Source organism: Desulfofundulus sp. TPOSR (assembly GCF_011393055.1).
Lineage (GTDB): Bacteria > Bacillota > Desulfotomaculia > Desulfotomaculales > Desulfovirgulaceae > Desulfofundulus > Desulfofundulus kuznetsovii.
The window spans coordinates 1,397,501-1,512,843 of record NZ_JAAOEF010000001.1; the positions used below are offsets into that span (position 1 = coordinate 1,397,501).

Below are 115,343 nucleotides of genomic sequence, written 5' to 3' on the forward strand. Positions count from 1 at the left end.
GTTCCAGGTAATGGCCCAGCATCTGCCGCAGGTTCAATACCTGGGGCTGGCCGTCCACCAGGGCCAGCATGATTACCCCGAAGGTTTCCTGCATCTGGGTATGCTTGTAGAGCTGGTTCAGGATCACCCGGGGCTTGGCATCACGCCGCAGCTCAATGACAATGCGCATTCCCCGCCGGTCCGATTCGTCCCGCAGATCGGTAATGCCGTCGATTTTCTTTTCCCGGACCAGTTCGGCGATTTTTTCAATCAGCCGGGCCTTGTTCACCATAAAAGGTATCTCGTGGACGATAATGGCGCTCTTACCTCCGCCAATTTTTTCCACCGTGGCCTGGGCGCGCACCTTTATGGCCCCCCGACCCGTCTGGTAGGCCTCCCGGATGCCCTGGCGGCCCATAATCTTCCCGCCGGTGGGGAAGTCGGGCCCCTTGATTACCTGCATCAACTCCGGGATGGTGATGTCCGGGTTGTCGATTAGCCTGATCACGCCGTCAATTACTTCCCCCAGGTTGTGGGGCGGGATATTGGTGGCCATGCCCACGGCAATGCCCGAAGAGCCGTTCACGAGCAAGTTGGGGATGCGGGCGGGTAACACCGCGGGTTCCTCGGTGCTGCCGTCGTAATTGGGGATAAAATCGACCGTATTCTTTTCAATATCCGCCAGCATGGCCATGGTAATGCGGGCCATGCGGGCTTCCGTGTAGCGCATAGCCGCCGGAGCGTCGCCATCAACGGAACCAAAATTGCCGTGGCCGTCCACCAGGGGATAGCGGCTGGCAAAGTCCTGGGCCATGCGCACCAGGGCGTCGTAAATGGCCATATCCCCGTGGGGGTGGAACTTGGACATTACCTCACCCACAATGTGGGCGCTCTTGCGGTGGGGACGGTCGGGGGTAAGCCCCAGCTGGTGCATGGCGTAAAGAATGCGCCGGTGCACGGGTTTCAGCCCGTCCCGCACATCGGGCAGGGCCCGGCCCACGATTACGCTCATGGCGTAATCCAGGTAGGAATGCTTCATTTCCTCGTTGATGTCGATGGGAATTACCTTGCCGATGTTAACGGACAAAAACGGTCACCTCAGAAGTTAGTTTTGCTTACACATCCAGGTTGCGCACGGCCCGGGCGTTCTGCTGGATAAACTCCCGGCGGGGCTCAACCCGGTCTCCCATGAGCATGGAGAAGATGGCGTCCGCTTCTATAGCGTCCTCTATGCTTACCTTTAAAATGGTTCGCTTTTCCGGGTTCATGGTGGTTTCCCAGAGCTGCTGCGGGTTCATTTCACCAAGACCCTTGTAGCGCTGAATGGAAACTCCGTCGCGCCCGATTTCCTTGAGGATTTCCTCCAGCTCGGCATCGCTGTAAGCATACCGGTCAACCTTGCCCTTGCGAATGCGGTACAGGGGAGGTTGGGCAATATAAACGTAACCCGCCTCCAATAAAGGGCGCATGTAGCGGTAAAAGAAGGTTAAAAGCAGGGTGCGGATATGGGCCCCGTCCACGTCCGCATCGCTCATGAGCAGGATGCGATGGTACCTGGCCTTGCTCAAGTCGAAGTCCTCCCCGATGCCCGTGCCCAGGGCCGTGATCAGGGCCCGGATCTCCTCGTTGGCCAGGATCTTGTCCATACGCGCCTTTTCCACGTTCAAGATTTTGCCCCGCAGGGGCAGGATAGCCTGGAACCGCCGGTCCCGCCCTTGCTTGGCCGAACCGCCGGCCGAGTCACCCTCCACCAGGTACAATTCAGTCTTGCTGGGATCCCGGTCGGAACAGTCGGCCAGCTTCCCGGGCAAAGAAGCGCTTTCCAGGGCACTCTTGCGCCTGGTCAACTCCCGGGCCTTGCGGGCGGCTTCCCGGGCCCGGGCGGCGGTGATGGCTTTGTCCATTATCCTGCGGGCGACGCCCGGGTTCTCCTCCAGGAAGGTGGCCAGCCCGTCGGCCACCACCGTATCCACAATCCCCCGCACTTCGCTGTTCCCCAGCTTGGTCTTGGTCTGGCCTTCAAACTGGGGCTCCGGCACCTTAACGCTGATCACCGCTGTCAGCCCTTCCCGGATGTCCTCCCCCGCAAGGGCCGGGGTGCCGTTTTTTAAGAGGTTGTATTTTCTCCCGTAGTCATTGATCACCCGGGTGAGGGCGCTTTTAAAACCGGCCTCATGGGTGCCCCCGTCCACGGTGTGGATGTTGTTGACGTAGGAAAACAGACTTTCCACGTAGCCTTCCGTGTATTGCAGGGCCACCTCCACCTGGACGTTATCCCGCTCGCCAAACACGTAAATGGGCCTGTTGTGCAGGACTTCTTTATTTTTATTCAGGTAGCGCACAAAATCCCTGATGCCGCCGTCGTGCTGGTAGACTATCTCCTGGCCCGTACGCTCATCCCGGAAGATAATTTTAATGCCCCGGTTTAAAAAGGACAGTTCCCGGAGGCGCTGGCTCAAGGTTTCATGGTTGAACACCAGCTCTTCAAAGATTTCCGCATCCGGCTTAAAGGAAACCTTGGTGCCCGTGGCATTGGCCGTACCGACGGTTTTTAACGGAGTGACGGCTTTCCCCCGTTCGTAGCGCTGGTGGTAAACATGCCCGTCCCGGCGAATCTCCACCTCCAGCCACTCGGAAAGGGCGTTTACTACCGACACCCCTACTCCGTGCAGCCCTCCGGAAACCTTGTATACGGTGCCCCCAAATTTTCCCCCGGCGTGCAGCATGGTGAGGACCGTTTCTACCGCCGGCAGGCCGGTTTTGGGGTGAATGTCCACGGGAATGCCGCGGCCGTTGTCAATCACGGTCACGCTGTTGTCTTTATGGACTATGACTTCTATCCGGTCGCAGAAACCGGCCATGGCTTCGTCTATGCTGTTGTCCACCACTTCGTAAACCAGGTGGTGCAGGCCCCGGGGACCGGTGCTTCCTATATACATCCCCGGGCGGCGGCGGACGGCTTCCAGTCCTTCGAGAACCTGTATTTCTTCTGCGCCGTAGCGATTGTTCATCTCCTGTTCCAGCAAGGCCGGGACCTCCATTTCTTAAAAACAAATCTCTTACTAACGCCTGTCATACTAAAAATTATAACCTTATTTTGGAATCTTTTAGCTAATCCTCAGTGGAAATTATCATTTCCGCCCTTTTCTTTAAGGTGGAACAGGAAATAGGGGATACAAATATCTGCTCGCGGGTAAGGATAAAGGATTTTTCCTTGCCCTTTTCCGCAATTATCCGTACCGTTTTTTCCCCCCTGGCAATTTCCAAAAACTCCCTCGTGATAGGAGAATTCTCCGCGCGCACGTTCAATATAGCAATTACGTCTTTTTTAGGGATGATCACATCACCGCCAAGATGTAAAAACAAAATCTAACCCCCTTCATGAAGTACATGTTCCCGGACGGTTATTACGCGCCCGGAAAGGCCAGCAATATCCTCACCGGCGGATTGGCTGGTCGTCACGAAAACCTGCGTTTTACTCCGGATGTGCTCGACCAGCTGTGCCCTCCGGTTTTGATCCAGTTCGTAAAAAACGTCATCCAGGAGGACGACGGGGTAATCCCCCGCAAAGCGCCTTCCCAGTTCCAGCTGGGCCAGCTTTAGCGCCAGAACCAGGGTGCGCTGCTGCCCCTGGGAGCCAAAGCGGCGGGCGTCCTGTCCGTTGATGGTGGTGCCCAGGTCGTCCCGGTGGGGTCCAGTCAGAGTTTGGCCCCGGGCTACTTCCTCGGCATAGCGCCTGGATAATTCCCCCATAAAGCGCTCACAGATTTCCGTTTCTCCAGTTGTCCGTTCCAGGGGGAGGGAGGAAAGGTACAGGAGTCCCGCCTTTTCACCCCTCCCGCCTATCTGGCCGTAAATCTCGCGTACTATGGGGGAGAGCTCGGCCAGCAGGCGGCAGCGCCAGGCAATAATTTTGGCGCCAAAAGCCGCCAGTTGCTGGTTCCACGGCTCCAGCTCCTGCCGGGTGCGCTGGTTTACCCTCATTCCCTGTAATAGTTTGTTTCGCTGGGCCAGCACCTGCTGGTAGCGGCGAAGACAGGTCAAATAGCCCGGTTGCAGGGGCCCCACTTCCTGATCCAGCCAGCGGCGCCGCACGGCAGGACTCCCCTTGATCATCAGCAGGTGATCGGGGGTAAACACCACGGGCAGCAGGACCGGGTCCATGACCCGACCCGCGTTTGCGTTTAGCTTCCTCTGCTTTTTTCCTTCGGCGGTAAGAAGAATGACCGTAGAGTTTTCCTGCTGTCCGGACCGGAAATTTATTTCCACCCGGCAAAAGGAACTGCCCCAGCGGATCATCTCCCTGTCGCGGATTGTTCGGAAGGAATGCCCGGTGAAGCCAAAAAAAATGGCCTCCAGGAGGTTGGTCTTACCCTGGGCATTACCTCCCGTAATGATATTGATCAAGGGGTCGGGTTGCCAGTGTAGCCGGGCATAGCCACGAAAATTTTCCAGGCGGATCTGCTGTATGCGCACTGGATTCCTCCCGAGCTTTTGGCAGCCGCTATTCTTTAGGTGGTTTTGCCGGCAGCAGCAGGGAAAGATAATTTTCCTCCCCCGCCGGCCTGAGCACGGCTGCACTCAAAGGGCCAGTTAGTTCCAGGCTTAATTCTTCGCTGCCCAGGGCCCGCAGGCTTTCACCCATGTACCGTGCGTTGAACCAGATTTCCAGGGGTTCCCCTTCCACTACCCCGCTAACCTCTTCCCGGATCCAGCCAACCTGGGTCTGTACGGAAACCACACAACCGTTCTCCTGTAGTGAGAATTGTACCACCGGGTACCCCTCGCGCACAAGCAAAGAGGCTCTTTCTGTTGCTTCCAGTATTTCCCTGGTGGCCAGCCGCGTGCGTGTAATAAATTCTCTCGGAATAACCTGTTCATAGGGAGGGTACTGCCCCGCAATTAACCGGGAGGCTATTTTCAGTGTTCCGGTAAGGAAGAAAACGTGATTTTCCCCGCATATAATAGTTATTTCATCTTCAGTACCGCCGGTTAACCTGGCCACTTCGTTTAAAGTTTTTCCAGGGATAATGGCGTTAATTTGTTGTTCCGGTTCCTGCTCCAGCTGAAAGCGGCGCACGGCCAGGCGGTAAGTATCGGTGGCCACCAGCCTCAGCTGGCTACCTTCTACCTGCATCAGAACGCCGGTGAAGATGGGGCGCGTTTCATCGGTGGAAACGGCAAAGAGTACCTGTCGCAGCATATCCCTCAGTATATTCTGGGGCAGGGAAAAGCTGACTCCCTTTTCCATTGCCGGCAGACGCGGGTACTGTTCCGGTTCAAACCCATGGATGTTTACCTGCGAGGCCCCGTAGATTATGGTGGTACTGGTACTTTCCGGCAGGGTGTGGAACTGGATGGGTACGTCCGGCAGGTAACGGACCAGGTCTGCAATATAGCGGATGGGCAGGACGATGGAACCTTCCTTTTCCGTTTCTACGTTCACCGTACATTGGACTGTCAGTTCCGTGTCGGACCCGGTAACGGTTAGCTGGTCGCCGTGTACTTCAAAGAGGATGCCCGAGAGGATGGGCAGCGGCGACCGCGGGGAAACTGCTTTTTGTACAGTTCCTGTGGCGTAGGCAAGGGTCGATTTGCTTGTGGTAAACTTCACGGGCTTTCCCCCACAATCGTGATCATTATTAAGGATAAGCATATTAAGCTAGTAGTTTATAGTAATGATTGTGCACTTGTGGATAAGTGCCTCTTTGCCTGTAAATAAGGCTAAAAATGTGATTCTTCTCCTGTGGATAATTAAACACGCTATACTTCTTCTTTAATTTTTTGCTTGATTTCTTTAATTGCTTGTTCCAGCAGCGCGTCGGTGGCCAGCTGGGTGCTGATCTTTTCGTAAGCGTGAAGCACGGTGGTATGGTCCCTTCCTCCGAAGGCGTCCCCGATTTGGGGCAGGGAGAGGTCCGTCAGTTCGCGGGCCAGGTACATGGCGATCTGCCGGGGGAAGGCCACATTGCGGCTGCGCTTTTTGGACTTGAAGTCCTCGGGTTTGAGGCCGTAGTAGGCGGCTACCTTTTCCTGGATGAGCTGTGCTGTAATCTGTTTGGGCGATTTGCTGGGTAGAATGTCCTTCAGGATATCCCGGGCCAGTTGGGTGGTAATCTGCAGCTTGTACAGGGAGGCGTAGGCTACCACCCGGATGAGCGCCCCCTCCAGTTCCCGGATGTTGGATGTGATTTGCTGCGCTATGTATTCCAGCGTTTCATCGGGTACGTTTACGTTGTCCAGGTGGGCTTTTTTTCTCAGAATGGCAATTCTCGTTTCCAGATCCGGCGGTTGGATGTCTGTTATCAGACCCCATTCAAAGCGTGAGCGCAGACGGTCTTCCAGCGTTGGTATTTCTTTGGGCGGCCGGTCGCTGGAAATGACGATCTGCTTGTTTGCTTCGTATAAAGTATTAAAAGTATGGAAGAATTCTTCCTGGGTGCGTTCCTTACCGGCCAGGAACTGGATGTCATCAATGAGCAGCACGTCCATGCCCCGGTACTTGTCGCGGAATTCCACTGCCCGCTTGTTCGCAATGGCGTTGATCAGTTCATTGGTAAACTTTTCGGAAGTAACGTAAACTATGCGGCTGTGGTTGCCCCGTTCCAGGATATAGTGGCTTATGGCATGCATCAGGTGGGTTTTCCCCAGTCCTACTCCGCCGTAAATAAACAGGGGATTATAGGTTTCCGCCGGAGATTCGGCTACTGCCAGGCAGGCTGCGTGAGCAAACCGGTTGCTATTGCCCACCACGAAGGTATCAAAGGTGTAACGGGGGTTGAGGGGGCAGGTTTCCGCGGCCATAGAAGGCGTCGATTTGCGTATTCTGTTGAGTAGTTTTTCATTAACTTCTTCTGCGGGTAAAAATTGTACTTCAATTTCGTCTCTGGTGATTTCCTGCAGGTAATTTTTAATTATGGATGCGTAGCGGGTTACCAGCCAGTCCCTGTAAAATTGGTTGGGAACCTGGATAAAGAATGTGCTCCGGTGAAACCCCAGGGGGAGTACCGATTCCTGCCAGATCTCATAGGTTTCCGCATCCAGGCGCGGCTGGATATGGGCCAGGAGTTCCTCCCAAATTTCGGTAACATGTGTTTTCATCATGTGTGGTAACCCCCTGCTTACAGACGATTGTTAAACTTAAAAAAGCCTCCGCAGGCGATTTAACGGGGCTTGTCCCTTTGATTTTTTAGTATAGATATCGACAGCTTTATGCCCAACTTTACCCACAACTTGTGGGTAATTTTATCTCCGGTGGCCGGCGATTCAATCATATCAAATTTGCCGGGGCTTATCAACCGATAAAATGGTACCCTGTGGATAATTATGCATGTTGTGGACAGGCAATTGCCGCCCGGGGGTTTTTTCTTGACTTGGGAAGGGTTTTTCCTATATAATTACTTGTGATGTGTCTGGTTTTTCCAGTCGGGACGGTGGTGAGGAGGTGTGATGACTTGAAGCGCACTTATCAACCGAAGAACAGGAAGCGTAAAAAGATTCACGGCTTTTTAAAGCGCATGTCCACCAGGGCGGGCCGCAACGTAATTAAGAGGAGAAGGCTGAAGGGAAGAAAAAGACTCACCGCATAAGGCCGCTTGATGTAAGGGTGGCCTTTTCGTAATTTGGTCGGATGGTTTTGTGAACGGGATTGATCCATGGCCATGGAGATTTTAAAAAAGAAAAAAGATTTTCAACGGGTTTACCGGCGGGGTCATTCCGTGGCCAGTAACGCCCTGGTCCTGTATTTGTCCCGTAATCGAGGACAGGGCCGGCGTTTTGGTTTTTCCGTAAGTAAAAAAACGGGCAAGGCTGTTATTCGGAACCGCGTGCGCCGTATTTTGCGGGAAATCTGCCGTCTCAATGAGGGTTGGTTTCCTCAAGACCATGATGTAGTAATCATCGCCCGCAGGGAGGCCGTGGGGAAAAACTTCCGTGATCTGGCGGGACAGCTCTATCACCTGACCCGGCGGGCCGCCCGTAAGATGACACCGAAAGGTTGACCGCCCATGCGCGCTCTGGTTATCGCCGGATTGCGTTTTTACCAGCGTTTTGTTTCGCCTTTGAAACCGCCCAGTTGCCGTTTTTATCCCACGTGTTCCGAGTACGCCGTGCAGGCCGTGGATAAATACGGTGTGGCCCGCGGTTTGCTTTTAGCCCTGTGGCGTCTTTTCCGTTGCCATCCCCTTTGCCGGGGTGGCTATGATCCGGTTAAATAAGCAAGGAGGGGATGGTTTGTTTCAAGCTCTAGTTGATGGCATGACCGCTCTGTTAAACTGGTTGTATCACCTTACAGAGCTGGCTCATGTGGCCAATTACGGCCTGGCGATTATCCTGCTAACTATTCTCATTAAGATTATCCTTTACCCCCTGTCCGTCAAGCAGATGCGCTCTATGGTGATCATGCAACAGCTGGCGCCCAAGGTTAAAGAGATTCAGGATCGTTATCGGAACAAAGATCCCCAGAAGATGCAGCAAAAAATCATGGAACTATACCGGGAACATAATGTGAACCCCATGGCCGGATGCCTGCCCCTTTTGATTCAGATGCCCATTTTAATTGCCCTCTATCGTGCGCTTTTGCATTTTAATTATGCGGACCCTGCCCATGCCCGGTTTCTGTGGGTGAAAAACTTGAGCCAGGTGGGAGATCCCTATTTTATCCTCCCCCTTTTAGCCGGGTTAACTACCTATGTTCAATCGCGCATGACCACCAACATGACCGATCCCACCCAGCGCACCATGCTGATCATCATGCCCATCTTTATTGCCTGGATTAGTGCTACCGTGCCTGCAGGCCTGGCTTTATACTGGGTTGTTTTCAATGCCGTTGGGATTCTCCAGCAGTATTTTGTGAACAGGCATACCCAAGGTTTGAAGGAGGCGCTAAACACCGGTGGAGGGAGTAGAGAAAACCGCTAAAACAGTGGACGAGGCGGTTTCCCTGGCGCTGGCCCAGCTGGGAATTTCCCGGGAGGAAGCGGAAATTGAGGTTTTAGAGGAACCTTCCAGGGGTTTTTTGGGCCTGCTGGGTTCACGACCGGCCCGGGTCAGGGTGAGGGTTAAAGATACGCCATCGCGCCGGGCAAAGGAATTGCTCGATCAGCTTTTAGAGGCCATGAACCTCCCCGTAGACATGGCTATCGAAGAAAAGGAAAATAACGTGTTTATTGATATAGAGGGAAAAGATGTGGGCATACTGATCGGCAGGAGGGGAGAAACCCTTGATGCCCTTCAGTACCTGCTAACTCTCTACGTCAACAAGAACCAGAACCAGCGTTGCAAGGTTTTTCTTGATGTGGAGGGTTACCGCCGCCGGCGGGAGGAAACTCTGCAGCGTCTGGCTGTAAAGCTGGCCGAAAAAGCCAAACAGCGCGGCCGGAATGTGGTCCTGGAACCGATGACTTCCCACGAGCGCAGAATCATCCATACCGCGCTTCAGGGAAGGGACGATATCTATACCTACAGTGAGGGCGAAGAGCCTTACCGCAAAATCATCATCTCCCCGAAAAAATAGTCGCGTTCTTCACTGCAGACCCAGCCGGTTTAAGCCGGGCTGGGTTTTTTCAAATGGTGGTGTTGACTGGTGTTGGATGATACCATTGCAGCCATTGCCACTCCTCTTGGCGAGGGGGCCATCGGTATCGTGCGTGTTTCCGGCCCCGAGGCCGTGGCCATAGCGGAAAAATTGTTTGTCAGCCGCACGGGTGTGGACTGGCGGAAGCAGGGCAGCCACCGCCTGTTTTACGGTTTGGTGGTGGATCCGGCCACCGGCCAGCCAGTGGATGAAGTTTTGCTGGGGGTGATGTATGCCCCCCGCACTTTTACCCGGGAAGATGTGGTGGAATTTAACTGCCACGGGGGCATCGTCCCCCTGCGGAGAATCCTGGAGCTGGTACTGCAGCACGGCGCCAGGCTGGCCGAGCCCGGCGAATTTACCCGGCGGGCCTTTTTAAACGGCCGCCTGGACCTGGCCCAGGCCGAGTCAATCCTGGATATTATCCGGGCAAAAACGGAGGCTGGTCTTGCGGTGGCCATGTCTTTGCTGGCCGGAGAGCTCTCCTCCCGGGTGCGTGCCTTTCAGGACCGGTTGCTGGGCCTGGTGGCTCAGGTGGAGGCTAGCATCGACTTTCCCGAAGAGGGGATTGAAGAGGCCACCCGTGAGGATATGGTAGAGTCGGTACGCGCTATCATGGGCGATTTGGAGGAACTCCTCCGGCAGGCCCGGTACGGCAAGGTTTACCGGGAGGGATTGCGTACGGTCATTGTGGGCCGTCCTAATGTGGGTAAATCCTCCCTGCTTAACTCTCTACTGCGGGAAAAGCGTGCCATTGTTACCGAGATTCCCGGGACCACCAGGGATATTATCGAGGAAGTGGTGAATATCCGGGGCATACCCATTCGTCTGGCCGATACGGCGGGCTTGCGGAAGACCGACGACATTGTGGAAAGGATCGGCGTGGAGCGTTCACGGGACCTGGTAAAAATGGCTGATCTGGTGTTGGTGGTTCTGGATGCCAGCACGGGATTGACGCCCGAGGACCGCTCCATCCTTGAGTTGGTGCGGGAGCAAACGGGGATCATTCTGGTGAATAAGAGTGATATTGGCGACGGCGAGGCCCTGGCGCGGCAGGTGACCCCGCTTTTCCCGGACAAACCTGTGAAGGTTATCTCGGTAAAGACCGGGCAGGGCCTGGCCCAGGTGGAGGAGGCCATAGAACGGATGATTCTCGGCGGTCAGGCGGTGGCCTCACAGCTGCCCCTGGTCAGCCATGTGCGCCACAAGCAGGCCCTGGCCCGTTGCTACGAACACCTGCAGGAAGTGCTCCGCGCTTTGTCCGCCGGTGAAAACCTGGATCTGGTGGCCATTGATTTAAGAGCGGCCTGGGAGGCTCTGGGTGAAATTACCGGCACCACGGTTGCCGAGGATATTGTTGATCGTATTTTCCGGGATTTCTGCATCGGAAAGTGAGGTCTTGCTCTCGTGGAATATGTGGCGGGAAAATATGATGTGATCGTCGTGGGGGCAGGCCATGCCGGTTGCGAGGCGGCCCTGGCCGCGGCCCGCATGGGCTGCCGCACTCTGGTACTCACGTTAAATTTAGATAATGTGGCCTTGATGCCCTGCAACCCGGCCGTTGGTGGCCCGGCCAAGGCCCAGCTGGTACGGGAGGTAGATGCCCTGGGGGGCGAAATTGGCCTCAACACCGACCGCACGGCCATCCAGATGCGCCTGTTGAATACCGCAAAGGGACCGGCTGTGCGGGCCCTGCGGGCCCAGGCCGACAAGAAGCGTTACCAGTGGAGCATGAAGAAAGTTTTGGAAAGCCAGGAGCGCCTGGACGTGAAGCAGGTCCTGGTGGAGCGTCTGCTGGTCAGGGGCAATCGCGTGGAAGGGGTTGTGGGAACAACCGGCGCCAAGTTCCTGGCCCCGGTGGTGATCCTTACCACCGGGACCTATTTGAACGGCCGTATCATTATCGGCGACCTGGCCTATACAGGCGGTCCCAACGGCCAGTTTGCCGCCGTGGGGTTGTCCGATTCTTTGCGGGAGCTGGGTCTGGAACTGGGCCGGTTTAAGACCGGCACCCCCGCCCGGGTGGACCGGCGGACCATAGATTTTAGTAAGCTGACCATCCAGCCGGGGGATGACCGCCTGCTGAATTTTTCTTTTGTTTCCCCCGTAACCCACCGGGAACAGGTGCCCTGCTGGCTTACCTATACCACTGCGGAAACCCACCGTATTATCCGGGAAAACCTGCACCGTTCTCCCCTGTTCAGCGGTTTCATCAAAGGGACGGGACCCCGCTACTGCCCGTCCATTGAAGACAAGGTGGTGCGCTTTGCCCACCGCGAGAGCCACCAGGTGTTCATCGAGCCCGAGGGCCTGGATACGGTGGAGATGTACGTGCAGGGGATGAGCACCAGCCTTCCTGAGGATGTCCAGCTGGCCATGCTCCGTTCCCTGCCCGGCCTGGAAAAAGTTGAGATAATGCGCCCGGGCTATGCCATCGAGTACGATTATCTCATTCCCACCCAGTTGAAACTTTCCCTGGAGTGCAAGACCATCAGCGGTTTGTTCAGCGCCGGGCAGATTAACGGCACTTCCGGTTACGAAGAGGCGGCCGCCCAGGGCATTATCGCCGGCATTAACGCCGCCCGTTTCATCCAGGATAAAGACCCGCTGATCCTGTCCCGATCCGAGGCCTACATTGGCGTGCTGATCGACGACCTGGTCACCAAGGGCACCAACGAGCCCTACCGCATGCTTACCTCCCGTGCCGAATATCGTTTGCTCCTGCGCCAGGACAACGCGGACCTGCGGCTTACGGAAAAGGGTTACGAGGTGGGACTGGTCACTCCCGAACGGTACCGGGTCTTTGAAGAGAGGCGGCGTATGATTAATGAAGAGGTTGATCGTTTGCGCCGCACCATGGTTACGTTGGATGAAAAGGTACAGGCCGTGCTGGAAAATGCTGGTAGCTCACCGCTGCAACAGCCAGCTTCTCTGGCCGCGTTGTTGCGCCGGCCCGAGATTACCTACCGGCACATTAAGGAAATCGATCCGGAAGTCCCCGGGCTCCCTGAGGATGTGGAAGAAGAAGTGGAGATCCAGATTAAATATGAAGGCTACATTAAAAAGCAGCAGGCCCAGGTGGACCGGTTTGAAAAGCTGGAGAACCGGCGTATTCCCGATGACATAGACTATAGCGCCATCAAGGGGCTGGCCACCGAGGCAAGGCAAAAGCTGGAACAAATTCGCCCCCGTTCCATCGGCCAGGCAAGCCGTATATCTGGGGTCAATCCCGCCGATATTGCCGTGCTCCTGGTTTACCTGGAGAGCCGCCACCGGGCGCAAAAGGTAGAAGGTAGCCATGATGGGCAGAAGTAGCCTTCTCCCGGGGACAGTGCCGTGCCTTTCGTGGCAGCTGAAGGGGGTAGTACTGTTTGCATGAATTCAAGCAATTGCTTCGTGGTGCCGCCGGCACTTTGGGCATTTCCCTGATGGAAGATATGTGCGAACGTTTTTTTCGTTATTACCGTTTGTTGATCGAGTGGAATGAAAAGTTTAATTTAACCTCCCTGGTGGAGCCCCGGGACGTGGCGATAAAGCATTTTATCGATTCTTTAACCTGCCTGCTGGTCCATAACCCAGCCGGTGGGGCCAGGGTCGTTGATATTGGCACCGGTGCGGGTTTTCCCGGTCTGCCGGTGAAAATTGTGCGTGAAGATCTACTTTGTACCCTGGTCGAATCAACAGGCAAAAAGGTTTCGTTTTTGCGCCAGGTGACCGGTGCTTTGGGTATGTCGGATGTGGAGATAGTCTGCGGCCGCGCCGAGGAACTGGCCCACCATGCCCGTTACCGTGCTTCCTTTGATTTGGCTCTGGCCCGGGCGGTAGCCCCGCTGCCCGTGCTGCTGGAATATGCCCTTCCCTTTTTAAGAATTGGAGGTTATTTTATTGCTCTCAAGGGTCCGGCGGTGCAGGAGGAGTTGCCCGCCAGCGGGAATGCCTTGAATGTTCTGGGTGGTAATGTAAAAGAGATCATGACAGTTTTTTTGCCAGTAACCGGCGACGAGAGGAAACTGGTCTTAATTGAGAAAACAGGATCTACCCCGGAAAAATACCCGCGGCGACCGGGCGTCCCGCAGCGCCGTCCGTTGTAGGTTTTTCCTGGGGTAGCTTATTTTTCAAAAAAGTTGTTTTACCATACATAAACTATTAAGCGGCGGGGCAACCTACTGTTGGAGGTGAGGATCCCTATGGCACAACAAATTAAATGTTCAGTTTCGGAGTGCCAGTACAACAGCGATATGGTTTGCGACGCTCCGATGATTCAGGTAGACCGCAATGGTGTTAGCAAGGCCAGTCATTCTCCTCAAACCAAATGTGAAACTTTTAAACCACGGAGTTAATACGGGAAATGGCCGCTGTTTTAGATGGCGGCCATTTTTCTTTGCAGGAACAGCCGCTGGTTCTGTTGAATATTTGCCCACATGAACCAGTTGAAGGAGTGGTTACCATTGGGAAAGACCATTGCCATTGCCAATCAAAAAGGAGGTGTGGGCAAAACAACTACGGCAGTAAATCTGGCGGCATGGCTTTCCCTTATGGGAAAACAGGTCCTTTTAGTGGATATTGATCCCCAGGGTAATGCCACCAGTGGCTTGGGCATTGATAAAGACCAGCTGGAGTTTTCCATTTACGATGTAATCATTGGCGGGCGTGAGCTGGTCGCTGTTTTTGTGGACTCTTCCGTGCCCGGCTTAAAATTAGTCCCGGCCAATATTGAGCTGGCCGGAGCTGAAATTGAACTGGTGTCCATGGCCGACCGGGAGCGTGTCCTGCGCAAAGCACTGCAACCCGTGCGGGAAAAATTTGATTATATTTTTGTTGATTGTCCTCCCTCCCTTGGTTTACTTACCCTTAACGCCCTGGCAGCCGCCGATTCGGTTTTAATTCCCATTCAATGCGAATACTATGCTCTCGAGGGGGTTGGTCAGTTAATGAATACCATTCACCTGGTTCAGAGGCATTTAAACCCCCAACTGGAGCTGGAAGGCATATTGTTGACCATGTTTGACGGGCGGACCAACCTGAGCATTCAGGTGGTGGAAGAGGTAAAAAAATTTTTCCCCGGCCAGGTTTATAGAACCATAATTCCCCGCAATGTTCGCTTGAGTGAGGCCCCCAGTCACGGACAGCCGATCATGATTTACGATCGCCGTTCCCGGGGGTCGGAGGTTTATCATGAGCTGGCTAAGGAAGTGATGGGCATTGAGTAAAAAACGCGGTCTTGGTAGGGGGCTGGGTGCCTTAATCCCTGTGGTGCAATCCGAAGGTGAGGGCGCGCTCCAGGAGATCCGGGTTGACGATGTGCAGCCGAACCCCCGCCAGCCCCGCCAGGCCATTGACCAGGAAAAAATTCAAGAGCTTGCGCTTTCCATACAGGAGCACGGCGTTGTACAGCCCATTGTGGTCCGGCCTGTTCCCGGTGGCAAGTATGAGATCATTGCTGGTGAGCGTCGCTGGCGGGCCTGCCGTATGCTGGGCCTGGAATTTATCCCCGCCATCATCCGGGATTACGGCGACCTGGAGGCTTCGGCCATTTCTTTGATCGAAAATGTGCAGCGGGAAGACTTGAACCCCCTGGAAGAAGCGGTGGCTTACCGCCGGTTGATTGATGAGTTTGGGCTCACCCAGGAAGATATCGCCAGGTTGGTGGCAAAGAGCCGGCCATTTATCGCCAACACCTTGCGCTTGTTGAGTTTGCCTCCCGAAGTGCAGGACATGCTCAGCGCTGGTCTGATTACAGCCGGTCACGCCCGGGCCATCCTTTCCCTGGATGATGCGGCCGCGCAAATTGCCGCCGCCCGGGAAGTGGTTTCTGGTGGCTTAAATGTCCGTGAAACCGAGGAACTGATCCGCCGTTTTACAGGCAGGGATGGTAAAAACCATGAGCCTGCACAAAAACAGGCTTCTCATTCTTCCCGTAGTAAGGATGAGGAATTGGAATCTATGGAAGACATGCTTGGTGGTGCCCTTGGTACGAGGGTGCGTATTCGTGCCCGGCGTGGGGGCCGGGGAGTTATTGAAATTGCCTTTGAGAGCCGGGCACAGCTGGACGAAATTATTAATCTTCTCATGAATTAAATTGACGCATATGCAGTGCTGCCAGGTTTGCTCCGAGGTAACCGGTGTTTCGTCCGGCCTGTAGCACAGGGCGACGGGGGACGACCGCCGCTCCGGGTAGTTATGTGTATAGTATCCGTTAAGGATTTTGAAAATGTTTCACGTGTTACATGACGGTGAAACAACAATACGGAGGTAAGGTATGGATGATTTTAAACTCGGCTTTTTGCTCGGACTGCTGGTGGGAGAGGGCCATTTTGGCGGTGACGGCAGGCAACCACAGATAACACTGCGCATGCATGCGCGGCACCGTCGCCTTTTTGAGTGGCTGACTCAGAACGTTCCGGGCTCGCGCCTGTACGGCCCGTATACCCATGGCGGCCGTAACTACTACCAGTGGATGCTCAGGGGCGAAAGCTTGAGAAAAATATTACCCCTTCTTGATGCGCTCCCAATTGCTGAAATTTCTCCAGTTACCTATGCCCGTTATGAGAAGATGAAGGCGGATTACGGCCTTTCCAGTGAGCGAAAAAGTTCAATTTAACAAGCATTTTACGTTTGATTACCACCGAATCTAAATATACTCAGATCTATGGGCAACAGGTCCAGGATACAAAAAAGGTGGTGGTAACCCCATGATTTTTGCCGACCGTGTTGACGCGGGCAAAAGGCTGGCCAGGGAACTGGCAGGCGTCTTCAAGCAGAACGGGGTGGTGCTGGCCATACCCAGGGGAGGGGTGGTGGTGGGGGCGGAAATCGCCCGGGCACTGGGCATGCCCATCGACGTGATTATCCCGAGAAAAATTGGGGCGCCGCACAATCCAGAGGTGGCCATCGGTGCAGTGACGCAGGACGGAACAACCTTTTTCAATCATTCACTGTTCGCTTTTCTGGGGTTGGAAGAAAAAGATCTGACCGGGCTCGTGGAAGAACAGAAAAAGGAAATAAAAAGGCGGATGATCCTGTACCGGGGCCGGGAGGAATACCCGGATTACAGCGGGCGGTGCATTATCGTTGTTGACGACGGCATTGCCACCGGCTACACGGTGCTGGCCGCCCTGCGCTGGACCCGGCAAAAATTTAAGCCCCAGAAACTCATTTTGGCCGTTCCGGTGGCGCCGCGCGATACCCTGGACCGTCTGGAAGAAGAGGTGGACCAGCTGGTGGTGCTGGAAACCCCGGACGATTTTTACGCCGTGGGACAATTCTACCGGGATTTCAGCCAGACCACCGACCAGGAAGTGATTCAAATACTAAAAGAAAGAACGGCGCAACAGGCGTAAAATATTCAGCTCTCCGCCTTCGCCCTGCGAGCAAGACAAATATTCAGGAGAAACGCCCCGCCAACTGCAAAGGCACGACGTTGTCCAAAGGGGGCGATTTTGCGGAGTGCCGGTTATATTACCCGGTAACCCAAACCGGGCAAGGAAGGCGAAAGACGGGAACATCACGGCGAAGTGAGTTAAAAAAGCACCTCCCGGTCATACTAACAGGGAACGGGAGGTGCTTTAATGTGGCAAAAAAAATTGCCGTGGAAGAAAATTTGACGGGGTTGAGGGAGCTCCTGCGAAAGCAGGGTTATACGGTGGTAAACCCCGGCGGAGATGAAAATGTCCTGGCCATGGTGATTACGGGGCTGGACAACAACACCATGAACATGCAGGACATTACCACCAAGGTACCGGTGATTGATGCGGCCGGGAAAACACCGGATCAGGTCTTAGCACGCATCAAAGAACTGGAATGAAACAAGAAACCCGGGTTCAAATTTCCCGGGTTTCCCTTTTGGAACAGAGGGCTATGGTATGCAGTACCCCCTGGGCGATAACTTCGGCCATACGCATAACCAGGTTCAACCTGGTGTTCTGCAGGACCAGGTACTCCATGAAACCGCCCACGTTAACAATGCCCGTGATGTGAATCTCGCCAACCGGGGGCAGCCTTTTGTTTACGCCGGCTCCCGGATGCAGGGCGCCATCTCCGATGGTAACAAAGCCGACGCTGTCCATACTGCCCAGTGAGGCATCCACTGCGATCACCAGGGGATTCTGGTGCACCCGGTAGATTTCTTCCAGCTTTTCCTGCAAGTTGCTGGCATGAACAGGCTGGTCCAGGGTACCGTAGACGGCGAAAAGATCCTGGTTGCTGGAGGCCAGCCTGGTGCCTACCAGCGGGCCAAGACAGTCGCCGGTGGACCGGTCGGTTCCAATGCACAACAGAACCAGGGGCTGGCCGGACAGTGCGCCGTATCGTTCCAGGCGGGTAAAAAGATCGTAGCCAAATTTTTTGGCCGCCATGGGGTCCTCTATATGAAACCTTGTCTTTCCGCCAGCCATGAAATCTTGAATTTCCTGGGCCTTGTCAATCATCTTGGATTCCCCCTGATTTACCAATAACTAGTATATTTATTCCCCCCCGGGCCCGGAATTATTCCTGGAAAGTTGATTTTTGGTCAACCTGTCACCCCCGCTGCATAGGAATGAAAAAGGGGGTGGTGGACTTGCCTGGTAGCGGTTGGTTCCGGCAATGGTTTCAGGTTAGCGCCCTTTATGTCGGCACGGTGATTGGAGCCGGGTTCGCCTCCGGCCAGGAGATCATGCAGTTCTTTATTATTTTTGGAGAAAAAGGGCTCTGGGGCGTCACCATGGCCACGCTGCTCTTTGGCGTACTGGGGTTTTTATTAATGGCCTTCACTACGGCAGTCAGATGCAGCAGCTATGTAGAACTGCTCCCGCTCTTGATGGGTCACAGGCTGGCCCGGTTGGTGGACTGGCTGAGCCTGGCCATGCTGCCGGGAGGACTGGTCGTAATGCTGGCGGGCAGCGGTGCCTTATTCCATGAACAATTCGGTCTGCCTACGGAAGCGGGAACACTGCTGGCCGGGCTGATCACGTCTCTGGTCATTTTAGGCGGGCTGGAAGGGGTACTCTTATCCAACATGATCCTGGTGCCGGTAAAAGTATGCATTATCGCCCTGGTTTGCCTCCTGGCCGTCATTCACCACGGCGGGTGGCCCGAAATTACGCAGGCAGGCCAGCCACTGACAGGCACGGACCGGCACTGGCTCTGGTCCAGCGTGCTTTACGTTTCCTACAACATGGTCGTACCGCTGACTGTATTGTCTTCCCTGGGGCGCAGCGTGGAACAAAGGCCGGGGGCTTTGGGCGGATTTACCGGAGGGATAGCCCTGGGTACCACGGCTGTCCTGGTTACCCTGGCGGGGCTGATTTTTTATCCCCAGATAACTCGCTACCAGGTGCCGCTTTTATGCATTGCCGGCTGCCTGGGGGAAGGCTGGCGGCACGGGTTGGGGATGTTGATCTGGCTGGCCATTTTAACCACTACTATTGCGGACGCCCATGGTTTTGCCAGCCGCCTGGCTCCCGGCGGAGGCATGCCCTACCGCCTGGTGGGACTGGGGACTATTTTGATCTCCCTTCCCCTGGCCAGGATGGATTTTACCCGGCTGGTGCAATTACTTTATCCGCTGTTTGGTTACGCCGGCCTGGTGATCATGGCCGGCCTCTTAATCACGCCCTTCCGGTTAAAGTTGATCCTCAGGGATTGGAAATAGGAAGGAATCAGGCCACTGATGCGAGAAAAGAGATCTTCAAAAGGGAAAAGGCAACAAAGAAAGGGCGGTCTGGTTGATTGAACTGGCTAGATTTATTCCTGCTATGGATAATTGGCTGGTCCACATGGCGGGGTATGCAAACCGGGCTGGTGGCCGGCCTTGCCCGGCTGTGCGGCCTGCTGGTGGGCCTGGTTCTGGCCAGGGAATTTCAAGCTCCCCTGGCGGCATATATCAGACGGCAATGGCCCCTGGAGCAATGGCTTAATTCCTGGATTACCTCCCCTGCCGTTGGTTTGGCTCCTGGGCCCCTGCAGGGATGGAACCGGTATCTGGCCCAGGGCCTGCTTGAAGTACTGTCATTTGTGGTCATTCTGCTGGTTGTGGCCCGCTTGATCGGATGGCTGGGACAACTACTGGCCGGGGCAGCCAGGTTCAGCTTTCTCGGCCCCGTGGACCGCGCCGGCGGACTGGTCCTGGGCATTGTCCGGGGGGTAGTGGCAGCGGCCATATTGTTGGCCGTGCTCTTTGCCGTGAAGAATGCGGCCGGATCCTGGCTTCCCGGCGAGCCCATGCCCTGGCTTGCCCGGGCAGTGGAGGGTTCCCGCCTGACCCAATTGCTGCATCCCGTTGTTGAGGCGTTGCAACAGCTCGTCCCTGTTCTCGTAAGTCGCTACACTAAAAACGGCACATGAAATGCAAAATTGCCGTCAGCGGGGAAATAATACCCTCGGCTGGATTACATGATAAGGGGAGTGAAAAAATGACCCAGAACATGGGGAATCAATCCGGCACCACGCCGGTTTGGGCAAAGCTGAATGGCCCGGAGCAGGAGGCAGTGATGAAACTGGCGGAAGAGTACCGGCAGTTCATCTCCGCGGCCAAGACGGAACGGGAAACCATAGACCTGGCAGTTGCAACCGCCGGGGATAAGGGATTTGTTCCGCTGGAACAAAGGAGCGCCCTGCAACCGGGGGATCGGGTCTTTGCCACCTGGCGGGGCAAGTGCATGGCCATGGCTGTAATAGGCAGCGAACCCCTGGAAAAGGGCGTGAACGTTGTGGCCGCCCACGGGGACAGCCCCCGCCTGGATTTAAAACCCCGGCCGCTTTACGAGGAGGCGGACCTGGCCCTGTTCAAAACCCACTATTACGGAGGAATTAAAAAATACCACTGGGTGGGCATTCCCCTGGCCCTGCACGGGGTGGTGGTAAAGGAAGACGGGCAGGTGCTTAAGCTGGTCATCGGGGAAAGGGCAACGGACCCCGTCTTCACCATAGCCGACCTGCTCCCACACCTGGCCAGGGAGCAGATGGAGAAAAAAATGGGTGAAGGGATCAGCGGTGAGGGATTGAGCCTTCTGGTGGGCGGTTTCCCGGTAGCAACCGGGGAAGCGAAGGAAAAAATTAAGCAGACCTTGCTCGATTACCTGAAACGGGAATACGGGTTGCAGGAAGAAGATTTTATCAGCGCGGAAATTGAGGCCGTGCCGGCCTGGCCGGCCCGGGACGTTGGTCTGGACGGAAGCATGATTGGGGCCTACGGCCAGGATGACCGGGTGAGCGTATTTACCACCTTGAAGGCCATAGTGGACTTGCCGGCCCCGTCGCGGACGGCGGTGGCCCTTTTCGTAGATAAAGAGGAAATTGGCAGTGTGGGCAACACCGGGATGTACTCGGCCTTTTTTACCAATTTTATGGCCGAGCTGGCCGGCCGGATTGCTCCCCGGTACAATGAACTGGTTCTGCGGCGGATCCTGGCCAACTCCCGGGCCCTTTCGGCCGATGTGAATGCCGGGCTTGACCCCAATTATCCCGAGGTGATGGATAAACTGAATGCCGCCCGGTTGGGGCACGGCGTGGTTTTGACCAAGTACACTGGCTCCGGGGGTAAAAAGGGGGCCAGCGACGCCCACGCAGAGTTTATGAGCCTGGTACGCCGCCTGTTTAACCGGCATGGCGTGGCCTGGCAGAGCGGCCTTTTAGGAAAAGTAGATCAAGGGGGTGGCGGTACCATTGCCTATCTGCTGGCCGCACACGGCATGGATGTGGTGGACTGCGGGGTTCCCCTTTTGGGTATGCATTCCCCCTTTGAGGTGGCCCACAAGGTGGACATTTACATGGCTTACCGGGGATACCGGGCCTTCTTTGAGGGCTAGAGACGGAGGGTTGAGCTGATGGAAGGCATTCGGGAATCTGCGCTAATGCAGGTGGCCGTGGCCCAGCTGATGGCCGTCGATTGGAGCAAAGTTTTCGGTACGGGAATAAAGATTCTGCTCATCCTCGTGCTGGCATTTATAGTCATGCGCCTGGGCGACGCGGCGGTAGAACGTTTTTTCAACAACTGGAACAAGCTCGGCCCGGTTGACGGCAGGCGGGCGCAGACTCTGCGCACCCTGCTGAAAAGCGGGTTGCGTTACACCATCTACTTTATCGTCATGGTCACCATCCTCAACTTATTTGGGGTGCGGGTGGAAGCCATCCTGGCCGGGGCCGGCGTGGTGGGCCTGGCGGTGGGTTTTGGTGCCCAAAACCTTGTCCGCGACGTGATTACGGGCTTTTTTCTTTTGCTGGAGGACCAGTTTGCCGTGGGCGACTACATTACCGCATCCGGGGTAAGCGGCACGGTGGAAGAGATGGGGCTGCGGGTGACCCGCCTGCGGGATTTCGGTGGGGAACTGCACATCATCCCCAACGGCCAGATTACCCAGGTAACCAATCACAGCCGGGGCAATATGCGGGCCCTGGTGGAAGTGGGCGTTGCTTACGAGGAAAACCTGGACCGCGTTACGGCTGTGCTGCAACAGGTCTGCGAGCAGACCGCCCGGGACATGGCCGGTATCATAGCCGAAGGCCCCCACGTGCTGGGGGTGGTAAATTTCGGTCAATCGGATGTGGTGATCAGGATCATTGCCTACACCAAACCCATGCAGCAATGGTATGTGGAGCGGGAGCTGCGGCGCCGGATCAAAGAAGCCTTTGACCGGGAAGGCATCGAAATACCTTATCCCAGGCGGGTGGTGCTGAGCATGAGCGGAGGTGCAAGGAGTGATCAGGTATCAGGTTGGTGATGTGGTAAGAACGCGCAAGCCCCATCCCTGCGGGGGTGACCAATGGGAAGTGATGCGCACCGGGATTGATTTTCGCATCAGGTGTTTAACCTGCGGCCGGGTGGTCATGATTCCCCGGCCCAAATTTGAAAAAAGCGTGCGGGCCATTGTGCGCTCCAATGATAGCGATAACCAGACAGATAAATGATGTTGCACAACGTCCATGGCACGGCGGCGGTCGCTCCTTCAGGAGGACCGCCGCCATCTTCTACTCAACAGGAATGCTATGGTTGGCATCGATCAGAAAGCCCTGCAAGAAGAAGCACGGTACAATGGTAAATATATGCTGAGCACAAACTCCCAAGACGAAGTAGCCCTGGCATTTAAAGCTGTCCCCCCTGACAAAATTTAAATTCCTGATCAGGTAAACATTTTATATTTTACCACATATTATTATAACAGGTCTACAAAGTTACTTTTGGAAGGGGGGAACAAAATGGATTGGGGAAAAGATATCATAAAAGATGGGGGAAAAGAAAAAGAAAAAGAATGTAACTGCTGCATTAAAATCGAAGACTCCATCGTGATTATCATTTGTGGCGAAGACGATATCCACCAGTTATGCGACAGTCTTAAGCAGGTTGCTGAACTGAAAAACAACGACATAACCAAGAAGGAAGAAGCGAATGCCTAATGACCAGGTCGTTTGATTAACTGAATTTGATACGTATCCGGCTTTCGCTTTCCAGGGCTTCACCAACTTACCGGCAGTAGAATAGAGCAGCAAAAGATTTAATTAGGCTTGGCTTCTTTCCTTTCCTTTCCTTTCCTTTCCTTTCCTTTCCTTTCCTTTCCTCCTTCCCCTGTCCTATGACAGGGGTTCTTTCTTGTGCGCCCGGCATGGGCGTTAACTTGGTGGTGAAAGTCCACTGCAGGCGAGGCAGCACGAGTCTGCTAGCCAAAGGCAAGGGTGTCCATCGCGAGGTGGAATCGGATCGGTGCGCCGGCGGCAAAGCCACGGCCCGATGAACAAGAACCCCATAAGAGGCTAGACCGTTCGGATGAGCTGGCACTACACAGCGAAATCCCAGGCTGCCAAGGGACGGTAGAGTAGATGGGGCGGGCGCGGGGTGAAGAGAGGCCTGCCGGATAAGCCAGGCAAAGCTGGTAACCCGTGTCGGGAGGCACGGCTGAACCGGCAGGAGTCAGCAGAGGGCATAGTACCCTGGGGGTCATGAACTCCAGGGGAAGGCCCGAACATCAAGTCAGAGGTGAGACCGATGCGTTCGCGAGAAGGGCGAAGACAGCAGAAAACCCCGGAAGGGGCCTGCCCGCGGGAGGAAGTGGTGAAGCCACGGGGGACCGCGGGAGGGCCGAGTCCTTCTCCGGCACAAGGCGGGACGGCACCTCGCGGGGAAAAGACAAGCGGCCTGATGGAGCAGGTGGTGGCCAGGGAGAACATGCTGGCCGCCCTGAAGCGGGTAGAGCGAAACGGAGGCGCGCCAGGCGTAGATGGCATCCCGACCGAACGGCTTCGGGACCAAATCCGTGCCGAATGGCCGCGCATCCGGGAGGAACTGCTCACAGGTACCTATAGACCGATGCCCGTGCGCCGGGTCGAAATCCCGAAACCCGGGGGAGGCAAACGGCTATTAGGGATACCTACCGCAATGGACCGCCTGATCCAGCAGGCGCTCCTGCAAGTATTGACGCCCATTTTCGACCCGCAATTCTCAGAGGCCAGCTACGGGTTTCGGCCCGGAAGGAGAGCCCATGACGCGGTAAGGAAAGCGCGTCAATACGTGGAAGAAGGATACGAATGGGCCGTGGACCTGGACATAGAGAAATTCTTTGACCGGGTAAACCACGACATTCTCATGGCCCGGGTGGCCCGAAAAGTGACGGATAAGAGGGTACTTATACTTATCCGCCGCTATCTTACCGCAGGCGTCATGGTAAACGGTGTGGTCATGGAAACGGCGGAAGGGACGCCGCAGGGTGGACCTTTAAGCCCGCTCCTGGCTAACATTCTGCTGGACGACCTGGACAAAGAACTGGAGAAGAGGGTTCACAAGTTTGTCCGCTATGCTGACGACTGTGCGCCACGAAGGCGCAGGGCTAGCTAAGAGCCCGAACGCTGTGCTTAACCGCCAGATGAGGGAAGGCCCCTCGGAGCCGCCATACAGGTGGAGGCTCCAAACCACCGTAAGCTGCTGTGGTCAAAAGCCATGGTGGTGAGCGTTACGGAAAAGGCGAAGCAAGACTTCGTCAGGTGTGTACCAACGGAGACGAACACCCGTGAACCGCTGTAGAAGTGTCGAAAGCGTAGGGACGCCATCAAAACCGGGGGGTAGTCGTTAACCCGGGATGAATCTGGAGGAAACCTGTTTACCGTCCAGGTGGTGGCCGGCATGAAGGCGGCGTGAACGTGGTACAGGCTGCGGTTAAGAACGTGGGAACCTGCCCCCCGATGCCAAGGAAAAACTCCAAGCGGAGGACCCGCAAGGACGAAAGTACCGATGCGGAGGGCAGGGGCGGAACAGCTCGTAGTAGTAATGAAGCTCTGTAACGGGAGTGGAGCGAAGGGGCTGTGTTATCCAGTTTTGAACAATGGTCAACCGCAAGGGAGGAGCCAATGGACAAAACAAAGCCGTATGAAATCTCCAAGCACGTAGTGCTGGAGGCGTTCCAACGAGTAAAAGCGAACAAAGGAGCGGCTGGAATAGACGACGAAAGCCTGGAAGCGTTCGAGGCGAACTTAAAGAACAATCTCTACAAGATCTGGAACCGAATGTCTTCCGGCAGCTATTTCCCCCCACCTGTCAAAGCAGTGGAAATTCCAAAGAAAAACGGGGGGAAACGTATACTTGGAGTGCCCACTGTGGCAGACCGGGTAGCACAAATGGTTGTCAAAATCTATTTCGAGCCGACCGTGGAACCCCACTTTCACCCGGATTCCTGCGGATACCGGCCGGGAAAGTCGGCCGCCGACGCGCTTGCCGTTACGCGGAAGCGCTGCTGGCGGTATGACTGGGTGCTGGAATTCGACATCAAGGGTCTATTTGACAACATTGACCACGAACTGTTGATGAAGGCGGTCCGCAAACACACTGACAATCCATGGGTCATCCTCTACATCCAGAGGTGGCTCAAGGCTCCTTTTCAGATGCCCGATGGCACGATTAAGGAGCGGACGAAAGGTACCCCGCAGGGAGGCGTCATCAGCCCGGTGCTGGCCAATCTGTTTCTCCACTACGCATTTGACGTGTGGATGGCCCGGAATCACCCCGACAAGCCTTTTGCCCGCTATGCCGACGATGCTGTGGCGCACTGCCGCAGCAAGAAGGAGGCGGAAAAGCTCTGCGAAAGCTTGCAGAAGCGGCTTGCGGAATGTGGCCTGGAACTCCATCCGGAGAAGACCCGCATCGTTTACTGCAAGGATGACGACCGGCGAGGCGACTACCCGGAAACCAAGTTCGACTTTCTGGGCTACACCTTCCGGCCGCGGCGGTCCAAGAACAAGCACGGAAAGTACTTCATCAACTTCACCCCGGCAGTCAGCAACAAGGCGAAAAAGGCCATGCGGCAGACCATCCGGGGGTGGCGTATGCATCTAAAACCGGACAAAACCCTTGAAGACCTGTCCCGAATGTTCAACCCAATCATCAGGGGCTGGGTCAACTACTATGGGCGCTTTTACAAATCGGAACTGTATTCCGTACTCAGGCACATGAACCGGGCCTTGGTCCGCTGGGTCCAACGGAAGTACCGGAAATTCGCCAGACACAAGCGGCGAGCGGAGCATTGGCTCGGCAAGATTGCCAGGCGAGACCCGAAACTATTCGTCCACTGGCAAATGGGGATTTATCCTGCGGCTGGATGATGGGAGCCGGATGAGCCGAGAGGTTCACGTCCGGTTCTGAGAGGGCCTCGGGGTGAAACTCCTCGGGGCTACTCACCGTAACATTTACGTCAGAAGCAAGCGGGCGGGACAAAGGGTCATGGTCAGTATCCGTAAGTTTCTGCAGGAGCGGTTGAAGCTCAAAATCAACGAACAGAAGAGCGCGGTAGACCGGCCGTGGAAACTGAAATTCCTGGGGTTTAGCATGTACAAAGCCAAAGCAGGGCGAATCCTTATCCGCCTGGCACCGCAAACCATCAAACGGGTGAAGATGAAAATTCGGGAGATAACCTCCCGGAATAAGCCCGTAAGCATGGCTGAGCGCATAGAGCGGCTAAACGCCTACCTGGGCGGGTGGATGGGCTACTTTGCTCTGGCTGAAACGCCCAGCATTTTCAAGAACCTGGAAGGCTGGATGCGGAGGAGGCTGCGCATGTGCCTCTGGAAGCAGTGGAAGCGAGTGCGGACAAGGTACCGCGAGCTGCGTGCACTGGGACTGCCTGAATGGGTGGTACATGAATTCGCCAACGCTCGCAGAGGGCCGTGGCGGATGGCCCACGGGCCAATGAACAGAGCCCTGGGCAATGCCTACTGGCAGTCCCAGGGCCTGATGAGCTTAACCGAACGCTATGCTTATCTTCGTCAAGCTTGGTGAACCGCCGGACGCGGACCCGCATGTCCGATAGTCTAGATGGCCCGAATCACAAAATTTCGAGTCCTTGCTTGCGCAGATAGCCTTTGACGGCGTTACGGTCTGGGAAGTGCTCCTTGACGATCTCGAGGTGCTCAAGGATAAGGTAACGGCCGTGTCCGGTTACCCTGGCCATGAGATCTACGGGCAGATCGTAGAGATAGAGGACCAGTACGGACTGGAACACCTTGAGGTAAGCATCTACGGCTTCCGGAGTGTGGTGGGTCAGGCGGGCGATATCCCTGGTCAAGTGGCCCTGGACGGAGAGAGTGATAATAATATGCTTGTGGGTCATGGCTGTGCCCGCGTCAAGAATAGTTCCCGGCGTTGGGAGAATGACTTGATTAAGCTGCATGTAGTTTTGCATCAGCATCTGAACTACCGAGTAGGAGCGAAGGAAGAGTAGCTGTAAGTCAACCTGGGGGAGTAGCGCTCCCTGCAGGTAAGCTTCCGTACATACCCGAGCCACTTGCTCCATGTGCAGCTCGTTGAGTGCCTTCAAGTCCCGAATGGGACGGGTCCGCTCCTCTTGGGTGGACAATGTGAGGACAACAGGGACGAGGATGCGACGGGCAAACTGAAGGCCGGGAGGTTTGTGCTTCTTGGCGCTGAGGGCCAGCCAGACGGCTTGTCCGGGTTTGAGCTCGGAACGCAGGGGACAATATGCCTCTCGCTGGGCCGCCAGAAAGTCAAGCATAGCGTTGGCCCGGGCGGTTCCAACTCCGGCTTCACCAGTGAGGAATTCCAGGAGCGGTTTCCGCACGGCGGACGGGACCGATACCTCACCAGGATTGGGGCGGTGAATCGGCCTGACTCGAATCTGGCGGGGGTCGATGAGCCGGGCGCTGTCTGGCATACGCATTCGTTTGCAGCCACCTGGCTCCCACCTTGGCAGGAGAGCTCGGGGATTGACGAGCCGCCACACGTCTTCCAGGCCACTCTGCGGGTCCACCTGCCTCAATACATCCAGCGTCGCTTGTTCGACCCGGGTCTTATGGCGGATAAACGCCCGATCCTCGGCTAAGTGTTTGGCCCATTCCGGTTTCAGCAATGGGAGAGCAACCTGCCGACCGCGGTACTCAACGAGCAATTCACCGGGTTTGACCCGTTGGACCCCGTGCTCGGTCTCGAAAGCGTCCATGGCCGCATTGAAGCGTTCTACAAGGGTCTCGGCAAGCCAGGACTCATTGGCCAGGTCAAAGCGAAGAGCGACTTCCAGTTTCTGCGCGGTGACCAAATCCTTGTCCAGAAGGGTTTTGTAAATTCGTGGACCCTTCCGCGACTTTTCCAAATATTCCGCCCCCTTTATTACCCCTTTTTGAGGTTTTGGCTCTCGAACAGGCGGCTAAGTTGCATGAGCATGAACTGGTAGTCAGGCGTGTTGTACTTGCGGTAGAGGGAGGCGTGTTTCTCCACCAGCTTCATGGAGCAGCCGATGGTCTTGCGAATGAGAGGCAGCGGCATGCCGCGCTCCAGCAGTCCCACTACCTTGGCGAAGGTAAGCAAGTAGTTCTCAATACTAGAATAGCTATGGCCGGTCCGTCGTACAATTTCCGTCTCGGTGTAGCCCAGGAGGTATAACTCGATGATCTTGGCCGCATGAGTTTGACCGGGCCCCATGTCGGCAATGTTTCCCCGAGTAGGCAAGATGATTCGATCGTGCTCTTTCATAAGACGCTGGATCACCCCGGGGTGGACGCCTAGGAGAAAGGCGAGGTCCGGTTGAGTGAGAAGCCCGCCTTGGACCCTGGCCTGAGTGGTATAGCGCAGCATTCGTTCCCACTTCAATTTCGAGGAGGCGTCCAGGGTGGCTATCTCGAGGTCTCCCTCGCTGTAGTAGGATACTTGGACAGGTACGAGTTCACACTCACTGAGCGCCTTTCCAGGCGGCTCATGGTCTGCCACTGCGTAGTATACCACGACTTCCGGGGGGCGCTCCTGCGCCAGATTCTCCGCAGCCAGTTCCTACAGTAGGGCTAAGTAGCTGTGGGCCTTGGCCGGTGAGAAGCCGTGTTGCGATTGCAACTCGGCCAGAAACAAGTTGCGAGCATCATCAACCGCCAGGGGAAGAGGGCAGCCGTTAAGGAGTCGCCCGGGTAGCGAATCGGCCAGCTGGGTAGCGCCACCAGTCCGCTGTTCGAGTTCCTGGAACTCAATGACCAGATCTGGATGAAGGCCAAGCTGCCGGCCAATGGTGCTGGCGTCCAGCCCGGCCCTGGTCAGTTGGGCTACGTGTAGGTAATCCATCTGATACTGCTGCCAGGTGGTGGGGCTTAACCAGAGCCGCTCACGGACTGTAGCAGGTTTTACACCGGCAAAGAACTGCTCCATAGCGGCCGTGGCGCGGAACACCCGACCTTGGCGGTACTTCTTGGCCACCCCCGCTACCGGCAGCCGGATGCCCTCCTCCCATAGGGAAATAAGCCGTTCCCGGATGGACTTCGCCGTAATATTGGTGAGGAAACACAGCATGCTCGTGGACAGGGATGCATCTTGCCAGTAAGCCTCCTCGATGAGCCGGGCCAGACGGGCGTTCTGCAGTGCCTTCAGGCCGAATTCGCGGTATACCTCCAAGTCGTCGTGACTCCAGGGTGTGAGTACCACCTCCCGCCGGGGGAGTTCCTGGGCCGATCGCTTTCGGTGTACTTCTCGCCCAGCCAGTGCGGGGAACACGATCTGTTCCTCGGAGCGCTTGACCAGCGAGCGCGTTAAGAGCAGGTACCCCTTCTGGGCTACAAGCCCTGCTTCGCCAGCCGCTACCCCAAAGCGTTCCCGCGTCTGGTGGAGCAGCCAGGAATACACGGTCTTAACGGCCACGGAGTCTACATGGCTGATGAGTTTCTGCCGGAAGAATTTGGCTCGACCCATGAGAGAACCGCCCCCTCTGTAAACTGGACACAAGCCTAGTATACCGGGGACGGTTCAAGAAGTCTATATTCTGTAAACGCTTTCTGGGCTCAATTCGGGCTATCTGGGTTGATGGCGGTGGTGTGAGAGGACGGGGGCTAGCCGCCCCCTCCTACTCGATTAATCGCACAGACGGATAACATGAAATACTTGGTTGTGTCACATCGTGGGGGCAGTCCTTCTTTTCGTCAGGGCCTTGTTAAATTAATTGGCGAGTGCAAAAAAGCACCTTAAATGAAGATCAGGCTAGTGTTTTGAGCGGTGAGGTCTCATAAGGAAAAATTTTTGTGGAGATACCTACTGGATCTTGACACCGACCCAATAGCTGCAGGTTGTTGCTATTTAGGCATTATTATGCTATAATTTTCAAGTCAAATTTTTGGCGTAATCCGCCCTGCTCTACCCCAGGAGGGTAGGGCCGGCAGTCCACAGGGAGGAGGTGTATTCAGTGCGCAGCTATGAATGTGTTTTCATTCTGCGCCCGGATCTCGATGAGGAAAGGGCCGGCGAGGTGGCGGAAAAGTTCAAGTCCCTCGTGGAAAACCACGGCGGGGAAGTCACCAAGCTGGAGAAATGGGGCAAGCGTCGCCTGGCCTACGAAATTGCCCATACCCGGGAAGGCCTGTACATGATCATGCATTTCAATGCCGCTCCGGAAGTGGCCCAGGAGCTGGACCGGGTGCTGAAGATCACGGAAGACGTGCTGCGTCACATCATTGTGCGCCAGGCGGCTTAAAAAGAAAAAATCTCCCGACAACCGACCGGTTATGAAAACCGGCCTGCCCTGCCGGGGAGAGATTAAACCCGAGGCGGTGGAAAGATGCTCAATAAGATCATTCTAATCGGGCGCCTGGTTAAGGAACCCGAACTGCGGTACACGCCCAACGGTGTGGCGGTGGCCAGATTTACCATAGCGGTGGACCGTCCCTTTGCCAACCGGCAGGGGGAGCGGGAGGCTGATTTTATTGACATCGTGGTCTGGCAGAAGCAGGCGGAAGTTTGTGCGCAGTACCTGGGTAAAGGTCGGTTGGTGGCCGTAGAAGGCCGCCTGCAGATCCGCTCCTACGATGACAGCCAGGGGATACGGCGCAAGGCGGCCGAAGTAGTGGCCGATCAGGTGCGCTTCCTGGACCGGCCCCGGGAGGGTCAGGCCGCTGCGGGCGCCGGGGGCCATGATTTTGGTTTGGCTGAGAGCGGATACAGTGAGGTTAATTTCAGCGAGGACGATATACCCTTCTAGCTACTACTTGGACCCCTGGGGAGTGGCTGTTTCCTTAAGGATGGACGGCCGCCGCCCCGAGTTTGGGAGTCAATATTTTGCCATGCGGTAAGGGGTGACTCAATTGGCCAAAAGGGAAAGGGGACGCCGGGGCAAGAAACGAATCTGCAACTTCTGTGTAGATAAAATAGACATTATCGATTATAAAGACGTACCCCGGCTGAAAAAATACATTACCGAGCGGGGTAAGATTTTACCCCGGCGCATATCCGGGAACTGCGCCCGGCACCAGCGGATGCTGACCGTGGCCATTAAAAGGGCGCGGAACATAGCCCTCCTGCCTTTTACAGCCGAGTAAAACACGAAGGGGAACTTGCCGGTTCCCCTTAATTTTTTGCACCATCTTAAGCCCTGCCGTCGAGGTTTGGATTGCTCGGTTATCAAAAGGTCCCTACCTTTAAAATTCCCTGCCAGCGGGGCCATCAAATAACAGGCCCGGGGTGATTGAAGGGGGCAGGAAAACCAGGGCCGCTTCGCGAAATATGTTCAGGATCACGCGAAGGGGGGCAGTCCATGTTCGGACCCCATCACCATCAGGATACGGATATCGCCAAAAACATACGGGTAATTGAGTGGTTGAAGGCAGATTTGCTGGCTTCCCTCTCTGCTCTGTTTAAAGCCATGCTGCGGGGTAATGAAGAACGGCTCATGGATGCCTTTAGCAGCATTATTATTACCTGTTACGTACTGGGGCGCCGGCTGGGGATTAGCTTTACCCGGATGGATCTCAAGCTGGAGTCCAAACTGCGCCAGGGTATCGAAGAGGGACACGAAATGGAACGGTGGTACGGAGATCTATCCGCCCTGCTGGCCCACCTGGTGGAAAAAAAGAGGTGATCCCTTGGGTTCCCGGTTGCGCCATGATGCCCTGGTGGAGGGGGCGTTTTTTGCCGGCCTGACAGTGGTCATCGCCCTTCTCGGTCTCTTTATGCCACCGCTGTTTCTTTTGAGCAACCTCATCACCCCCTTGCCCCTGGCCGTGCTTGTGCGGAGGCATGATCTCAAAACCGGTGCCGTAGCCCTGATGGTGGCAGCGGCGCTTTTATTCGTGCTTTACGGGCGGCCGGTTACCGTGCTGATGCTGGTCATCCAGCTGGGCCCGCTGGGCCTTTTATTGGGGCTGCTTTTTAAAAACCATGTGCGGGCTGGCCTTGCGGTAGCGGCAGCCGCCGTGGTTGCGGCCGGGCTGACCCTGGTGACCCTGGTTCTGGGCTTTTGGATTACCGGCATCAATCCCCTGGCCGTCGGGCCCCAGATGCACCAGGGCGCAGAACATCTCCTCGAGTGGTACCGCCAGCATGGCTTTATCGAGCCGGGGATGGAAGAGGAGCTGCGCCGCCTGCTCCAGGAAATGATGCAGCTGGCCGCTCTTTTGCTGCCGGCCAACCTGGTCATCTGGTCACTGGTTTCCACCTTCATCACCTATTACCTGGGGCAGGTGGTTTTCCGGCGCTTGGGATACGTGGTCACGCCCCTGCCTCCTTTCAGGCAATGGCAATTTCCCTGGTACCTTGTGTGGATCCTGATCCTGGGGCTGGCCTTTTTCATGGGGGGTGATGCCCTGGAGAAGCAATTTTTTTCCGCTATTGGAAAGAACCTTTTATACACCGGGGCCTTTCTTTACCTGGTCCTGGGGTTGGCTGTGGTCAGCTTTTATTTTGCCCGCTGGCAGCTCTCCAGGACGGTAAAAATCCTGCTGGCCGTGGCCCTGCTGCTGTACTGGCCCTTTGCAGTCCTCATGCTGATTACCCTGGGTCTACTGGATTCCCTTGTAAATATCAGGCACTCAGCGCATCACCGCGAAAAGGGAGGCGATGATAAGTGAAGGTAATTTTACTGGAAGATGTGAAGAATCTCGGTACCAAGGGTACCGTTGTGAATGTGAGCGACGGCTACGCCAGAAATTTTCTCATACCCCGACGTCTTGCGGTGGAGGCCTCTCCGGGGAGAATGAAGGAGCTGGCGCAGCAGAAGGCTGTGGAGGCGAAGAAGCGGGAAGAGGCCGAGGCACGGGCCAGGGACCTGGCCGCTCGGTTGGATGGGCTCACCGTACAGGTAAAGGCGAAGGTCGGCGAGGGCGGCCGGTTGTTTGGCGCGGTAAGCAGCAAGGACATCGCCGAGGCCCTGGAACGGCAGCACCAGATTGCCGTAGACAAGAAAAAGATCCTGCTCAAGGAACCCATCAAACAGCTGGGTGAGCAAACCCTGGTGGTTAAACTTCACCCCAACGTACAGGCACAGGTCAAGGTAGCAGTAGTTCCCGCAGAGTAATGGTAAATATTCAGTAAAACCGTTATGAGGAGGATGCGGCGCTGTCCGGAGCGAACGACCTGCGAAGCGCCGGTAACAGCACCCGGTGATGCGAGGCTGCCGGCTCGGCTCTCGAGGACGCCAAACGAAAGCAAATGGAAGAACACCTGTAGGTGACACATCGGGCAGTTTAATATGGTCGGGAGGTAATAGTGTCGATGGTAATCCGCAGAGAGCCAGAGCCGGCCCGAAGCGAACCGCGGTGCGCATCTTACGCGGAGCACTGGAGTGAGCGGGGACAGCGCCGCATCCAACCGGGTTCACTGAATATTTACGAATAATGCAGCAAGGCACGTAGAAAGGAGTAACCGGGGCAATGAAAGTTTTTTTGCATAAATTCAAAGGCAGCAGGGAAGAACCCGGTACCAAGCTCAAGGGAGTGGAACAACTTCGCCGCCAGGTAAACGCCCTCTATGGCCTGGTGGCCAACATCTATGGTTCGGATAAACTGGTTTTGCGGGCCGGGAAACTGAATGTTCTGCATTTAATGCGATCTGAGCACCTGGAAGACAGGGTTCTGGCCCTTCAGAAGCTGGTGTTTGAAGATCCCACCCTGGATGCCGTGCCCGACATTGAGGAGGTTCCGGCCATTTTGGAGCAGATCGAAGAGGAGATTGCCGATATCCTGGCCCGGCGTACGGTGGAAGATGAACTGGAGAAAAAAGTCAGTGAAAAGTTGCAGCAACGGCACGAAGAGTATGTAAAAGAAATTAAAATGCAGGTGCTCAAGGAAAATACCGGCCCGGAAAATGCCCAGACCTTGAAGAAACTGGCTGTTCTGGAAAAGCTGGAGCAAAAGAAACTGGCCCGCTCGGCCATGGAAGTGCTACGCCCGGGGAATTTTTCAGAACTGGTGGGCCAGGAAAGAGCCGTGAAGGCGCTGCTGGCCAAACTGGCCTCCCCCTTTCCCCAGCACATTATTTTGTATGGGCCGCCCGGGGTGGGTAAAACTACCGCTGCCCGGCTGGCTCTGGAAGCGGCCAAGAACATCACCGGCTCCCCCTTTGCCAAGGATGCTCCTTTTGTGGAGGTAAACGGCACCGCCCTGCGGTGGGATCCCCGGGAGGTAACCAACCCTCTTTTAGGTTCGGTCCACGACCCCATTTACCAGGGTGCGCGGCGGGATTTAGCCGACAGCGGCGTGCCCGAGCCCAAGCTGGGCCTGGTTACTGAGGCCCACGGGGGTGTCCTTTTCATTGATGAAATTGGCGAAATGGACCCCGTGCTGCAGACCAAGCTGCTGAAGGTGCTGGAGGATAAAAGAGTCTTTTTTGACTCCCCCTATTACGATCCCCATGATCCCGCGGTTCCCCGCTATGTGCGCAAGCTTTTTGAGGAAGGGGCGCCGGCTGATTTCATTTTAATCGGGGCCACCACCCGGGAACCGGAGGAAATTAACCCGGCCATCCGCTCCCGCTGTGCGGAGGTTTATTTTGAACCCCTGACGCCGCAGGACATCGAGCGCATCATCAGGCAGGCGGCGGAAAAACTGGGGGTGCGGATGGACGAGCAGGTTCCCGGGGTGATCAGCCAGTACACCATTGAGGGGCGAAAGGCCATCGGTATCCTGGCCGACGCCTACGGCCTGGCCTGCTACCGGGGCGGGGGAGAAGTGGGGGAAGAAGGCATTACCTTGCAGGATGTCCATGAGGTAATTCAGGCCAGCCGCCTGAGCCCATACGTCCTGCGCAAGGCCTCCCCGGAGATGGAGGTAGGCAAGGTTTTCGGCCTGGGGGTAGTGGGCTTTGTGGGCTCCGTACTGGAAATCGAAGCGGTGGCCTTCCCGGCCCGCAACCAGGGTCAGGGTACCATCCGCTTTAACGATACAGCGGGCAGCATGGCCCGGGACTCCGTTTTCAACGCCGCTTCAGTGATGCGCAAAATTACCGGCGAGGACCTGGCCAGCTACGACGTGCACATTAACGTGATCGGGGGAGGGCGCATTGACGGCCCCTCGGCCGGGGCGGCCATCTTCCTGGCCATTTTAAGCGCCATCCAGGAAAGGCCCATTCCCCAGGACGTGGCCATTACCGGGGAGCTATCCATTCAGGGGCGCATTAGGGGCGTGGGCGGCATCGTGGAAAAAATTTACGGTGCCCGCCAGGCGGGCATGCGCCGGGTGATCATCCCCGCGGAAAACACAAGCGACGTCCCGGCCGGCCTGCAGGGGGTAGAAGTCATTCCCGTGGCCACGGTGGAGGAAATGCTGGAGCATATTTTCACCAGATAGCCAGTTGACAAGGGCGGCAGTAGACATCAAAGGAGCGGCTTAAAAGACTGCCGCCCAGGTAATTTCCCCAACGTCTTTTTAATTTGCTTATCGAGCGGACAGGTGAAGAACTGTGAGTGAAAAAAGACCGCCGCAAAACATAGATGCGGAACAATCGGTGCTGGGGGCACTGTTTCTGGACCGGGAAGCCATACCCCGGGTGGCCCGGTTGCTCAGGCCCGAAGATTTTTACCTGGAGGCTCACCGGAAAATATATGAGGCCATTCTCGCCCTGGATGAAGCGGGCGAGCCGGTGGACCTGCTTACCGTGACCAACTACCTGCAGGAGAAAAAGCTCCTGGAACTCATCGGCGGGGTTACCTATGTGGCCTCCCTGGTCAACGTCGTGCCCACCGCGGCCAATGTTGAGTATTATGCCCGCATTGTCGAGGAAAAGGCCATCCTGCGCCAGTTGATAGAAGTGGCCGAGAGGATCGCGGGTCTGGGCTATGAGGGCAGCGAAGATGTAGAACGGCTCATGGACGAGGCTGAAAGAATGATCCTGGAACTGGCGGCCCGCCGTTCCACCGGCCTGTTTGTTTCCATCAAAGAAATATTGCAGCAGATTTTCGAGTACATAGAAGAGCGCTATCGCAACAAGGGGACGGTTAGCGGCATTGCCAGCGGTTTTGCAGATCTGGACCGGCTGCTCTGCGGCTTCCAGCCCGGGGACCTGATTATTATTGCCGGGCGGCCGGCCATGGGCAAAACCAGCCTGGGCCTTACCATCGCCCACCAGGTGGCCCTGCAGCACCAGGTGCCGGTGGCTGTATTTAGCCTGGAGATGTCCCGGGCCCAGCTGGTGCAGCGGATGCTTTGTGCCGAGGCCATGGTGGACCAGCAAAAGGTGCGCAGCGGCTATTTGTCCACGGAGGACTGGGCACGCCTTACCAAGGCGGCGGCCCGCCTGGCCAAAGCCCCCCTGTACATAGACGACACGGCCATTCTTTCACCCCGCCAGCTGCGGGCCAAAGCCCGCCGGCTGCAGGCAGAAAAGGGCCTGGGGCTGATCCTGGTTGATTACCTGCAGTTGATGCAGGGCAGCCGCCGGGCGGAAAACCGCCAGCAGGAGATCGCGGAAATCTCCCGCTCCTTGAAAGGGGTGGCCAAGGACCTGAACGTACCCGTACTGGCCTTGGCCCAGCTCAGCCGGTCGGTGGAGCAGCGGCAGGACAAGAGGCCGATCATGTCCGATTTGCGGGAAAGTGGATCTCTCGAGCAGGATGCGGATGTGGTTATGTTTATTTACCGGGATGAGTACTACCGGCCCGATACGGAAAAGCGGGGCATAGCGGAAATTATTGTGGCCAAACAGAGAAACGGCCCCACCGGGCTGGTGGAACTGGCTTTCCTGAAGGAATTCACCAGGTTCATGAACCTGGCCAAAGAGGAAGTACCGGGAGGGCCTGAGTAGCAAGGTATTCCAGTTGTAAAAGGGTTTTTGGCGGTTCCCTTTACCCAGGTCCCTGTCATCTTCGCTGGTGACAACCGGGGAACTGTCGTTTTGCGGAAATACACACAACTGCGTCACTTCCGTGAACTGGGTGCGGTCCAGTGCCGGGAGATGCGTGTATCCCGGGCGCTGGCATTTCTTTTTGAAATTATTTTATGATAAAATAGTGGCGGATAAGCACCGGGGCTTCTGGCGGTTCTGTTTGATTAAGGAAAAGGAGAGTTTCTCTTGACATACCCCTGCCACTTTGCTAGAATCAACATGTTTGGCATGGTGACCCGGGCATTTGGGTTCTTTTTATGCTCTGAGTGGTGAAAAAACGAACATGTCCCGGGGTTTGCTCAAGGAGGGATGAAAATGGAACAGGTTTACGATGTGATAATTGTCGGTGCAGGTCCCGCCGGCATTTTTACTGCCCTGGAGCTGGTCAGGCAAAAAGGCGGCTTAAAAATCCTTATGCTGGAAAAAGGGCGGGATTTGGAAGAGCGCAAATGTCCCTCCAGAGAAAAGAATAACGCCTGTTTTCACTGCAACCCCTGCTCCACCATCTGCGGCTGGGGTGGCGCCGGAGCCTTCAGCGACGGCAAGCTGACCCTGTCCACTGAAATTGGGGGCAGCCTGGAGCAGTATATCGGGGAAGAAGCTCTTGGCGAGCTGATTGACTATGTGGATAGAATCTACCGGGAATTTGGGGCGCCGGAAATGGTCTACGGCCTGGAGCATGCGGAAGCCATCGAGGAGTTCCAGCACCGGGCCGCCCAGGCGGAACTCAAGCTGATCCCCGTGGCCATTCGCCACCTGGGTACAGGCCGGTGCCAGGAAATTCTGGCCCGCATGAAACAATATCTGCTGGCCGCGGGGGTGGAAATCCGCACCTCCTGCCCGGTGGAGTCCATCCTGGCAGAAAATAATCAAGTACGGGGCATAATTACCACCGGGGGAGAAATCATTTACGGCCGCCATGTGGTTCTGGCCCCCGGCCGGGAAGGGGCCGAGTGGCTGGCCAGGCAGGCCCAGATGCTGGGACTGACCACGGTGGTCAACCCGGTGGATATCGGCGTGCGGGTGGAAGTGCCGGCGCCGGTGATGGAACCCCTGACCCGGGTCTTCTATGAAGCCAAGTTTATCTATTATTCCCGGGCCTTTGACGATAAAGTGCGCACCTTTTGTATGAACCCCTACGGTGAGGTGGTCATGGAGAATAACGACGGCCTGGTTACCGTCAACGGCCACACCCATGCCTACCGTAAAACCGGCAATACCAACTTTGCGGTTCTGGTCAGCAAAACCTTCACCGAGCCCTTTAAAGAGCCCATTGCCTACGGCAAGTATATTGCCAGCCTGGCCAACCTGCTGGGCGGCGGGGTTATCGTCCAGCGGCTGGGCGACCTCCTGGCCGGGAGGCGGAGCACGGAAGAAAGGATGCGCAAGTGCCTCACCGTTCCCACCCTGACCAAGGCCACGCCGGGAGATCTGAGCCTGGTTTTCCCTTACCGGCATCTGGTGGCCATTGTGGAAATGTTGAAAGCCATGGACGAAGTCGCGCCGGGAATCTATTCCCGTTACACCCTCCTTTACGGGGTGGAAGTGAAATTTTATTCTTCCCGCCTGGCCCTGACCCGGGGCCTGGAAACCCAGGTGCAAAATCTCTTTGCCGCCGGAGACGGGGCGGGAGTAACCAGGGGTCTGGCCCAGGCGTCGGTGTCCGGGATTGTGGCGGCGCGGGAGATCCTGAAAAAGTGGGGGGATAAATAGAGCATGTCAACGCTAGTGCTGGTGGGTGCCCAGTGGGGAGACGAGGGGAAGGGAAAAATTACGGACTTTCTGGCTGAAAAGGCCGACCTCATTGTGCGTTACCAGGGCGGCAACAACGCCGGCCACACGGTGGTTGTGGCGGGCCAGCAGTTCAAGCTGCATCTGGTTCCTTCGGGCATCCTGTACCCCGATAAACTGTGCTTGATTGGAAACGGTGTGGTGGTTGATCCCGAGGTCCTCCTGAACGAGCTCGATAACCTGGCCGCCCGGGGGATTTCCACGGCCAACCTGCGCATCAGTCCCCGTGCCCATGTCATTCTCCCCTACCACCGGCGGCAGGACCAGTGCGAGGAAGAAAGAAAGGGTGCATGGCGCATCGGCACCACCTGCCGGGGCATCGGTCCGGCTTACACAGATAAGATTGCCCGGGTGGGCATTCGCATGGCCGAGCTGGTGGATGAGGAAGAATTTCCGGGTCTGCTGGAACGAAATCTCGAAAACAAGAACCAGCTCTTCCGGGAGATTTACCATAGCAAGGAATTTAAGCTGGAGGACATTTTGCCCACCTATTTAAGCTATGGCCGCAGGTTGAAACCTTTCGTGGCCGATGTGTCCGTCATCGTGAACGAAGCCATTGAGCAGGGCAAGAAGGTCCTTTTTGAAGGTGCCCAGGGGACCCTCCTGGACGTGGATCACGGTACTTACCCCTACGTAACCTCGTCCCATCCCGTGGCCGCCGGGGCCTGTACCGGTGCGGGCATTGGTCCCACCCGCATTGACCGGGTGATGGGTGTGGCCAAGGCCTATGTCACCAGGGTGGGTGAAGGCCCCTTCCCCACAGAGCTAAAAGATGCCCTGGGGGACCATATCCGCACCCGGGGTGGGGAATTTGGCACCACCACCGGCCGGCCGCGCCGCTGCGGCTGGTTTGACGCCGTGGTGGCCCGTTATGCGGTGCGGATCAACGGCCTGGACTACCTGGCCATCACCAAGCTGGACGTACTTACCGGTTTGGAGACCGTCCGCCTGTGCACCGCCTACCGCTACAAGGGGGAAATCTTAACCGAGTTTCCGGCCACCCTCAAGGTGCTGGCGGCCTGCGAGCCGGTTTACGAGGAGTGGCCCGGCTGGCAGGAAGACATCAGCCGGGCCCGGCGCTATGAGGACCTGCCCGCCAGTGCCCGGCGGTACCTGGAGCGCATCAGCGAGCTGGTGGGCGTTCCCATAGCCATTATTGGCGTCGGTCCCGGGCGGGAGGAGACCATTGTGACCCGGGAGGTATTCTAGTTCCCTTTGCCCGGTGGAAAAATATGAGGCCGGCGGTGCATTGTCGTCACCGCCGGCCTCAATAACATGGAAAGCGCCACCTTTAAATCGCTAAAACTTTTTGAACGACACTCCTGGCCATGCAACAAACAACCATAAAATTTTGTGTTGACACCGGTGTCCATCTATAGTATCATAACTACCGGTAACGCTATCGTGAGCCATTAGCTCAGCTGGTAGAGCACCTGACTTTTAATCAGGGTGTCGGTGGTTCGAGTCCACCATGGCTCACCATGGCCCCATGGTCAAGCGGCCTAAGACACCGCCCTTTCACGGCGGTAACGCGGGTTCGAATCCCGCTGGGGTCACCAATCTTAAAGCCCCGTGAACAAAGCACGGGGCTTAAATTTTTTGCCGTTGCTACGCGAATAACGCCGCGCCTGTGACTTTACAATATGACTTTACAATAACTACCTTACCACCACCCGGTACTCCCTGAGCCAGGTGTCAACCTGAATGAGGTAGGCCAGGAGCTGCGGCCCGCGCATCAGCTGGCCGTACCAGGGCCTGTTCATGGCCGGCGCATCCAGTTGGGCAAACTGGCGCACAGCCTCAACGTCTATAAAGGGCAGCAAGGGGGAGGCTGGGTCGTCCAGAATATCCAGGAGCCACCGGCGTACGGCCTCAGAATAGGCCGGGTGATGGGTTTTGGGGTAAGGGCTCTTGCGCCGCAGGAGCACCTCCTGGGGCAGCACCCCCGCCAGCGCCCGGCGCAAGATACCCTTTTCCATCCCCCCGCAGCTTTTCATCTCCCAGGGGATGTTCCAGGCGTATTCCACCAGGCGGTGGTCGCAAAAAGGCACCCGCACTTCCAGTCCCGTGGCCATGCTCATACGGTCTTTGCGGTCCAGGAGGGTGGCCATGAACCAGTTAAGATTCAGGTAAAACATTTCACGTATGCGTGCTTCACGGGAGCTTTCCCCCGGAAGCCGCGGTACTTCGGCCAGGGTGTCCCGGTAGCGCTGCGCTACATATTCCTCCGGCCGGATCATGGCCAGCAGTTCCGGTGACAACAAACGGGTCCGCCCTCCAGTATCAAGCGCCCAGGGGAAGGTGCGGGCGGCCAGGGCACCCTCCCTCCGGAACCAGGGATAGCCGCCGAAAATTTCGTCGGCGCACTCGCCGGACAGGGCCACGGTGGCTTCTTTTTTGACCTCCCGGCAGAAGAGCAGAAGGGAAGCGTCTACATCGGCCATACCGGGCAAATCCCGGGCCCGCACGGCAGCGATTAGCGCCTCCACCAGCTGTGGCGCGTCGATCAACACGGTCCGGTGGTGGGTGCCCAGAAAATGAGATACCTGTCCTACCCACCGGGCATCGGAATCGGGCTCGAATTGATTGGGCCGGAAGTGACGGTCGTTATCCACATAGTCCACCGAAAAGGTACGCAGTCGCCCCGTACCGTTTTGCTGGAAGGCATCCGCGGCAAAGGCCGAAATGGCGCTGGAGTCAAGGCCGCCGGAAAGCAGGGTGCAGACGGGCACATCAGCCACCAGCTGCCGCCGCACCGCATCCTGCACAAGCCAGCCCACCTTGTCGGCGGTGGTGTCCAGGTCGTCCGGGTGGGGGTGGCTTTCCAGGGCCCAGTACCGGTAAACGTGCACACCCCGGCGGTCGTAAACCAGGCAGTGGCCGGGCCTCAGCTCCTTTACTCCCCGGAAAACGCCGTGTCCCGGCGTGCGTCCGGGGCCCAAAACAAAGATTTCGGCCAGACCTTCAGCGTCCACCTCCGGTTGTACGCCCGGGTGGGCCAGGAGGGCCTTCAATTCTGAGCCAAAGATAAAAGCGCTACCCCTTTGGGTATAAAAAAGGGGTTTTACTCCCAGCCGGTCCCGGGCTATGAACAGGCTTTGCTCCTCTTCATTCCAGATGGCAAAGGCGAAAATACCGTTCAAGCGCGGCACGCATTCTTTGCCCCACTCCATAAATGCCGTGAGCAACACTTCCGTGTCCGAGTGGCCCTGGAAGCGATAACCCCGGGCTTCCAGCTCCGCCCGCAGCTCCGGGGTGTTGTACAGTTCACCGTTATAAGTGATTATATACCTGTACTCCCCCTTCCGGCGGATCATGGGCTGCCTCCCGCCCGCGGGATCAACCACTATCAGGCGGCGGTGGGCCAGGGCGGCCCGGGGAGACAGCCACACCCCGGCTGCGTCGGGCCCGCGGCAGGCCAGGGTTGCCGCCATGTCCTCGAGTACGGTCTTTTGCCGGGTGAGATCCTCTTCCCAGTCTACCCAGCCGGTAATTCCGCACATATGACTTTCTCCCTCCCGTAAAACCCGTGCGGTTTGCGCTGCACGCGACCCGGCAAAAAGAAAGACGCCCTCGCAAGGCAGTGGTTTGCTGCGCTGCGGGGGGCGCCTTTGCCCGGGCCCGTAGTTGCTTCGTGGCAATCCTTACGGCAGATTCCGTTATCCAGGTTCATATTATGCCGGGGAAGCGCAAAATGTGCGGTGAAATTTTTATGTGAGATGCAGGTTAATTCGTATCACTTTTATGAGAGCTGAGGGGCAGCAGAGCATGGAATTTTTAAAGGGTGAGAGGGGATGCGTTCAGCTTTTAATTCAAGTCCAGAGACGAAGTCAATGAGCATCCGGTTCACAAATTTTCCGTCTTTCTGCATTTTTAGATAAAGCCGGGTCATTTTCCCACCAGTCAATACCCATTTCCTTTGCTTTATCTACAGAAGCAATTAAGAGCCTGATTTTAATTTTTAAGAGTTCGACATCGGAAAGGCATACCGTAATATCCCCGGCAATCACAACCCCTTTATCTAATATCCTCTCTAATACTTCGAGGAGACTTGAAGTTTCCATGCTTTGTCTTAACGCCACTATATTATCCCACCTTTTTTAAATACATATATCTGAATCATAATGCTCAACCGGTTGTTAAAATACTTTACATTAGATCTCCCAGGGGACCCAATTTCAAATTAAGATCTTCATCTTTCAGTCCAAAAAGCTGCTTTAGTTCTTCCATTTTTTCCTCCAGTCTCATGAAAGTTAAACCCATTCTTTCGATTTCCTCAGAAGTAAGGGAACCGGCCTCCATTCTCTTGAGTGCTTGTTTTTCCATTAACTTACGCAGAAGCTCAATCAAAGTCAGCACCAGTTTCGCCAATCCTTGTTCAATTTTTTCCGGGTCGACATTGATTCTCGGCTGGTTTACCTGTTGTCCCTGGAGCTCATCGATAAACTCTTCTAAAGCATCAGGGTCTGATTCTACATTCCTGGGAACCATTGCTATCCCTCCCGGTATTCATTAGAGATAACGGCTGCTCAAAAACAGCAAAATTATAAGGAGGCCAGGGGCCGCTATATAAGAACTTTAACTTCCGATACTGGTTCATTACCTGCCTCACTCTTTCTCTGAACTCACCGATACGATCTTTATGCACCAGATAAGCGGCGCTGAGAAACAACTTTTCCGAGAGCAACTTTTTCAAACAACTGCCTTCAACGTAGGGACGGAGAGCCCCGTCGATTTCTGCAATCAGCTCATCGGCCCGTCTTTCTAAAGAAGCTTGTATACGGAAATCCCGCATCCTGGCCAACATATACTTCTCTCCAGATAATTTTTTCGTTTTTTCCGTATCTTGCTCAAAGTTGCCGGCCTGCTCGTTAATCATGATTTCTTCCCTGATTTCATCAACGGGCCATATTACCTTCAGGCCAAATTCCACTTTATTTTCCAACCTGGACAGCTTTTCGGTTAACTCCGGGTAAAACTTCTCCAATAAGGCTTTTACTGCTTCTGTATCCTTGAGAACGGTACCGAATTGCACCGGGAGGACCGTGTAATGGTGCATGACATCCTCAATAACCTCCTCATGTAAAAGGATGTTCTCTTCATTCACTTCGTATATAAAGCCCGGGGTATCACTAACAACGGCTCCCAATTCACGATATGAAACATTGTAAACCCTCCGGCCGTTGAAACCCTTGCGGTCAAAATCAAGCTTTTGGCCTGTATTCACAATACAGTAAACATATACCCCTTCACCCATAAATCCCACCTCCTTAGCCTGGTAGATTCTCCTGCTTGAGGGACTGCATTTTTTCTACCGAGGAAAGGACGAGCCTCAAGCCAAGGTAAATCAGATCTACGTCGGCCACGGAAATGGTAATGTCCCCGACGATAACCACTCCTTTATCCAGGACCCTGTCCAGTGTTTCCAGGAGAGTGATGCTTTTTTGCCGGCTCGCTTCACACATCCCCGCCCTCTCCTTTTATCTTTACAGAGGTGAAGTTATATGGCGGCCAGGGGCCGGAAAGGCTAAACTCAAAACCCTTTGGCTGATATTCCGATTGCAAATGGGCCAACTCCCGTGAAAATTCCTTAACCTTTTCTTTCTCAACCAGGTAAGCCGCATTCAAAATCATCTCACTATCCTTTCCGGTTAGTTGCCTATCCATTAACTCATTAAGGCGGGAATCTGCAGCCAGCTTACGCAAACTTTGGTGGCATTCCTCTGCATAAGTGAAAGATAAGCGTTCTACTTCCTCTTGCAACAGCTTCTCCATCTTTTTCTTTAAGAAATATGCCATTCCCGTAGAACTTGAAGCCATCTCATTCTCCAACCGTGTTATTCCCTTATTGGATTCCCGTATAAATCTGGATAAGGTTTCCGGGTCATAGAATATCTTTAGGCCCCACTCCTCTTTATCCCTGAGCCTGTTGAGAACCTCCTGGAAACCTGCGTAATTTTCCGCCAGGACTGCCAGTATCCGGTCTTCATTTTTATAGACGATACCGAACCTCATGGGGATCACTGTATACCGGGACATCACTTGTTTAACAACCTGCACGTGGAGAATCCCCTTCGCTTCGACCCAACTCATATCCTTCAATCTTTGGGCAAACCCTTCCTCGCCGAATTCGTCCAGTGATACTTTGCTGATCACTGCCCGGAGATCCCGGTAGGCAATGGAAAAAATTGTATTCTCAAGGTCAATTCCCTTGACCGCGAGCCCATCAATATACGCACCTGCTTCCGCATCAGTGAGGCAGTACAAATACAGACCTTGCTCCTGACATACTGACCTGGGGACATCTTCCGTTAGAGGCCTGGGCACCTGTAACCCCCTCCTTTTTAGCCTCCCTCTCTTTCAGCCATCTCGCGTTCCCTGATAGCACGCAGCCTTTCCAGAAGCTCCGCTTCTCTGACAATGTATTCCTCTTCGCTTATTTCATCCACTTCGTAGAGAAGTTGCAGCTCTAAGAGCTCCCGCTTTACTTTGTGTGGGTCATATAGTTCTTCTTGTGCCCGTTCTATAATCTGCTGGATCACCCATGCTGTTCCATAAAGCGGGAACAGGAGAATGTCATCCACTAGAAACACTAACGCCTCACCTCACCAATTCCTTCCAACTTCAGGAGCACCTTGACAAAGTTATAAGGCGGCCAGGGTCCGGTATATTTAAAATCCAGGATCTTATGATATTTCATATAAAGCCGGTTTACCTGTTCGTCAAATTCCTTTTCGCGATTCCTATCCACCAAAAAGGCGGCGTTTAAAATCATGCGTGGCGTAACCAGCTCGTTGGTGGTAGAAGCTGCGGCATACTTTTTCAAACCGTTATAGATTTCTCCAATGTAAACAGCTCTTTTTCTGGCAGCTGCCTCTTCTACCAGCTGACCCAACCTGAATTTTTTAGAATAAACCGACTCCTGGGAAGCTGGTCGCTGTCTGGCGACTTCCAGTTTAAGTTTTTGAAGTTCCCTGTGCCCTCTTTCAATTTCCTGGGCAAAACACTCCTTTTTCCAAAAAACCTTCAACCCTAATTCTATTTTGTTATCTATCTTTACCAGCGCTTCTTTTGCCTCTGTGTAAATCTTCTTCAATAATTCGTATACATCTTCTTCTGTTTTAAAGATCAAGCCAAAACTGGCGGGAATAACCGTATATTCTTCCATGACCCGGGAAATAACCCGCTCGTGCTGGATGGCATTTTTCCGGTCCGGGTCGTAAATAACTATTGGTGAATCACTGACCACCATGGCCAGGTCCAAATAATTGATAGTATATACCTCATCGTGGCGGTTGCCCACCCCAATCGGTCCAAAACTTCTCGGTTCCAGCGACCTGATAGCACAATAGATGTATTTACCCTCTCCGCTTTTCAGTGCAGCTCACCCCGTTTCACCAGAAGAGGTACTATCCGGGCTCTTTTTTCATAGTTAGAACGCGAGTTTTTTGATTTTCCACCTGATCTGGCTCTGGTCTTATCACTTCTTCCAGGGCCATACTGAAATGCTTAGCCCTGATCTGAAACAGGGAGTAATCAGTCATTTCATTCTGGTAGTCCTCCACAAACTCTCTAATCGCCAGCAGAGAAGCCCTGTTGCAGATTGCCTTGATATCGGCACCGGTTGCACCATCAGTTATAATGGCCAGATTGACCAGGTCGACATCTGCTGCCAGCGGCTTACCACTGGTGTGTATGCGGAATATCTCCAGACGTTCATCTTCATCAGGGACAGGGAGTTCGAGAAGGAGGTCAAATCTTCCAGGTCTCAGAAGTGCCGGATCAATTAGTTCCAGCCGGTTCGTGGCAGCCAGCACTACCACTCCCTTCAATTCTTCCACCCCATCCATTTCAGTTAGTAGCTGGCTGAGTACCCGTTCCGCAACATGAGCATCCCCACTCCCGGTTCCCCTGACCGGTACTAAAGCATCTATTTCGTCAAAGAAAATAATACACGGGGCTGCTTGTTTTGCTTTTTTGAACACTTCCCGCACACCTTTTTCCGATTCTCCAACCCATTTGGAAAGCAAGGCAGGCCCTTTCACCGAAATAAAATTCACTCCACTTTCATTCGCCACTGCTTTGGCAATCAGGGTTTTCCCTGTACCCGGGCTGCCATAAAGCAAAATACCTTTAGGAGGTTCCGTTTTCGCGTAGGTGAACAACCCGGGATATTTTAAGGGCCATTCCACAGCTTCCTTGAGTTCCTGCTTAACCTTATCCAGACCACCTACATCGCTCCAGCGCACATCCGGTACCTCCACGACAACCTCCCGGATGGCGGAAGGTTCGATTTCTCTAAAAGCTTCCGCAAAATCTGCCATGGTTACTTCCAGTTCCGCAAGGACTTCATAGGGAAGATAATTATCTTGAAAGTCTATCTTGGGGAACATTTTCCTTAAGCAGGCCATGGCGGCCTCTTTACACAGAGCTGCCAGGTCTGCCCCTACATAACCGTGGGTAATTTCAGCAATCTTTTCCAGGTTCACATCTTTTGCCAGAGGCATGCCGCGGGTGTGAATTTGCAGGATTTCTAGCCTGCTGTTTTTATCAGGAATATTGATGGTAATCTCCCGATCAAAACGACCCGGACGTCTGAGCGCTGGATCCAGGGAGTTGGGAATATTGGTTGCCCCGATAACAATAACCTGGCCCCTTGATTCCAAGCCATCCATCAACCCCAGCAATTGCGCTACAACCCGTTTTTCTACTTCGCCGACGACTGCTTCCCGTTTCGGTGCAATAGCATCGATTTCATCTAAAAAAATAATACTGGGAGCATTTCTAGCAGCCTCCTCAAAAATCCCCCGTAGTTTTGCCTCACTTTCCCCGTAAAACTTGTGGATAATTTCCGGGCCGTTTACGTGGATAAAATGGGCGTCGGTTTCATTGGCTACTGCCCTGGCAATTAACGTTTTACCTGTGCCCGGGGGGCCGTGGAGCAACACCCCTTTTGGTGCCTCAATCCCCAGTCTGGCAAAAATTTCAGGATACTTCAGCGGCAGTTCAATCATTTCCCGTATTCTTTGAATTTCCTTGTGTAACCCACCAATATCTTCATATGTTACCAGAGATTGCTTTTTTATAGATCCCTCCTCTGGCCTCACCTTAACAATAGTACCGGCATGAACCATCACCACACCTTTCGGAATGGTCTCTACAACAACAAACTCCTGAGGACGGGACCCAAAAAGATTAACCCTGACTTTATTGCCTTCCAGGAGCGGAAAACCTTCCATCAATTTCCCGATGTACCTGCTGTCCTTATCTCGAGAATCGGTACGGAAACCAGTGATAGGAGCCAGGATTATAGTCGATGCGGTTTTAAACGGTATTTTTTTGATCTGCACCTTATCTCCCAACCCAATCTGTGCATTTTCACGGATGATACCATCTATTTGAATGATATTTTTTCCCCGGTGTTCCTGGTAAGCAGGCATAACTTTGGCCACGGTTTTTTTATTACCCTTGATTTCAATAACATCGCCAATAGAGATATCTGCTTTTTCCATATCCTGGGGATCAAGCCTGGCAATTCCCCTTCCCACATCTTTGGTTAAGGCTTCTGATACCCGCAAAAACAAACTTTTAGTCTCGGTATCCACTCTTATCGCCTCCTTTTCCTCTCTTTCTATCTGTATATCGCTTTCATGTCTATTAACTCTGCAGTAAGGCACAGTATCTGGACACTTCTTTCAGACTTTCTAATCCCTTAACTTCAGAAACCAGCAGAGGTACCTCCACAATCCGACAAAAACCAAGTTCCCGATAGATCACTTGCAGGTGCCTTTGCTGTTCTTTCCTCCTGGCCATACAAAAATTACAATTTCTGTTTTCAGGAACAACATTGTTGATAATCAGGTGTCTTACCGGTATCCCATAGGATTTAAGAGCTGCAAACATCCGTTTCGTTTCGTTGATGGCCATAGCTTCTGGAATGGTTACTGCAATAAATCTATTTCTTTCCGGCGTTCGCAAAAAACTCCCCACCTGGCGAATCGTTTTCTTCATCATCAATAAAAAGTCATCCGTTTCATCAAAGATATCCCTTCTGGAAAACCGTCCTACGATATACCTGTATTTCCAGCGCATCCTGGCCAGTACTTTAATCCAGTCATCAAGTATGTTGGGTAAGGCCAATAAACGGAGGGTATGACCTGTCGGGGCCGTATCCCAAATGTATAAATCGTATTTACTATCTTTCATAAAATCCATAATTTGCTTTAAACCCATCATCTCATCTAATCCGGGTATGGTTAACCTGTAAATATTATCGATATCATCCTCATCAAGATAGGTGGTAGTAGTTAACATATTTAAGATTTCTTCTCCATATTCTTCCTTAAATTTGCTTAACATTTTTTCAGCATTTAACTCCAAAGCGGCCAGATTTTTAATTTTCTTGACATCTGTAATATCATCACTAATTTCCTGTCCCAGAATATCCGATAAAGAATGAGCCGGATCGGTGGAGAAGAGCAAGGTTTTCCTGCCCAGGCTTGCATAATGGACAGCAGTGGCCGCCGCACAGGTTGTTTTCCCCACTCCACCTTTCCCGCTGAATAAAAGAAACTTTGCGTTGATACCGGTTAAATGAGACACCATCGTTAACCACCTTTATCCCGCGAACATCCATGGAATGCCCCCCTTTTCTCTCTAAAATGAGATTACCCATTATCAGAAGTTTTCGTCTTCGGCAACCTGAGCTCTATGATCCCATTTTTGAAAATAGTTGTCGCGCCTTCCGGATCTACCACTACAGGCAGCAGTATTTCTTTACGATATTTTCTGTCTTTCCTTGAAGCTGTAATGACCAGAATATCACCATTTACCTGGAAATGAAAATTATCTTCGTTTACGCCGGGAAGTTCCGCAATCACCAAAATATCATCGCTCTCATCAAAAACATCCACAATTGGTTCAACAACTTCTTCAACGACAAGGCCCTCTTCGTTTTTTCTAATATTGCCGAAAGGTTTTATCCTGGGAGAACCTTCATTGCCAATTTTGATATCGATACCGTAGATACCCTTTAATCCTTTGACCTTATCTAATCCGGTAATTTCACCGATATGGGAAATTTTTGCCTTGCCTTCTGCTTCCATCTGTTGTATTAGATCAATAAAATTACCGAGTCCTTTTAAAAGATCGCCCAGCCCAACATTGATTTTGATATCCCCCGAGGAATCTTTTTTACTGGTCATGGTATGCTCCTTTCCGTATGCTCGATTTTCTGCCGGGGAAGGATGTCTGACCCTATCCCACCCGTCCCCGGCCTTTACCAATTAAGAATAGTATTGGTTAAGGAGTTCCTGAATCAGCGTGGCTGTGTTATTTCTCGCTTTCCCTTTTGTCTTGCCTGTACTAACAGTACTGCCAGATTCACTCGTCAACACATCTAAATAAATCTGCCTCAGGAATGGGTTACTGATATCCCGTTTGTCTTGAAGGCTGATCACCCTGGCGATGGCAATACTGGCACGAACCGTGGGGGTAAATTCATATTCCCCTTTTTCCCGAAACGAACGTACAATTCTGACAACCCGTTCTGCCTCTTCGACCGGAAGTCCGGATTTGGCTGCAGTTATCGCAATTTCCGTCTCTTCATCAAAATAGTCTAAATCAAGAGTAATCATCCGGTCCCGTAAGGCGTCCTGACTTTTGTAAACTCCGGCATATTCCGCCGGATTGCTGGTAAAAATAGCCCTGAAGTCGGGATGAATCTGGAGGTATCGTTCTCCCTTTCTAGCCGGCGGTAGCTCCAGTATTCTTTCTTCCAAAATTGATAACAAGATGTTGTTTGCTTCTGGTCTTGATCTGGTAAATTCGTCGTAGATCAAAGTATAACCGTTTCTACAGGCCTCGGTGATACAGGCATCCTGCCAGCGCAGACTCATTTGTTCTTCTGTTTTTAAAACCGAATGGATAAAGTTATCAATCACCCTGCTTATTTTATAACCGTGGAGGTCCCCAATAAGGTCGGTAGAAGTGAAATCGTCATTCCCGTGGAGCAGTACCACCGGACGGCCAATCTGGCTTGCCAGATGCAGGGCCAGCGTTGTCTTACCTGTACCAGCAGGTCCCCGAAGGTGTACCGGTAAACCTGCCCGGATGTAGGCCAGCGCACGTGCTGTCAGATCTTTTATATAAGCAGTTTGTACGAAATTTTCCATTACCTGGGCATAAATCTTATCTATCAATCTTCCTTCTACCTCCCGACTTTACATTATTCCCCGATCAGGATCGGCCGGGTCCTGCGGGATACCCTGAAGCTTACCTCTCTCTCTCAATTCCTTCCGCGAAAAGCATACTACCTCGCGTTTTTCATTTACTTCCACTTCGTAAATCCCCAGCAACTCATTTCGCCCGTGCCTGCGCATGTACTCGTCTTCTTCCGTTACTTCTATTTCCACGATCCATCTGCCGTCTCGTATACACGCGCCGACTACCTGCCCGGGCTTATTCAGGACAGTGGCAAAAAAATCCTTTACAATATTTATGATATTTTCTAAACCCAACGTTTAGAACCTCCTTATCTTTCAATTTTTGGGGTACCAATTAGTTAGCTATTCACTTATTTTTCTTAATGAAACATAAAAAAACAGAGCAAAAGTTACTCTATGATCTCGCCCTATCTGTTATTCCTGGCGCTGGGTAAGCCCACTACCGGCAAAATCTCTGCCGGCCGTCAAAGGCAACGGCGTGTTGCGGCTGACGACCATGACGGCCGGCATTTTCTGCTACCCAGACACAATTAATATTTCGTTTTTACCTGTTAAGTACCGGTGGATAAGTGATCTGGCTGCCTGCTAACTAATTATAGAGCCGTCTCTTCTTCATCATGGTAGCCCATAATTTTTGCAGTATCTCATGCACTTCTTTTCGTGCGGCTCGACCTTCCCGTTGCATTTCATGCCACCTTTTTGTTCTTGCTGCCTTTTTCTCTTCGAACTCTTCAAACAACTCTTTAAGTCTCTCTTTTCTGCTGTTAAAGGAAGCAGGAATTCGCTCAGCAAGGTTTCGGGCCTTCTCAACACGTGAAATCATGTGAACACCCATTTTCAACCCTCCCCTCAGTGGGCAAATTTATGGGTTTGTCGAGGTATACCGGAAAATGCCGGGATATACCTCGACAAACGTTTTTCCATCAATCCTGAAATGGTGATTACTTATACAGCTACTGCCCTGTTTTCTTCAGCCGGGAGCAGACCAATTGCTTCTGCGTAGAGGAGGAAGGTTTCCACGCTGGCAATGACCACCCTTGCCTCAATACCAATCAGGTCGATTCCTACCAGGGATACCCTTACCCAGAGATCAATTACGATTCCCTTGTCGAGAATCCGGTCAATTACCTCGGCCAGGCTGGATACATCCAGGTTCTTTTTTACAGACATCTTGTACCCCCCCCTTTTCAGGTTTCCGCCCTTTTCTTCAAGTACAAACTGTCCTGTGCGTGCAGAACACTGGAACGGCTCCTGGAATTATATGCAACGCGAATCCTTTTACCGGCAGGCATTCCCGGGTGCGGTAAACCTTCTCGGAATCGACACACCTTATACAGCTACTGCCCTGTTTTCTTCAGCCGGGAGCAGACCAATTGCTTCTGCGTAGAGGAGGAAGGTTTCCACGCTGGCAATGACCACCCTTGCCTCGATGCCAATCAGGTCAATTCCTACCAGGGATACCCTTACCCAGAGATCAATTACGATTCCCTTGTCGAGAATCCGGTCAATTACCTCGGCCAGGCTGGATACGTCAAGGTTCTTTTTTACAGACATCTTGTAATCCCCCTTTTTCAGGTTTCCGCCCTTTTCCTCAAGTACAAACTGTCCTGTGCGTGCAGAACACTGGAACGGCTCCTGGAATTATATGCAACGCAAATCCTCTTACCGGCAGGCATTCCCGGGTGCGGTAAACCTTCTCGGAATCGACACACCTTATACAGCTACTGCCCTGTTTTCTTCAGCCGGGAGCAGACCAATTGCTTCTGCGTAGAGGAGGAAAGTTTCCACGCTGGCAATGACCACCCTTGCCTCGATGCCGATCAGGTCAATTCCTACCAGGGATACCCTTACCCAGAGATCAATTACGATTCCCTTGTCGAGAATCCGGTCAATTACCTCGGCCAGGCTGGATACATCCAGGTTCTTTTTTACAGACATCTTGTAACCCCCCTTCTTTATTTTTCAGGCTGCTTGCTGAGTATAGATTTCGTACCTTTGCGCTAAAACTAACCAAAGTTGCTAACCTGTAACTCTGGTAATAAAATATTCCAAAACAAGCCTTTTGGTTACAATTCCTGCCCGGTACTTTTTTGAATTTAAAGCTCAGTAGAGATACCATAACCCATGAAGCCCTGTGGAGTGAAGTCCGCTATGACTGCCAATACATGCTGAGAACCAGTACCGACCTTCCTGCAGACCAGGTAGCCCTGACGTATAAAGTACCCCGGCAGGTGGGAAAGGCTTTTGTGAAACCGGGTGCGGACTGGAATTACGCTTTACTACTGGACCGATACCCGGGTCAGGGGACAGATCATGGTCTGTTTCCTGGCTTTGGTGCTGGAGATCGCCCTTATACGCAGTTTGAAAGAAGACGAAAAACACCCCGATACTCTATATCACAATATGCACCTCAGTCATTTGTATGACAGCTTTCGCGTAAAATTTTACTCAAGCTTAAACACCTTCTATGCCTTTCTTCTTTCGCCGGGAGGAAATCAATTGCCCGTACGTGCAGCGGAAAAGAATCTCGTTGCCTATCCTACCCTGAAATACCTCTTGCTGTTCTCCCTACCGGAAGCCAGCTTATGATAAAAATGACCTTTGCGCTTGCAAAGGTGCTGGGTGTCCATCCCATGGTTGACAAGGATAAAAAACCTCAAAGGGCATTATTTATCTATTTGCAATATGGCACAACTACCTTTCCATCTTCATAAGCTGGTGTTAAGCTCGATCTTTCCAGCGTTAAAGGGGGTGGTCAAGGTGACCTTTGCCCGAAACCAGCATTACCTGGCCAGACGCCGTACAGGGGAACTGTGGCACATCTTTGTGGAAAACGGTATGCTTGGCTACCGGGTAGTCTCCCCGGCTTGCCACGGATTAACCGTCGCCCGGTCTTTAGTGGAAGATCCTGTTTTGGACTTCGATGTGGGCCTTGATCCTGGAGATTACATTCATCTGGTATGCCTGACCAGGGAAGGCCAGCTAAAGTATTATATCACTAAGCCCGAGGGAGGTTGGAACATCGCGGCGCTGGCCCGGTTCGACCTGAAATCACAGGTTTTCCGCTGTCTGACCTTAAAACTTTTTCCCGGCCGTGTGCATATCTTTTGGGCCACTGCCAGTGTGACCAATTACTTTCTCTGGGCCATCCAGCATTCCTGCTGGTTGGGGAACGAATGGCAGGATGAACAGGTGGCGGAAATCATCGCCGGTAAAAACCTGCCTCCTTTTTACCCGGCTCTTGACAGCCAGGGAAACCTTCATCTGGTTTATACCAGCGCTCCCGGAGGCAAAAATTATGAAGCCTTTTACCGCAAATTCAATGCCAGCTTTGGACTGTGGAGTCATACTGAGAAAATTGACCTGCCCGTTGAAAGTATTCAAGGAATCTACTGTCTTGTAGACAACAGGGATAATCTGCACCTTATCTGTACCGGTTTCGGAGATAGAGATCGCAGCCGGGTAATTTACCGGCAGCGCCGGGAGGTAATCCGGGGTACAGCCCGGTGGGAAAAGCAACAGATGCTTTACCAGGGCCGCCAGAATTGCCTGCAGCCTTTTCTTTTTATTCGTGACCGGTACTTACAGTCTTCATGGCGGGAAGGAAACGGTTATGCAGGCTGCCGTTCCAATGACCTGGGTAAAACCTGGGAACAGGCACAGCCGTTTACACTCAGGCAGGGTAAGTCCGCACTCTTTACCTATCTTACCGGTGTTCCTTCAGGTGGCAGTTTTCAGGCCGGTACCATATGTGGAGTAATAACGGCTCAGGGAATAAGTATACCCTTTAACGAACTTTTAGAAGTAATCGAACCCCCCGGAAAAGTGTCGGATATGGATAGGGCTTTCGGCGGGTTTTTAAATACGGCTCCTTTTTCCGATTCAGCAACACAGCCGGTAACGCAGTCCACAACTGCACAGGCAGGCGGTACTGCGCCAGAAACCGGGTATGGGGAAGATAGGTCCTGTACCGGGGAGGAGCCCGTAACGGAGATGGTATTACGTGTGGAGGCGCTGGGAAAAGAACTAAATAATCTAATGGAGGAATGGAAAATGGAAAAACGCACATTAAAAGAAAGCTTAACCGAGCTGGAAAAAAACCACAAAGAACTGCGAGAAGTATTGGCTTCGCTTCAAGAAAAAATTGATCAACTCTGTAAGGGGGAAGAGAAAGGAAAGTTACTCCTTGGACAAATGGAAAAAAAGCTGGGAGATTTTAAACAGCGGGAAGAGGCTTCCTTAAGCCACCTGGGTGAAAAATTGGCGGAACTGTCACAAAGGCAGGCAGATATGGAATCCCTCATTTCCTATCTCAGGGAGGAAATGGGAAATTTCCGCCAGCAACAGGATGAACTGGTAAGTTCCTGGGCCTGTATGAGTGAGTCCCATAATAACCTGGAAAAGGGCCTGGGAAATCTTTATTCCCGGGTTGACGGCCTCGCCGGGTCCATGCAACAGGTTGAAGAAACGCTCAAAAAACAGGAGCAAAAGGAGTGGATCCCTTTATTGGAAAAATTATCGGGAGATGTAATGAGGCTTGATCGGGATCTGAGGGCAGTAAGGGAAGAAAACGAGCAGCTGGTACTGGCGCAAAGGGAGTTTCAGGAATTCTGGCAACAGGCGCAGATAAACAATAAACGCTCTCAAGTTGCATGGGAAACACAATGGCAGGAATTAAGAGACCATGTAGAAAAAGAGATTAAACGGCTGACAGGGGATCTAGAACGGTACAGAGAAGAGCAGGAGCGACAAGTAACGGCTGGGGCACAAGCCCTGCTGCGACAGGAGGAGTCACTGAAAGGTATATTGGAAAGTTTAAGGATTATCAGGGAAGAGACGGGAAATAGTCTGGATTCGCTGGCCGCCCGGCTGGATGAACTGGATAAAGGGGTGGCGGAATTGGCCGGCCAACAGCAGCAGTTGCAGGCAGAACAAGAGCGCTGGCGTAAGGCCGGATTTTTCCAGCGGCTGTTCGGCTCATAGGGAGCATAACAACAGGGGGTGGGTTTATTATACCCACCCCGGTTGCTGTTCGATGCAGGCTCTGCTGGTGTTAAAATTGTGAGTGCCCCGCGGCTGCGGGGCACCCGGTTTTTACTTCTGGCACAGCAGGTCTTCCAGCTGAGGCGGGAAGAAGTCGGTGGGGAAGGGAGTCTTGACCGGATTGAGGAAGTTGGCGCATACATCGACCTTTTTCTCGAAGAAGGGCTCGCAAGGCGGCGGTTCGGGACAGAACCCGAAGGCGGGCACCAGCAGCTGTACCTTACCGAGCACCTTGATCACCAGGAAAACACCTACCTGAATAGTCAGGGTAAGGTCGCTGACGACGGGGGTGCAGAGAAGCTCGGAACGGGTTTCCACGGCGATGGTCAGATCCACCTCGTCCCGGGCGGGTGGGATAAACAGGACGATGTCCTTCAAGATGTTCGGTAGTGTGCCGTCAACGGTAACGGTGGCCCCGGTGCTGGTGTTAAGCACGGTGGCGGTAAAGGCGATGGAGACGGTCATTTGCACCCGGGAGAAGTTTGGCCTGCTGGGGATGGGCGTGATTACCAGGCTGCCCGGAACAATGGTGCCGTTGTGGAAACGGATACTCTGGAACACATAGGGACCGCCTGGCGGCAGGGTTATATTTACTTCCGGGAAGCACTCACGCTGTTCGCAACTGGTATAGACTTTGTCGACCAGGATGCACACGGATTCCTTAATTTCCTCAAGTACATAAGGGTCGGTCATGTCAATGGGTTCACCGGGGCTCTCCACCGCACCCAGCCGGCCGATGTCAATTCCTCTTGGTCCGCCCACAAAGGCCACGTTCGCGATGGTGCCGATTACCGTATTGGTGGTGGTGTTGATGATGGAAATATCGTTACTGCCGAAGTTGGTTACAAAGGCTCGCACGAAGGCCACTTCGGGATTGGTGTCGAAGTCCAGCCGGTCGGGGGTCGTTCCCACCGGGATGGTTGTGGTTACGGTAAAGCTGGCGGTACTGATTACCGATACGTTGTTGGATCCGCTGTTGACCACGTAGGCAAAGGTGCCGGAAGGGTTCACCTTTACCGCAGTGGGATTGGTACCTACGGCGACAGTGGCAATAACGGTGTTGGTGCCGGGGTCAATGACAAAAACGTTATTGCTGCCAGAGCAGGCCACCCATACCCGTCCATCGGGGGCCACATCAATGAACCGCGGGTCGTCACCTACAGCGATGGGAGCACCTACTACCGCATTGGTGGCGGTGTTGATCACCGTCACGTTATCCGAACCGCTATTAGCTACATAGACCCGGGTGTCGTCAGGTGAAATAGCTACACCGATGGGAGCAGTGCCCACTCCCACGGTGGCCACCACCGTATCCGTGGTTGCATCGATAACCGACAGGGAGTTGTTGCCCGAGTTGGTGACATAAACCCTGGTGCTGGTGGAGTTAACCGTCACATCTGCCGGAGCATTGCCTACGGTGATGGTGGTGATGGGCGTATTGGTTTCAGCACAGATGACACTGACGGTGTTGCCCCCGTTGTTTGTGACGTACACCTTGCTGCCGTTGGGTGCGAGACGGACGCTGTTGGGGCCCGTGCCGGTGGATACCCGGGCGAGAATGGTGCCGGTGGTGGTGTTGAGTACGGCGATAGAGTTATCGCCGGGATTGGCTACGTAGCCTCGAAAAGCCGCTAGCATACCCTGATACCTCCTTATTTGATTTGTTTCATGGGTTTTATAGAAATTTACCCACCGGTGGTGAGTAAAGGTCCATCGCGCATTTCGGCATGGGGGTCTTTTGATCCATGATTTGTTACATAATATGAGAGGAAGGAATAAATGGTTACAAGTGGCATAGATGGAAATTGATTATTTGCCGCAGAGGCACTTTTGATAGGCTATCAATGTTTCCTCTGCTACCCGTTGCCAGGTGAAATGCCGCTGAATATGTTCCTTTAGCCTGTAATTTGGTGGGGATTGTAGGGCATCCATTACTGCCCGGCGGATGGAAGAGGGATCGTCCGGCTGGCAGTAAAGGGCCAGGTGGCCGAAATATTCTTTTGCCGTGCCCCGGTCGGTGCTTACAACCCGACAGCCGGCCAGGCCGGCTTCCAGGTTGGCCAGACCCGGGGTTTCAAACCAGCCGGGCAATACATGTACCGCTGCTGCTGCGTAGGCCGCAGCCAGCCGGTGGTGTTCCATGAAAGGCAGCATTATTACATGGGACCCGGCAGCGGCGCATTGTGCGGCATAACTGGCATCGTTTACCGGCCCAAGCAGTACTAAAGTCAGGCCGGTATCCCGTAAAGCTTCCGCCAGGGTCAGTTGATTTTTGCGGGGAGCTATACGTCCTACGCACAGGATAAAATTACGCAGTCCATAGGTGCGTGTGAAGGCATCGGGTCTGGCATGGGCAAAGAATTCCTCCACCCCGTTGGGGACGATGTGATGGGGGGCTACCGGGCCGAATTGCCGGGAAATAAGCTCCATTTCTTCCCGGGCGTTGGGCAACAAAATGGTGGCCTCCTGAAACACCCGGCGTCGTAGCCTGTGTGCGGAGGCCCAGGCTGTGGTTGCTCCAGAAGAGCTACCGGTGCGGGCAAGAAATTCAGCTGCATCCCAGTAGATGGTGGATACGGCCACAGGCTTGCCCTGTTGCCTGGCTTGCCTCAGAAAAATGTAAGTTTCTCTTACCCGGGTGGTATTGAACAAATGTACCAGGTCATAGGGCCTTAAATCTGTCAGGGTTGTACTTACGTCCACACGTACTCCCAGCCGCTCCAGGTATTGCCTGGTTTTCAGCATCTGGATACTATCCCCGGCCATATTGGTAAGGTAGTCAGGCCGGATCTGGAATAAAACGCGCATGATGTCTCGAGGTTCACCCCTCCCCTGGATGATCACAGACAACAAATCTTTTGCCCGCTGCAACATCTCATAAGACCGCAGGATGGCCGTCCCCTCCACTACAAGAAAGTCCGGGCGGTGAGCGATTATTTGCCCCTGCAGGTAATCAGGATTGGAAACTTAAACATTATCCATTCCTCCCGGTCTTTCCAGAGGGAGCGGATTTGGCACTACCGGCTCGTTACCGAAACCGGTAACGAGCCGGTACGACCCTGGGGCGCCGGGAGGTGGTAGCGGGCCTGCCAGATGCCCGGGTTACTGCGGATGCGTCCGGGTGGGGGCTTGAAAACCGGGGAACCCCAGGCGAAGAGCCCCTTTTCGTCCATTTTGATAATGTTGTCCGCCGCATGGCCGAAATCAAATCCCACCCGGCCCAGGTCCATGGCTGCCACGGCTACCATTTTGGCATTGGCCCCGGCAGAAATCAGAGCCAGCTCGAAATTAAACCGGGGCAGTTGTGCCAGCACCCGGTCCAGGTCGTGGTAATTGCGCAGATTGAGGACACCCATTATACCGGTAAATTGATAGCGCCGTTCCAGTACCTCCCGCAAGCGGGCCATGGGTCTGCCGATTAAAAGAATCCGGGTGTGACGGAAAAGTTCATAAAACAAAGGTGTGTTTGCACAATAATGATTGATAAAGGCATAGCATGTCAGGCGGGGGGTAATCCGGTAATGGGAGAGGATTTTTTCCGTCAGGGGGTACCAGCAGTAGCAGTCGGTCTGGTGAAGGAGCCCCAGAACCGTAGCCCGGCGTACCGCCTGGAGCAGGCGGTCCCGGGCCTCCAGGTTGGGGATGGCGATACCGGAGTAACGGTCACTGGCCACTACATTGTACATGGCAATTAATTCCTGCACCGGATGAATACTTTCCTGGGCCAGGATGAAATTTTCCCCGTCACCGATGCGTACAAGGGAAAAGGGCCTGCGCCGGTCCAGGTGCTCTTTCACCAGGTAAAGCAATTCCCGGGCGTCGGGTATGGTGAACTGGTTGGCCATTTTTTTAACCCCCATTTAAATCTTTTCGATAAAAGGGAGACCGGTGCCGGCTTTTTTGAACAGGTGACGGGGAACCCTGATTTTAATTTTAGGTGTTCGATCGGGATTTTGCACCCAGTAGTACAGGTTGAACAGGAAGTCGTCCAGGGGGATTTTTCTCTGCCGGGCAGCCTGCTCGACGGTGAGTTCTTCCCCTCCTCACCCGAAACAACCAATGCCATACAGGTCGAAGAACCGGCGTGTTCCGGGGAAACGGTTGATCACTTCAGAGATGCGCATTTGTGGGTTAATCATTTTGGGTAACCCATCCTTTCTTTTTCAGTGTTTCTTCTATTACCCCGATGGCCAGTTGGGCCCGGCGGGCCCAGGAATTTTCCCGGGCCAGCGCGATGCGCCTTTCCCGGGCTCCGGGTGAATCCCCGGACAGGGCGCGATGGATTAATTGATTAAACTCCTCCGGTGTACGTCCCACATATATTTCCGGGTGGAACAATACTTCCGGCAGGGGAGTGGCTACTACCGGCTTGCCGGTGCTGAGGTACTCGTACATTTTAATCGGGTTGCACCCCTCGGTCATTGGGGTAATCTTGAAAGGAATCAGGCAAACGTCGAAGCATTGCAAATAATTGGGTAGCCAGCGATAGTCCCGGTAGCCCAGAACACTCATGTTCGGTTTCTGAAAGGGCAGACTGATGTTATACAGCGGGCCCACAAAAACAAAGTGCAGCCTGGGGTTGGAATCAGTTATGTAATCCAATAGCTCCCAGTCCAGCCATGTGGCCAGGGCGCCGCAGTAACCTGCCACAGGCCGGCCGTCAGCCGGCAAATCCGGTGGCCTGGGGAGGTTACCGTACAGGGCCGGGTGAAAATGGGCGTAGTCCACTCCGTTGGGACACAGATACACGTTGGGGTGGTGCTGCCGGTTGGTTTCGTAGAGTTTTCTGGAGGTGGCAAAAATTACATCGGCCCGGGCGCGCAGTTCTTCCACGTAAGGGGCCCAGGTGCTGAATTCCTCCGCCGGCTCGTCTAAAGCATCGTAGACCACCAGGTGGGGCCGGTAGCGCTGGATATGTCTTACCATCGCAGGGGCGGAAATCCACAGGATGCGTGGCTCCTCGTGCGAGATGGTCAGGGGATCGACCCCCGTACAAATGTACAGGTTTTTCGCCAGCCGGAAGGCCCCCCGTGGTTCGTTGGGGCGCCGGGGATTGCAGTATATGGCCTGGTAGCCCAGGCGGGCAAATTCCCTAAACATTTGCTGGGGACGCTGGCACATCCAGTTAAAGCGCAGCGACGGCGGATGAATGATAGTGGGCAAGATTATTCTCCTTTCGTTACATGAATCCTTATGCCAATATATGCAAATTTTTCAATAACGGTTCGCCATACCGGGTTACTCTAGCCGTTCATGGAAAAAGCCGCATTTTTAATGAATGGTCAGGCATAAAATGCTAGCAGCGTGGGTTTTCTGGAGGTCTCATATCAGGAAGGGGCAGGGGGTGATTACCGTGTTTCAGAGTATTTTTACCTACGAGTCTATTTTTGCAGATACTGTGGTACATCTGGTAACTATACCGCTGCCGCCGGAAGCGAGATACACTCTGATAGAAGTTAATTTCCCGCCGGGGATGCAACAGCTGGAAAACCTGGTGCTGGCGCCTGTACCCGGTTTGCCGGATTATTCCGTGGTGCAGTTTGTCTTGAGGGTTCCATTTGAAGCCCGGCTCACCGCTACAGGCACGGGGGAAGAGCTTGCCCTGGATGGTTACCTGCCGGATACCCAAATTTATACGGTGGTCTATACCCCCCTGGCCGGTCAGGGACGGGTGCCTCATGTAACCGTAGAGTCCGGCAGCCGTCTCCTGGTACCTCCGGGAATAACCGCGGACAAACTGGAGTTTGCTGTGGACCTGCATGTGGTGGTCAGGCTTTTAGGAAAGCATCAGCTTAATCTACCCCTTGATTTCGGGTCGGGGGGAGAAGATCAGCCCCATCGTTTAAACCATGTATGGTGCGAAGCCTGCCGGAAATTTAACGATCCGGAGCAGACACAGTTTCCCCGGGACTTTTTCCCGAATCCGCCCGGCAACGGAGGAGCGGGAGAAAAACTGTAATAAATTACCTCGATGCTTACCGCTTATTTACATAAGGAAGCAAAAGAGAGTTGTTGAATTGAATGTTATAATCATCAAGGGTATTTCGGGCCCGGTTTACCCTCAAAACAAAGGAGGAATGTTTTTGCGTCTGCGAGCACCACGCTGCACGGCATGGCTGGTTTTCCTGGTGTTTCTGGTCTTCCTGGGGAGTCCCCTGGCCCTGGCTCAGGCAGCCGTTTATATCAAATTAACCCCTTCTGGTAACGGTTATCAGTATCAAGTTAATAACGGGACTCCCAGTGATAATGCCGGGGTTAGCCGGGTTTATCTCAGCAAATCTTCTGTTGCCAGGGAAGGGAGGTCGGATTCCAGCGTTACACCGGCTCAGTCTTCAGGCACGGGAAATGGTTCCGCCGGTGCCGGCGGGGCGGGAGCTTCGCCTAATCCTCCGGCTGCCGGAAGTACAGTTATACAGACTGCTCCCGGAGTCTCCCGGGTGACTGTTCGCTTAAATTCAGGGACGGGCAGCGGCAGCCGGTACACCTTTAAATCACTTTACGCTTCGCCTTCCGGGCAGCCGGTTTCCCCACAGCCGCCGCCTGCAGGTGGCACACCGGGTACCCCGCCTTCTTCCGGGAACGATGCCGTTGCGGGGCTGACTGCCGACGAGCAAACCCTGGTTAACCTGATCAACCAGGAACGGATTAGGGCGGGCCTGCCACCCTTGACGGTAAACACGGAACTGGTGCGGCTGGCCAGGTTAAAGTCCCGGGATATAGTCCACAATTCTAACATCTTCTTGGCAGTCTTTATCAAATTGGATATACTATACTTACTATGAAAGCCAAAGAAGTAATGGAATTATTACGTATCAGCCGGAGCACCCTCAACAGGTTGCGGTGGGAAAATAAAATCAAAGTAAACAAACTACCCAACGGCTACTACGACTACGACGAAAAATCCGTTTACGAATACCTGCTAAAGACCACCGGCAGCCTGTCAAGAGGAAAACCGTGCTCTACGCCAGGGTGTCCACAAATAAGCAAAAGAGGGATTTAGAAAATCAGCTGGAATTGTTGAAACAGTTCTGCCTCAACAACGGCTGGACAATTGATGGGATTTATAAAGACATTGCTTCCGCTTTAGAACTGAAGAATTGATGGAAGAAATTTTCACTTTACTCCACAGCTTTTCCATGAAATTCTATTTCAGCAGGAGGAAAATAAAGAAGTGTCTGGAGGAAGCACTTAAATGAAAGTCAAGCGGGCAATAAGAATCAGGATTTCCAGCAAAAGAAAAAGAAGGGCGAGGGAACTCGCCTACGACCTGGCTCAGTTCCGTAATTTGTTGTTAATCTTCCAGAGCAGGTATTACGTTCTTTTTGGGCAGGTCATTTTAAACCAGAGCGTCATTTATTCCCTCCTGGCCGACCAGACTACGAAAAAGAAACCCGAACAGGAAGAAGCACTCCGGGAAGCGTCCGAAAGGATTATCCAGCATCCGGACTTACAGGAACTGATCCAAAGGATGAAAGAGCAGAAAGCCAGGGTAGACAACAACTACGTCCTCCAGACCACTATCCGCCAGGTTATCAAAGATTACAAAAGTTTTCTGGCATCTCTGGCCGAATATCGCGTCAATCCAGGGAAATATAAAGAGCGGCCGCAACCGCCCAAACCCAAAAAGCTGGGTAAACTCACGCAAGTCACGGCAGAATTCAACAGCAACGTGTTTGAAGTAGAAGGTAATACACTTTTTCTGCACCTGCGCATGAACGGCAAGAAAAGAATAAAAATAAAACTCCCCAGGGACGTGGAAAGTGTATCCTCGGTCAGGCTGGTCTATCATCTTTCCGACGTTTGGGTGGACGTAATTTACGAAAAGGAACTCAAAGAACCGGAGGCCGGACTTATCCATCTGGCCGGAATCGACATGGGGATGGACAATTTAATTTCTCTAATTTCAACCAACCCTGACGTAAAAAGCCTGATCATTTCCGGCAGGGAAATCAAGTCTTTCAACTGCTGGTTTAACAAAAAGAAGGCCGCGGTGCAGTCGGCAATGGATACGCTGAGCAACAAAATTGCTCAGGAAGAGGACGAACCCCGGAAAAATGCCATGTCGAAAGAGCTGCTCAAATTAAAGTTCTACCTCCACAACCTTTACAACTACCGCGACCGCTGGATTGAGTCTCACTTCCACAAAGTAGCCCGTGTCCTGGCCGATTTCCTTTACGAAACCGGCCACAAAGCAGTTTACCTCGGCAAAGGGGCCACAGAAAGTAAAGACGGAATAGACTTAGGAAAAGTGACCAACCAGAATTTCGTGAGTATTCCTTTTCGTAAGCTGATCAATATTTTGAAGTACAAGCTGGAAGAGCTGGGTATGAAAGCGGAAGAAAAAGAGGAGTCCTACACCAGCAAGGCTTCCTCTCTTTCCGATGATATTTTGGAAATTCAGCGAAAGTACGCCGAAGTCAAAGAGAAGCAGGGAGAAATAAAAGTTAAGTGTTCCGGTAAAAGAATTGAGCGCGGCCTGTACAGGGACAATGTGCTCAAAAAAGTTTTCAACGCCGATTTGAACGGCGCTTTGAACATTTTAAAGGTGGGAGCGAAGCTCCGCAGACTTACTCTAAGCCTGAAAGTTCTTTTGTGTAAGTTGTGCAACCCGCTGAGACTTAACCTCTACGATTTCATTTACAGGTTCAAAAGTAAGGCCGAGTCCCCTCCGGGGATAGGAGATAGTAGGCTGGCAGCAGCAGGGTTAACTCGATAGATATGATATCGCCATTCGAATATAGAATGGTCGATTAAATATCTATTTGAGTGCCTGGTGGTCAACAATTACTTCAGCCACCAGTCTCCCACCTATGGTTCGCCCGGGGATATGTTGCGCGCGGCGGGGGTCTCTTACCGCCTTATGGGCGAAAATATCGCCGGTAACGCCACGGTGGAAAGAGCCCATTACGCCCTGATGCAGAGCCAGGGCCACCGGGCCAACATCCTCAATCCCAATTTTACCAGGGTAGGCGTGGGTGTGGCCTCCGGCAGTCCCTACGGGTTGATTATCACCGAACTTTTTGCCGGTTAAGTTTTTCATCCTTACAAGAAAAGGTCGGGTAAGAAACTACCCGGCTTTTTTTGTTTCCAAAGTGACAACCTGGAACCAGGTGCATATATTGTCTAATAATGCCAGGAAAGGATGGTTGCCGTGCCCGGCCTGACCAGCATTATCATCCTCACTCTAAACGGTCTTGGTTACACCCGGCAGTGCCTGGCCAGTATAAGGAAGTTTACCCCGCAGCCCTACGAACTGGTTCTGGTGGATAACGGTTCCACCGACGGTACTCCTGCTTTTTTGCTGCGGGTGCCGGGGGCGCGGGTAATCTTGAACCGGTATAACCGGGGGTTTGCCGGCGGGTGCAACCAGGGTTTGGTAACGGCCGGGGGAGATAACCTTTTATTGCTGAATAACGATACAGTGGTCACACCGAACTGGCTGGGCAACATGCTGGCCTGCCTGCACAGCCGGCCCGACATCGGCCTGGTCGGCCCTTATTCCAACTATGCTGGTTCAGGTAATCAATTACCTGTAAACTACAGTAATATCGGGCAAATGCTTGCCTTCGCCCGGCAATTTAACCGCCCTGATCCCGCCAGGTGGCGGGAACACTCTGCTGACTGGCTGTCGGGATTTTGTTTGTTGACCAGGCGGGAAGTGGTAGAGCGCGTAGGTCTATTTGATGAGCGCTTTGCCTTCGGCGGGTGGGAGGACGTGGATTACTCCCGCCGGGTGCAGGCGGCCGGCTATAAGCTGTACCTGGCCGGGGATGTTTTCATCCACCATTACGGTCACCGTTCCTTTGTAGCAAACGATATTCCCATAGGGCGGGTATTGGCCCAAAATGCCGCTCTCTTTGCAGAAAAATGGGGCGGGTAAGCGCTACATTGAAGCCGTTGCGTCAATTGCATGGCAACCTTATCCTTCAGCTGAATTAGAATTACATATGGAAGGCGTACATATCCTGGATGTGGTGGTTTTATGGAACACTTTGCTTTTATAATTTGCAGCCGGGATGATGCACGTTATGCCCACTGCCTGCAATATCTGTATGCTCTGGATCGCAGCAATGTAAAAATGGAGATCTGGCGGGTATCATCCCGGCGCAGTATTACCGCGGCGTATAACCGGGCCATGCGCAGGAGCAGCGCGTCCTATAAGGTTTACCTGCACGATGATGTGGTTATTTTAAACCGCCGTTTCTGTCGGGATGTGCTTAAGGTTTTTAAGGCCAACCCCTCGATAGGCCTTTTGGGTATGTGCGGTTGTAAGCAGATACCGCCCAGCGGGATATGGTGGGAAGGGGTGTCTTACGGTATGGTCTATCACGGTGAGCCACCCCGGCCGCTTCTTTTTAAGCAGCCCACGGGTCTTTACGAGAGGGTAGCAGCGGTGGACGGTTTGCTTATGGTTACCCGTTGCGATGTGCCCTGGCGGGAAGATATCATTGATGGCTTTCATTTTTACGACTTATCCCAGTGTATGGAATTTGCCCGCCGGGGTTATTGGGTAGTGGTACCCTGGCAGAGTAAACCCTGGTGCTACCATAAGAGCACAGGCAAATTGGATGAGGAATATCACCGCCTGCGGCAGGTTTTCTTAAAGGAGTATGCCCCGGAATTATCCGGCGGGTAGGTGGATAACAGATGGCCAGTGTGCTGTTTATTGACGGAGTGCTACCTTCTTTTCCCCATCCCAACCGGGAGTGGCGTGTTTTACGCATTTTACAAGCCTTTGCAGAGGCCGGCCACCGGGTGGTTTACCTCTTGCTCCAGGGAGAGCGTTACCAGATTTACCGTCCTGCCTTTGAGGAAGCGGGTATTCAGTTTTACCTGGAAAGGGGAGCCCGGATCTGCCGGCAGAGGGAGGTGGACTGCCCGGTGGTGGGGTTGGACCAGTTGCTTCAGGAAATCCCCTTTCATCTGGCCTGCATTCATTTTGTAAACAACGCTCTGGCTTGCATTCCAGTGATCCGCCGCCATTCGCCCCGCACCAGGATTGCCGTGGATACGGTGGATCTGGCCCATCTCAGAGAATGGCGGGAAGCCATGGTTACCGGGCGGCGGGATTTAATGGCGCAGGCCTACCGCACCCGGCAGAGGGAAATGTATGTTTTCCGGCAGGCCGATGTGGTCATTGCCGTAACCCCTTTGGAAGCAGAAATGATTGCCCGTATGGTGCCCGGGACCAAAACCGCAGTTATTCCGGTGCTGGCCGACCCATGGCCGCAGGTAAATCCCTTTGCCTGCCGGGAGGGCCTGTTATACGTGGGGAACTTTCTCCACCAGCCCAATGTGGATGCGGTAATTTATCTGGTTCATCATATCTGGCCCTATTTACAGAAACTCCTGCCCGCGGTGGATCTCTATATTGTGGGCGATAATCCCCCTCAAGAAATACGGGCTCTGTCAAAAGCAGGAATAAAGGTAACCGGTTATGTGCCGGCATTACGTCCTTACCTCGAGCAATGCCGCCTTATGCTGGCTCCTGTGCGCTACGGAGCGGGCCTGAAGACGAAAATAGTGGAGGCCCTGGCGGCAGGATTACCGGTGGTGACAACCAGGATAGGTGCTGAGGGAATGGAGCTACGGGCCGGCGAAAATGTGGTAGTGGCCGATGATCCAGTATTCTTCAGTCGGGCGGCGGCTGCCCTCTACCGGGATGAGGCACTGTGGGATCGCCTTTCCCGGGGAGGGCAGGAACACGTGCGCTGTCATTACAGTTTCCCCGTGGTGGCTCCGGCAATTTACGGCTTGCTGTTAAATTGAGGGCTTAATAAATCCTCCAGAACAATGAGAAGTTCGAGGGGTGAGGCCGGTCATGCTGGTTTCCATAATCATACCGGTACACAACCAGCTGGAACATATCCAAAGCTGCCTTGAGGCTTTGTGGAGGAATACCAGCCGCACCTTCCCCTGGGAACTGACCCTCGTAGACGACAACTCGGACAGGGAAACGGCGACCTGGCTCCAAACACTGGGCAGTGCGGTGCGCTTAATTTCCAACTCCACCAACCTGGGTTTTGTCCATGCCTGCAATCAAGGGGCGGCGGCGAGCCGGGGCAAATACCTTCTCTTTTTAAACAGCGACACCCGCCCTCTCCCCGGCTGGCTGACGGCCCTGGTGGCGGCTCTGGAAGAAAATTCGCGGGCGGGGGCGGCGGGTGCCAAGTTGCTTTATCCCGACGGGAGGCTGCAGGAGGCCGGTTCCATCATCTGGCGGGACGGCAGCGGCTGGAACTACGGCCGGGGCGACGATCCCGCCCTGCCCAAGTACAATTACCCCCGCCCGGTGGATTACTGTTCTGGGGCCTGTCTGATGGTAAGGGCAGATCTCTTCCGTAGTCTGGGAGGTTTTGATCCCCGCTATGCTCCCATGTACTACGAGGATGCCGATCTATGCTTTGGCCTGCGTCAGGCGGGGTGGGCCGTGCTTTACGTTCCGGGGGCTGCGGTTATCCATTACGACGGCGGAACCGCCGCAGCCGGCAGCGGGGGATGGCGGCGTTACATGGCCGTGAACAGGGAAAAATTTGTGGCCAAATGGAAAGATGTCCTGCGCTATCATTATCCACCTTCCCCGGAGAACGTGGAGCAGGCCTGCTGCCGCCCTCTGGACGCATAAGGGGTGAGGACAAGTGAAACGGGCATTGATTACGGGCATTACGGGCCAGGACGGCTCTTACCTGGCCGAGTTTTTGCTGGAGAAGGGTTACCGGGTTTACGGGCTGGTGCGGCGTTCCAGTGTGGGCAACCTGGAGAGAATTAAACACCTGGAAAGGGACCTGCGGCTGATCCCCGGCGATTTGACGGACCAGAATTCCCTGATTGCCGCCCTGGTGGAAGCCCGGCCCGATGAAGTTTACAACCTGGCCGCCCAGTCCTTCGTGGGAGTTTCCTGGCAGCAGCCGTTGCTTACAGCCCAGGTTAGCGCCCTGGGGGTTACCCGCATGCTGGAGGCCATCCGCACCGTAAACCCGCGCATTCGCTTTTTCCAGGCCTCCAGCTCGGAAATGTTCGGCCGGGCACAGGAAACGCCCCAATCGGAAAAAACACCCTTTTATCCCCGCAGCCCTTACGGCGTGGCCAAGGTTTACGGCCATTACATCACCGTGAACTACCGGGAGAGTTACGGCCTTTTTGCCTGCAGCGGTATATTGTTTAACCATGAATCGCCCCGGCGGGGCCTGGAATTTGTCACCCGCAAGGTCAGCGACGGGGTGGCCCGCATCAAGCTGGGCCTGGCCGGTGAGCTTCGCCTGGGAAACCTGGACAGCCGCAGGGATTGGGGTTATGCCGGGGATTACGTGCAGGCCATGTGGCTGATGCTGCAGCAGGATGAGCCCGACGACTACGTGATTGCCACCGGGGAAACCCACCCGGTGCGGGAATTAGTGGAGATTGCCTTCAGCCACGCCAGCCTGGACTGGCAAAGGTACGTGGTTGTGGACCCCCGCCTTTACCGCCCGGCAGAAGTGGATCTACTCCAGGGGGACTATTCCAAAGCCCGGTCCAGACTGGGCTGGGAGCCCCGGGTTTCCTTTCCCGATCTGGTGCGCATGATGGTGGATGCAGATCTGGCCCGCTGGGAAAGGATTCTGCGACAGGGCGTGCCGGAGGACACGGTTCGGGAAAAGGGGAAACCGTGACCTGGAAAATAACCTGTTTGGTAATTATTCCCGCAGTGTTTGCGGTCAAAATGATAAAAGGCTAAAAATTTGAGCTGGCTTTTCCAAGGAGGTACCTTATGCTCACGGAAAAAATTGAGCGTTCCAAAAAAATCATTGCTGCCGCGCTCGAGCAGGCCAAGGGGGCCATGGTGACCTTTTCCGGCGGTAAGGATTCCCTGGTGCTGCTTCACCTGATTCGTACCGTTCAGGGCGGGAAGATAGCCATACCCGTGTTAAACATTGACACTGGGGTAGAGTTTCCGGAAATTTACCGGTTTATTGACAAGATGCAGCGTCTCTGGGGGTTTAACCTGGTGCGGGAAAATAACATCGGGGCTATTCCCCCGGAAGAAATTGGCCGGGACCAGGTTCAATGCTGTTGCCAGCTGAAGACCGTTCCCTTGAAACGGGCACTGGAAAAATACCTTGTCTCCCACCTTTTCACCGCCATCCGGCGGGATGAGCACCCGGCCCGGGCCGGCGAGGATTATATTTCCCCGCGGGAAAACCACATCCGCGTGCAGCCCCTGCTGCATTTCACCCGGGAGGATATCTGGGCCTACATCCGCCTGCACCACCTGCCCTACTGCTCCCTTTATGACCGGGGATATGTCAGCCTGGGCTGCCGGCCCTGCACCAGCCCGGCCGGTCCCGGTGAGGCGGAGCGCTACGGGCGGGCTGCGGCCAAGGAAAGGGCCATGCCCGATTTAAGGCAACTGGGGTATTTTTAACCGGGAGGAGTCTGCATGTTCTTTTCCATACTGCTGATTACCATTGATACCCTGCGGGCGAGTCACCTGGGGTGCTACGGTTATCAACGGGAAACCTCGCCCCACCTGGATGCGCTGGCCCGGGAAGCCATTCTTTTCCGCCGGGCCTACTCTCCCTGTTCATATACTTTGCCGGCCCATGCCTCCATTATGACGGGGAAATATGTGCTCCATCATTCAGTTGGTTACAGGCAGGGGGATGGAAAAATGGACCCCGACCGGGAAGTGACCCTGGCCGAAATCCTACTGAGCCTGGGCTGGTCCACCGCGGCCTTTGTCAGCTGCGCCGTTCTGGACGCCAGCCGGGGGCTTTCCCAAGGTTTTGTCCTGTACGACGACGAGATGACCAGGGGAGAAGAAAACCGTCCCCATGAACTGGTGCGGGACGGCCCCCTTACCACGGCGCGGGCACTGGCATGGTTAAAAGACAACACCGGCAAACCGTTTTTTGTCTGGATACACTATTTTGATGTGCACGGTCCGTATATACAACCTGCTCCCTTTAACACTTTTTTCAAGCCGGAGGATTACGGGAAAAGCCCCCTCTTGTTGCCGGTGGTGAATGAAGGGGAGACCGGTGGAATTCCCCGTTACCAGCTGCTGGCCGATGATTCCGACGGTGTGGTCAAACACCAGCATGATGTCCGTTTTTACCTGGCCCGTTACGACTGCGGTATCCGGTACCAGGACCATATTGTGGGTGACTTATTCCGGACATTAAAGGAAATGGACCTCTGGGATGAACTGATGGTCATTGTCACTGCCGATCACGGCGAGGCCCTGGGGGAAAACGGAGTCTACTTTTACCACGGTCTCACTTTGACCCCCGACCAGATTCAAGTGCCCCTGATCGTCAAAATGCCCCGTTCCACTGGTCCGGCCGGCGTGCAGGTAGACGTGCCGGTGAGTACGGTGGACATTATGCCTACGGTCCTGGAATTAATGGGGTTCGATTACAGCCGCCTGGCTTTAGACGGGTTGCCGCTGCAGTATGCTTTAAGCACACCGGATTTTGTGGCCCAAAGGGCTGTCCATAGCGATCTGTCTTGCCAGGGAGCGATTATCTGCGGCAAGGAGCTGCACCTCTGGCCCCGTACCCCGAGCATAAGCTCACCCGGGCCTTTACATAACCCTTTACTGGTTTCTGAAGAGGTCAAAATATACCTGTTTTAAATTGGAACTGAAAGGAAGTATCAACCAATGAGCAATCCCGTGATAAGCGGTGAAAGGGCGGTTCCCGGGTTTAGTGACCCGATTACCATGGCCGAACACCTAGCCCGCTACGAGTTTGCCCTGGCTTTCGTGGCCCGCCGGGAAGTGCTGGATGCGGCCTGCGGGGTGGGTTACGGCAGCCGGATGATGGCCGGGCGGGCCATGAAGGTGGTGGGGGTGGATATTGATCAGGAGTGCCTCCAGTATGCCCGGAAAAATTATGCCCATCCTCGAGTTGTTTACCAGCAGGGGGATGTCTGCGCCCTCCCTCTCCCCGGCGGGAGCTTTGATGTGGTGGTTTCCTTTGAAACCATCGAGCACGTTGCCGATGGGGAGGCCTGCGTCCGGGAAGCCTGGCGGGTGCTAAGGCCGGGGGGCCTTTACCTGGTTTCCACGCCCAACCGGCTGCTCATTTCACCCGGCCGGGGACCCCAGGATCCCCCGGTTAACAGCTTCCACGTGCGGGAATACACCCTGGAGGAATTTCAAGAACTGGTAGGGAGCTATTTCCAGAACCTGCAACTTTTCCGGCAGAATCTTGAGGAAGAGAAGCGGGGCCGGGACCCGGCCGTAAAACCCCTTTTGCCCGGGGAGGGCGCCTGGTTTTACGTTATTGTTGGCGTCAAGGGGGCTAAATAAAGCGCTGTCCAATTTCTACGGGCCTGGCCGGCGAAATGCCCCGCTCCTGGCCCGGACGGCCTCCGGGCCTTGTTTAGATTGGACGGGATGCGTTGCCCCCTGGGAAACTTTTGAAATGGTAACCTGGCCAAGGCGTAAAGCCTTATAAGCCATTTGCCCCAATATTAGGTTAATCTCCCTGTCCTATGGCTTGGAAAACGTCCATGTTTAGTATGGGTGTTAGCTTCCCAGAGGGCAAAAATGTTGACAACGCAAATAGCTCGCCGCGATGATCCCTTGACTATTTTTTTGGAATTGCTATAATAAAAAAGTAAGCGGGTGTAGCTCAATGGTAGAGCATCAGCTTCCCAAGCTGAGGGCTGCGGGTTCGATCCCCGTCACCCGCTCCAATTTTTTGTAGCAAAATCAAGCCCTCCCGGATTCGGGAGGGTCGTTTTGTTAACATTTTGCTAACATTCATTTTTTCAGAGCCTGCTCTATGAGGGCCGCGGCCTCTTTCTGCATGCCGGGTTTAACGTCTTTTTCTGCCGCTTCAAAACAGCTACTGTTTCCGGGCCTATTTCTACACGGCGGCGGCTGCCCCGTGTCTTGGGTGCGTCAATCAGCGAGGTTAAACTCCAAGGTTCTTGCTCCGCGCAGGCTACCCCTTAGTGAATGTCCTTGGGTAATTAGGTGGCATTGCCGAGATGACCGTAGACGGTAGTGTCAAACGGCCGACTGGTTCACAAAGCGAACTGAGTGGTCTTCCGGGATATCGAAATAATTCACAAACTGCTGGCTCAACAACCCCAATAATTGTTAAAACACTGATTTGCCATTCATCCTTTAATTTGTTTTTTTAGCCTAACGAAAAATACAATTAGCCGGAATTTTCTTGACATTGAGAAATATCTCACTTTATTGTTTAAGCCAAGAAGTTATGAAAGCAGGGACTGTAGAAGTACTGCCGAGGGTTGCACGGAAACCTGGTGCGGTTGCGACAGCTATGACGGCAGCTCCGGGGAAACCCTCCGGTGGTTTAAAAGGCCGTCAGCGCCTGTACAGCCGCGACAAGGGTTTCATCAGCCCGGGCGGGGAGGCTGGTCTTCCCTTCAAAAGGCGGGATGGTGTCACTACAAGCCGCAATAACGGGGGTGAGAGTGTATCTGAGAACCAGGTGCTGAAGCGTTAAGGAAATATAGTGGCGGCACGGAAATTCTGCTTGAGCAGCCGGAGATAAGGGAGGGGAGGAAGCGATGGCTGACAAAGTCTGTGAAGTTAAAGAAGCAATTGCTGACCCGGGACCGCTGGGGTTGGCCTGTTTTGCCCTTACCACCTTTTGCCTCAGCCTGGTAAACGCCGGTCTCGTTGTAAAAGAAGCAGTCGCCGTCGTTATTGCTTTGGCGCTGGCATATGGCGGTACAGTTCAAATTCTGGCAGGCATGTGGGAATTTAAGAAAAACAACGTATTCGGTGCTACAGCCTTTTCTTCTTACGGTGCCTTCTGGGTAGCCTTTGGTTTGTTTGAGCTGTTTGGAACCCTGCAAATCTATACCATCCCTAAGCAGGGCGTCCTGTTGTTCCTTGTGGGTTGGACTATCTTTACATTTTATATGTGGATAGGCAGCTTTGCTACTAACAGAATTCTGGTTATTATATTCACTTTGTTAATTATTACCTTTATCCTGCTGGATATAGGAGCTGCGGGTATTCATGTTGCCCACACATGGGGCGGTTATATGGGGATTGTAACTGCGCTAGCTGCCTGGTATGCTTCTGCCGCTGGGATTTTAAATACACTTTTCGGGCGTGTGGTGCTACCGGTGGGGCATAGAAAATAACCCTGGAATCAGGGGTCTGAGCGGAAATTCCCGCTCGGGCCCCTTTTTGGTGCTCCCGGCATGGGCGTTAACTCCAGTATCCGTAAGCTCCTGCAGGAGCGGTTGAAGCACAAAATTAACGAGCAGAAAAGCGCGGTAGACCGGCCGTGGAAACTGAAATTCCTGCCTTTGGCGTGTTTCGTAAATACCTGTTTAGGAAGCTTTTCCGCGTGGAAGGTACAGGCTATAAAAAATTTGATTTGACAATTAATGTTTATTTTGATACTTTAAAGTCACTTGTGAAATCAAGGGAATTTATATAAAAGACCCGTCAAATGTTTTTGCTAAGACGCGATAAAGGGTACGTAAAATGAAAAGGGGGGAGACACATGCCGGAAACAAAAAAAGTTAAGGAGTTAATGGTACCGCTATCCGAATATCCGGTTGCGTACGAAACCGATACCTTAAAACACGCGATTAAAGTATTAAGGAATTACCGCGCCAGCGGTCACGAGCATCGTTCCCTGCTGGTCTTCAGCAGGACAAAGAAAGTAGGGAATGAGGAGCAACTGGTGGGGATTCTTACTACCCGGGACATCTTGAATGCCATTAAGAAAAACCGCATGCTTTACGACAATACTGAACTCTTCACTATGTCCTGGGCCTTTTTCTACCGCAGGGAACCCCTCAATGAACTCACTGTGACCAAAGTGGGGCAGGCCATCCGGCCCCTGGTCGATGCTTACGTACAGGCTGACGATACCGTAACCAGGGCCATCGAGCTGATGATGACCAGAAACGTGAATATCCTGCCCGTGTTCGAAGGTAAAAAAGCCGTAGGCATCATCAGGGCGATAGACCTCCTGGACTACATCGCCGGGATGCTGTAAAGGCCCTCACAGACTATTTTGTATTAAACGCCACGATGAGCCGTCGGCTTACCATGCGTTGGGTCCGCCCGGGGCACACAGCCTGTTAGTGGATCCGGTGCCAAACTAAAGGCATCAGGATCTTGTCTGGCTGGCTTGGACCAGGGTATAATGTAAAGAGGCTTAACAAAAGGAGGCGGATTTGATCTTATGGGCAAGCACATCAAGACCATCGGCCGCCCCTCCCTGGCCAAGACTGTTCAGGGCAGGGGCTGCGGGGAATGCCAGACTTCCTGCCAGTCGGCCTGCAAGACCTCCTGCACCGTGGGCAACCAGGCCTGCATGAAGGAGGACAAGTAATGGAAAACCTGATCCCGTCCGGGATGAGGTTTTTTTCTTGAGGGAAGGGCTATGATCCACAAGTTTATCTTTGACGATCACCGCATTGTACTGGATGTCAACAGCGGTGCTGTACACCTGGTGGATGAACTGACCTGGCACCTGCTGGACGATTATCCCCTTCTCAGCCCCCGGGATTTGGTAGCCAAGCACTCCCGTTGTTACCCGGTGTCCGAAGTGCAGGAGGCCGTTAGGGAAATCGAAGAGCTGGTCCGGGAAGGCCTGTTGTTTTCTCCCGACCCCTTAGACGGCCATTATGAACCGGCGGGTAACGAGGTGGTCAAGGCCCTTTGCCTGCACCTGGCCCATGACTGCAACCTGGCCTGTCGCTACTGCTTTGCCGGGCAGGGTCACTTCGGCGGCCCCAGCGGACTGATGCCTTTGGAAACGGGGCGGCGGGCGCTGGATTTTCTTTTTGCCGCTTCAGGTTCCAGGCGCCATGTGGAAGTTGATTTCTTCGGGGGAGAGCCGCTGTTGAACTTTTCCGTCCTGCAGGCTCTTGTAGAGTACGGCCGGCAGCGGGCTGCCCAACTGGGCAAGGTAATCAAGTTTACCGTGACCACCAATGCCTTACTCCTCACTCCGGAAGTAGGCCGCTACTTAAACGAGCACGATCTGGCGGTGGTGCTCAGCCTGGACGGGCGGCAGGAAATCCACGATGCCATGCGCATCTTTCCCGGCGGCCGGGGTTCCTACGGGCGGGTGCTGGAAAACATCAGCCGTTTTGTTTCCTCCCGGCCGGGGGGTGAATATTATGTGCGGGGCACCTTTACCCGCCATAACCTGGATTTTTCCCGGGACGTGCTCCATATGGCCGACCTGGGCTTTGAACACATCTCGGTGGAGCCCGTAGTGGCTCCTTATCAGGAGGAGTATGCCCTGCAACCCCAGGACGTGCCCCTCATCTGTGAGGAATATGAAGCACTAACCCGGCAACTACTCAGCCGCGCCCGTAAGGGTCAGCGGATAAACTTCTTTCACTTTAACATAGACCTGGACGGGGGGCCGTGCCTGCCCAAGCGCTTGACGGGGTGCGGGGCCGGGCGGGAATACCTGGCCGTCTCGCCGGAAGGAAAACTTTATCCCTGCCACCAGTTTGTGGGCCGGCCGGAATATTGCATGGGGGACGTGGAGCGGGGGATCGTTCGCCCCGAACTGGTGGAAGAGTTTCGGGCCGCCCATGTGTATAACAAAGATGCCTGCAGGGACTGCTGGGCCCGTTTTTACTGCAGCGGCGGCTGTCATGCCAATGCCCACGCTTTCCACGGCAATATCTTTACCCCCTATGAAATCGCCTGTGCCCTGATTAAAAAGAGGATTGAATGCGCCCTGTATTTAAAGGCGGCCCTTTCGAGCGAAAATGCTTAAGTTACGGACCCCCCTCTGGCCCGGGTTTAACCCGGGCTAAAATTTTCGCCATAAACTTGAAAAACAAAAGAAATTAAAAGCAAATTTGCCATATTTCGACCATAAAAGGCTTTAATGGACAAAATTCATAGTGTTATAACGCCCTTATCAGTTATATATTTATAAGAGATTGACGTGGCCTGACAGGCAACCTGTTTTTTGTATCCGGGTTGCCGGTTGTCTGGTTGTGCAGCCAGTCTTTCACCAAAGGAGTAGACACCCATGACGCTTTCAGCGCCACCAACAGAGAATGAAAATGGCCGCCGTTTTGCACGGAAGCGAGCGACATTGAGCCAAGCAGGTGCCAATGCTGTATTTTCCTCCCGCCCCAAGTTCTCTTTTGTGTCCCAATACATAGATGGTCTTAGGCAAGCGGTGCGCCGTATATTGATCGAGGACCCCCTGACTCCGGCCCAGGTAATCTGCCTGGTGGCCATTACCATGGTGGTAATGACTTACGGTTCCCTCTTGACGCGTGCTTCCGGCGGTTGGGCCCTGCTGGTGGACGACCGGGTGGTGGTCGTATGTTCCGACCGGGAGACGCTGGAGACAGCCATCCATAAAAAGTTCTATTTTGGGGAATCTGCCGGTGATTTCCTTCAGAGGGTGACCATCCGCCCGGCCGCTGTGGGAGAGGGACCGCTGTTGTTGTCTAACCAGCAACTGGAGGATACCCTTGCCCGTGCCCTGGGTGCCGGAGACAGGGGCACGGCGCTGGTGGTGAACGGCGCGATTAAGCTGGTGGTAGCCGACCGCGAAATAGCCAGCCGGTTGTTGGAAAAATTAAAAGAACGGTACAGCGTTCCCGGGGCGGATGTTCGCCTGATGGAAGAGGTGAGCTTTAAAGAGGTCCGGGCGCCGGCACATGCCATTTTAGGGTTCGAGGAGGCCCTTGATTTCATTTGCACTGGTGGGCGCCAGTTTGACCGCTACACCGTTCGGCCCGGAGATACCCTGTGGACCATTGCCGCCGCGACAGGCATGACGGTGGAAGAGTTGCAGGCCGCAAACCCGGGCTTGACCCCTGAGAGGCTGCAGATAGGCCAGAAGCTTAATTTATCCCGCGCTGTGCCGGTGATCAACGTTCTGGCTACCGCGCGGCGCACAGAAAAGCGGGAAGTGCCTTTCACGGAGGAACGGCGGCGGGATAACAGCATGTATCGAGGCCAGCAACGGATTATTCAACCGGGAAAACCCGGCCTGGAGGAGGTCACTTACCAGGTCGCCTACTTAAACGGCCGGGAAGTGAGCAGGGACGTACTGGACAGGCGGGTGATCAGGAAATCCCAGACCCGGGTAGTGGCGGTGGGCTCGCGTGTGCTCCTGGCCTCCCGTTCGGGGACGGGGGGCAGGCTGGCCTGGCCCACGGTGGGGGCCATCGAGTCGCCCTTCGGGCCGCGCTGGGGACGGCTGCATTTCGGTATGGACATAGCTGCCGGTACTGGCACCCCGGTCCGGGCCGCCGAGTCGGGACGGGTAGTCAGCGCAGGCTGGAATGGCGGCTACGGCTTGACGGTGGACGTTTACCACGGGGATGGGGTGGTTACCCGTTACGCCCACCTGTCCAGGATTGAAGTGCGGGTCGGCCAGCGGGTGGAACGCGGCCAGTTGCTTGGAAGGGTGGGAAGCACCGGCAATACCACCGGGCCCCACCTGCACTTTGAGGTGCTGGTCAACGGGCAGCCCGTGAACCCGGCGCGGTTCCTGTAATGTATAGTTTTAGCCACGCGGGTTATTAGCAGGGCGAAATCCCGCGTTTTAAAGGGATTATGCGGTTCACTTTAAAACCACACACCCCTCCTTAACTGGATGACCTTGAGGAGGGGCGTTTTTATGCGCCTTTGCATCAACCAATTATTACCATTTATAACACGCAACTTGCTTTTTTCCAGCTAAAATATGCGGTACGATTGCAGGGATAAGCTATTTAAACGAGAAAATTTTAATCAATTGTTATAATTAGTATATTGTCATGTGTTAAGATTTTTGGAGGGACGAGCTTTGCTGGACAATCAGCGGAACAACCAAATTCAGCAACCCAATAATAATGATTTAAATCCTTTTTCCCGGCCAGGAAAAAAACAAGATAGAGGAATTGAACGTTGTTTTAACGTTCCTTTTATAACCAGCCTGGCTATGAGAGAAAAACAAATTCAACAAAATTATCGCCCGATTATTGCTGTGCATAAGTGGTTTGCCCGTCGCCCGGGTTCACTGTTTCGAGCCTTGCTCCTTTCAGAATTTGTGGGCGGGGATCTGGAGACAAACTATTTCCGTTCCCATAATCTACACGGGTTGAAGGTTGCCGATCCTTTCATGGGCGGGGGAACGCCGCTCCTGGAGGCTAACCGGCTGGGATGTGATATCCTTGGCTATGATATAAATCCCATGGCCTACTGGATTGTCCGGCAAGAAATTCAACAACTAGATTTAAATGAATATCAAGAAGCGGCCAATGCTTTGGGTCAATGGTTAGAAAAAAAGATCGGTTTTTTATATCGTACCGAGTGTATTTACTGCCACAATCCGGAAGCTTACGTAAAGTACTTTATTTGGGTAAAAACTCAGCGGTGCATAGAGTGCCATCGGGAGTTTGATCTCTTTCCGGGTTATTTAATTGCAGAGAACCGCCGCCATCCCAAAAATGTCATTATTTGTTGGAATTGTGGAGCCTTGAATGAAGTGAGCGACAGGCGCCGACCCGGGAATTGCCAGGCATGCGGGTTGGCCCTGCTCCTGGCCGGTCCGGCTAACAGGAATAAATGTAAATGCCCTCATTGTGGTAAAATTAACGTGTATCCTAATCCGCAATATAGACCTCCAAAGCACCGGCTGGTTGTCATCGAATATCATTGCCCGCGCTGCCAATCCGTTCATCGGGGACGTTTCTTTAAAAAGCCCGATGATGTGGACTTGGCCAGGTACCGACAGGCCCAATCCATGTGGCAGGACGTGGAACCTATTTTTGTGCCTGATGATTTAATCCCACCCGGGGATGAGACTGCTCGGTTGCACCGCTGGGGTTATTACCGGTACCGGGAAATGTTTAACGAACGGCAGTTGTTAGGACTGGAGTTGATCTGCCGGGCTATAAATCAATACAAAAATACAAGAGTGCGCGAAGCTCTGGCCACAAATCTCTCGGATTTGCTTCGTTATCAGAACATGCTTTGCCGGTACGACACTTACGCTTTAAAATCGCTGGATATTTTTTCGGTACACGGCTTCCCGGTTGGCCTGGTTCAATGTGAATCCAATATTTTAGGCATAAAAAGTGATCGCAGAACCAACATCGGTAGCGGCGGCTGGATGAATATCGTAGATAAATTTTTAAAAGCAAAACAGTACTGCCAGCATCCCTTTGAGGTTACTTTTCATAACGGCCGCAAGAAAAAAATATACACCAGTGGAGAATGGATAGGGGAATTCCGTGAATATAACGGGCAGTTAGAGTTGAAAAATGTGGACATAAGGTGTGAAAGTTCTACAGCTGCCGAACTGCCACCTGGAATTTTGGACGCCGTAATCACGGACCCACCCTATTTTGCCAACGTTCAGTACGCTGAATTAATGGACTTTTGCTATGCTTGGCTCCGGCGCTTGGTTGGTAAAGATAATCCTGTTTTTGCAGGACCCAGTACGCGTAACGAAAATGAACTGACAGGCAACGCTACCCTGGAACGCGGGCTTGATTATTTTACCCAGGGTTTGTCGCAAGTTTTCCGCCGTTTTTCAGCTGCTCTCAAGCCGGGGTCCCCTTTTGTTTTCACGTTTCATCATAACTCTCTTGAGGCTTATTATCCCGTAGTTGTAGCTCTTCTTGATGCCGGATTGGTTTGCACGGCTTCCATTCCTTGCCCTGCCGAGATGAGTGCCTCGATTCATATTAACGGTACGGGTTCATCGATCGTTGATACCGTTTTTGTTAATCGATCTACTGGAACCATTTCTCGACGAATTTTAACCAGAGATGTGGCCGGAATTGCCCGGCTGGTGTTGGATGACTTGGGAAGGCTGGAAGCGGGTGGTTTGAAGCCAACTCTGGGTGATGCCCGGTGTGTGCTGTACGGTCATTTGGCTCGCCTGGCCGTTTGGTACCTTCGTCATTCATGGGATGTTAATTTACCCTGCACTGATAAATTAAACCGGATTGACCTTTTTGTTCAGGAATTAGGTGGACTTAAAGTAATAGAGGGATATTTGCCAAAGGATATCGCCGTTCGTTGCAAGAGATGGGAAACGGTTCGCGAGGTAGATGCTGATTATGGAGAGGAAGAGGATGAGGTATCCTTTTGAAGTTTCCTATACAGAACTTCAGGCTGAACTGGATTCTTTTGTTTCAATAATTTTCTCTTCTTTAGAATCCGAGTTTCTAGTGCTACCCAAAGGGCCAGGTTTTGTAGAATATCCAAATTTTGAGAAGGCATACCAGATTCTCAAAAAAGCAACTAATGGTTTCACCAGTTTTAATACATCAGCTATTTTGAAGGCGGTAAAGCAAGCTCCGCTTTGTCTTATTGTTTTGCGTACGATCCTGGGCTTCACTCCACCAGAGTGGGCATACGTTGCGACCCAAAGAACAGGAGTTGAAATAACTCAAGGCTTCGCAAGGGCCTTGGATCGGAGAATTAGATTTTCACCTTTTTCTGCGCTACGTTTAACTCAATTGACTGAGAAACGATTGATAGCGTTGATTGAAACAGCCGGCCAACTGCTTACATTACCGGTTGTAGAGGCAGGTATTGGTGAGATACACCGACTGGACAAGGCAGACACAAAGGAAGGCCTGACTTCCGTCCAAAGTCTAGCCCAACTAGGTGTTCCGTACGCTATGCTCCTATATGAAAGGCTCCTTGGCAGGCCTTTTGCCGGACATCGTGATTCCGTTTCGGAGCTAATTGGAGATAGCCTTGAATCCGCTATCGAGGATATTCTTACTGGGGCCGGAATTAGCTTTCGGAAAACTAAACGGGCTGAAAAAATACCGGGATTTGATCAGGCTCCGGATTTTATTATCCCAGATGAATTTTCGCCACAGGTTGTGATTGAAGCTAAAATTACAGAAGATGACGGTACTGCGAGAGATAAAGTAACCCGTATTCAGCACCTTGCCAGTTTAAGTACCCAGGGCCGGCATGATGAAAGTCCAAGGTTTGAAGTCATAGCCTGCATTGCCGGTCGCGGCTTTGGTGTTCGCCGGGAGGATATGAAAAAATTACTCCTGGCTACACGTGGGAAGGTGTTTACTGTAAAAACTTTAGATAAACTTGTGGAATGTTCGCGCCTGAAGGAGTTCCGAACAAAGTAAGAAGGGGTCTAAGGTTTCTGGCCATTTAAGCGTAATGAGCTTTCTTAAAAATGTTTTATGTTATATATGGTTCTGTTTCAGTCTGAAGAACAATTGTGGTATAATGGTCGAAAAACAGTTTGCTTTATAAAGGGGTTGTAGTCATGGCTTTTTCTTACCGTGAACGCAAAAAACGGCGCCAGAGGATTGCCTTCATTATCCTCACCGTTTTCCTTTCCCTGGGTTTATTGGGGACTTCCATCGGCTGGTTTTTTGACCTTCCTTCTTCCGACCAACCTTCCGGGGCGGAGCCGCCGTCTCCGGAAAAAATAATTGCAGAACTGGAGTCGCAGGCCAGGGCCAACCCGGAGGATGCCGACGTTGCCGCCCGGCTGGCCAGGGCCTACCTGGATGCGGGAAAGATGGATCAGGCTCTTAAAACCTACGAAAAAGCCGTGCAACTGAGACCGGAAAACAGTGATTTTCGCATCGAGCTGGCCCTGGTGCAGTTTTTGCTGGGACGTTACGACGAGGCCGTAGCCAATTTAAAAGAAGAAATCAGGCGTCACCCGGACAATGCCCGGGCCCACTATTATTACGGACAGGTGCTGGCCCTGGGGAAGGGGGACTACGAAGGCGGCATCCGGGAGCTGGAAAAATTTATTCAGCTTGCCGGTCAGGGGGATGACGTGGCCCAGGCGCGTAAAATGATCGAGGAGTGGAAGGCGCAGTTGAAAAAGTAAACAAGCGGACCCGCTTACTGCGACTGGTGTATGTGTATCAACCGGTAACTGGTTTTGGATAACGCCAGGCCCGGCGTTTAGACGAGCAGGGAACTGGCGGAGTAACTCGGACCAGGCGGGTTTGCCTTTAGTTTCCTCTAGGAGGAGGACCCCGCTGACGTTATAATTAAGTGAGAAAAGTCTTAAATAAGGCCCCCGGGAGGAGGCCCTTATTTTTTAATGCTTATCCGATTAATCAGCTAATTAACCACAATAAAATGTTGTTAGAGGGAGAGGTGAACGCCTGTGAACATTTACCCGCTCATTAAAACGCAATCTCCCCCCGGCACGGGGCAGCTTATGCTCTGGTTCTGGTTGAAAATAATGGCCGTTTTTGTAGCCCTGGTGTTTGTCCTGGTCATACGGGTACCCGGGCAAATACGGGGATACGTTTACCATATCTTTCGCGAGGCGGCCCGGGCCCAGGCGATGATCAGCACCCGCCATATGCTCACCCTATCCGACGGTCATTTCTTAGTGCGCTACTATCCCGGGGATGCCGACAGCGCCCGGCTGGTGTTAAAAGCAGCCCGGGAGTTCTACCCGCTGGTAGCGCGGGACTTTCGTTTTTCCGCCGGGAAAAAGATCCTCCTGGTTGTCCATCCCACCCGGGAGTCGCTGAATGCCAGTTTTGGCTGGCCGGCCAGCGAAAGTGCCATGGGCGTGTACTGGGCGGGGGTGATCAGGGTTCTTTCGCCCCGCGCCTGGATCGATGCCCGTGACCCCCAAAAGGTGGAAGAGGTTTTTGTTGGCTCGGGGCCGGTGGCTCATGAGTTAACCCACCTGGTGGTGGACTATCTTACCCGGGGCAACGTGCCCCGCTGGTTCACCGAAGGGGTCGCCCAGTACGAGGAATACAGGCTCACCGGCTTCCGGTTTGCTGGAACCGGGGATTTTGCGGGGCAGCCGCTTTATGACTTTGGGGAGATGGAGCGAAATTTTGATGAACTGCCCAACCAGACCCTGGCCTACTGGCAGTCCCTGGCGGTCGTGGAATACCTGGTGGAAGTATATGGCGAAGAAAGTTTGCATAAAATTTTAGCAGCGCTGGGACAAGGGCGGGATATGAATGGCGCCCTGCAACAGGTTACCGGACGGGATCTGGACCGGTTCGCTGCCGGCTTCCGCTCGTGGCTCGGGCAAAAACTATAAGAAAAAGTCAAAACGTAAATATTCAATAAAACCGTTATAAGGAGGATGCGGCGCTGTCCGGAGCGAACGACTTGCGAAGCGCCGGTAACAGCACCCGGTGAACCCAGCACTCACTGGCAATGAAGCTCTTTCCAAGCCTGCTGTGACAAGATAGTAAGTTGTAATCTTTCCAGTATAGCATTTTCAGTGAGTGCTGGGCGGCTCGGCTCTCGAGGACGCCAAACGAAATCAAATGGAAGAACACCTGTTGGTGGCACATCGGGCAGTTTAATATGGTCGGGAGGTAACAGTGTCGATGGTAATCCGCAGAGAGCCAGAGCCGGCCCGAAGCTAGCCGCGGTGCGCATCTTACGTGGAGCACTGGAGTGAGCGGGGACAGCGCCGCATCCCACCGGGTTCACTGAATATTTACGTCAAAACTATTCTCCCCCGGTGCCTTTACGGATGATTGTTGGAAAAGCCGGCTTTGTGGCAGGAATTGTGGAGGGGGATCGAGAATATAGGTTTTAGTTTTTTTATGACGGGAGGAAAATGTTTTCTATGGATAGATTGGTTGTTGCCGGGGGAATATCCCTGCGGGGACGGGTTGCCATTAGCGGGGCCAAAAACGCTTCCCTGGCCATTTTGTGTGCTGCCGTCATGGCCGGCGAACTGGTAACTCTGGAAAATGTACCCGACATCAGGGATGTACAGGTAATGGTTGACATCCTCCGCTCCCTGGGGGCGCAAGTACACCGCACCACCCCCAGTGGCAGCTTGCGCATCCTCATGACAGACCCGCCTGCCCAAATGCCTCCTTACCACCTGGCTAAGCAGCTGCGTGCTTCCAATTTGTTGCTGGGTCCCCTGTTGGCCCGTTTTGGCCGGGCGGAAATCCCCCTCCCCGGGGGATGCAACATCGGAACAAGGCCCATGGATTTACATTTCAAAGGCCTGACCGCCCTGGGAGCCCAGCTTTTCCTTGAACGGGGTACAGTGGTCGCGCGGACCGCCAGGCTCGAAGGGAACCGGGTGTACCTGGATTTCCCCAGTGTAGGAGCCACGGAAAATATCATGATGGCCGCTTGTCTGGCCCGGGGGCAGACGGTGATCGAGAATGCCGCCCGGGAACCGGAAGTGGTGGATCTGGCCAACTTTTTGAACTGCCTGGGAGCCAGGGTGCGGGGAGCAGGCACCGATGTAATCAAAATCGAAGGGGTGGATTCCCTGGGCGGTTGCCTGCGTTATGCGGTTATCCCCGACCGCATTGAAGCGGGCACCTTTATGGTGGCGGCGGCTGCCACCCGGGGAGACGTGGTCTTGGAAAATGTCATCCCCCGTCACCTGGAACCATTGATTGCCAAACTGCGGGAGGCCGGGGTGGAAGTGGAGGAAGAGGAGGACCGCGTCCGGGTCAGGGCCAGCGGCCCTTTGAACCCCATCGACATTAAGACCATGCCTTATCCGGGGTTTCCCACGGATATGCAGTCCCAAATGATGGCTCTTTTGTCCACCGTTCCCGGCACCAGCGTGATCGTGGAAAATATCTTTGAAAACCGCTTCAAAGTAGCCGATGAACTGAAACGCATGGGTGCGCGGATCAAGGTGGAGGGCCGCCTGGCTGTGGTGGAAGGCGTGGAGCGGCTGCAGGGTGCCTGCGTCCGGGCTACCGACCTGCGGGCGGGGGCTGCCCTGGTGGTGGCCGGTCTCATGGCTGAAGGTGAAACCCGGATCGGCAACGTAGTCTATATAGACCGGGGCTATTTCAATTTAGAACAAAAGCTGAGGATGCTGGGTGCCCGGGTCTGGCGCGCTTCATCTGAAGCGGATGCTCCGGCGCAAAACGGTACGACCAGGAAAAGCGCCATGGTTTAAAAAACTACAGGTTAACGGGAAGAGTCGATGCAAATTACACTGCTGTGTGTTGGAAAGCTAAAGGAAGATTTCCTGCGCCTGGCCCAAAGGGAATACCTCAAGCGGCTCAAGCCCTATGCCCGGCTTGAGGTGATGGAGGTCAGGGAGGAGGCCCTGCCCCCAACCGGGGAAAAAGGGGCGGTGGAGGCAGTCCTGAAAAAAGAGGGGGAGCAACTGTTACACAGGATTCCGGAAAACAGCTATGTGATCGCCCTGGACAGGGAGGGAGTGATGCTTACCTCCGAGGAATTTGCCGGCTTCCTGCACGACCTCAGTTTGCAGGGGCAGAGCAGGTTGTGTTTTATCATCGGGGGGAGCGCAGGGCTGGCCGGAGCCGTCCTGGCCAGGGCCTCCATGCGGCTTTCCTTTTCTAAATTTACTTTTCCCCACCAGTTAATGCGCATTATCTTGCTGGAACAGGTATACCGGGCTTTTAAAATCATCCGTGGTGAAAGGTACCACCGCTAGGAAATACCGGCCCGGAAGAAGCCGGATGGTACCGGATGACAGCAGGAATTGATCATTTTTTGACGAACTGGCTAAAAAGATTTTAAGGAAATTAACTTTTCTTTTGTTAAAATTTTTTATTGTTAATTTGGGCCTTTCCGGGAGGAATAGGTTAAAACGCATCGAATTACATAGTGTTGGAGGCCCGGCAGAAAGGGCTAATGGAAAAGTTCGTGAGGAAAGGGACAAATCTTTATTTTTAAAAACTAAAAGGAGGTAGCGTGATGTACGTAGTAACTGTGGATCGCGACAAGTGCGAGGGTTGTGGCGAGTGTGTGGACTCCTGTCCGGGCAGCGTGCTGGAAATGAAGGATGGCAAGGCGTTCGTGGTCAATTCCGATGATTGCCTCGGGTGTGAAACATGTGTTTCCGTCTGCCCGTCGGGAGCAGTGACACTGGAAGAAAGGTAGGTAATTTAACGGAGGAGGGGTGAGAGGAGTAAAGGTTGTTGTGGCTTTAAGTTCAGGTAATTTCAAGTATGGGTGCTGCGAGAGGCAAAGATACATTTAGCGTTAGTAAAGGAGGCGTGCTGATGTTTGAACCAAAGAGGCCTCAAAAACAACTGAAATATGAAGAGCTCCGGATTTATACCGATGAGGAACTGAAAAACTTTACCGAAGAAGAATTAAAAGAATTTAAAATAAAACATGAAATCCCCGCCGTGGAAGAGCTGGAGAAGGGACCGTGGCCCAGCTTTGTGGCTGATGCCAAGCAGGAGGCCCTGCGCCGCAGAAAGCTTGCCGACGACCGGATGATGATTGACCGGTACGTGGTGGAAGACCTGCTGGGCCAGCTGGAGCTTTCCTTTAAAGACGGCGAGACTCACTGGAAGCACGGCGGTATCGTGGGCGTTTTTGGCTATGGTGGCGGCGTCATCGGGCGGTACTCCGATGTGCCGGAAAAATTCCCCGGTATTGCCCACTTCCATACCATCCGCGTCAACCAGCCAGCCAGCAAGTTCTATAAGACCGACTTCCTGCGCGCCCTGTGTGACCTGTGGGAATACCGGGGCAGCGGCCTTGTGAATATGCACGGTTCCACCGGGGATATTATCCTTTTGGGAACCACCACCGAACAGCTGGAGCCCATTTTCTACGACATGACCCATGAACTGGATCAGGACCTGGGCGGTTCCGGCTCCAACCTGCGGACTCCCTCCTGCTGTATCGGTAAAGCCCGCTGTGAATGGGCCTGCTACGACACCCAGGAAATGTGCTATGAGATGACCATGCATTACCAGGACGAGCTGCACCGTCCGGCCTTCCCGTACAAGTTTAAGTTCAAGTTCGACGGCTGCCCCAACTGCTGTGTGGCATCCATTGCCCGTGCCGACATTGCCTTTATCGGCACATGGCGTGACGAAATCCGCATCGATCAGGAAGCCGTGAAGGCATACATTGCCGGCGACATTGTGCCCAGGGGGGGCTCCCACAAGGGCAGGGATTGGGGCAAGTTTGACATTCAAAAGGAAGTCATCAACCTCTGCCCGTCCCAGTGCATGTGGATGGAAGACGGCAAGCTGGTGATCGACAACAAGGAATGCGTGCGCTGCATGCACTGCATTAACGTGATGCCGCAGGCGCTCAGACCTGGCACGGATACCGGCGTGAGCATCCTGGTGGGTGCAAAAGCCCCCATCCTGGAAGGCGCGCAAATTTCGCAGGTGATCGTGCCCTTCATGAAAGCGGAGCCGCCCTATGACAACGTTAAAGAAGTTATCGAGAAAATCTGGGAATTCTGGATGGAAGAAGGAAAGAACCGCGAGCGTGTTGGAGAGCTCATCCAGCGTGTTGGCTTGCCCAAGTTCCTGGAGGTAATCGGCCTGCCGCCTGCACCGCAAATGATCAAGGCGCCGCGTGCCAACCCGTACATCTTCTGGAAGGAAGAGGACGTACCCGGCGGATTTGAAAGAGACATTAAAGATTTCCGGGCCAGACACAAGAGGTAAATAATAAGGGGGTTTGTTGGATGGCTCTTTCCACTGGGAAATACGGTAAATTCGATCCGCAGAATCCAACCAAAGACAGGATTACGGATATTGGTCCCCGCCACTACTGGGAAAACTTCCCGCCCAGCATTCAAAAGAACTACGGCAAGTGGCTGTACCACGAGATCCTCGAGCCGGGCGTGCTGGTACACGTTTCCGAAACGGGGGACAAGGTCTACACGGTCAGGTGCGGTTCGCCCCGCCTGATGACCGTACAGCACGTGCGGGAAATCTGCGATATTGCCGACAAATACTGCGACGGCTATGTGCGTTTCACCACCCGCAACAACATCGAGTTTATCGTGGACAGCCTTGAGAAGGTGGAAGCTCTTAAAAAGGATCTGTGGAGCCGCAAGTTTGTTTCCGGGAGCTACAAGTTCCCCATCGGCGGCACTGGGGCCGGCATCACCAATATCGTGCACACACAGGGATACGTGCACTGCCACACCCCGGCCACTGACGCTTCTTCCCTGGTCAAGGCCGTCATGGACGACCTGTTTGACTACTTCACCGGCATGACCCTGCCGGCCAAGGTGCGGGTGGCGGTGGCCTGCTGCCTGAACATGTGCGGTGCGGTCCACTGTTCGGACATCGCCCTGCTCGGCATTCACCGGAAGCCCCCGATCATTGACCACGAGGTCATTGATCAGGTCTGCGAGCTTCCTCTGGTCATTTCTTCCTGCCCCCTGGGTGCCATTTCGCCCGACAAGACCCCGGAAGGCAGGAGGACCCTCAAGATTAAGGTTGAGCGCTGCATGTTCTGCGGCAACTGCTACACTATGTGCCCGGCTCTGCCCATTGCCGACAAGGAAGGCGACGGCGTAGCCATACTGGTGGGCGGCAAGATCTCCAACGCGGTCAGCGAGCCCAAGTTCTCCAAGGTAGTGGTGGCTTACCTGCCCAACAACTTCCCGCGGTTCCCGGAAGTGGTCCAGACCGTGAAGAAGATTGTGGAGGTTTATGCTGCCGATGCCCGGAAGCACGAGCGCCTGGGCGACTGGGCCGAGCGTATCGGTTGGGAGAAATTCTTTGAGAAGACCGGTATACCGTTTACCGAGCACCTCATTGACGATTACCGCCTGGCCTACGACACGTTCCGGACCAGCACCCAGTTCAAGTTCACGGAAGCAGCCTGGAATGTTTGCAAGGCAGCCGGCGGAATTGACTAAATCTGTGGCGGGCAGGCGTTTTGCGCAAAACGCCTGCCCCGGTCACTTCTATTTATGGCGAGAGAAAGGGTGGGATTACCTGATGGAAGAGATTAAAAAAGCGATTTTAGAGTTTGCCAGTGCCAGCAAGAAAACCAGGTTCTATTTTAAGGATATGGAAAAGGCGGTGCAGGAAAAAGTTCCCGGTGCCAAAGCCAGGGAAATTAAGAAGGCTGCCAGTGAGCTGATCAATGAGGGTACGCTGATTTACTTCTCCACCGGCAGCACCACCATGTACGGCTTGAAGGACAGGTGCGCTTCCGACGAGCCACAGCAATAGACCTTTAATAGACCTGGTTGATCTTTTTGTTCTGATGGTGGCTCAGGACGGCTTGCTATTCGCTACGAGTAGCAGCCTTAATTTTTGTCGGATAGGGAGGTGTACCATGGAAAACGCAAACGTCTCCCAAACCTTTATAGAAAAGCAGGTGAACATGCTGCAGAGCAACCCCGGTTGTGCCACGGCCAAATACAACCTGGGGGTAATGCTCATGGAGCAGGGCAGGCTGGATGAAGCAAAAATTCTCTTTGAAGAAGCCATTGCCGACGGTACCAGGATGTTTGAGGCTTACGTCAACCTGGGTTATATCTATTTCAAACAGGGGAACCTGGAAAAAGTAGAGGAATGCAACCGCAGGGCGGTGCAAATAGAACCCCGTTATGCCCGTGGTTATGCCAATCTGGGGTTTGCCTACCTGCAGATGGAAAGAACCGATGAAGCCATCGAAGTGCTCCACAAAGCCATCGAATTAAACCCCAGGATAGTCCAGGCGTGGTGCAACCTGGCCAACGCCTATCTCCAAAAAGGCGAACTGGATCGGGCCATAGAGACCAACCAAAAACTGCTGGAAATGGCACCGGATTTTTCACTGGGTCATAACAACCTGGCCTACGCCTACTACTTGAAGGGGGATATGGTCCGGGCCGCCGGGCACCTGAAGCGGGCCCTGGAGCTGGGATTTGAGGCTCACCCGGATTTTTTGAAGGAGATGGAACCATACCTCAAGAAATAAAATGATGACAGGGGGAACTGCCTGTGCCCATCTACGAGTTCAGATGCCTGAATTGTGGCGGTCTTTTCGAAAAGCTGTTTTTGAACCCCAATGAGCAAGTGGAAATTCGCTGCCCCCAGTGCCAGTCCGACTCCTTCGAGCGTGTGATCAGCCGGGTTAATTACGTGGACAAGACGGGAGCGGGCAGGAGCGCGCCGAAAGTGGTCACCAAGTCGTGCAGCCCGGGGAATACCTGCGCGACCTTTGAAATACCGGGGCCGGGTGAAAAATAGACACGGGGAGTCGATCATGAGGGGAAGGCCTCCTTTAAAGGACTATATTCAAATACCCAAATGCCCTTTTTGTGGCATGAACATTGAGCGGCCTCAAGAGGTGGTGGCCACAGCAAACTCGCCCGGAATGCCCGTGGGCTCCTGCACGTGCGGCGCGGTATACGCCTTTGACGTCTCGGGCCGGAACCTGGGTTCCGCTTTCATAGAAGCACTTGTGTTTGCGTGCAACATGGACTGGGATATGGCCTGGGGGCTGCTCCCGGATAAAGACTACCGGGAAGAGATCGTCAAAAATTACGACCTGCAAAACCACCTGATCATTCCGGGAGGTTTTTTTGAGGGCAGGAAAATTGCTGGAGTCCTTTATTTCATCAGGCTGAACAGGGATATGCTCGAGGTTACCCGCCAGAGTGTCACGAAGTTGCTGGACAGGCCCGCTATAACTAATGTACCATGGAAAAAGGCAGATTTTAATGAAGGGAAAAAAGTTTCCAAAAAAGAACTGGAGGCCTGGGTGAAGGAGTACCGGGTGGAAAACGTGCTCCGGGCCGCCCGTCAGGACGCAAAGATTCTCTGGCTGCTAAGGCGGTTGCTGTGTGCCGGTGACCCTCTCCTCCGTTTGCGGGCGGCTGACTTGATGGGCAAGGCGGCCAAAATAATTGCATTGGAAAACCCCGGTAAAGTATCAGAGCTTTTGAAAGCGCTGCTCAATTCCCTGGCCGACACCGGCGCGTCAAGCTGGGCAACGCTCGACGCCGTGGGGGAAATTATGGGCAACTCCATTGATAAATTTTCCGGATACCTTCCAGCTTTAGTGCCGCTTTTGCATGAGGAACATTTGCAGGCGGATGTCCTGCGGGCCCTGCGCAGGATTGCCTGCGCAAATCCGGAACTGCTCAGGAGGTTTTCGTCCCTTTTTATCTCCCTCCTTGGACATTCCAACCCGGAAGTGCGGGGTTATGCGGTCCTTATTCTCGGTGCCCTGGGGGAAACCGGGGTAAGGAGGGAACTGGAATCACTGCGGGGAGACGGCTCGGAAATAGTCCTCTACGAGAGCGGACAGTTAATTAAAAAGTCTGTTGGCCGGCTTGCTGAAGACGCTCTAAGGGATATGAACCAGCTATAAGTAATTTTTCCCTTGAGCAGGAATCGTCAGAAGCCATGCCGAATAATCAATCGTGAAAGTTATTTTTTTTCTATAAAATAAAAGGCTGTTAAGTCACACCGGTAGAAAGGGAGGGGTTTGATGGCGGGTCATTAAATAAAGCAGATACGGGCTGTGGGGGAGAAGTAAAAGAGGAGGTGTCGATTTGTGACCTACTTTATTGCCCAAATACTGCCCTATATAACGGTTACCGTTTTTGTTCTCGGGGTTGTTTACCGCCTCTGGCGCTGGGCGGCATCGCGGATCGTGCACAACATTACCCTTTCGCCATTTCCCCAGACCAAAACAGAGGTTGCGGGCATTTACCTGCGGGAAATTCTGCTTTTTCGCAACGTCTTCAACTTCGACCGCCCGCTGTGGGTAGGCGCCTGGCCCATGCATATAGCTTTGCTCAATGTGATTGGCGGTCACGTGGTGGGCTTTTACTTCCTGGGCAAGCAGTTTGTTTACCTGGGGGCCTCTGAAGCCCTGAGCAAGTATTTATCCAACCTGCTGGGAACGGTTTTTGGAATAATCCTGCTGGCCGGGTTGCTGTACCTCTTATACAGGCGGATTGCCATTGACAAGGTCAGGCAGGTGTCCAACCCGAGCGACTATCTCATGCTGCTTTTGCTCATTTCCATTGTATCCATAGGCAACTTCATGCGCCTGGTTCCGGAATACGGCATGCACTACGAACCGGTAAAGGAGTATTTTACCACTCTTATCCTGTTCCAGCCGGCAGCAATTCCCGAAGGTAATCCTTTCTTCATCGCCCACTTGTTGCTGGCCCAGATCCTGATTATGATCCTCCCCTTCAGCAAGCTGATGCACCTGTTTGGTATGTTCGGCATGCGCTGGATTGAAAACCGGGTCTATAAGGAGCCGGCTCCCGGGTTGCCCAACGTGGACGTGGCCGCTGCCCGGGCCAGGGGAACCGGCCTTTCGTCCGCCGGCAGCACAGACGTGGCTTAGAGGGGGTGTAACAGTTGCCAGAGTACAAGGGTTTGAAAATGCCGGCAAAAGCCACAGCCGAGGAGATGCGCCAGATACACATCGAGCCGGTGCCCGATGATCAAAAGGTTGAAAAGGCCATCCAGTACCTGGACGAGATGCGCAAGAAGTTCCGTTCTTTCGTGCTGGCCATGGAGTCGTGCGTGAAATGCGGCCTGTGTGCCGAAAACTGCCATACCTATCTGGGGACCAGGGATCCGAACAATATTCCCACCAACCGGGCGGAGCTGATCCGGAAAATATACCGGCGTTACTTTACCCTGGAAGGGCGCTGGTTCGGTAAACTGGTGGGGGCGGAGGACCTGAACCTGGACATCATCGAACAATGGTATTCTTACTTTTACCAGTGCAACGAGTGCCGGCGTTGTGCCCATGTCTGTCCCTTTGGCATCGATACCTGCGAGGTGACCATGATTGGACGCCAGATACTCCACTGGCTCGGCATTGTGCCCAAGTTGCATGCCAGTGTGGGAGCGGCCATGGAAAGGACGGGCAACCATACCGGCCTGACCAAGCCGGCCATTGTGGATACCCTGGAGTTTCTTTCCGAGGAAATTAAAGATGAGTTCGGCGTCGACGTGGAATTCCCCGTGGATAAAGAGGGGGCAGACATCATGTACGTGCCCTCCTCCGCCGACTTCCTGCTCAACCCGTATACTTTGATGGGTGCGGGGATGTTTTTCACGTATATCGGCGCCAACTGGACCATACCCAGCACCATCACCGAAGCGGGTAATTTCGGCCTGCTTTTCGACCAGCAGCACACCATGCGGCACAACTTCACACGCCTTTTGCATGCAGCCCAGAAACTTGGCGTCAAGAAGATTGTCTGGGGTGAGTGCGGTCACGGCTGGCGGGCATGGAAGATGTACCTACCGGGTATGGCCGATTTGCCCATCCGCTGGCCCATTACCCACATTCACGACGAAGTGGCCTACTACATTCGCACCAATCAGCTGAAGCTGGATCCTTACAAAATCGGCCGGCCGGTAACCCTTCACGACCCCTGCAACTACGTGCGGGCCTGCGGTCTGGCTGAAACAATGCGTACGGTGATCCGGGCATGTGTGGCCGATTTCCGGGAAATGTACCCGAACAAAGAAAATAATTTCTGCTGTGGCGGCGGTTCGGCCATACTCTTTGACGACCCCGAAATGTACCAGCTGCGCATAAAGTTCTCCCAGAAAAAGGCAGAGCAGGTCCGGGCTACCGGAGTGGGCAAGGACGGAAACGGCATCCTGTGCGCACCGTGCTCCATCTGCAAAGCCCAGCTGTATCCGATGGTAGAAGAACACGAACTGGGAGTGGAGGTTAAAGGTTTAATTGACCTCGTAGGTATGGCCCTGGTCTGGAAGTAAGCTGGAAAAAACGAGTTTTCTTAAATCATTGACTTGTTTATCGAGGAGTGATATTCTTTTAAGGGGGTGGTCGGGCTCCACACGGGCTCCACAGGCACCTGGCCCGGGGTTATTAATAAACACCTGGTGATCTTTTATGGGTTATGGGTTATGGGAAAGGCATATGTTAAACAATGATAAACTAATGGAGGTGTTAAGTACATGCCATCCATCAACGTAAATGGTGTGGAAATCGAGCAGGACGAGGACGGATTCATTGTTGACCCGAATCTTTGGAACGAGGATGTAGCCAAGGCGCTCGCTGCTCAGGAAGGTATCTCCGAGTTGACCGAGGAGCACTGGAAGGTAGTTAACTACCTGCGCAACTACTACCTGCAGTTCCAGATTGCCCCCATGATCCGCAAGCTCTGCAAAGAGACCGGCTTCAGCCTGAAGAAGATCTACGAGTTGTTCCCGTCCGGCCCGGCTAAAGGTGCCTGTAAAGTGGCCGGGTTGCCGAAACCGACCGGTTGCGTGTAATACCGGGAATAACAGGTAATGTGCGTTTATTTTTGGTTAAATTAACGGGTCGCCCGGCTTAAGGGCGACCAACCTATCTGCAAACTGCTTTCGGGGCACGGACTTAAGCAATGAATGCCGGCAGGCGACGGGTTATCCGGCAGTGTAGCTTATGGCTGTGCCCATTTCTTGGTACGGGGTGCTCGGCGTGAGGCATGACATGAGTGCCATGAGGGAAGTGAAACAAAAATGCAGCGATATCATATACCTCGCCTGGTAATTGGCGCACCCCGGGGCCGCTCTGGAAAAACCACGGTAACCATTGGCCTGCTGGCTGCCCTGGTCTATGGCTTAAAACTGGTGGTGCAGCCCTTTAAAAAGGGGCCGGACTTTATAGACCCCGGCTGGCTCAGCCGCATAGCCGGCCGGGCGTGCCGCAACCTGGATGGTTTTCTCATGTCCCGCGAAACAATCCGGTCTTCCTTCGTGCGCCACAGCCGTGATGCCGACATAGCCGTGGTGGAAGGGGCTATGGGCCTTTTTGACGGCGTGGACCTGGAGGGGAGCGGCAGCACCGCGGAAATAGCCAGGGCCATTGCCGCGCCGGTGATTCTGGTGGTGGACACCACCCGGATGACCCGCAGTGTGGCCCCCCTGGTACAGGGGTTTATCCATTTCGATCCCCAGGTGACTGTCGCCGGGGTAATCTTAAATCAAGTGGCCCGCCCGCGCCACGAACAAATGCTGCGCGGGGCCCTGGAAAAATACTGCGGGGTCTCCGTGCTGGGCGTGATCCCCAAGGGTAAAAAGTTAATCATCCCCGACCGCCACCTGGGGCTAATTCCCGCCGGGGAGCGGGACGAGCTGGATCAGGCGCTGGAGGAAATTGCCCGGGTGGCCCGGGAATGTTTGGACCTGGAGGGGATTTTAGCCATTGCCCGCCAGGCTCCGCCCCTGGAGGATATTTCCGGTGGAGTGAAAGCTGCCGGGGAAAAACCGCGCACCGGCGGTCCATTGATCGGCGTGTTTCGTGACCGGGCCTTCTCCTTCTACTACCCTGAAAACCTGGAGGCACTGGAGGAAGCCGGGGCAAGGCTCATTTTTATCGACGCCCTGCGGGATTCGGAGCTGCCGGAAGTGGACGCCCTTTACATTGGGGGCGGCTTTCCCGAGGTATTTGCCGGACAGCTGGAAGCAAATGAAGGTTTGCGTAAAGGCGTGTGCCGGGCCATTGAAGCCGGCCTGCCGGTGTATGCGGAATGCGGCGGTTTGATGTATCTGGGCCGCCGGCTGACCTGGCAGGGCCGCACCTACCAGATGTGCGGCGCACTGCCCTTTGATGTGGTGATGGATGGCAAGCCCTGCGGCCACGGGTATGAAGTGGTGGAAGTAACCGGGGAAAATCCCTTTTTCCCCACCGGCAGTCTCATCCGGGGGCATGAATTTCACCACTCCCGCCTGGTGAACATGGATCCGGAGTTGCGCTACGCTTTCCGGGTGCTGCGGGGCTGCGGCATAGACGGGGAGAAAGACGGCCTCGTCTACAAAGGTGTTCTGGCGGCCTATAACCACATTCATGCGCTGGCCGTGCCCCAGTGGGCGGAAGCACTGGTAGGCCGGGCGCGGCAATGGCGCAGGACAACCAGGATGGCTAAATAGCTAAATAGAAAAGCGGGGATAAGGGAGAGGCGGAGAAGGCGCCGCAGAGGGTACTCTGCGGCGCAACGCTTTTTACGGGTACTAAGACCGGAGGCGGGTGCCGGGGACCGGCACTGTTTTCTGCACGGCAGACTTGCGTCCGGACCGGTGCCGGAGTCACTGCGGGAGAAATTTGGCAGTGAAATTTTCCCGATCATGTTTTAGTTAATTTTAGCTCATACTAAACTTACAATTTTACCAAAAAGGGGTTAGGGCACGATGAAACTGGCGCACGATTCCTTCCGCCGGCCCATTTTATTGTTGGCCCTGGTTGTCCTGGCCGCGGGATTGGCGGTTGCTACCAGGCAATCGCCGGCTCAGGAGCGCACCCTGTACTGGGGACTGAGCGGCGATGATGTGAGCAGGGTGCAGCAGCGCCTGCTGGACTGGGGATTCTATGACGGGCCGGTGGACGGTTTCTACGGCAGCGAAACCCAGCAGGCGGTGGTGGATTTTCAGCTGAACAACGGCCTGGTTCCCGACGGCGTGGTGGGCCCCGATACCTGGGCCGCCTTGGGCTTTCCCCCGGTTCCCGCGGCAGCACCACCTCCGGAACCCCTGGCCGTGTCCCGGGGAGTAACCAACCGGGATGCGGTTTATTTGCTGGCAAAGGTTATTGAAGGGGAGGCGGCCGACGAGCCCTTTGAGGGCAAGGTGGCCGTGGGAGCGGTGATTTTGAACCGCACCAGGAGTGCGGCCTTTCCCCACAGCCTGGCGGGAGTCATCTTTCAGCCCCATGCCTTTGAATCGGTGAGCAACGGCCAGTACAACCGCCCGGTGAGCGAGGAATCCCTGCGGGCAGCCCAGCTGGCCATGAGCGGGTGGGACCCCACGGGGGGAAGCCTTTACTTCTGGAATCCGGCCAAGCCGGTGAACCCGTGGATCTGGACCCGGAACATTGTCACCCAAATCGGCCGTCACGTTTTTGCCCGCTAAAAGGAGGATCAGCGTTAATGAATAAGAGGTTTAGGCTGTTGCCTTTAGTGGCCGGGCTATTGCTGGTGGGGGCTCTGGGGTACTGGGGCTACCAGCAGTTCACCGTGCGCCAGCGCCTGGAAACGGCTTTAAATAACAAGTACTACCGGGCCCTCTATGACCTGACGGAAAACGTCCAGAACATGGAAGTGCTGCTTTCCAAGAGTTTGGTGGCCGGTACGCCGGAAGCACAAAGCACCCTTTTTATGGAGCTCTGGCAGCGGGCCACGGCGGCCCAGGCTGATTTAAACCAGTTGCCGGTAGCCGACGCCCTCACCGGACGTACGGCCAAGTTCCTTACCCAGGTGGGTGACTACGCCCATTCCCTGCTCCAGCAGGCGGCCAGGGGGCAGCTGGAGTCCGACCGGCAATGGGAAACCCTAAACCGCCTTTACCGGCAGTCCGCCGATTTAAACCTGGCCCTGCACGACCTGGAAGGCCGCATTGCCGATGGGCAGCTTTACCTGAACGAACTGGTGCGGGAAGGCGGCCGCACCCTGGGCCGGGAGGGCCCGCGCCTGGCCAACTCTAACTTCCAGGCCATTGAGAAGTATATGGAGAATTTCCCCACCCTGATCTATGATGGCCCTTTCTCCGATCACCTGGAAAAACGAACGGCCCGGGGCCTTACCGGAAAGAACATTGACAGGGACGAGGCCCGCAGGCGGGCGCTGGAAGTGGTGGAGGGCAAGAGTGGCTACGCGGTGGAGCGGGTAGGGGAAACCCGGGGCAAAATCCCCTCTTACCTGGTGGAACTGCGCCCTCAAAACGGCAATGGGGGAGGCAACATCACCGTGGCCATTACCCGGCAGGGCGGCCACCTGAACTGGATGACCAACGGCCGCCAGATTGGGCGCCCCACCTGGAGCATTGAAAAGGCCAGGCAAAAGGCCCGGGAATACCTGACTTCCCTGGGCTTCAACAACATGGTGCCGGTGTATCATGAACAGCAGAACGGCGTTGCCGTGTTCAACTTTGCCGCCACCCAGGACCGGGTGGTCCTCTACCCGGATCAAATTAAGGTGACCGTAGCCCTGGACAACGGCCAGATCCTGGGTGTGGAGGCCTCGGGCTATTTGATGAACCACACCCGCCGCGAACTGCCCCGCCCCCGGATTAGCCTGCTGGAAGCCCGGAAAAAGCTCAACTCCCGGCTGAAGGAGGTAAGGGGGGGCCGGCTGGCCCTCATCCCGGTGTCCCCGGACAAAGAAAGGCTGGCCTATGAATTTCAGGCCCGGCTGGACAGGGATCTCTTCCTGATCTACATAGACGCCGTGGACGGCAGCGAAGCCCAGGTGCTGCGGGTGGTGCGCAACCTGGAGGGCGTATTAACTCTGTAGTGACCCACTCCAGTGAAGCGCTTTTCAGGCGGGATTAGTGCATGCTGGGCGAGGGCACGGCGTTGTCCTGAGCGAACGAATTGCGAAGCGTCGTAACAGCACCAGGCGAAGCAAGGCTGCCGGCTCGGCTCTCGAGGACGCCAAACGAAAGCAAATGGAAGAATACCTGTTGGTGACACATCGGGCAGTTTAATATGGTTGGGAGGTAACAGTGTCGATGGTAATCCGCAGAGAGCCAGAGCCGGCCCGCAGCAAGCCGTGGTGCTGTAGACGCGGAGCACCTGAGTGAGCGGGGACAACGCCGTGCCTTTTTTATCCAGTCTAAGTAAGCTGCTTTTATCCGAACTGTCACCGTCAGTGCACGAACCTTAGAATAATTACCTGTTGACAGCGGGGCAACCACATGCTAGTATTTAACTTAACTTGATATGGCAGTAAGGCCGTGAAGGGGAAGATGGGTGCGTCAACCATGCCAGCGAGCCGGGGAGGGTGCAAGCCCGGCTGGGGAAGTGCCCGTGCCGCCCCGGAGCCGGGGACCCAAAGGTGATCTCACCGAGTATGTCCTTTCCGGCAGCCCGCCGTTACCGGGCCAGGAGGGGGTCGCCTTTTCTTGTAGGCGGCCAAATTGGGTGGTACCGCGAGACCGGGCTCTCGTCCCATTGGGGCGAGAGCCCTTTAACTTTGAAAGACAGGCCAGCTGTAAAGGGGTGAGCAGGTGAATACGCTGGAATTGCTCGAGCTTCTGGAAGGCAATGCCAGGCTTACACCGGAAGAAATAGCCGTCATGCTACAGTCCGACCCGGGGGAGGTGCGCCGGGTTATCCAGGAGCTGGAAGAAAATAAGACCATCTTGAAGTACATAACCCTGGTGAACTGGGAAAAGGCCGGCGAAGAAAAGGTTTCCGCCCTGATCGAGGTGCGCATCACGCCCCAGCGGGACGTGGGCTTTGACGCAGTGGCCCGGCGCATCTGCCGGTTCCCGGAGGTGCGCAGCGTGCGCCTGATGTCCGGGGCCTACGACCTGGCCGTGTTCATCGAGGGGCGCACCATGCGGGAGGTAAGCCACTTCGTGGCCACCAAGCTTGCCACCATTGAAGGGGTAATCAGCACTACGACCCACTTCGTCCTCAAAACCTACAAGCAGGACGGGGTTATTGTGGATGATGGCGAAGAGGACCGCCGTTTGATGGTAACGCCTTGAGAAGGGGGGGGGTTCATCCCCCATTCACACGCTAAACAAACGGGGAGGAAAAGGTAGATGAGCAAAACATGGTGCGAGCGGATTAATCCCGTGGTACGGGACATACCACCCTCGGGGATTCGCCGTTTTTTCGATATGGTGGCCGAAACCAAAGGGGTCATTTCCCTGGGTGTGGGTGAACCGGACTTTGTCACCCCCTGGCACATCCGGGAGGCCTGCATTTACTCCCTGGAGAAGGGGTACACCATGTACACCTCCAACAGCGGCCTCCTGGAACTGCGCTGTGCCATTGCCCGGGACCTGGCCGATACTTACGGCTTAACCTATGATCCCCGGAGAGAGATTCTGGTGACGGTGGGTGTAAGCCAGGCCCTGGACCTGGCCCTGAGGGCCCTGGTTTGCCCTGGAGACGAGGTGCTTATTCCGGAGCCGTCCTACGTTTCTTATGCCCCCACGGTGATTCTGGCCGGGGGGAAGGTGGTTTCCCTGCCCACCGGTAGGGAACAGGGTTTTTGCCTGCGCGCCCACCAGGTTGAAGCGGCCATCACACCGCGTACCAAGCTCCTTTTGTTGTGCTACCCTAACAACCCCACCGGGGCGGTGATGGACAGGAAAACCCTGCTGGAAATTGCGGAGGTGGTCGTAGCCCACGACCTGATTGTGATTTCCGACGAGATTTATGACAGGCTGACCTACGTGGGCCAGCACACCTGCGTGGCCAGCCTGCCGGGTATGAAGGAGCGCACCGTTCTTTTAAACGGCTTTTCCAAGTCCTACGCCATGACGGGCTGGCGGGTGGGTTATGCCTGCGGCAACGCGGATTTCATTGCCGCCATGACCAAGATCCACCAGTATACCATGCTTTGCGCACCCATTACCGCCCAGATGGCCGCCCTGGAGGCGCTGAAAAACGGCCGGCCGGCCATGGAGCGTATGGTCAGGGAGTACAACCGGCGCCGCCACGTGGTCCTGCATGCTTTCCGGGATATGGGGCTGCCCTGTTTTGAGCCCAAAGGGGCCTTTTACGCCTTCCCGGAAATCAGGGTTACCGGCCTGACCTCGGAGGAATTTGCCGAGGCCCTGCTCCAGGAGGAAAAGGTGGCCGTGGTCCCGGGTAATGCCTTCGGGCCCAGCGGCGAAGGTTTCGTGCGCTGTTCCTACGCCGCTTCGCTGGAGGATCTGGGTGAGGCCCTGCGGCGCATGGCGCAACTGGTGCGCCGGCTGGGTGTCCGGCCGCGGGTAATTTCCACTCCCCCAAAGTCTCTCCCGGCCCGGGAAGCGAGCGTGAGTGCAGCAGGCGGTTCATCCTCGTAAATTTTTCGCACGGGCAGGAATTAATGTCCTGATGTAGAAGTAATAAAGATTAAAGCTTGTGCCGGAACTGTATCCCGGCCGGAATATAATAAAAAGCAGGATGGGAGGACGGCGGGAGTGAAACTGTTACTGTTATGTCTTTTTGTGGGCGTGCTGCTTTACAGCGGCTACAGCAGTATGGGACGCAACCGGACACTGGGTGATTTCTTTTTAGGCGGGCGGGCCATGGGTCCCTGGCTTTCAGCCTTCGCTTACGGCACCACCTATTTTTCGGCGGTGATTTTTATCGGCTACGCCGGCAAAGTAGGCTGGGGATTCGGTGCGGCCGCCCTTTGGATTGTTCTGGGCAACACCCTGTTGGGAAGCCTGCTGGCCTGGCTGGTCCTGGCCAGGCGCACCCGGATCATGACCGCCCGGCTGGGGGCCATGACCATGCCGGAGTTTTTGGAAGCCCGTTATCAAAGCCGGGCCATGAAACTATACGGTGCCCTGGTTATCTTTCTGTTCCTGGTTCCATACTCCGCTTCCGTGTTCATGGGTTTAAGCTATTTATTCAACCAGATATTTGGCATCCCCTATTTATATGCCGCGCTGTTGATGTGCTTTTTAACGGCCCTGTACCTGGTCATGGGCGGTTACAGGGCAGTGGCCCTCACTGATGTAATTCAGGGGACGATCATGCTGGCCGGAGTGGGCATGTTGCTCTACTACGTCCTGGGGGCTCCCCAGGTGGGAGGACTGTTCCAGGGGTTGCAACGGCTGGCCCAGGTTGATCCCGGCCTGGTCAGCCTGGCCGGACCCCAGGGCCGCTGGCTGCCCCTGGCCGCCCTGGTAATTTTAACCAGCCTGGGCCCCTGGGGCCTGCCCCAAATGGTGCAAAAGTTTTACGCCATTAAGGATGAAAAGGCCATCCGCCCGGCCATGGTGGTGTCCACCCTTTTTGCGCTGGTGATTACCTTTGGGGCCTATTTCACCGGTTCTCTCACGCACCTGTTCTTTGACAAGTTGCCCGTGGACCCGGCCAGCGGCAAGCCCACTCCCGACATGCTCATGCCGGTCCTGATTCACAGCACACTCCCCGAACTGGGAGCCACGCTCATCCTTCTTCTGGTGCTCTCGGCATCCATGTCCACCCTGTCGTCCCTGGTGCTGGTGAGCAGTTCGGCCGTTTCCATAGATCTGGTGCAAAGCCTGTGGCCTCGCTGGGCTAAACAATATGGCGTTTTAATCATGCGCCTGTTATGCTGCCTTTTTATTGCCCTTTCCCTGATCATCGCCCTGGTCAAGCCGGGAATTATCTTAAGCCTGATGGCCATGTCCTGGGGCACGGTGGCCGGAGCATTCCTGGCCCCCTACCTCTACGGCCTCTTCTGGCGGGGCACCACGCCTGCGGGGGCCTGGGCCGGCACTTTAACCGGCCTGGGCTGCTCTGTAGTCCTATCCCTTTATTACCAGCTTGATCCGGCGGTCATTCCCCTGGTGGGGTCGCTGGCCATGCTTATTCCCCTGGTGGTGGTGCCCGCGGTCAGCCTGTTTACCCGCCCCCTGCCGGTGGAGGCGGTGGAAAGGGCCTTTGGTCCGGGTGCTGTACCGGGAAGGCAGACTTCACTGAAATACAAGGAAGTGGAGAGTACATGATCTGGGATCCAGAACATGAATGCATGGACAGGGAGGAGCTCCAGGCTCTGCAGCTGGAGCGGTTAAAGGAGACGCTGCACCGGGTTTACCGGCGGGTACCCTACTACCGCCGCCTCTTTGACGCCCACGGCGTGATGCCGGAGGATCTGCACACTTTGGAGGATATCCAAAAATTTCCCTTTACCACCAAAGCAGCCCTGCGGGATAACTACCCGTACGGGCTCTTTGCTGTTCCGCTGAAAGAAGTGGTGCGGTTGCACGCATCCTCGGGTACCACGGGAAAACCCATTGTGGTGGGATACACCAGAAGGGACCTGGAAACCTGGAGTGAGCTGGTGGCCCGGATTGCCACCCAGGCCGGGGTCACCGGCGAGGACGTGGTGCAGATCACATTCGGCTACGGCCTGTTTACAGGCGCCTTCGGCCTGCATTACGGCCTGGAGAGAGTGGGCGCCACCATTGTTCCCGCCTCGGTGGGCAACAGTGAAAAACAGATCATGTTGATGAAGGATTTCGGTACCACGGTACTGGTGGGCACCCCCTCCTACGTGCTGCACCTGGGAGAAACCGCCCGTTCCATGGGTATCGACCCCGCCGGCCTGAAAGTGCGCCTGGGGCTGTTTGGCGCCGAGGCCTGGAGCGAGGAAATGCGCCGGGAGCTGGAGAAGATGTGGGGCATGAAGGCCACCGACAACTACGGCCTGTCGGAAGTGATGGGACCGGGGGTGTGCGGTGAATGCACGGTGGCGCCGGGGATGCATATTGCCGAGGATCATTTCCTGGTGGAAATTGTCGATCCCGAAACCGGCGAAGCCCTGGATTACGGCCGGGAGGGGGAGGTGGTCATCACCACCCTGACCAAAGAGGCCTGCCCCGTGATCCGCTACCGCACCCGGGACATTTCCGTGATCAATCCGGAGCCCTGCTCCTGCGGGCGCACCACCGCCCGCCTGCGCCGCATTGCCGGGCGCACCGACGACATGCTGATCATTTCCGGGGTAAACGTTTTCCCCTCCCAAATTGAAAGCGTCTTGATGGAAATCGAAGGCGTTTCACCCCACTACCAGATTGTGGTGGATAAGAAGGGCTATCTGGATTACCTGGAAGTGCAGGTGGAAATGACGGAGGAGGCCTTCACCGGAAGCTTCAAGGACCTGGAGGCCCTGGAAGAAAAAATCCGCCGTCGTCTCCAGGCGGTGCTTTCCATCAGCCCGCGGGTGCGCCTGCTTGAACCCCACTCCATCGAGCGCAGCCAGGGCAAGGCCAAACGGGTTATAGACAGGCGCCCTAAAAAGCAGTAGCAATTTATATATAGCGTCGCAAAAATGGATATGCGACAGCAACGTTTGGAGGTTTATCATGAAGGAACTAATGACGGGTAATGAAGCCATCGCCCGGGGAGCCTACGAACACGGCGTTACCGTGGGAGTGGGCTATCCGGGTACACCAAGCACCGAGATTCTGGAAAACTTTGCCCGCTACCCCGGGATCAAAGCCCAGTGGGCCCCCAACGAAAAGGTGGCCCTGGAAGTGGGCATGGGGGCTTCCCTGGCCGGAGCCCGGGTGCTGGTGACCATGAAACACGTGGGGGTGAATGTGGCGGCCGATCCCCTGATGACCGCGGCCTACACCGGTGTAAACGGCGGCCTGGTCCTGGTTTCCGCCGACGACCCCGGGATGCACAGCTCCCAGAACGAGCAGGACAACCGCTTTTACGCCCGCTTTGCCCGGGTGCCCATGTTTGAACCGTCGGACAGCCAGGAAGCCCTGGACATGGTGGGGCTGGCCCTGCAGGTGAGCGAGGAGTTCGACCTGCCCGTCATCCTGCGCACCACCACCAGGGTGGCCCATTCCCAGAGTATGGTGGAGCTTAAGGAGCGCAAAGAGGTGCTTTTAAGGCCCTACCGCAAGGACCCGAAAAAATGGCTCATGGTGCCCGCCTTTGGCCGCCTGCGCCGTCAGGCCCTGGAGGAACGGCTGCAGAAGCTCAAAGCCTACACCGAGACCACGCCGGTAAACTTCATCTCCTGGGGCGACCGCCGGGTGGGAGTAATCACCAGCGGCATCAGCTACCAGTACGTGCGGGAAGTGTTGCCCGGGGCCTCCATCCTCAAGCTGGGGATGACCTTTCCCCTGCCGGAAGGCCTGATCCGCCAGTTTGCCGCCGGTGTGGAAAGGCTTCTGGTGGTGGAAGAGCTGGACCCTTACATTGAAGAGTTCGTCCGGGGTCTGGGTCTTGAGGTGACGGGCAAAAAGATTTTCCCGGCCTGGAACGAGTTTACCCCCGGCCTTGTCCGCCGCAAGCTAAAGGAGGCGGGAGTACCGGTGCCTTCGCCTGGCGACGGGGAGGGTACGGATGCCTGCCTCCCTGGTGCGGACGGTCAATTGGAAGAATTGCCACCCGTTCCCGGACGTCCACCCGTGCTCTGTCCGGGCTGTCCCCACCGGGGAGTCTTTTATGTGCTGCGTAAATTAAAGCTTGTGGTCACCGGGGACATCGGCTGCTATACCCTGGGGGGCCTCCCCCCCATGGAGGGCATGGATAGCTGCGTTTGCATGGGGGCCAGTATTGGCATGGCTCACGGCTGCGAACTGGCCGATTCCTCTTTGGCCCGCCGTACCGTGGCTGTTATCGGTGACTCCACCTTTTTCCATTCCGGCATCACCGGCCTCATACACATGGTTTATAACGGGGGTCACGGTACGGTAATCATTTTGGACAACCGTACGACGGCCATGACCGGTCACCAGGACCACCCCGGCACGGGCAAAACGCTCATGGGTGAACCCGCCCCCGCGGTGGATCTGGAAGCACTGGTGCGGGCGCTGGGGGTCGGCCGGGTGAGGGTGGTGGACCCCCTGGATATTGCCGGGTTGACGCAGGCCATCCAGGAGGAAGCGGCCGCCGGCGCCCCGTCGGTGATTATCGCCCGCCGGCCCTGCGCGCTGTTGCAAAGGGAAAACCGCCCGCCCGTCCGGGTGGACGGCGAAACCTGCACCGGCTGCAAGAACTGCTTAAAGCTAAGCTGCCCGGCCATTTCCGTGCAGGACAAGAAGGCTGCCGTGGATGCCATTATCTGCACCGGCTGTGGATTGTGTGTGCAGGTGTGCAGGTTTGGCGCCCTGAAGGAAGGGGGAGAAAACAATGGCTGAGGCAACGGGTGCGGCCCTGGTGCCGGTGGACATACTGATGGTTGGTGTGGGGGGTCAGGGAATCATCCTGGCAAGCAAGATCCTGGCTCACGCCGCCCGGACGGTCGGGTACGATATTAAAGTATCGGAAATACACGGTATGGCCCAGCGGGGGGGCAGTGTGGTTACCCAGGTGCGCCTGGGCGAAAGGGTTTATTCCCCCCTCATTCCCGAGGGAGAGGCCGATATCATCCTGGCCTTTGAACAACTGGAGGCCCTGCGCTGGCTGGAGTATGTGAAGGGCGGGGGCACCATCATTGTGAACAGCCAGGTCATCTATCCCGTACCCGTACTGGCGGGCATGGCCCAGTATCCTGAAAACATTATCGCCCATCTTTCCCGCCGGGCCCACACCCTGGTGGTGGACGCCCTGGACAAGGCCCTGGAGTGCGGCAATGCCCGGGCGGCAAACGTGGTGCTACTGGGCAGCCTGGCCAGGCGGATGCCCATCCCGCTTTCTTACTGGCTCAGCGCCATCGAGGACTGTGTCCCCGCCCGTTACCTGGAGGTCAACCGGGCCGCCTTCCAGAGCGGTTATGCCCTTTGCTAAGATATTGTCGAAAACCAAAGACTGGATGGGTGGCGGTCGTCCCTACTGTTCTTGAAGAAAGTGGACTTCCGGCGCATATGCAGCGCTGCCAGGTTCGCTCCGAGGCCAGCCGATGTTTCGTCCGGCCCGGAGCACGGAGCGACGGGGGACGACCGCCAACCCGATAGTTATGCGACAGTATTTCTAAAATAATCGGTCTTTGGGGTCGGGAAGTATGGGCAAGCAAAAGGTTTTTAAGCTAAATGAATATCGAAAGAAGGAGAGGATGGTACCGGGCCTTGAACCCCTGGACAACGGGGATAGGAGGACCCGCTTCCATGCACCCCTGAATAAAGTCAAGGCGTTTTTAAAGGAGCGAAAGTGGCTCCTGCTGGCGCTGCTTTTAACGGTCCTCATCTGCCTGTTGCCCACCCCCCGTGGCCTGACCGTGCACGGTAAATATGCTCTGGGCCTCTGGGCCTTTGTCGTCATGTGCTTCTTGACCGAAGCGGTGCCCCTGCCCATGACCGCCATGCTTATCGGCTGCTACCAGGTTTTCACCGGCATCGCCAGCTTTAGGGAGGTTCCCCGTACCTTTATGGATGATGCCGTGATTTTCATCATGGGCGTGCTGATGATGGGCGCCATGCTGATGAAATATAATATCCACAACCGGGTGGCTCTCTTCATGCTCAAGCTATGCGGCGCCCGCATTGAAAGGGTTATCCTGGGCATCGTGGCCTTTTGCGCCATCAGCGCCGGCTTCATTACGGAACATGCCGCGGTGATGATCATGCTGCCCATCGGGGTGGGCATTGTTTCTTTAAGCGGCGGCTACAAAAAGGTTCCCAACCTGGCCAAGCTGATCATGCTCTCCATCGCCTACGGCGTGATGATTGGAAGTGTCTCCGCGCCGTCGGGGGGCGCCCGCAATGCCCTGATGCTGGGCCTTTTAAGCAGCCTGGGCATAAACATCGGCTACGGACAGTGGATGCTCATGGTCATGCCCTTTACCCTGATCATGATCCCTATAGTTAGTTACTGGCTGCTGAACCTCTTTTCTCCGGAAATTACAGACCTCTCCGGGACTGTCCAGGCCATCAGGGAGGAAATGGAAGCCGATGGTCCCATGACCAGCCAGGCCCGGATGGCCCTGGCCATTTTTCTGGCCGTGGTGGTCAGCTGGATCTTTGCCAGCCAGCGCTTTGGGGTGGGCAACATTGCCATGGTGGGCATTCTCCTGGCGGCGGTATTGCGCCTGATCGACTGGAGCTACCTGCAGCAAAAAACCCAGTGGGGAGTGGTATTGCTTTACGCCGGGGCCATTTCCATGGGCAAAATGCTCATTGCCACCGGCGCCGCTTCCTGGCTGGCCGGGCAGTTCCTGCACCTGGCGGCGGTCGCCGAGGTGACCGAGGGAATTTCCCTGCTGGCGGTTACCGCCACGGTAACTGCCCTGGTGACCAATACCATGGCCGACGGGCCCACGGTGGCCGTCCTTGGTCCCATCTTTCTGAAGGTGGCTGAACTGTCCCGGACCTCGCCCCTGGTTATTGGCGTGGCCACCTCCCTGGCTTCGGCCTTTTCCTACCTCCTGGTGATTGCCACTCCCGCCAACGCCATTGTTTACGGTCCCGGTTTTTTGCGGGCACAGGATTTTTTAAAGGCTGGAGGCGTACTTTTTCTTATTTCCCTGGTCCTCACCGTTGCCTTTCTCGGCAGTTTCTGGTGGCGGGTGCTGGGCGTCTGGTAACCGGGCTGTTCTTAAAGAACACAATTCCAGTGGCGTCCAGAGCGAGGATAATGTCGGAAGACTCTTAATTTAAAAAATAACAAAGTGAATTATTGCACAATCCAGGAGGCTGTGTTATACTTGAAGCAAAGAAAGGGTACAGACACCGGAATGTGAATAAGTGCACAACCTGAAATTAACAGCATATTTTGTAGTGAACAGATGTGGTGAAAAGCCAGTAAACACAAGGGTTTTGGACCCAGACAGATTGAAGCAAAACAAGGGATAAATGGAGTATGTGAGCGCTGTAACAATCCTGGGGAAATGTGCTGTTGTGTAGTGACAAAAGACTCTCCTTACCAGTCGGGTGCCGTTGCGGGTTCATTGAATATCTACCAGGTTGACTTGGGGGTGATGTGCCCATGTTTTTCCGAAAAGTTACCAGCCGCAGCGGGGGGAAGGAATACACCTACCTGAAACTCATTGAAAACTACCGGGAAGGGAACAAGGTAAAACAGAGGGTGATCGCCAACCTGGGCAACCTGGAGAACCTGACGCCGGAAAAGGTGGAGGGGCTGATCGACGGCCTGGCCCGGATATGCGGTGTTTCCCGGCGGCCGGCCAGCATCGAGGCGAAAAAGGTTCTGCGCTACGGCGAGGTCCTGGCCATCCACCGGATCTGGGAGATGCTGGACGTGGGGGGAGCCGTGGAGGCCGCTTTTTCCGGTGAAAGGTACGACCCGGACACCGCCCTGCTCCTGGAACTGATGGCCATAAACCAGATCATCAATCCCCCAAATAAACAGGCCATTAGCGAGTGGTACCGGTGCCTTTACTTTCCCGAGGCCCAGGGCAAAGAATTTTTGGATCACCACTTTTACCGGGCGCTGGACAGTGTGGCCGGCGTGAAAGAAAGGCTGGAGGAGGAACTTTTTCAGAGGTTGTGCGCCTTTACCCGCGTCAGCCGGGAGGTTGCTTTTTGCCTGCTGACCACGGCAACCGTTGAGCCGGCTCCCCGCAGCGACCTTGAACATTCGCCCTATGGCCGGTACATTTTACAATCACCCCTGGAGGAGCAGCTCGTTTACCTGGGGATTCTGGTCAGCCGTGAGGGTATGCCCTTTGGGCACCGCATCCTGCACGAGGTGCCCGATGAGGGGGACTTCCGGGAAATTGTACACCACCTGCAGGCCGCGCACGGTACCCGGCAGTGTATCTTTGTAGGTGACCGCCGCCTGGTGGCCGCCCCTCACCTGGAGGTTTTGATGTCCCACGGCTACCATTACCTGGTACGCCGTAAGGTTCAGTCGGAATGGGAGTTAAGGTTGTGTGAGCGGGAACTGGTGGAGAACCGGGCGGAGTTTATAGAAGTGGATGAGTCTCTCTGGTACAGGGAAGTCGTGGAAGGGGGGGTGCGGTACCTGGTGTGCTACAGCCCGGCGGCGGCAAGGGAAAAGATGATTGCCCTTGCGGAACGCCTGGATGAGGTGGAGGAGGAATTGCGGAAACTTCAAAAAGCGGTCGCCCCGGAAAACCGTTCGGGCAGGAGGACCCTTCCCAGGGGTGCCGCCATCCTGAAGGATAAATACTGCCGCCGTTATTTTGACTGGCATTACAGCGAGGCCACCGGGGAGCTGACCTGGCGCCGCAAGGAAGACGTGATCACCCGGGAGAAGAAAACGGCGGGGGCTTTCCTCCTGGAAACCAACGCCCCCCTGTTGGACGGCAGGGAATTGTTGCTGGCTTACACCCGCCTGGGCCAGCTGGGGGAATCCTTTGAGGAAATCAGGAGTTTTGAGACCAGGCCGAAAGAGTTTTACCGCGAGCGCAACCTTTCCGCCAGCATCTTCGTATGCGTACTGGCGGCCATGCTGGAAAAGACCCTGGAAGGGTTGCTCAGGCGGGCGGGGATACCTCTTACCTCCCGTCAGGCCCTGGAACTGCTGGAGGAAGTGAAGGTGGCCATCAACCGGGTGGACGATGTGGAGCTGAAATCGGTGACGAGCATAGAAAAAACCCAGGAAGAAATCCTGCAGGCCATCGGGGTGCCCGACCCCAGGGCGGTTGTGGTTTAGGCACTCCGGCCTGTGATTACCCCGACGGGAGGAGGTGGACCCATGGAAAAAAGGGTTGGGGACGTCATGGTGCCCATCATGGAATTTGCCACGGTAGCCGGGGAAGCAACGGCTAAAGACGCAGTGGCGGCCCTCAAGACCGGCCGGGGCTACCCGGTGGTACTGGTACTGGAAAATGGTAAGGTGGCCGGGATGATCGGGCTGAAGGAGATTCTCCGGGGGTTGGATCCGGTGATGTTTAAGAAAGACACTTACGGCGGCTGGACCATCAGCCCCGACTGGAAAGAACCCGTGCTGTTTACGGGTCACTTCCAGGAGCGCTGCGCGGCCCTGGCCGAACGTCCGGTAAAAGAAATCATGGTGCCTGTACCGCGCCGGTTAAAAGCTCAGGACAGCATCGTTAAAGCTGCCCACATCATTCTCAGCATCGGGCAGGAACCGGTACCCGTCTGGGAGGAAGACCGGCTGGTGGGTATGGTGGGCATGAAAGAGATTTTTGCCGAAATGGTGCGGGAGCTGGACAGTGGGGGCGGTGGCTCGCGAGGCAAGGTGATCTTTGCCGATCAATACCGCCGGAAGGCCAGGGTCACTACCACAACGGGGTAGTGACAAAAAATTGCCCCGATTAGTGAAACATTTCACAATCCCCGGATCGGAAATTTAAGAGCCCTCAGGCTTATATGTTTGGAGGTTGTCACTACGGTTTGTAGTGGCAAAAGGGGAAGGAGGTGAGAAGGCCTGCGCGGTGCGAAGGGCAAAAGAGCATACCGGGCTGGCAGTGAGTGGAAGGGAATATTTAAAACGCCAGGTTGGGAGAGTTGGCCAGTTTGGGGGAACTAATTTAAGGAGGTATCATCTATGGGAATGTTTAGAAGGATTGCCGGGGGCGGTTTGGCAGCCGGTGAATTCCTGACCGCCCTGTCCCGGAAACAGGCCCAGTGGGAACTGGAAATGAGCCGGGTAATTTTGGGCCGGCGCTGGAAGCTCCTGCTGGTAGCTTTGTTCCCCGTCCTTTTGGGCCTGGGGATGGAGATGGCTGTGGCAGCCGGCCTGCCCGAGCACATCGGCGGTCATAAAGCCTACATGCCCAGCTTTGCCACCACCGAGATGTTTATTGGCTCGATCTTTGTAGGCGTCATGGCCGGCTTGATTACCGGCGTAATTGGTGCGGGTGGCGGCTATGTCCTGACTCCGGCGCTGATGAGCATCGGGGTGAAAGGGATCATGGCTGTGGGTACCGACCAGTTCCACCTCTTTGCCAAGGCAATCATGGGTACGGTCATCCACCGCAAGATGGGTAACGTGAACTTCTGGATTGCCGCGTGGTTCGTCCTGGGTTCCGTGACCGGGGCCTCCGTGGGCGGTGTGCTCAACAGGGCCATCTACCAGAAAAGCCCCGCCTTGAGCGATGCCTTCATCAGTGCGGTATACGTGTTCATGCTGGGCATTCTGGGGTTCTACGCCCTGGCCGACTGGCTCAGAATGCGTAAGGGCATCACCGGCGGTACCAGGTCTTCCGGTGCCGACGCCACCACCAGTTTTGCCCGGTGGCTGCAGTCCCTTCCCTTGAAGCCGCGGGTAAAGTTCGACGAGCACATTGTCCCCGGCGGCCGGAGCATCGCCGTATACCCGATTATCATCTGTGGCTTCATCGTTGGTTTTGTCGCAGCGATCATGGGCGTGGGCGGCGGCTTCCTGACCTTCCCCATGATGGTTTACGGCCTGGGCGTATCCACCTTCACCACCGTGGGTACCGACATCCTGCAGATCATCTTCACCACCGGCTACTCCTCCATCACCCAGTATGCCATTTACGGCTACGTCTTCTACACCGTAGCCATGGGCATGCTCCTGGGATCCCTGGTGGGTGTGCAGATGGGTGCCCTGGTGACCAGGATGGTGAAAGGGGTCACCATAAGAGCCTTCTACGCCCTGACCATTCTGGCCGGCTTTGTGAACCGCATCTGCGCCCTGCCGGGCAAGCTTAACGAGGTTGGCTGGATCAGCATGAACAAGGCCACCGCTGCTCTGATCAACAGTGTGGGTACGGTGATCTTCTTTGCCCTGGTAGGCATCTTCTCGGTGTGGATCCTGGCCGTGTTCTTCAAGGGCGCCGGCAAGATCCGGGAAGCCGAGCGGCAGGCTCTCACGGCCGGCAGCGCGGGCGTAGGGCACTGAGGTAGCCCGTAAAAAAAGGGGTGAAATCCGGTATGATTATACGGAAAAGGGAATTCTTTATCGGTATAGTGCTGCTCATCTCCTTCTTCGTGGTTCTGGCGGTAATGATGAGTCCGGTGATGAACGGCAAAACGGTCATCGGCTATGCTGACGACCTGTTTAACGAGTTAACCAAGGGTTCAACCTACTACATTCCCGGTATCATGAGCAAGGCGAAAAATTTTGAGGGACAGAATTTCCAGGTAACCCTGGAGGCCAGAGATAAAGAAGAAGCAGCTAAAATGACGGGGTTCTTTACCGCCGCCGGGGCCGCAGTGGCGGCACAGGGGCAAAAACTGACGGTCAGCGGGGACCTGGGTAAAATGGCCCAGACGGCGCTGACCGATGCGGATGCGGAGTTTAACAACCGGGGCGATCAGATCAAGGGCCGTTACGGGCTGGAGTCCCGGGAAGTAATCTACTACTGGTGGAACCTTTTCGACACCCTCCAGAAGCACTATAAACTGGAAGCCCGCGCCGGTGAGATGTCCTTTGCAGGATCGGTGCTGACCAAGGCCCTGGAGCCCGCATATAACTTCGAAGGGATCCATGCAGCCAAAGTAGCCGATAAAGCCGGCGTGACCACCTTCATGCTCGCCTTTTACGTCATCTACACCATGTGGTACGGTTTTGCCATGATGTTCATCTTTGAAGGCCTGGGCATTTCGGCCTCCGCCCACGGGGAAAAGGCAGAGGCCTGACGCCCGGCTCCGGGAGCCGCCGGATGGAGGGGTGTGCATACCGGCGGGCATTAAGTGAAATAGCAGCTTCAACAGGCGGTGCCTTTAAAAGGCGCCGCTTTGTTTTTATGATTCGGCAGGTACAGGCTGGTTTTGTGCTTGTGAATCCTATCTTTTTGTCATCCGCCTATTGATTTCTGAAAATTTAGGACTATAATAAAATCAACAGGGCGGCTATGTGGAGCTTGTTAAAATTCGTACAAATTGTCACTACATACAAACCTCAGTTTTGTCACCACAACTCTTTAGCCGGAAAAAGCCCCACTTTAATTTTCGAACGGGGGTATAAAAAATGAACAAAGGTCAATCACCGTCTTTAAGGGAGGAACCCCGGTGGCTTGAAAACCTGGGCCTGGCGGTAGACATCCTGGGAGTGGGCACCATTATCAACCTGACCGCTTTGCTGGTGGTAAAAGTGTTTATGAATGACTTTTACAACAGCGTGGTAACCTTTCTCTTCCGCTGAAAGGGAGAGGTGTTGACTCACGGTTTGGCGGCAAAGCAGGCATCAGCAGGAGCCTGTTTTTGTTTTGCCCGTGCAGGCGGGAGCCATTGAGGCCCCGCTTTTTGTTTTGTGCCGGCCGTCCTGAAGAAGTCAAATTTTCAGCCAGAAAAAAATAAATACCCTCTTTTTGCCCGGCGGAAAACAGGATATAATATTTAAAATTTAGTTAAGATGCCCTTGCCCGGCTCTTAAGGTGAAAGGATGATTGGTATTGCGCAAAGAGGTGCTGGTAACCATCCGTGGAACGCAGACCAATGACCTGGGGGAGCGGGAAACCATCGAACTGGTGACGAAAGCCAACTATTATCAGAAAAACAGTTCTTTTTACATCGTTTACAATGAGTCTGAAATTTCCGGCCTGGCCGGAACCACTACCTCTCTGAAGGCTGAACCCAGCCGGGTTACCTTAAACCGCATGGGTACGGCCGAAGTAAAGCAGGTCTTTGAAGAAGGAATTCACCATGAAACCAGTTACGTGACGCCTTACGGGTCCATGTGGATCCGGGTTCTGCCCTGGAAAGTAGAGGTGGACTTGACAGAGGTGGGCGGAAGTATTAATCTGGAATACGAGCTGGAATTATGCCGGCAAAGGATCGGTTACAACGAATTATCCATTACCGTGCAGGAGGTCTAGTTTCTGAAAGATGAAAGGTCTAGTCCAGGAGGTACGGGAACACCTGGCCGGTGCTCTGGAAAGGGCACTGGCTTCTGCTGTAAACAGGGGTTTGCTGCCCGCGGTCACTCCCCCGGCCTTTGTGGTGGAGGTGCCCCGGGAAAAGGAGCACGGAGATTTTGCCACCAATCTGGCCATGCTCCTGGCCAGGCCGGCCCGTCTCGCACCCCGCAAGATTGCCGAGGCCCTGGTGGCCCATTTAGACCTGACCGGGATTTCGGTGGAAAAGGTGGAAGTGGCCGGACCCGGTTTTATTAATTTCTACCTGGCTCCCCGGTGGGTGCTGGCCGAGCTGCCCCGCATTATTGCAGCGGATCAGGACTACGGACGGGTGAACCTGGGCAACGGTTCCCGGGTGCAGGTGGAATTTGTCAGCGCCAACCCCACCGGGCTTTTGCACATGGGCAACGCCCGGGGAGCGGCCCTGGGGGACAGCATTGCCGCCATTTTAGATTTTGCCGGTTACCGGGTCACCCGGGAGTACTACATCAATG

The 115,343-nt window shown here is 54.6% G+C and carries 118 protein-coding genes, 3 tRNA genes and 1 pseudogene (2 of these 122 running past the window's edge); 90 read left to right on the forward strand and 32 right to left on the reverse strand.

Annotated features, from left to right (window positions below):
• From gyrA to dnaA, 6 genes are all read right to left on the reverse strand, one after another.
• Positions 1-1,066 carry the start of a DNA gyrase subunit A gene (gene gyrA / locus G7K71_RS06900; RefSeq protein ID WP_166344495.1) on the reverse strand. It extends 1,361 nt beyond the left edge of the window, so the window shows 1,066 of its 2,427 coding nt (coding positions 1-1,066); the start codon lies at positions 1,064-1,066; its stop codon lies off the left edge, out of view.
• A 28-nt stretch (positions 1,067-1,094) separates the two neighbouring features.
• Positions 1,095-2,990, reverse strand: a complete 1,896-nt coding sequence (gyrB, locus tag G7K71_RS06905) for a DNA topoisomerase (ATP-hydrolyzing) subunit B (RefSeq protein ID WP_279286307.1) — start codon at positions 2,988-2,990, stop codon at positions 1,095-1,097.
• A gap of 100 nt (positions 2,991-3,090) precedes the next feature.
• Complete coding sequence (remB, locus tag G7K71_RS06910; RefSeq protein ID WP_166344497.1) at positions 3,091-3,345, reverse strand: extracellular matrix regulator RemB; 255 nt, start codon at positions 3,343-3,345, stop codon at positions 3,091-3,093.
• Positions 3,346-3,348: 3 nt separating this feature from the next.
• The gene (recF, locus tag G7K71_RS06915) at positions 3,349-4,455 is read right to left on the reverse strand and encodes a DNA replication/repair protein RecF (RefSeq protein WP_166344499.1); all 1,107 of its coding nucleotides are present in this window, start codon (positions 4,453-4,455) and stop codon (positions 3,349-3,351) included.
• A 28-nt stretch (positions 4,456-4,483) separates the two neighbouring features.
• The gene (dnaN, locus tag G7K71_RS06920; protein ID WP_166344501.1) at positions 4,484-5,593 is read right to left on the reverse strand and encodes a DNA polymerase III subunit beta; all 1,110 of its coding nucleotides are present in this window, start codon (positions 5,591-5,593) and stop codon (positions 4,484-4,486) included.
• Between the two features lie 149 nt (positions 5,594-5,742).
• Complete coding sequence (gene dnaA / locus G7K71_RS06925) at positions 5,743-7,080, reverse strand: chromosomal replication initiator protein DnaA (RefSeq protein ID WP_207712792.1); 1,338 nt, start codon at positions 7,078-7,080, stop codon at positions 5,743-5,745.
• A 353-nt stretch (positions 7,081-7,433) separates the two neighbouring features.
• On the opposite strand from dnaA, the gene rpmH reads away from it, so the two are divergent.
• The 14 genes from rpmH (at position 7,434) to G7K71_RS20025 (ending at position 17,357) form a co-directional block, all read left to right on the forward strand.
• On the forward strand, positions 7,434-7,568 hold the full coding sequence (rpmH, locus tag G7K71_RS06930; RefSeq protein WP_013824550.1) for a 50S ribosomal protein L34: 135 nt from the start codon (positions 7,434-7,436) through the stop codon (positions 7,566-7,568).
• A gap of 66 nt (positions 7,569-7,634) precedes the next feature.
• The gene (rnpA, locus tag G7K71_RS06935) at positions 7,635-7,979 is read left to right on the forward strand and encodes a ribonuclease P protein component (protein ID WP_013824549.1); all 345 of its coding nucleotides are present in this window, start codon (positions 7,635-7,637) and stop codon (positions 7,977-7,979) included.
• A gap of 6 nt (positions 7,980-7,985) precedes the next feature.
• Entirely contained in the window at positions 7,986-8,195 is a 210-nt protein-coding gene (gene yidD, locus G7K71_RS06940; RefSeq protein ID WP_166344505.1) for a membrane protein insertion efficiency factor YidD, read from the forward strand.
• A gap of 16 nt (positions 8,196-8,211) precedes the next feature.
• Positions 8,212-8,898, forward strand: a complete 687-nt coding sequence (locus G7K71_RS06945) for a YidC/Oxa1 family membrane protein insertase (protein ID WP_013824547.1) — start codon at positions 8,212-8,214, stop codon at positions 8,896-8,898.
• Positions 8,873-9,493 carry an RNA-binding cell elongation regulator Jag/EloR gene (gene jag / locus G7K71_RS06950; protein WP_166344507.1) on the forward strand — a complete coding sequence of 207 codons (621 nt, stop codon included), beginning with the start codon at positions 8,873-8,875 and terminating at the stop codon, positions 9,491-9,493. The genes G7K71_RS06945 and jag overlap by 26 nt, the downstream gene beginning before the upstream one ends.
• A gap of 69 nt (positions 9,494-9,562) precedes the next feature.
• Complete coding sequence (gene mnmE / locus G7K71_RS06955; protein WP_166344509.1) at positions 9,563-10,948, forward strand: tRNA uridine-5-carboxymethylaminomethyl(34) synthesis GTPase MnmE; 1,386 nt, start codon at positions 9,563-9,565, stop codon at positions 10,946-10,948.
• A 12-nt stretch (positions 10,949-10,960) separates the two neighbouring features.
• Positions 10,961-12,868 carry a tRNA uridine-5-carboxymethylaminomethyl(34) synthesis enzyme MnmG gene (gene mnmG, locus G7K71_RS06960; protein WP_166344511.1) on the forward strand — a complete coding sequence of 636 codons (1,908 nt, stop codon included), beginning with the start codon at positions 10,961-10,963 and terminating at the stop codon, positions 12,866-12,868.
• A 56-nt stretch (positions 12,869-12,924) separates the two neighbouring features.
• Positions 12,925-13,644 carry a 16S rRNA (guanine(527)-N(7))-methyltransferase RsmG gene (gene rsmG / locus G7K71_RS06965; protein ID WP_166344513.1) on the forward strand — a complete coding sequence of 240 codons (720 nt, stop codon included), beginning with the start codon at positions 12,925-12,927 and terminating at the stop codon, positions 13,642-13,644.
• Between the two features lie 96 nt (positions 13,645-13,740).
• The gene (locus G7K71_RS06970; protein ID WP_013824542.1) at positions 13,741-13,893 is read left to right on the forward strand and encodes a DUF1540 domain-containing protein; all 153 of its coding nucleotides are present in this window, start codon (positions 13,741-13,743) and stop codon (positions 13,891-13,893) included.
• 108 nt (positions 13,894-14,001) lie between these two features.
• Positions 14,002-14,763 carry a ParA family protein gene (locus tag G7K71_RS06975; protein WP_013824541.1) on the forward strand — a complete coding sequence of 254 codons (762 nt, stop codon included), beginning with the start codon at positions 14,002-14,004 and terminating at the stop codon, positions 14,761-14,763.
• On the forward strand, positions 14,756-15,631 hold the full coding sequence (locus G7K71_RS06980; RefSeq protein WP_166344515.1) for a ParB/RepB/Spo0J family partition protein: 876 nt from the start codon (positions 14,756-14,758) through the stop codon (positions 15,629-15,631). The genes G7K71_RS06975 and G7K71_RS06980 overlap by 8 nt, the downstream gene beginning before the upstream one ends.
• A 181-nt stretch (positions 15,632-15,812) precedes the next feature.
• A complete protein-coding gene (locus tag G7K71_RS06985; RefSeq protein ID WP_166344517.1) occupies positions 15,813-16,154 on the forward strand; it encodes a hypothetical protein in 342 nt (113 codons plus the stop codon).
• Between the two features lie 91 nt (positions 16,155-16,245).
• Positions 16,246-16,893, forward strand: coding sequence for a phosphoribosyltransferase (locus G7K71_RS06990; RefSeq protein ID WP_207712687.1), 648 nt, complete (start codon positions 16,246-16,248; stop codon positions 16,891-16,893).
• A gap of 230 nt (positions 16,894-17,123) precedes the next feature.
• Positions 17,124-17,357: a YkuS family protein gene (locus G7K71_RS20025; RefSeq protein WP_166344519.1), complete on the forward strand. Its 234-nt coding sequence runs from the start codon at positions 17,124-17,126 to the stop codon at positions 17,355-17,357.
• Positions 17,358-17,373: 16 nt separating this feature from the next.
• Here the strand turns inward: G7K71_RS20025 and yyaC are convergent, their stop codons facing one another.
• Positions 17,374-17,979 carry a spore protease YyaC gene (yyaC, locus tag G7K71_RS07000; protein WP_166344521.1) on the reverse strand — a complete coding sequence of 202 codons (606 nt, stop codon included), beginning with the start codon at positions 17,977-17,979 and terminating at the stop codon, positions 17,374-17,376.
• 125 nt (positions 17,980-18,104) lie between these two features.
• Here yyaC and G7K71_RS07005 point away from each other — a divergent pair, with 125 nt between their 5' ends.
• The 9 genes and pseudogenes from G7K71_RS07005 (at position 18,105) to G7K71_RS20030 (ending at position 26,786) form a co-directional block, all read left to right on the forward strand.
• Positions 18,105-19,184, forward strand: a complete 1,080-nt coding sequence (locus G7K71_RS07005; RefSeq protein WP_313884901.1) for a hypothetical protein — start codon at positions 18,105-18,107, stop codon at positions 19,182-19,184.
• A 77-nt stretch (positions 19,185-19,261) separates the two neighbouring features.
• A complete protein-coding gene (locus G7K71_RS07010) occupies positions 19,262-19,876 on the forward strand; it encodes a CvpA family protein (RefSeq protein WP_166344525.1) in 615 nt (204 codons plus the stop codon).
• Between the two features lie 68 nt (positions 19,877-19,944).
• The gene (locus G7K71_RS07015) at positions 19,945-21,339 is read left to right on the forward strand and encodes an aminopeptidase (RefSeq protein ID WP_166344527.1); all 1,395 of its coding nucleotides are present in this window, start codon (positions 19,945-19,947) and stop codon (positions 21,337-21,339) included.
• Positions 21,340-21,357: 18 nt separating this feature from the next.
• A complete protein-coding gene (locus G7K71_RS07020) occupies positions 21,358-22,251 on the forward strand; it encodes a mechanosensitive ion channel family protein (RefSeq protein WP_279286279.1) in 894 nt (297 codons plus the stop codon).
• Positions 22,229-22,438: a DUF951 domain-containing protein gene (locus tag G7K71_RS07025; RefSeq protein WP_166344529.1), complete on the forward strand. Its 210-nt coding sequence runs from the start codon at positions 22,229-22,231 to the stop codon at positions 22,436-22,438. The genes G7K71_RS07020 and G7K71_RS07025 overlap by 23 nt, the downstream gene beginning before the upstream one ends.
• A 288-nt stretch (positions 22,439-22,726) precedes the next feature.
• On the forward strand, positions 22,727-22,924 hold the full coding sequence (locus G7K71_RS07030) for a hypothetical protein (RefSeq protein WP_166344531.1): 198 nt from the start codon (positions 22,727-22,729) through the stop codon (positions 22,922-22,924).
• Between the two features lie 739 nt (positions 22,925-23,663).
• Positions 23,664-24,329: pseudogene (gene ltrA, locus G7K71_RS07035) on the forward strand (group II intron reverse transcriptase/maturase); the annotation flags it as partial.
• A 536-nt stretch (positions 24,330-24,865) separates the two neighbouring features.
• Positions 24,866-26,113, forward strand: a complete 1,248-nt coding sequence (ltrA, locus tag G7K71_RS07040) for a group II intron reverse transcriptase/maturase (RefSeq protein WP_166344533.1) — start codon at positions 24,866-24,868, stop codon at positions 26,111-26,113.
• A 52-nt stretch (positions 26,114-26,165) separates the two neighbouring features.
• Complete coding sequence (locus tag G7K71_RS20030; RefSeq protein ID WP_395858255.1) at positions 26,166-26,786, forward strand: group II intron maturase-specific domain-containing protein; 621 nt, start codon at positions 26,166-26,168, stop codon at positions 26,784-26,786.
• Between the two features lie 46 nt (positions 26,787-26,832).
• Here the strand turns inward: G7K71_RS20030 and G7K71_RS07050 are convergent, their stop codons facing one another.
• The 3 genes from G7K71_RS07050 to G7K71_RS07060 are packed head-to-tail and all read right to left on the reverse strand — an operon-like array spanning position 26,833 to position 29,690.
• Positions 26,833-28,113, reverse strand: coding sequence for a DUF1670 domain-containing protein (locus G7K71_RS07050; protein ID WP_166344535.1), 1,281 nt, complete (start codon positions 28,111-28,113; stop codon positions 26,833-26,835).
• Positions 28,114-28,130: 17 nt separating this feature from the next.
• Entirely contained in the window at positions 28,131-28,742 is a 612-nt protein-coding gene (locus G7K71_RS07055; RefSeq protein WP_166342966.1) for a DUF1670 domain-containing protein, read from the reverse strand.
• Between the two features lie 45 nt (positions 28,743-28,787).
• Positions 28,788-29,690: a DUF1670 domain-containing protein gene (locus G7K71_RS07060; RefSeq protein ID WP_166342965.1), complete on the reverse strand. Its 903-nt coding sequence runs from the start codon at positions 29,688-29,690 to the stop codon at positions 28,788-28,790.
• Between the two features lie 487 nt (positions 29,691-30,177).
• On the opposite strand from G7K71_RS07060, the gene rpsF reads away from it, so the two are divergent.
• The 12 genes from rpsF to G7K71_RS07120 all read left to right on the forward strand — a co-directional run bounded on the left by rpsF (position 30,178) and on the right by G7K71_RS07120 (position 40,432).
• A complete protein-coding gene (gene rpsF, locus G7K71_RS07065) occupies positions 30,178-30,465 on the forward strand; it encodes a 30S ribosomal protein S6 (RefSeq protein ID WP_166344537.1) in 288 nt (95 codons plus the stop codon).
• Positions 30,466-30,549: 84 nt separating this feature from the next.
• On the forward strand, positions 30,550-30,969 hold the full coding sequence (locus G7K71_RS07070) for a single-stranded DNA-binding protein (RefSeq protein ID WP_013824529.1): 420 nt from the start codon (positions 30,550-30,552) through the stop codon (positions 30,967-30,969).
• Positions 30,970-31,072: 103 nt separating this feature from the next.
• Positions 31,073-31,306 carry a 30S ribosomal protein S18 gene (gene rpsR, locus G7K71_RS07075; protein WP_013824528.1) on the forward strand — a complete coding sequence of 78 codons (234 nt, stop codon included), beginning with the start codon at positions 31,073-31,075 and terminating at the stop codon, positions 31,304-31,306.
• A 215-nt stretch (positions 31,307-31,521) separates the two neighbouring features.
• The gene (locus tag G7K71_RS07080) at positions 31,522-31,845 is read left to right on the forward strand and encodes a MazG-like family protein (protein ID WP_013824527.1); all 324 of its coding nucleotides are present in this window, start codon (positions 31,522-31,524) and stop codon (positions 31,843-31,845) included.
• A gap of 4 nt (positions 31,846-31,849) precedes the next feature.
• The gene (locus G7K71_RS07085) at positions 31,850-32,833 is read left to right on the forward strand and encodes a YybS family protein (protein ID WP_166344539.1); all 984 of its coding nucleotides are present in this window, start codon (positions 31,850-31,852) and stop codon (positions 32,831-32,833) included.
• Entirely contained in the window at positions 32,830-33,279 is a 450-nt protein-coding gene (gene rplI / locus G7K71_RS07090; protein ID WP_166344541.1) for a 50S ribosomal protein L9, read from the forward strand. Before G7K71_RS07085 ends, rplI begins: the two co-directional genes overlap by 4 nt.
• A 355-nt stretch (positions 33,280-33,634) precedes the next feature.
• The gene (gene lonC / locus G7K71_RS07095; protein WP_166344543.1) at positions 33,635-35,548 is read left to right on the forward strand and encodes a Lon family ATP-dependent protease; all 1,914 of its coding nucleotides are present in this window, start codon (positions 33,635-33,637) and stop codon (positions 35,546-35,548) included.
• A 112-nt stretch (positions 35,549-35,660) separates the two neighbouring features.
• Complete coding sequence (gene dnaB, locus G7K71_RS07100; RefSeq protein WP_166344545.1) at positions 35,661-37,001, forward strand: replicative DNA helicase; 1,341 nt, start codon at positions 35,661-35,663, stop codon at positions 36,999-37,001.
• 396 nt (positions 37,002-37,397) lie between these two features.
• Entirely contained in the window at positions 37,398-38,795 is a 1,398-nt protein-coding gene (locus G7K71_RS07105) for an NAD(P)/FAD-dependent oxidoreductase (RefSeq protein ID WP_166344547.1), read from the forward strand.
• 3 nt (positions 38,796-38,798) lie between these two features.
• On the forward strand, positions 38,799-40,082 hold the full coding sequence (locus tag G7K71_RS07110; protein WP_166344549.1) for an adenylosuccinate synthase: 1,284 nt from the start codon (positions 38,799-38,801) through the stop codon (positions 40,080-40,082).
• A gap of 197 nt (positions 40,083-40,279) precedes the next feature.
• Positions 40,280-40,355 (forward strand) — tRNA-Lys (locus G7K71_RS07115).
• 1 nt (position 40,356) lies between these two features.
• Positions 40,357-40,432 (forward strand) — tRNA-Glu (locus tag G7K71_RS07120).
• Positions 40,433-40,531: 99 nt separating this feature from the next.
• Here G7K71_RS07120 and asnB read toward each other — a convergent pair.
• The 17 genes from asnB to gvpA (G7K71_RS07205) all read right to left on the reverse strand — a co-directional run bounded on the left by asnB (position 40,532) and on the right by gvpA (G7K71_RS07205) (position 53,035).
• On the reverse strand, positions 40,532-42,376 hold the full coding sequence (gene asnB / locus G7K71_RS07125) for an asparagine synthase (glutamine-hydrolyzing) (RefSeq protein ID WP_166344551.1): 1,845 nt from the start codon (positions 42,374-42,376) through the stop codon (positions 40,532-40,534).
• Positions 42,377-42,703: 327 nt separating this feature from the next.
• Positions 42,704-42,955: a gas vesicle protein gene (locus G7K71_RS07130; RefSeq protein ID WP_313884903.1), complete on the reverse strand. Its 252-nt coding sequence runs from the start codon at positions 42,953-42,955 to the stop codon at positions 42,704-42,706.
• A 67-nt stretch (positions 42,956-43,022) separates the two neighbouring features.
• The gene (locus G7K71_RS07135) at positions 43,023-43,364 is read right to left on the reverse strand and encodes a gas vesicle protein K (protein ID WP_166344553.1); all 342 of its coding nucleotides are present in this window, start codon (positions 43,362-43,364) and stop codon (positions 43,023-43,025) included.
• Complete coding sequence (locus tag G7K71_RS07140) at positions 43,333-44,130, reverse strand: GvpL/GvpF family gas vesicle protein (protein ID WP_166344555.1); 798 nt, start codon at positions 44,128-44,130, stop codon at positions 43,333-43,335. Before G7K71_RS07140 ends, G7K71_RS07135 begins: the two co-directional genes overlap by 32 nt.
• A 13-nt stretch (positions 44,131-44,143) precedes the next feature.
• Positions 44,144-44,338 carry a gas vesicle protein gene (locus tag G7K71_RS07145; RefSeq protein ID WP_166344557.1) on the reverse strand — a complete coding sequence of 65 codons (195 nt, stop codon included), beginning with the start codon at positions 44,336-44,338 and terminating at the stop codon, positions 44,144-44,146.
• Positions 44,331-45,200 (reverse strand): GvpL/GvpF family gas vesicle protein, encoded by an 870-nt coding sequence (locus tag G7K71_RS07150; RefSeq protein WP_166344559.1) that lies wholly within the window; start codon positions 45,198-45,200, stop codon positions 44,331-44,333. Before G7K71_RS07150 ends, G7K71_RS07145 begins: the two co-directional genes overlap by 8 nt.
• 17 nt (positions 45,201-45,217) lie before the next feature.
• The gene (locus tag G7K71_RS07155) at positions 45,218-45,466 is read right to left on the reverse strand and encodes a gas vesicle protein GvpG (protein WP_166344561.1); all 249 of its coding nucleotides are present in this window, start codon (positions 45,464-45,466) and stop codon (positions 45,218-45,220) included.
• Entirely contained in the window at positions 45,466-46,251 is a 786-nt protein-coding gene (locus G7K71_RS07160; protein WP_166345173.1) for a GvpL/GvpF family gas vesicle protein, read from the reverse strand. Before G7K71_RS07160 ends, G7K71_RS07155 begins: the two co-directional genes overlap by 1 nt.
• A 31-nt stretch (positions 46,252-46,282) precedes the next feature.
• On the reverse strand, positions 46,283-48,478 hold the full coding sequence (locus tag G7K71_RS07165) for a CDC48 family AAA ATPase (RefSeq protein WP_166344563.1): 2,196 nt from the start codon (positions 48,476-48,478) through the stop codon (positions 46,283-46,285).
• Positions 48,479-48,530: 52 nt separating this feature from the next.
• Positions 48,531-49,478 (reverse strand): ArsA family ATPase, encoded by a 948-nt coding sequence (locus G7K71_RS07170; protein WP_166344565.1) that lies wholly within the window; start codon positions 49,476-49,478, stop codon positions 48,531-48,533.
• A 62-nt stretch (positions 49,479-49,540) separates the two neighbouring features.
• Positions 49,541-50,077: an Hsp20/alpha crystallin family protein gene (locus G7K71_RS07175; RefSeq protein ID WP_166344567.1), complete on the reverse strand. Its 537-nt coding sequence runs from the start codon at positions 50,075-50,077 to the stop codon at positions 49,541-49,543.
• A gap of 81 nt (positions 50,078-50,158) precedes the next feature.
• Positions 50,159-51,073: a gas vesicle protein GvpN gene (gene gvpN, locus G7K71_RS07180; RefSeq protein WP_243174589.1), complete on the reverse strand. Its 915-nt coding sequence runs from the start codon at positions 51,071-51,073 to the stop codon at positions 50,159-50,161.
• A gap of 21 nt (positions 51,074-51,094) precedes the next feature.
• Entirely contained in the window at positions 51,095-51,391 is a 297-nt protein-coding gene (locus G7K71_RS07185; RefSeq protein ID WP_166344569.1) for a gas vesicle protein GvpR, read from the reverse strand.
• A gap of 295 nt (positions 51,392-51,686) precedes the next feature.
• Complete coding sequence (locus tag G7K71_RS07190; RefSeq protein ID WP_166344571.1) at positions 51,687-51,932, reverse strand: hypothetical protein; 246 nt, start codon at positions 51,930-51,932, stop codon at positions 51,687-51,689.
• A gap of 110 nt (positions 51,933-52,042) precedes the next feature.
• Positions 52,043-52,267 (reverse strand): gas vesicle structural protein GvpA, encoded by a 225-nt coding sequence (gene gvpA, locus G7K71_RS07195; RefSeq protein ID WP_166344573.1) that lies wholly within the window; start codon positions 52,265-52,267, stop codon positions 52,043-52,045.
• A 159-nt stretch (positions 52,268-52,426) separates the two neighbouring features.
• On the reverse strand, positions 52,427-52,651 hold the full coding sequence (gene gvpA, locus G7K71_RS07200) for a gas vesicle structural protein GvpA (RefSeq protein WP_166344573.1): 225 nt from the start codon (positions 52,649-52,651) through the stop codon (positions 52,427-52,429).
• A gap of 159 nt (positions 52,652-52,810) precedes the next feature.
• Positions 52,811-53,035 carry a gas vesicle structural protein GvpA gene (gene gvpA / locus G7K71_RS07205; RefSeq protein ID WP_166344573.1) on the reverse strand — a complete coding sequence of 75 codons (225 nt, stop codon included), beginning with the start codon at positions 53,033-53,035 and terminating at the stop codon, positions 52,811-52,813.
• A gap of 375 nt (positions 53,036-53,410) precedes the next feature.
• Between gvpA (G7K71_RS07205) and G7K71_RS07210 the strand changes: the two genes are divergently transcribed.
• Together G7K71_RS07210 and G7K71_RS07215 are read left to right on the forward strand one after the other, a co-directional pair.
• A complete protein-coding gene (locus G7K71_RS07210) occupies positions 53,411-53,686 on the forward strand; it encodes a hypothetical protein (protein WP_166344575.1) in 276 nt (91 codons plus the stop codon).
• Between the two features lie 171 nt (positions 53,687-53,857).
• Positions 53,858-56,080 carry a hypothetical protein gene (locus G7K71_RS07215; protein WP_166344577.1) on the forward strand — a complete coding sequence of 741 codons (2,223 nt, stop codon included), beginning with the start codon at positions 53,858-53,860 and terminating at the stop codon, positions 56,078-56,080.
• Between the two features lie 111 nt (positions 56,081-56,191).
• Here the strand turns inward: G7K71_RS07215 and G7K71_RS07220 are convergent, their stop codons facing one another.
• The 5 genes from G7K71_RS07220 to G7K71_RS07240 form a co-directional block, all read right to left on the reverse strand.
• Positions 56,192-57,778: a beta-propeller fold lactonase family protein gene (locus tag G7K71_RS07220; protein WP_166344579.1), complete on the reverse strand. Its 1,587-nt coding sequence runs from the start codon at positions 57,776-57,778 to the stop codon at positions 56,192-56,194.
• Positions 57,779-57,949: 171 nt separating this feature from the next.
• Positions 57,950-58,984: a glycosyltransferase family 4 protein gene (locus G7K71_RS07225; RefSeq protein WP_313884930.1), complete on the reverse strand. Its 1,035-nt coding sequence runs from the start codon at positions 58,982-58,984 to the stop codon at positions 57,950-57,952.
• 173 nt (positions 58,985-59,157) lie between these two features.
• Complete coding sequence (locus G7K71_RS07230) at positions 59,158-59,985, reverse strand: GT-D fold domain-containing glycosyltransferase (RefSeq protein WP_166344583.1); 828 nt, start codon at positions 59,983-59,985, stop codon at positions 59,158-59,160.
• Positions 59,986-60,183: 198 nt separating this feature from the next.
• On the reverse strand, positions 60,184-60,279 hold the full coding sequence (locus G7K71_RS19820) for a DUF1858 domain-containing protein (RefSeq protein ID WP_166344585.1): 96 nt from the start codon (positions 60,277-60,279) through the stop codon (positions 60,184-60,186).
• Positions 60,272-61,303, reverse strand: a complete 1,032-nt coding sequence (locus tag G7K71_RS07240) for a glycosyltransferase (protein WP_166344587.1) — start codon at positions 61,301-61,303, stop codon at positions 60,272-60,274. Before G7K71_RS07240 ends, G7K71_RS19820 begins: the two co-directional genes overlap by 8 nt.
• Positions 61,304-61,493: 190 nt before the next feature.
• On the opposite strand from G7K71_RS07240, the gene G7K71_RS07245 reads away from it, so the two are divergent.
• The 53 genes from G7K71_RS07245 to argS form a co-directional block, all read left to right on the forward strand.
• Positions 61,494-62,099: a hypothetical protein gene (locus G7K71_RS07245; protein WP_166344589.1), complete on the forward strand. Its 606-nt coding sequence runs from the start codon at positions 61,494-61,496 to the stop codon at positions 62,097-62,099.
• 124 nt (positions 62,100-62,223) lie between these two features.
• Positions 62,224-62,922, forward strand: a complete 699-nt coding sequence (locus tag G7K71_RS07250) for a hypothetical protein (protein ID WP_166344591.1) — start codon at positions 62,224-62,226, stop codon at positions 62,920-62,922.
• A 14-nt stretch (positions 62,923-62,936) separates the two neighbouring features.
• Positions 62,937-63,140 carry a hypothetical protein gene (locus tag G7K71_RS20195; protein WP_395858265.1) on the forward strand — a complete coding sequence of 68 codons (204 nt, stop codon included), beginning with the start codon at positions 62,937-62,939 and terminating at the stop codon, positions 63,138-63,140.
• Positions 63,095-63,241 carry a recombinase family protein gene (locus tag G7K71_RS20200; RefSeq protein ID WP_395858256.1) on the forward strand — a complete coding sequence of 49 codons (147 nt, stop codon included), beginning with the start codon at positions 63,095-63,097 and terminating at the stop codon, positions 63,239-63,241. The genes G7K71_RS20195 and G7K71_RS20200 overlap by 46 nt, the downstream gene beginning before the upstream one ends.
• Positions 63,242-63,332: 91 nt before the next feature.
• Complete coding sequence (locus G7K71_RS07260) at positions 63,333-64,856, forward strand: RNA-guided endonuclease TnpB family protein (protein ID WP_166344593.1); 1,524 nt, start codon at positions 63,333-63,335, stop codon at positions 64,854-64,856.
• Positions 64,857-64,913: 57 nt separating this feature from the next.
• A complete protein-coding gene (locus tag G7K71_RS07265; protein ID WP_313884905.1) occupies positions 64,914-65,171 on the forward strand; it encodes a CAP domain-containing protein in 258 nt (85 codons plus the stop codon).
• Positions 65,172-65,291: 120 nt separating this feature from the next.
• The gene (locus G7K71_RS07270) at positions 65,292-66,020 is read left to right on the forward strand and encodes a glycosyltransferase family 2 protein (protein ID WP_166344595.1); all 729 of its coding nucleotides are present in this window, start codon (positions 65,292-65,294) and stop codon (positions 66,018-66,020) included.
• 102 nt (positions 66,021-66,122) lie between these two features.
• Entirely contained in the window at positions 66,123-66,776 is a 654-nt protein-coding gene (locus G7K71_RS07275; protein ID WP_166344597.1) for a glycosyltransferase family protein, read from the forward strand.
• A gap of 11 nt (positions 66,777-66,787) precedes the next feature.
• Entirely contained in the window at positions 66,788-67,909 is a 1,122-nt protein-coding gene (locus G7K71_RS07280; RefSeq protein WP_166344598.1) for a glycosyltransferase family 4 protein, read from the forward strand.
• Between the two features lie 52 nt (positions 67,910-67,961).
• A complete protein-coding gene (locus tag G7K71_RS07285; protein WP_166344600.1) occupies positions 67,962-68,765 on the forward strand; it encodes a glycosyltransferase family 2 protein in 804 nt (267 codons plus the stop codon).
• 13 nt (positions 68,766-68,778) lie between these two features.
• Positions 68,779-69,789 carry a GDP-mannose 4,6-dehydratase gene (gmd, locus tag G7K71_RS07290; protein WP_166344602.1) on the forward strand — a complete coding sequence of 337 codons (1,011 nt, stop codon included), beginning with the start codon at positions 68,779-68,781 and terminating at the stop codon, positions 69,787-69,789.
• Positions 69,790-69,887: 98 nt separating this feature from the next.
• Positions 69,888-70,541 carry a phosphoadenosine phosphosulfate reductase family protein gene (locus G7K71_RS07295; protein ID WP_166344604.1) on the forward strand — a complete coding sequence of 218 codons (654 nt, stop codon included), beginning with the start codon at positions 69,888-69,890 and terminating at the stop codon, positions 70,539-70,541.
• A 15-nt stretch (positions 70,542-70,556) separates the two neighbouring features.
• A complete protein-coding gene (locus G7K71_RS07300) occupies positions 70,557-71,753 on the forward strand; it encodes a sulfatase (RefSeq protein WP_166344606.1) in 1,197 nt (398 codons plus the stop codon).
• Positions 71,754-71,780: 27 nt separating this feature from the next.
• Entirely contained in the window at positions 71,781-72,431 is a 651-nt protein-coding gene (locus G7K71_RS07305; RefSeq protein WP_166344608.1) for a bifunctional 2-polyprenyl-6-hydroxyphenol methylase/3-demethylubiquinol 3-O-methyltransferase UbiG, read from the forward strand.
• A gap of 314 nt (positions 72,432-72,745) precedes the next feature.
• Positions 72,746-72,820: transfer RNA gene (locus G7K71_RS07310), tRNA-Gly, on the forward strand.
• 846 nt (positions 72,821-73,666) lie between these two features.
• On the forward strand, positions 73,667-74,251 hold the full coding sequence (locus tag G7K71_RS07315) for an acetate uptake transporter (RefSeq protein WP_013824490.1): 585 nt from the start codon (positions 73,667-73,669) through the stop codon (positions 74,249-74,251).
• Positions 74,252-74,619: 368 nt separating this feature from the next.
• Positions 74,620-75,120, forward strand: coding sequence for a cyclic nucleotide-binding/CBS domain-containing protein (locus G7K71_RS07320; RefSeq protein ID WP_166344610.1), 501 nt, complete (start codon positions 74,620-74,622; stop codon positions 75,118-75,120).
• A 189-nt stretch (positions 75,121-75,309) separates the two neighbouring features.
• The gene (gene scfA / locus G7K71_RS07325; protein ID WP_013824488.1) at positions 75,310-75,459 is read left to right on the forward strand and encodes a six-cysteine ranthipeptide SCIFF; all 150 of its coding nucleotides are present in this window, start codon (positions 75,310-75,312) and stop codon (positions 75,457-75,459) included.
• 51 nt (positions 75,460-75,510) lie between these two features.
• A complete protein-coding gene (gene scfB, locus G7K71_RS07330; protein ID WP_166344612.1) occupies positions 75,511-76,866 on the forward strand; it encodes a thioether cross-link-forming SCIFF peptide maturase in 1,356 nt (451 codons plus the stop codon).
• 414 nt (positions 76,867-77,280) lie between these two features.
• A complete protein-coding gene (locus tag G7K71_RS19825) occupies positions 77,281-78,615 on the forward strand; it encodes a M23 family metallopeptidase (RefSeq protein WP_166344614.1) in 1,335 nt (444 codons plus the stop codon).
• Between the two features lie 291 nt (positions 78,616-78,906).
• Entirely contained in the window at positions 78,907-81,201 is a 2,295-nt protein-coding gene (locus G7K71_RS07340) for a DUF1156 domain-containing protein (protein WP_243174590.1), read from the forward strand.
• Positions 81,185-82,213, forward strand: coding sequence for a hypothetical protein (locus G7K71_RS07345; protein WP_166344616.1), 1,029 nt, complete (start codon positions 81,185-81,187; stop codon positions 82,211-82,213). The genes G7K71_RS07340 and G7K71_RS07345 overlap by 17 nt, the downstream gene beginning before the upstream one ends.
• A 143-nt stretch (positions 82,214-82,356) precedes the next feature.
• Complete coding sequence (locus G7K71_RS07350) at positions 82,357-82,935, forward strand: tetratricopeptide repeat protein (RefSeq protein ID WP_166344618.1); 579 nt, start codon at positions 82,357-82,359, stop codon at positions 82,933-82,935.
• A gap of 285 nt (positions 82,936-83,220) precedes the next feature.
• Entirely contained in the window at positions 83,221-84,126 is a 906-nt protein-coding gene (locus tag G7K71_RS07355; protein ID WP_166344620.1) for a peptidase MA family metallohydrolase, read from the forward strand.
• Between the two features lie 540 nt (positions 84,127-84,666).
• The gene (murA, locus tag G7K71_RS07360; protein ID WP_013824482.1) at positions 84,667-85,980 is read left to right on the forward strand and encodes a UDP-N-acetylglucosamine 1-carboxyvinyltransferase; all 1,314 of its coding nucleotides are present in this window, start codon (positions 84,667-84,669) and stop codon (positions 85,978-85,980) included.
• A 27-nt stretch (positions 85,981-86,007) separates the two neighbouring features.
• Positions 86,008-86,487, forward strand: coding sequence for a 23S rRNA (pseudouridine(1915)-N(3))-methyltransferase RlmH (gene rlmH / locus G7K71_RS07365; RefSeq protein ID WP_013824481.1), 480 nt, complete (start codon positions 86,008-86,010; stop codon positions 86,485-86,487).
• A gap of 263 nt (positions 86,488-86,750) precedes the next feature.
• Positions 86,751-86,936 (forward strand): ATP-binding protein, encoded by a 186-nt coding sequence (locus G7K71_RS07370; RefSeq protein ID WP_013824480.1) that lies wholly within the window; start codon positions 86,751-86,753, stop codon positions 86,934-86,936.
• A gap of 119 nt (positions 86,937-87,055) precedes the next feature.
• The gene (gene dsrA, locus G7K71_RS07375; RefSeq protein WP_041283679.1) at positions 87,056-88,474 is read left to right on the forward strand and encodes a dissimilatory-type sulfite reductase subunit alpha; all 1,419 of its coding nucleotides are present in this window, start codon (positions 87,056-87,058) and stop codon (positions 88,472-88,474) included.
• Positions 88,475-88,494: 20 nt separating this feature from the next.
• The gene (dsrB, locus tag G7K71_RS07380; protein ID WP_166344622.1) at positions 88,495-89,682 is read left to right on the forward strand and encodes a dissimilatory-type sulfite reductase subunit beta; all 1,188 of its coding nucleotides are present in this window, start codon (positions 88,495-88,497) and stop codon (positions 89,680-89,682) included.
• Positions 89,683-89,764: 82 nt separating this feature from the next.
• On the forward strand, positions 89,765-90,001 hold the full coding sequence (locus G7K71_RS07385) for a dissimilatory sulfite reductase D family protein (protein ID WP_013824477.1): 237 nt from the start codon (positions 89,765-89,767) through the stop codon (positions 89,999-90,001).
• Between the two features lie 106 nt (positions 90,002-90,107).
• Positions 90,108-90,734, forward strand: a complete 627-nt coding sequence (locus G7K71_RS07390) for a tetratricopeptide repeat protein (protein WP_166344624.1) — start codon at positions 90,108-90,110, stop codon at positions 90,732-90,734.
• A gap of 23 nt (positions 90,735-90,757) precedes the next feature.
• Complete coding sequence (locus G7K71_RS07395) at positions 90,758-91,006, forward strand: FmdB family zinc ribbon protein (protein ID WP_121450047.1); 249 nt, start codon at positions 90,758-90,760, stop codon at positions 91,004-91,006.
• A gap of 16 nt (positions 91,007-91,022) precedes the next feature.
• Positions 91,023-92,132 carry a DVU0298 family protein gene (locus tag G7K71_RS07400; protein ID WP_166344626.1) on the forward strand — a complete coding sequence of 370 codons (1,110 nt, stop codon included), beginning with the start codon at positions 91,023-91,025 and terminating at the stop codon, positions 92,130-92,132.
• Between the two features lie 186 nt (positions 92,133-92,318).
• Positions 92,319-93,125, forward strand: a complete 807-nt coding sequence (locus G7K71_RS07405; protein WP_166344628.1) for a respiratory nitrate reductase subunit gamma — start codon at positions 92,319-92,321, stop codon at positions 93,123-93,125.
• 14 nt (positions 93,126-93,139) lie between these two features.
• Entirely contained in the window at positions 93,140-94,522 is a 1,383-nt protein-coding gene (gene dsrK / locus G7K71_RS07410; RefSeq protein WP_013824472.1) for a sulfate reduction electron transfer complex DsrMKJOP subunit DsrK, read from the forward strand.
• A 201-nt stretch (positions 94,523-94,723) separates the two neighbouring features.
• Positions 94,724-95,041 carry a TusE/DsrC/DsvC family sulfur relay protein gene (locus G7K71_RS07415; protein ID WP_013824471.1) on the forward strand — a complete coding sequence of 106 codons (318 nt, stop codon included), beginning with the start codon at positions 94,724-94,726 and terminating at the stop codon, positions 95,039-95,041.
• Positions 95,042-95,269: 228 nt separating this feature from the next.
• A complete protein-coding gene (locus G7K71_RS07420; RefSeq protein ID WP_166344630.1) occupies positions 95,270-96,679 on the forward strand; it encodes a cobyrinate a,c-diamide synthase in 1,410 nt (469 codons plus the stop codon).
• A 258-nt stretch (positions 96,680-96,937) separates the two neighbouring features.
• Positions 96,938-97,654 carry a spore cortex-lytic enzyme gene (gene sleB / locus G7K71_RS07425; protein WP_166344632.1) on the forward strand — a complete coding sequence of 239 codons (717 nt, stop codon included), beginning with the start codon at positions 96,938-96,940 and terminating at the stop codon, positions 97,652-97,654.
• A 17-nt stretch (positions 97,655-97,671) separates the two neighbouring features.
• Positions 97,672-99,033: a germination protein YpeB gene (ypeB, locus tag G7K71_RS07430; RefSeq protein ID WP_166344634.1), complete on the forward strand. Its 1,362-nt coding sequence runs from the start codon at positions 97,672-97,674 to the stop codon at positions 99,031-99,033.
• 715 nt (positions 99,034-99,748) lie between these two features.
• The gene (locus G7K71_RS07435) at positions 99,749-100,234 is read left to right on the forward strand and encodes an Lrp/AsnC family transcriptional regulator (RefSeq protein ID WP_013824467.1); all 486 of its coding nucleotides are present in this window, start codon (positions 99,749-99,751) and stop codon (positions 100,232-100,234) included.
• A 57-nt stretch (positions 100,235-100,291) separates the two neighbouring features.
• Entirely contained in the window at positions 100,292-101,548 is a 1,257-nt protein-coding gene (locus tag G7K71_RS07440; protein ID WP_166344636.1) for an aminotransferase class I/II-fold pyridoxal phosphate-dependent enzyme, read from the forward strand.
• A gap of 117 nt (positions 101,549-101,665) precedes the next feature.
• Positions 101,666-103,186, forward strand: coding sequence for a sodium:solute symporter (locus tag G7K71_RS07445; protein ID WP_166344638.1), 1,521 nt, complete (start codon positions 101,666-101,668; stop codon positions 103,184-103,186).
• Positions 103,183-104,487: a phenylacetate--CoA ligase family protein gene (locus tag G7K71_RS07450; protein WP_166344640.1), complete on the forward strand. Its 1,305-nt coding sequence runs from the start codon at positions 103,183-103,185 to the stop codon at positions 104,485-104,487. Before G7K71_RS07445 ends, G7K71_RS07450 begins: the two co-directional genes overlap by 4 nt.
• Positions 104,488-104,545: 58 nt before the next feature.
• Positions 104,546-106,339 carry an indolepyruvate ferredoxin oxidoreductase subunit alpha gene (gene iorA, locus G7K71_RS07455; RefSeq protein ID WP_166344642.1) on the forward strand — a complete coding sequence of 598 codons (1,794 nt, stop codon included), beginning with the start codon at positions 104,546-104,548 and terminating at the stop codon, positions 106,337-106,339.
• Positions 106,332-106,928 carry an indolepyruvate oxidoreductase subunit beta gene (locus G7K71_RS07460; RefSeq protein WP_166344644.1) on the forward strand — a complete coding sequence of 199 codons (597 nt, stop codon included), beginning with the start codon at positions 106,332-106,334 and terminating at the stop codon, positions 106,926-106,928. Before iorA ends, G7K71_RS07460 begins: the two co-directional genes overlap by 8 nt.
• A 214-nt stretch (positions 106,929-107,142) precedes the next feature.
• Positions 107,143-108,660, forward strand: a complete 1,518-nt coding sequence (locus tag G7K71_RS07465) for a DASS family sodium-coupled anion symporter (RefSeq protein ID WP_243174591.1) — start codon at positions 107,143-107,145, stop codon at positions 108,658-108,660.
• A 401-nt stretch (positions 108,661-109,061) separates the two neighbouring features.
• Complete coding sequence (locus tag G7K71_RS07470; RefSeq protein WP_166344646.1) at positions 109,062-110,714, forward strand: IS1634 family transposase; 1,653 nt, start codon at positions 109,062-109,064, stop codon at positions 110,712-110,714.
• 42 nt (positions 110,715-110,756) lie between these two features.
• Complete coding sequence (locus G7K71_RS07475; protein ID WP_166344648.1) at positions 110,757-111,320, forward strand: HPP family protein; 564 nt, start codon at positions 110,757-110,759, stop codon at positions 111,318-111,320.
• A 252-nt stretch (positions 111,321-111,572) separates the two neighbouring features.
• A complete protein-coding gene (locus tag G7K71_RS07480) occupies positions 111,573-112,892 on the forward strand; it encodes a sulfite exporter TauE/SafE family protein (protein WP_013824458.1) in 1,320 nt (439 codons plus the stop codon).
• A gap of 32 nt (positions 112,893-112,924) precedes the next feature.
• On the forward strand, positions 112,925-113,632 hold the full coding sequence (locus tag G7K71_RS07485; protein WP_166344650.1) for a hypothetical protein: 708 nt from the start codon (positions 112,925-112,927) through the stop codon (positions 113,630-113,632).
• 331 nt (positions 113,633-113,963) lie between these two features.
• Positions 113,964-114,137, forward strand: a complete 174-nt coding sequence (locus tag G7K71_RS07490; protein ID WP_013824456.1) for a hypothetical protein — start codon at positions 113,964-113,966, stop codon at positions 114,135-114,137.
• 250 nt (positions 114,138-114,387) lie between these two features.
• The gene (locus G7K71_RS07495) at positions 114,388-114,810 is read left to right on the forward strand and encodes a DUF1934 domain-containing protein (protein WP_013824455.1); all 423 of its coding nucleotides are present in this window, start codon (positions 114,388-114,390) and stop codon (positions 114,808-114,810) included.
• A gap of 10 nt (positions 114,811-114,820) precedes the next feature.
• Positions 114,821-115,343, forward strand: partial view of an arginine--tRNA ligase gene (gene argS, locus G7K71_RS07500; protein WP_166344652.1) — the 5' portion only. It continues 1,154 nt past the right edge of the window; the window shows 523 of its 1,677 coding nt (coding positions 1-523); its start codon is at positions 114,821-114,823; the stop codon falls past the right edge of the window.

Coding starts and splice junctions, on each gene's coding strand:
- gyrB (WP_279286307.1), bottom strand. CDS start 2,990: ATGAACAATCGCTACGGCGCAGAAGAAATACAGGTTCTCGAAGGACTG.
- dnaA (WP_207712792.1), bottom strand. CDS start 7,080: ATGAAAACACATGTTACCGAAATTTGGGAGGAACTCCTGGCCCATATC.
- rnpA (WP_013824549.1), top strand. CDS start 7,635: ATGGCCATGGAGATTTTAAAAAAGAAAAAAGATTTTCAACGGGTTTAC.
- yidD (WP_166344505.1), top strand. CDS start 7,986: ATGCGCGCTCTGGTTATCGCCGGATTGCGTTTTTACCAGCGTTTTGTT.
- G7K71_RS06970 (WP_013824542.1), top strand. CDS start 13,741: ATGGCACAACAAATTAAATGTTCAGTTTCGGAGTGCCAGTACAACAGC.
- G7K71_RS06985 (WP_166344517.1), top strand. CDS start 15,813: ATGGATGATTTTAAACTCGGCTTTTTGCTCGGACTGCTGGTGGGAGAG.
- G7K71_RS06990 (WP_207712687.1), top strand. CDS start 16,246: ATGATTTTTGCCGACCGTGTTGACGCGGGCAAAAGGCTGGCCAGGGAA.
- yyaC (WP_166344521.1), bottom strand. CDS start 17,979: ATGATTGACAAGGCCCAGGAAATTCAAGATTTCATGGCTGGCGGAAAG.
- G7K71_RS07015 (WP_166344527.1), top strand. CDS start 19,945: ATGACCCAGAACATGGGGAATCAATCCGGCACCACGCCGGTTTGGGCA.
- G7K71_RS07020 (WP_279286279.1), top strand. CDS start 21,358: ATGGAAGGCATTCGGGAATCTGCGCTAATGCAGGTGGCCGTGGCCCAG.
- G7K71_RS07030 (WP_166344531.1), top strand. CDS start 22,727: ATGGATTGGGGAAAAGATATCATAAAAGATGGGGGAAAAGAAAAAGAA.
- ltrA (WP_166344533.1), top strand. CDS start 24,866: ATGGACAAAACAAAGCCGTATGAAATCTCCAAGCACGTAGTGCTGGAG.
- G7K71_RS07060 (WP_166342965.1), bottom strand. CDS start 29,690: ATGGGTCGAGCCAAATTCTTCCGGCAGAAACTCATCAGCCATGTAGAC.
- G7K71_RS07070 (WP_013824529.1), top strand. CDS start 30,550: ATGCTCAATAAGATCATTCTAATCGGGCGCCTGGTTAAGGAACCCGAA.
- G7K71_RS07080 (WP_013824527.1), top strand. CDS start 31,522: ATGTTCGGACCCCATCACCATCAGGATACGGATATCGCCAAAAACATA.
- lonC (WP_166344543.1), top strand. CDS start 33,635: ATGAAAGTTTTTTTGCATAAATTCAAAGGCAGCAGGGAAGAACCCGGT.
- G7K71_RS07105 (WP_166344547.1), top strand. CDS start 37,398: ATGGAACAGGTTTACGATGTGATAATTGTCGGTGCAGGTCCCGCCGGC.
- G7K71_RS07110 (WP_166344549.1), top strand. CDS start 38,799: ATGTCAACGCTAGTGCTGGTGGGTGCCCAGTGGGGAGACGAGGGGAAG.
- asnB (WP_166344551.1), bottom strand. CDS start 42,376: ATGTGCGGAATTACCGGCTGGGTAGACTGGGAAGAGGATCTCACCCGG.
- G7K71_RS07135 (WP_166344553.1), bottom strand. CDS start 43,364: ATGGTTCCCAGGAATGTAGAATCAGACCCTGATGCTTTAGAAGAGTTT.
- G7K71_RS07140 (WP_166344555.1), bottom strand. CDS start 44,130: ATGGGTGAAGGGGTATATGTTTACTGTATTGTGAATACAGGCCAAAAG.
- G7K71_RS07145 (WP_166344557.1), bottom strand. CDS start 44,338: ATGTGTGAAGCGAGCCGGCAAAAAAGCATCACTCTCCTGGAAACACTG.
- G7K71_RS07170 (WP_166344565.1), bottom strand. CDS start 49,478: ATGGTGTCTCATTTAACCGGTATCAACGCAAAGTTTCTTTTATTCAGC.
- G7K71_RS07175 (WP_166344567.1), bottom strand. CDS start 50,077: ATGACCAGTAAAAAAGATTCCTCGGGGGATATCAAAATCAATGTTGGG.
- G7K71_RS07190 (WP_166344571.1), bottom strand. CDS start 51,932: ATGGGTGTTCACATGATTTCACGTGTTGAGAAGGCCCGAAACCTTGCT.
- gvpA (WP_166344573.1), bottom strand. CDS start 52,267: ATGTCTGTAAAAAAGAACCTGGATGTATCCAGCCTGGCCGAGGTAATT.
- gvpA (WP_166344573.1), bottom strand. CDS start 52,651: ATGTCTGTAAAAAAGAACCTTGACGTATCCAGCCTGGCCGAGGTAATT.
- gvpA (WP_166344573.1), bottom strand. CDS start 53,035: ATGTCTGTAAAAAAGAACCTGGATGTATCCAGCCTGGCCGAGGTAATT.
- G7K71_RS07210 (WP_166344575.1), top strand. CDS start 53,411: ATGGTCTGTTTCCTGGCTTTGGTGCTGGAGATCGCCCTTATACGCAGT.
- G7K71_RS07220 (WP_166344579.1), bottom strand. CDS start 57,778: ATGCTAGCGGCTTTTCGAGGCTACGTAGCCAATCCCGGCGATAACTCT.
- G7K71_RS07230 (WP_166344583.1), bottom strand. CDS start 59,985: ATGGCCAACCAGTTCACCATACCCGACGCCCGGGAATTGCTTTACCTG.
- G7K71_RS19820 (WP_166344585.1), bottom strand. CDS start 60,279: ATGATTAACCCACAAATGCGCATCTCTGAAGTGATCAACCGTTTCCCC.
- G7K71_RS20195 (WP_395858265.1), top strand. CDS start 62,937: ATGGAATTATTACGTATCAGCCGGAGCACCCTCAACAGGTTGCGGTGG.
- G7K71_RS07260 (WP_166344593.1), top strand. CDS start 63,333: ATGAAAGTCAAGCGGGCAATAAGAATCAGGATTTCCAGCAAAAGAAAA.
- G7K71_RS07275 (WP_166344597.1), top strand. CDS start 66,123: ATGGAACACTTTGCTTTTATAATTTGCAGCCGGGATGATGCACGTTAT.
- G7K71_RS07280 (WP_166344598.1), top strand. CDS start 66,788: ATGGCCAGTGTGCTGTTTATTGACGGAGTGCTACCTTCTTTTCCCCAT.
- G7K71_RS07285 (WP_166344600.1), top strand. CDS start 67,962: ATGCTGGTTTCCATAATCATACCGGTACACAACCAGCTGGAACATATC.
- G7K71_RS07295 (WP_166344604.1), top strand. CDS start 69,888: ATGCTCACGGAAAAAATTGAGCGTTCCAAAAAAATCATTGCTGCCGCG.
- G7K71_RS07300 (WP_166344606.1), top strand. CDS start 70,557: ATGTTCTTTTCCATACTGCTGATTACCATTGATACCCTGCGGGCGAGT.
- G7K71_RS07305 (WP_166344608.1), top strand. CDS start 71,781: ATGAGCAATCCCGTGATAAGCGGTGAAAGGGCGGTTCCCGGGTTTAGT.
- G7K71_RS07315 (WP_013824490.1), top strand. CDS start 73,667: ATGGCTGACAAAGTCTGTGAAGTTAAAGAAGCAATTGCTGACCCGGGA.
- G7K71_RS07320 (WP_166344610.1), top strand. CDS start 74,620: ATGCCGGAAACAAAAAAAGTTAAGGAGTTAATGGTACCGCTATCCGAA.
- scfA (WP_013824488.1), top strand. CDS start 75,310: ATGGGCAAGCACATCAAGACCATCGGCCGCCCCTCCCTGGCCAAGACT.
- scfB (WP_166344612.1), top strand. CDS start 75,511: ATGATCCACAAGTTTATCTTTGACGATCACCGCATTGTACTGGATGTC.
- G7K71_RS07345 (WP_166344616.1), top strand. CDS start 81,185: ATGAGGTATCCTTTTGAAGTTTCCTATACAGAACTTCAGGCTGAACTG.
- G7K71_RS07350 (WP_166344618.1), top strand. CDS start 82,357: ATGGCTTTTTCTTACCGTGAACGCAAAAAACGGCGCCAGAGGATTGCC.
- murA (WP_013824482.1), top strand. CDS start 84,667: ATGGATAGATTGGTTGTTGCCGGGGGAATATCCCTGCGGGGACGGGTT.
- rlmH (WP_013824481.1), top strand. CDS start 86,008: ATGCAAATTACACTGCTGTGTGTTGGAAAGCTAAAGGAAGATTTCCTG.
- G7K71_RS07370 (WP_013824480.1), top strand. CDS start 86,751: ATGTACGTAGTAACTGTGGATCGCGACAAGTGCGAGGGTTGTGGCGAG.
- dsrB (WP_166344622.1), top strand. CDS start 88,495: ATGGCTCTTTCCACTGGGAAATACGGTAAATTCGATCCGCAGAATCCA.
- G7K71_RS07385 (WP_013824477.1), top strand. CDS start 89,765: ATGGAAGAGATTAAAAAAGCGATTTTAGAGTTTGCCAGTGCCAGCAAG.
- G7K71_RS07390 (WP_166344624.1), top strand. CDS start 90,108: ATGGAAAACGCAAACGTCTCCCAAACCTTTATAGAAAAGCAGGTGAAC.
- G7K71_RS07400 (WP_166344626.1), top strand. CDS start 91,023: ATGAGGGGAAGGCCTCCTTTAAAGGACTATATTCAAATACCCAAATGC.
- G7K71_RS07415 (WP_013824471.1), top strand. CDS start 94,724: ATGCCATCCATCAACGTAAATGGTGTGGAAATCGAGCAGGACGAGGAC.
- G7K71_RS07420 (WP_166344630.1), top strand. CDS start 95,270: ATGCAGCGATATCATATACCTCGCCTGGTAATTGGCGCACCCCGGGGC.
- sleB (WP_166344632.1), top strand. CDS start 96,938: ATGAAACTGGCGCACGATTCCTTCCGCCGGCCCATTTTATTGTTGGCC.
- ypeB (WP_166344634.1), top strand. CDS start 97,672: ATGAATAAGAGGTTTAGGCTGTTGCCTTTAGTGGCCGGGCTATTGCTG.
- G7K71_RS07440 (WP_166344636.1), top strand. CDS start 100,292: ATGAGCAAAACATGGTGCGAGCGGATTAATCCCGTGGTACGGGACATA.
- G7K71_RS07450 (WP_166344640.1), top strand. CDS start 103,183: ATGATCTGGGATCCAGAACATGAATGCATGGACAGGGAGGAGCTCCAG.
- iorA (WP_166344642.1), top strand. CDS start 104,546: ATGAAGGAACTAATGACGGGTAATGAAGCCATCGCCCGGGGAGCCTAC.
- G7K71_RS07460 (WP_166344644.1), top strand. CDS start 106,332: ATGGCTGAGGCAACGGGTGCGGCCCTGGTGCCGGTGGACATACTGATG.
- G7K71_RS07465 (WP_243174591.1), top strand. CDS start 107,143: ATGGGCAAGCAAAAGGTTTTTAAGCTAAATGAATATCGAAAGAAGGAG.
- G7K71_RS07470 (WP_166344646.1), top strand. CDS start 109,062: ATGTTTTTCCGAAAAGTTACCAGCCGCAGCGGGGGGAAGGAATACACC.
- G7K71_RS07475 (WP_166344648.1), top strand. CDS start 110,757: ATGGAAAAAAGGGTTGGGGACGTCATGGTGCCCATCATGGAATTTGCC.
- G7K71_RS07480 (WP_013824458.1), top strand. CDS start 111,573: ATGGGAATGTTTAGAAGGATTGCCGGGGGCGGTTTGGCAGCCGGTGAA.
- G7K71_RS07485 (WP_166344650.1), top strand. CDS start 112,925: ATGATTATACGGAAAAGGGAATTCTTTATCGGTATAGTGCTGCTCATC.
- G7K71_RS07490 (WP_013824456.1), top strand. CDS start 113,964: ATGAACAAAGGTCAATCACCGTCTTTAAGGGAGGAACCCCGGTGGCTT.